Raw genomic sequence first — 109,031 nt, 5'->3', positions numbered from 1 at the left:
CTAATCCACCCCGAAGGGCTTCATCGTTCGACTTGCATGTGTTAAGCACGCCGCCAGCGTTCGTCCTGAGCCAGGATCAAACTCTCCGTGAATGTGTACCCGTAATCGGGTGAGACACTCGCGTTGAGCGGGACGGACAGGTCGGAATAGGACCCGCCGTCCACAGCGTCCTCGCTGTGTGTGCCACCCCGGAGGGTGGACTTTTTCAAAGGAACCTCGACCATCCGGAGATGGACGGGGTATCAACTAATCTGGCGTTGATTTTTGGCACGCTGTTGAGTTCTCAAGGAACGGACGCTTCCTTCGTACTCACCCTCTCGGGCTTTCCTCCGGGCTTTTCCCTTCGGTCTTGCGTTTCCGACTCTATCAGATCTTTCCGATCCGATTTCCTCGGTGCTTTCCGGTCCCTTTTGTTTTCACTCCGGGGGCCTTTCGGCGTTTCCGACTTTATCAGAAGTTCTGAGTCGGATTTCCCGCCTCCCGTTTGGCCTTCCGAGCGCACGTCGGCGCCGGGGCTTCCCGTTCTGGCGGAGCCGTAAACGTACTGGAGCGGGGCGCCCCGATGCAAATCGAGGCGCCCCGCTCCACTGCTGTGCTGGTCAGGCTGTCGTGCTGGTCAGACCTCCACGACGACCGGGAGGATCATCGGGCGCCGGCGGTAGGTGTCGGAGACCCACTTGCCGACGGAACGGCGGATGAGCTGCTGGAGCTGGTGCGGCTCGACGACGCCGTCCTGGAACGACTTGTTCAGGGCCTGGTCGATCTTCGGGAGCACCGCGTCGAAGGCGGAGTCCTCGATGCCGGAGCCGCGGGCGTGGACGTGGGGGCCGCCCACGATCTTGCCCGTCGACGAGTCGACCACGACGAAGACCGAGATGATGCCCTCCTCGCCGAGGATCCGGCGGTCCTTGAGGGAGGTCTCGGTGACGTCGCCGACCGAGAGGCCGTCGACGTACACGTAACCCGCCTGGACCTTGCCGGTGATCCGGGCACGGCCGTCGACCAGGTCGACGACGACGCCGTCCTCGGCGATGACGATGTGGTCCTTGGGGATGCCCGTCATCGCGCCGAGTTCGGCGTTGGCGCGCAGGTGGCGCCATTCTCCGTGGACCGGCATGAGGTTCTTCGGCCGGCAGATGTTGTAGAAGTACAGCAGCTCGCCGGCCGAGGCGTGGCCCGAGACGTGCACCTTGGCGTTGCCCTTGTGGACGACGTTCGCGCCCCAGCGGGTCAGGCCGTTGATCACGCGGTAGACCGCGTTCTCGTTGCCCGGGATCAGCGAGGACGCCAGGATCACGGTGTCGCCGGGGACGATCCGGATCTGGTGGTCGCGGTTGGCCATGCGGGACAGGGCCGCCATCGGCTCGCCCTGGGAACCCGTACAGACGAGCACGACCTCGTCGTCCGGCAGGTCGTCGAGGGTCTTCACGTCCACGACGAGACCGGCCGGGACGCGGAGGTAGCCCAGGTCGCGGGCGATGCCCATGTTGCGGACCATCGAGCGGCCGACGAAGGCGACCCGGCGCCCGTACTCGTGGGCGGCGTCGAGGATCTGCTGGATGCGGTGCACGTGACTGGCGAAGCTGGCCACGATGATGCGCTTCGGGGCGTTCGCGAAGACGTTGCGCAGGACGTTCGAGATGTCCCGCTCCGGCGGGACGAAGCCCGGGACCTCGGCGTTCGTCGAGTCGGAGAGGAGGAGGTCGATGCCCTCCTCGCTGAGCCGGGCGAACGTGTGGAGGTCGGTGAGGCGACCGTCCAGCGGGAGCTGGTCCATCTTGAAGTCGCCGGTGGCGACGACCATGCCCGCGGGGGTGCGGACCGCGACCGCGAGCGCGTCCGGGATGGAGTGGTTGACCGCGATGAACTCGCAGTCGAACGCGCCCAGGACCTCCCGGTCGCCCTCCTTCACCTCGAGGGTGTAGGAGCGGATGCGGTGCTCCTGGAGCTTGGCCTCGATCAGGGCGAGGGTCAGCTTGGAGCCGATCAGCGGGATGTCCGGCTTGAGCCGGAGCAGGTAGGGGACGGCACCGATGTGGTCCTCGTGGCCGTGCGTGAGCACGATGCCCTCGATGTCGTCGAGGCGGTCCCGGATGATGGTGAAGTCCGGGAGGATCAGGTCGATGCCGGGCTGCTCCTCCTCCGGGAAGAGGACGCCGCAGTCGACGATGAGCAGGCGGCCGTCGAATTCGAAGACCGTCATGTTGCGGCCGATCTCGCCGAGGCCGCCGAGCGGGATGACGCGCAGGGCGCCCTCGGGCAGCTTCGGCGGGGCGCCGAGTTCGGGATGCGGATGACTCAAAAGACTCTCCTCACCACGCGCGCCACGTACCCCCTGGCACGTGGCGCGCATGACAATCGTGCACTTGCTGTTGTGGGTGTTCAGTTGTCGAGACCTTGTTCAGTTGTGAAGTCCGTTGTCAGAGTTCTACCCCGCCGGCGGCCAGGTCGACCTTGAGCTGCTCCGTCTCCTCCGGGGAGAGTTCCACGAGCGGCAGCCGGAGGGGACCGGCGGGGAGGCCCTGGAGGGCGAGGGCGGCCTTGGTGGTCATGACGCCCTGGGTGCGGAACATGCCGGTGTAGACCGGGAGCAGCTTCTGGTGGATCTCGGTCGCCTTCTGCACCTCGCCGCCCAGGTGGGCGTCGAGGAGGGCGCGGAGCTCGGGGGTGACGACGTGGCCCACGACGGAGACGAAGCCGCAGGCGCCCACGGAGAGCAGCGGCAGGTTGAGCATGTCGTCGCCGGAGTACCAGGCGAGGCCGGAGCGGGCGATGGCCCAGCTCGCGCGGCCGAGGTCGCCCTTGGCGTCCTTGTTGGCGACGACGCGCGGGTGCTCGGCGAGGCGGACGATCGTCGCGGTGTCGATCGGGACGCCGCTGCGGCCGGGGATGTCGTAGAGCATCACCGGCAGCTCGGTGGCGTCGGCGATGGCCGAGAAGTGCCGGTACAGGCCCTCCTGCGAGGGCTTGTTGTAGTAGGGCGTCACGGCGAGGAGGCCGTGGGCGCCGTCGCGCTCGGCCGTGCGGGCGAGCTCGATCGAGTGGCGGGTGTCGTTGGTGCCGATGCCGGCGACGACGTGGGCGCGGTCGCCGACCGCCTCCAGGACGGCTCGTACCAGCTCCGATTTCTCCGCGTCGCTGGTGGTGGGGGACTCGCCGGTGGTGCCGTTGATGACGAGGCCGTCGTTGCCCGCGTCCACCAGGTGGGTGGCGAGTCGCTGGGCGCCGTCGAGGTCGAGTGCGCCGTCCGCCGTGAAGGGCGTGACCATGGCGGTGAGGACCCGCCCGAAGGGGGTCTGCGGAGTGGAGATCGGAGCCATGGGTAACACGCTACTCGCTGCTCAGCGCCGGGTGTCCCCCTGGGGGACGGGAGAAGGGGAGCCCGGCGCTGCCTGCTCGGGGGTTCAGACAGCGCCGGGTCCGTTTGATCAGCCTAGATGAACTTCGTGAAACGTCGCAATACGGACACTTCGCGTGACGGGGTCGGACATGTGTGCCCTACGGGGCCACGCGCCCGTTCTTGTTGAAGGCGGCATGGGTCAGCGGCATCAGCCGGGCCCAGTGCTCCTCCATCTTCTCGCCGACCATCTCGATCTCCCGCTGCGGGAAGGACGGGACGGCGGCCAGCTCGTGCTGGGTGCGCAGGCCGAGGAAGTGCATGAGCGAGCGCGCGTTGCAGGTGGCGTACATCGAGGAGAAGAGGCCGACCGGGAGGACCGAACGGGCGACCTCGCGGGCGACGCCGGCGGCCAGCATCTCCTGGTATGTCTCGTACGCCTGCCGGTACGAGTCCTCCATCGTGCGGCTCACCAGGTCGTGCTGCTCCCGGGTGCCCTCGACGAAGACGTACTTGCCGGGGCGGCCCTCCTGGACGAGCTTGCGGGAGGCGTCGGGGACGTAGAAGACCGGCTGGAGCTCCCTGTAGCGGCCCGACTCCTCGTTGTACGACCAGCCCACGCGGTGCCGCATGAACTCGCGGAACACGAAGATCGGGGCGCTGATGAAGAAGGTCATCGAGTTGTGCTCGAACGGGCTGCCGTGGCGGTCCCGCATCAAGAAGTTGATGAGGCCCTTCGAGCGCTCCGGGTCCTTCTGGAGCTCTTCGAGGGACTGCTCGCCCGCCGTGGAGACCCGGGCGGCCCACAGGACGTCGGAGTCGGCCGCCGCGCTCTTGACCAGGTCGACGGTGACGTCGCTCCGGAAGTCGATCTTCACGTTCTCGGTGGGGCTGTCGCTCACCAGCGGTCCTTCCAGTCGGGGTGCAGCCGCCCACTTTAACGAGGGGCCGGGGGGAGATCCGCCGTAGGTCGGACCCCCTCCTGCCGGAGGTCCTACCGGAGGACTGCATTCGGCCGGTTTGGTGAAATCCTTGACGAAAACGGGCACCAAAGGACCGGTTTCGTCGTCTGTACCGGTGAAGCACGACGACACCCGAGGAGAGTGGCCCTGATGTTCCGCCGCCGAGAGCCCGTACCGTTCGCGTTCGTGGCGGAGGCCGAAAGTTTTCGCAGTAACGTCACTCCTCCGCCCCGGGAGCGTCTCAGCGCCTCGCAGCTCGTGGGTCGCACCCTGCTCGGGCTGACCGTCGTGGCCGGCCTCGTCGGGTCGCTGGTCCTCGGGATGCCCTCGCTCCAGTCGGGTGACTCGGCCACGCGTCAGCAGCAGTCCGAGGCCTCCGACAACCGCTGAGGTAGCCTCACCGGGCATCGCCCCTTCGAGCGTGCTTGTGAGTGAGGATCTGTCGTGCCCCTGCCCTTTCTGACGGCCGACCGTGCTTTTGACGCGAACGACCAGGTCGCCCTGCCGTTCGACGACCACGACCAGTGGCGTCGTCCGTACCGGCCGGGGTCCTGGCGGGTCGGGGCGGCGGCGCTTTCGCTGCTGCTCGCCTCCTTCGTCCTCCTCGCCGCGGTGATCATCGCCGCGGCGGGCTCCGTCGGCGGCGCGTCCGTCACCTTCGGCGTCGCCGGGCTCGTCATCGTGGCCACGCTGCGGATGCTGCGGATGGGCACCTGGGTGAGCCGGGCCGGTGTGCGGCGCGTGGGCTTCCTCTCGACCGTCACCGTGCCGTGGGCCAAGGTGACGTCCGTACGGACCGTCCAGCAGCCGGTGCGCTGGCTGGGACTCCCCCGTACCGTCCAGGGCCAGGCCCTGGTGCTCGGCCGGCAGGGCGGTGAGCAGCTCGTGCTGCTCACCGACCACAACGCCGACTTCCTCTCCCGGGTCGAGGCCTTCGACCGGGCGGCCGACACGGTCGAGGCCTGGGAGGCCGAGTACGGCCCGGCCCCGGCTCCGGCCCCGGCCGCCGCTACGCGCTGACCGGACGCCCCTCGTGGAGCGCGATGGCCCGCTGCATCGCCCGGCGGGCCCTGGGGGTGTCGCGCGCGTCGTGATAGGCGACCGCGAGCCGGAACCAGCAGCGCCAGTCCTCGGGCGAGTCCTCCGTCTCGGCCTTGCGCCGGGCGAAGACCTCGTCGGCCGAGTCCCGGTCGATCCGGCCGCCCGCCGTGCGCTTCAGCTCGTCAACGGGCAGGCCGCCCTCCGCCTCCAGCTCGGCGGCGAGGCGGTTCGCCCGGCGCGCGAAACGGGTGTTCTTCCAGAGGAACCAGCCGCCGACCAGCGGCAGCAGGAACGCCACCGCGCCCATGCCCATGGCGGCCGGTTCGCCCGTGAGGAGCAGCAGGACGCCCTCCATCGCCACCACGCCGAAGACGAGCACGAGCACGGTGGCGAGGAAGACGTACGTGATCTTTCCGCCCACGGCCGTCAGCCCAGGTCCAGGAAGTGCTCCAGGCCGAAGGTGAGGCCGGGGGCGGCGGTCACGCGACGGGCGCCGAGCAGGATGCCCGGCATGAAGCTGGAGTGGTGCAGGGAGTCGTGCCGGACGGTGAGGGTCTCGCCCTCGCCGCCGAGCAGCACCTCCTGGTGGGCGAGGAGCCCGCGCAGGCGCACGGCGTGCACCGGGACGCCGTCGACGTCGGCGCCGCGGGCGCCGTCCAGGGCCGTGGCCGTGGCGTCGGGCTGCGGGGCGCAGCCTGCCTTCGACCGGGCCTCGGCGATGAGCTGGGCGGTGCGGGTGGCGGTGCCCGAGGGGGCGTCCACCTTGTTCGGGTGGTGCAGCTCGACGACCTCGACCGACTCGAAGTACGGGGCCGCGATCTGGGCGAACTTCATGGTGAGGACCGCGCCGATGGAGAAGTTCGGCGCGATGAGGACGCCGGTCCCCGGGGCGGCGTCGAGCCAGGTTCGCAGGTGCGCGAGGCGCTCCTCGGTCCAGCCGGTGGTGCCGACGACCGCGTGGATGCCGTGGCCCAGGCAGAACTCGAGGTTCTCCATCACCGAGTCGGGCGTGGTCAGTTCGACCACGACCTGGGCGTCCGCCTCGACGAGCTTCGACAGCTCGTCGCCGCGGCCGAGGGCCGCGACCAGTTCCATGTCCTCGGCGGCCTCGACGGCCCGGACCGCTTCGGAGCCGATGCGGCCCCGGGCTCCGAGGACCGCCACGCGCAGCTTGCTCATTGCTCTTCCTTAGGGGGACTCGTGGGTCAGGAGACCGCTTGCCGGAGGCGGTCGGCCTGCTTGTCCTTCAGCGGGCCGATCACCGCGAGCGAGGGTCGCTGCTCCAGTACATCGCGGGCGACCTCCCGGACCTCGTCCGGGGTGACGGCCGCGATCCGGGTCAGCATGTCGTCGACCGACATCTGGCTGCCCCAGCACAGCTCGCTCTTGCCGATGCGGTTCATCAGCGCGCCGGTGTCCTCCAGGCCGAGCACGGTCGAGCCGGAGAGCTGGCCGACGGCGCGGCGGATCTCCTCGTCCGTGAGGCCGTCGGAGGCGACCTTGGCGAGCTCGTCCCGGCAGATCTTCAGGACGTCGTGGACCTGGCCGGGCCGGCAGCCCGCGTACACCCCGAAGAGGCCGCAGTCGGCGAAGCCCGAGGTGTACGAGTACACGCTGTAGGCCAGGCCGCGCTTCTCGCGGACCTCCTGGAAGAGGCGGGAGGACATGCCGCCGCCGAGGGCGGTGTTCAGCACGCCGAGGGCCCAGCGGCGCTCGTCGGTGCGGGCCAGGCCCGGCATGCCGAGGACCACGTGGGCCTGCTCGGTCTTGCGGTTCAGGAGCTCGACGCGGCCCGCCGCGCGCAGGGTGCGGCGGCCGTCGCGGGGGGCGACGGGGACGGCGTCGGCGTGCCCGAGGGCGCCGGCCTTCTCGAAGGCGCGGCGGACCTGGCGCACCACCGTGGCGTGGTCGACGTTGCCCGCGGCGGCGACGACCAGGTGGGTCGGGTCGTAGTGCTTCTTGTAGAAGCGGGCGATCTGGTTCCGGGTGAGCGCCTCGACGGTGTCGACGGTGCCGAGGACCGGGCGGCCGAGCGGGGTGTCGCCGAACATCGTCTGCGCGAACAGCTCGTGCACGACGTCGCCGGGGTCGTCCTCGGTCATCGCGATCTCCTCGAGGATGACGCCGCGCTCGGCGTCCACGTCCTCGTCGAGGACGAGCGAGCCGGTGAGCATGTCGCAGACGACGTCGATCGCGAGCGGCAGGTCGGTGTCGAGGACCCGGGCGTAGTAGCAGGTGTACTCCTTCGCCGTGAAGGCGTTCATCTCGCCGCCGACCGCGTCGATCGCGGCGGAGATGTCGAGGGCGGACCGCTTGCGGGTGCCCTTGAAGAGGAGGTGCTCCAGGTAGTGGGTCGCGCCGTTGAGGGCGGGCGTCTCGTCGCGGGACCCGACGTGCGCCCAGATGCCGAAGGTGGCGGAGCGCACGGAGGGGAGGGTCTCGGTGACGATGCGGAGGCCGCCGGGGAGGGTCGTGCGGCGGACCGTGCCGACGCCGTCCTTGCCCGGGAGAAGCGTTTGGGTACGGGCGACGGCCCGCCCCTCCGAAGAGGGGCGGGCCGTCGCGCGGGAACTACGGGACGTCACTTGGCGGTGTCGTCCTTGTCGCCCTCGGCGGCGCCGTCCTCGTCCGCGATCACGGGGACCAGGGAGAGCTTGCCGCGCTGGTCGATCTCGGCGATCTCGACCTGGACCTTGGAGCCGATCGCGAGCACGTCCTCGACGTTCTCCACGCGCTTGCCGCCGGCGAGCTTGCGGATCTGCGAGATGTGCAGCAGGCCGTCCTTGCCCGGCATGAGGGAGACGAAGGCACCGAAAGTGGTGGTCTTGACGACCGTACCCAGGTAGCGCTCGCCGACCTCCGGCATGGTCGGGTTGGCGATGCCGTTGATCGTGGCGCGGGCGGCCTCGGCCTGCGAGCCCTGCTGGGCACCGATGTAGATGGTGCCGTCGTCCTCGATCGTGATCTCGGCGCCGGTGTCCTCCTGGATCTGGTTGATCATCTTGCCCTTGGGGCCGATGACCTCGCCGATCTTGTCCACGGGGATCTTGACGGTGATGATCCGCGGGGCGTTGGGGGACATCTCGTCCGGCGTGTCGATCGCTTCCATCATCACGTCGAGGATGTGGAGGCGGGCGTCGCGGGCCTGCTTGAGGGCCGCGGCCAGGACGGAGGCCGGGATGCCGTCCAGCTTGGTGTCGAGCTGGAGGGCGGTGACGAAGTCCTTCGTGCCGGCGACCTTGAAGTCCATGTCGCCGAAGGCGTCCTCCGCACCGAGGATGTCGGTGAGGGCGACGTAGTGCGTCTGGCCCTCGATCTCCTCGGAGATCAGGCCCATGGCGATGCCGGCGACGGGGGCCTTGAGGGGCACGCCGGCGTTCAGCAGCGACATGGTGGAGGCGCAGACCGAGCCCATCGACGTCGAGCCGTTGGAGCCGAGGGCCTCGGACACCTGGCGGATCGCGTAGGGGAACTCCTCGCGGGTCGGGAGGACCGGCACGAGGGCGCGCTCGGCGAGGGCGCCGTGGCCGATCTCGCGGCGCTTGGGCGAGCCCACGCGGCCGGTCTCGCCGACGGAGTACGGCGGGAAGTTGTAGTTGTGCATGTAGCGCTTGCGCGTCACCGGGGAGAGGGTGTCGAGCTGCTGCTCCATGCGGAGCATGTTGAGGGTGGTGACGCCCAGGATCTGGGTCTCGCCGCGCTCGAACAGCGCCGAGCCGTGCACGCGCGGGATGGCCTCGACCTCGGCGGCGAGCGTACGGATGTCCGTGATGCCGCGGCCGTCGATGCGGACCTTGTCCTTGATGATGCGCTCGCGGACCAGCTTCTTGGTCAGCGCGCGGTAGGCGCCCGAGATCTCCTTCTCGCGGCCCTCGAAGGCCGGGAGGAGCTTCTCGGCGGCGAGCTCCTTGATGCGGTCGAGCTCGGCCTCGCGCTCCTGCTTGCCGGCGATGGTGAGCGCCTGGGCGAGCTCGCCCTTGACGGCGGAGGAGAGCGCCTCCAGGACGTCGTCCTGGTAGTCGAGGAAGACCGGGAACTCGCCGGTGGGCTTGGCGGCCTTGGCGGCGAGGTCCGACTGGGCCTTGCAGAGGACCTTGATGAAGGGCTTCGCGGCCTCGAGACCGGCGGCGACGACCTCCTCGGTCGGCGCCTCGGCGCCGTCCTTGACGAGCTGGACGGTCTTCTCGGTGGCCTCGGCCTCGACCATCATGATCGCGACGTCGCCGTCCTCCAGGACGCGACCGGCGACGACCATGTCGAAGACGGCGTCCTCGAGCTCGGTGTGCGTCGGGAACGCGACCCACTGGCCCTTGATCAGGGCGACGCGGGTGGCGCCGATCGGGCCGGAGAAGGGCAGGCCCGCCAGGATCGTGGAGGCGGAGGCGGCGTTGATCGCGACCACGTCGTACAGGTGGTCGGGGTTGAGCGCCATGATCGTCTCGACGATCTGGATCTCGTTGCGCAGGCCCTTCTTGAAGGAGGGGCGCAGCGGGCGGTCGATCAGACGACAGGTGAGGACGGCGTCCTCGGAGGGGCGGCCCTCCCGGCGGAAGAAGGAGCCGGGGATCTTGCCGGCCGCGTACTGCCGCTCCTCGACGTCCACCGTCAGGGGGAAGAAGTCGAGCTGGTCCTTGGGGCGCTTCGAAGCGGTGGTCGCCGAGAGGACCATCGTGTCGTCGTCCAGGTAGGCGACGGCGGAGCCGGCGGCCTGCTTGGCGAGGCGGCCGGTCTCGAAGCGGATGGTGCGGGTGCCGAAGGTGCCGTTGTCGATGACGGCCTCGGCGTAGTGGGTCTCGTTCTCCACTATGGGGTTCTCCTACGTGTTCGTCTTTGCGTCCGGGGCCCGTGTGGCCGGGGACGGTGTGCGACGGCGGCGGAGAAGCTCGGAGGGCGGGCCGGTCTTCGATCGAAGCACCCGGGGTTTCGGTTCCGGGGGCCACTACCGAGGACCGGCGGCTGGCCGGCGGCTTCTCGCTCGTCGTTATGGGGTTGTAGCTACCAGACTAAATGTCCGTGCGCACTTCGCGCACGTACGACGGCGTGTACGAGCCGTTGCGCTGCCGTACGCACGAGCCGTACGTACGGCAAAGGGAGCGGCCCCCTGGTCCCGGGAACCGCTCCCTTCACGGCGTCTTACTTGGCGCCGCCGGCCGCACCGCGGCGGATGCCGAGGCGGTCGACCAGCGCACGGAAGCGCTGGATGTCCTTCTTGGCCAGGTACTGCAGCAGGCGGCGGCGCTGGCCGACCAGGATCAGCAGACCACGGCGGGAGTGGTGGTCGTGCTTGTGCTGCTTGAGGTGCTCGGTCAGGTCCGAGATGCGACGGGACAGCATCGCGACCTGGACCTCGGGGGAGCCGGTGTCGCCCTCCTTGGTGCCGAACTCGGCCATGATCTGCTTCTTGACGGCGGCGTCGAGAGCCACGCGGATCTCCTCTTGGTTCGTGCGCCCGCGAGTGCCCCTGGTCCATGTCTCAGGGGAAGCTTCCGTGACTCGACGGGCGAAGGTCCGATGGGCGCAGCTTCCAGAGGCTTCGAGGGCTTCCGGGAGCGCGTACACAAACGGCCGTCACACAGCGTACCAGCTCGCCGGAGCGCCCCCGGGGTCCTTTTCCCGCCCCTTCCCGTCGGTGCCTATTTGCTGGTGAGGGAGCGGACCGTGGTGAAGACGTCGAGGACGGCGAGGCAGAGCGGGACGAGGGAGAGCAGGACGAAGCCCTCGGCCAGGTCGAGGAGGCGGCCCCAGAAGGGCGAGAGCCCCTTCTTCGGGATGATCAGGCCGATCGCGGTGATCAGCGCGGCCCCGCCGGCGACGGCGGCGGTGAGCCAGATCGTGCGGATGTCGAGGCCGCCGCGGTCCCCGTACATCAGGAGGTCCTTGACCAGGTCGGCCGGCGGGTTCAGGGAGAGGCCGAGGACGAGCAGCGCGATGGCGGCGATGCCGGCGACCAGGACGCAGGCGACCTGGGAGGTGTAGCGGAAGAGGCGGGCGCGCAGCAGCATCGCGAGGCCGGAGGCGAGGGCGAGGAGCTGGCCCCAGACGTTTCCGGCGAAGCCGAGGACGGCGGCGGAGCCGACGACGACGGCCGCGCAGCCGCCGACCAGGCCGAGGAGCATCTCGTGGCCGCGGCGGGCCTGGAGCGCGATGCGCTCGCCGTCGATGGGACGGCCCTCCCCGCCGGACTGCTGCGGGTCGCCGGGGAACTCGTCGTCGGTGGCGCTGCGCGGGGCGGCGTAGCCGATGGGGAGCCGGGCGAAGCGGGCGGAGAGGCCGGGCAGGAAGGCGACGAGGCCGATGGCGACGGGGGCGCAGACGGCGGCGGTCTCGGTGGCGGTCGACTCGGTGAGGATCGCGACGAAGGTGGCGAGGGTGCCGACGGCGGCGAGGAAGGTGGCGGCGACGAAGGGGGCGTCCCCGCTGGGGGTGAGCGCGACGAGGGCGACGGAGGCGACGAGGACGGTGACACAGCCGAGCAGGAACTGGAGGCGGCCGGGGCCCTGGCCGGCGTCGGGGCCGACGATGCCGGAGCCGGCTATGAGGAGCAGGGGCAGGGCGCCGAGGCCGAGGGCGACGGCGGTCGGCCGGTCCCGGTAGACGCGGGCGCGGACGCCGGCGAAGGCGGTGAGGAGGAGTCCCGCGGCGCCCGCGACGACGCCGGGGAGGCCGTGCATGTCGTGGCGGACCGGGTCGGCGTACCAGAGGACGAAGCCCATGAGGACGAGGAGCAGCACGCCGCCGAGGAGTCCGGCGCCGCGCAGCAGGTCGTCGCTCCACAGGTGCCGGTCGCGGGTGACGGCTGAGGCGACGGCGTCGGAGACGTCGTCGTAGACGGCCGGCGGCAGGGACTGGGCGAAGGGGCGCAGGGAGAGCACCTCGCCGTCGAGGACCTGCTGGGCGGCCAGGGTGCGGGCGCCGTCCAGGACGGATCCGTCGCGGCGGACCAGGTGGTAGCCGGTGGGGGTGCCCGCGGCCTGGGTCTGGCCGGTGAGCCGCAGGATCTCCGGGTGGACGTCGGCGACGGCGATGTCCTCGGGGAGCGCGACGTCGATGCGGCTGTCCGGCGCCACGACGGTGACGCGGCAGAAGCCGGTCGCTGCGGTCGTACTCACGTGTGTGGACCCCCTGATTCGCGGTTGCGCACGATGCGCGCGCCACCCTACCGGGGACCGCCGACGGGGGCTGCAAGTAGGATCGCCGTCCCATGGGGGAAGTCCGCGCGCCCGGCTGCCGACGGGAGTGCCGGCGCGGATGCTCCCGCCACGAGCCCGCCTCCAACGAGGGATTGATGCGCCGGTGAGCCAGATCGTCGTCAAACGCCCGCCGAGGTCCCTTCCTCCGGAAGTGCCCGGTGAGGAACTGGTCCTGGAGTCTCCGCCGGAACTTCCGCGGGGTCAGCAGGAGTCGGCGCTGATGCAGTTGCTCCCGATGCTCGGCATGGGTTCGTCGGTGGTCTTCTTCTTCATGACGCCTTCTCCGATCATGCGGATCATGGGCGTGCTGATGCTGGCGTCGACGGTCGGCATGGCCATCGCGCAGGTCGTCCGGTTCCGTCGCGGTACGCAGGGGCAAATGGCCGATGTCCGCCGCGACTACCTCAAATACCTCGCGCAGACCCGGCGCACGGTCCGCCGCACGGCGCGCAGGCAGCGGGACGCGCAGCTCTATCTGCACCCCGCTCCCGAGCAGTTGTGGTCGGTGGTGGCCGAGGGCTCGCGGGTGTGGGAGCGGCGGGTCGGCGACCACGACTTCGGGCAGGCCCGAATAGGCCTGGGCGCCCAGCAGCTCGCGACGCCGCTGGTGGCGCCGGAGACCGCGCCGGTGGACGAGCTGGAGCCGCTGTGCGCGGGGGCGATGCAGCAGTTCCTCGCGGTGCACGGCACGCTGGACGGGCTGCCGATGGCGGTCTCGATGCGGGCGTTCTACCACGTGACGGTGTCGGGCGAGCCGGAGTCGGCGCAGGCGGCGGCGCGCGCCCTGGTGGCGCAGCTCGTGACGCTGCACTCCCCCGACGACCTGATGCTGGCCGTGGTGGCCGCGCGCTCGGCGCAGGAGCGCTGGGACTGGACGAAGTGGCTGCCGCACGCGCAGGTGCCGGGGCAGGTCGACGGGGCCGGTACGAAGCGGCTGTTCGGCGACGACCTCGGTGAGCTGGAGCAGGCGGTGCGCTCCCGGCTGGACGGGCGGCCGCGGTTCTCCCGGGAGAACCAGCCGGTGCTGGACCAGCCGCACGTGGTCGTGGTCCTGGACGGCGGCATGGTGCCGCCGGACTCGCTGCTCGCGGCGGCCGAGGGCCTCCAGGGCGTGACGATCGTGGAGGTGGTGTCCGGCGAGCTCGACGAGCCGCGCGGCGGGCTGTCGGTGGTGGTGCGGCCGGGGCGGCTGCGTCTGGAGTCGGGCGGCGGCTTCGCGTACGAGGGGCTGCCGGACGGCATGTCCCTGCCGGCGGCCGAGGCGCTGGCCCGGCAGTTGGCGCCGCTGCGGATGGGCGGCGGGGACGACGACGAGCCGCTGCTCGCCAATCTGGACTTCACGGACCTGCTGAACCTGGGGGACGCGGGCTCGGTGGACGTGGCCAGGACCTGGCGGCCGAGGTCGGTGGCCGAGCGGCTGCGGGTGCCGATCGGCGTCGGCGAGGACGGGCAGCCGGTCATGCTGGACCTGAAGGAGGCCGCGCAGGAGGGCATGGGCCCGCACGGCCTGTGCGTGGGCGCGACGGGTTCGGGCAAGTCGGAGCTGCTGCGGACGCTGGTGCTGGGTCTGGCGGTGACGCACTCCTCGGAGACGCTGAACTTCGTCCTCGCCGACTTCAAGGGCGGCGCGACCTTCGCGGGCATGTCGCAGATGCCGCACGTGGCGGCGGTCATCACCAACCTGGCGGACGACCTGACGCTGGTGGACCGCATGGGCGACGCGATCCGCGGCGAGCTCCAGCGGCGCCAGGAGCTGCTGCGCTCGGCGGGCAACTACGCCAACATCCACGACTACGAGAAGGCGCGGGCCGCGGGCGCGCCGCTCGAACCGCTGGCTTCGCTGGTCCTGGTGATCGACGAGTTCTCCGAACTCCTCACCGCCAAGCCGGACTTCATCGACATGTTCATCCAGATCGGCCGGATCGGCCGTTCGCTGGGCGTGCACCTGCTGCTGGCCTCGCAGCGCCTGGAGGAGGGCAAGCTGCGCGGCCTCGACACGTACCTCTCGTACCGGATCGGTCTGCGGACGTTCTCGGCGGCGGAGTCGCGGACGGCGATCGGCGTGCCGGACGCGTACCACCTGCCGTCGGTGCCGGGTTCGGGCTATCTGAAGTTCGGCACGGACGAGATGACCCGCTTCAAGGCGGCGTACGTCTCGGGGACGTACCGGACGGACGGGCCGCGCCTGGAGGTGGGGCAACTGCCGGTGGAGCGGCGGCCCGCGCTGTTCACGGCGGCGCCGGTGCCGGTGGTGTACGCGGCGCCGGACCCGGCGTACCTGACGGAGCGGCGCGCGGAGGAGGACGACGCCCTGGCGGACACGGTCCTCGACGTGATCGTGCGCCGTCTGGAGGGGCAGGGGGTGCCGGCGCACCAGGTGTGGCTGCCGCCGCTCGACCGGGCGCCCTCGCTCGACCAACTGCTGCCGGGGCTCGCGCGGACGGCGGAGCGGGGCTTCACGGCGACGGAGTACACGCGTCAGGGCGCGCTCACCGTGCCGCTCGGGCTCATCGACAAGCCGTTCGAGCAGCGGCGCGAGGTGCTGTACCGGGACTTCTCGGGCGCGGCCGGTCACATGATGGTGGTCGGCGGTCCGCAGTCCGGGAAGTCGACGATGCTGCGGACGCTGATCTCGTCGTTCGCGCTCACCCACACCCCGGCCGAGGTGCAGTTCTACTGCCTGGACTTCGGCGGCGGCGGCATGGTGTCGCTGGCGGACCTGCCGCACGTCGGCGGGGTCGCGTCCCGGCTGGACCCGGAGCGGGTGCGGCGGACGGTGGCCGAGGTGACGGGGGTGCTGAACCGGCGGGAGGAGTTCTTCCGCGCGCACTCCATCGACTCGATCGCGACCTACCGGCGCAAGCGGGCCGCGGGCGAGCTGCCGGGCGAGGCGTGGGGGGACGTCTTCCTGGTGGTGGACGGCTGGGGCGGCTTCCGGAACGAGTACGAGGGCCTGGAGGGGACCGTGTCCGACCTGGCCGCGCGCGGCCTCGGCTACGGCATCCACGTGGTGATCACGGCCTCCCGGTACATGGAGGTGCGGGCGGCCCTCAAGGACCAGATGCTGGGCCGACTCGAACTGCGGCTCGGTGACGTCATGGACTCGGAGTTCGACCGGAAGGTCGCGGCGAACGTGCCGACCGGGGTACCGGGGCGCGGCCAGGTCCCGGAGAAGCTGCACTTCATGGGGGCGCTGCCGCGGATCGACGGATCGAGCGCGAACGACGACCTCGCGGCGGGCACGGCGTCCTTCGTCGAGGCCGTGCGGACCGGCTGGCAGGGTCCGCCGGCGCCGCCGGTGCGGCTGCTTCCGCACAAGCTGTCGGCCGACCGGCTGCCGAAGGGCTTCGAGTTCCCGCAGCACGGCGTCGCGATCGGCATCGACGAGACGCGCCTCGAGCCGGTCTTCGTCAACTTCGAGACGGATCCGTTCTTCCTGATCTTCGGCGAGAGCGAGTCCGGCAAGACGAACCTGCTGCGGCTGATCGTCCAGCAGATCGCCCAGCGGTACTCCCCCGACGAGGCGAAGCTCGTCGTGGGCGACTACCGCCGGGCGCTGCTCGGCAGCCTGCCGGAGGAGCACCTGCTCGAGTACGCGCCGATGGCGAGCTCGATGCAGATGCACATGGAGGCGCTCTCGGGCGTGTTCGCCCGCCGGCAGCCGCCGCAGGACGTGACGCCGCAGCAGCTCCGGGACCGGAGCTGGTGGTCGGGTCCGCAGGTCTTCATCGTCGTCGACGACTACGACCTGGTGGCGACGAGCGCGGGGAACCCGCTGGCGCCGCTCGCGGAGTACCTGCCCTTCGCCCGGGACACGGGGGTGCGGTTCATCATCGCGCGCAACAGCGCGGGCGCCTCCCGCTCGATGTACGAGTCCTTCATGCAGCGCATCAAGGAGCTGGGCGCGCAGGGCGTCGTCCTGTCGGGCGACCCGGCGGAGGGCGACCTGCTCGGCGCGGTGCGGCCCCGTCCGATGCCGCCGGGCCGCGGCCACTTCGTGGGGCGCCGGGGCGGCGCGTCGCTGGTGCAGACGGGGCGGCTGCCGGAGCTGTGACCGGACGCGCGGCCGGGTGCCGGGCCCGGGGCGGGGGCTTCCGCCCCGGGCCCGCCCGGCGGTCCTCACGTCCGCACCGACGTCGTTGGACGTGCACACCTCACAACTGAAAACATCGCACCAGCCCGGCCGAGGCTCGACCAAGGAGGAGACCGTGTCGTTCGACGACGAGTGGGCCCAGCACAAGAACGCCGCCATGGAACACCAGTCCTCCGGCACGCGGCTGAACCAGGTCCCCTCCGATCCCGGCGGGGGCGGGGGACAGCCGGACCTGGCGACGTCGCCGGCCAGGAAGAAGGCGGCCGCCGGAACCATCGAGAACCACATCCAGCCCGGTGTGAAGGCGGCCGCGGACGCCGGTGACGAGGGCACCGACGGCGCCGTCGCCGAGTTCAAGGGCTGGGACACGGCGGCCGGGCTGCAGAAGGCCCACGCCCACTGGGACGGCCAGGTGAAGCGCCTGATGGCGCGGCTGGACTCGGAGAAGGCGGCGCTGCGGGGCGCGTCGACGCTGTTCGGCAACAACGACATCACGACGGGGTACAGCTTCACCCCGGTGCAGTCCAAGGTCTCGGGTCTTTAGGTCTTCAGGGGGAAACACGATGCCGACGTACCAGGAGATCATGGAGATCGACCTCGGCAAGCTGAGCACCGCCGCCGACGGCTGGAAGAGCATGGCGGAGAAGTTCGAGAAGGTCGAGGACACGTACGAGAAGGAGGTCCAGAGCGTCGCCACGGGCGGGCCGCTGTGGACCGGCCAGGCTCAGCAGGTCAGCGCGACCAACTTCAGCATCACCCGCAAGGAGCTCGACTCGGCGCAGAAGGAGGCGCGCGCCATGGAGTCGCTCCTCCGGGACGCGCACAGCACGTTCACCGAGCTCAAGGGCCGGGTGAAGGCGGCGGTCGACGAGGCCGTGGCCGCCGGCATGAAGGTCTCCGCGTACGGGAACGCCAGCTACGACTTCAGCAAGGTCAGCGCCCAGGAGGCCAACGCCATCCGTCACGACCCGGACCTGCGGGACGTGGAGATGTCGTACACGACCAAGATCAACGACGCGGTCAAGGCGGTCACGGAGTTCGACGCGGACGTCAAGGCCGCCCTGCTCAACGCCTCCGGGGCGGACGGCACCGCCCCCCTGGGCTTCAACTCGAAGCCGGTCGGCGACGTCGAGGCCGTCGAGGCGCTGGCGCTGTCGGAGAAGGTCCGCGAGGGCAAGGCGTCGAAGCAGGAGCTGGAGCACTACCGGGACCTGCTCCAGCAGAACTCCGAGGACAAGCACTTCAGCGAGGCCTATCTGGACGGCCTCGGCGCGAAGGACGCCCTGAAGATCGCGGACCGGATGAACCTGGCGTCGAACGAGCGGGGCATCTCGGACGCCGAGAAGAAGCTCTACAACTCGATCAACGCCGGTCTCGCGGACACGATCGCCTCCGGCACGAAGGACCCGAACGGCTACGCGTACCGGCCGTTCGTGGACGGGCTCAAGAAGCTCGGCACGGAGAACCTCGCGAGCAACGTCAGCCCGACCAACGGCTACCAGATGCTCGTCACGCTGATGAAGCAGGGGGACCCCAAGGCGTACGGCAAGGAGTTCCTGAACGAGATCGGCGGCGACATGATCCGGGCCGAGAAGGAGAAGCCCAACATCTGGCTGCACTTCTTCGACGGCGAGCGGCCGAACATCGCCCACGACCCGCTGGACGGCCTGCTCGACATCATGAGCAAGGACCCCGGGGACGCGGAGTACTTCCTCGACCCCAAGGCCCCCGGGAACGCGAACGAGCACCTGAAGTTCCTGCTCACGGACCGGAAGTGGCCGGACCCGGTGATGAACACCCTCTACTCGGCGCCCATGGAGATGGACGACCCCTTCAAGGCGACGGGGCTCGGCAACGCGATCCAGGCGGCGGCGACGGGGCACGAGCCGGGCGAGAAGCTCGGCCCGGTCGGGCCGCACACCGAGGGGCAGGCCCGGGTCATGCAGAACGCCATCACGTTCCTGGACGACGACAAGGGCGGTGCCGAGTTCCCCGAGGAACTCTCGAACATCAAGCAGCCGATGGCCCGGGCCCTCGCCGACTACGTGGCCGACACCCACATCACGCTCAACGGCCAGGAGTCGGAGTACGGCGGCGCCGGCGGCAACCCCGACATCACCGGCAAGGGCGACAACGCGCACATCGCGGTGGGTCAGGAGAGCCTGGTCCGCGTCATGCGCGGAATCGCGGACGACGGTCCGTCGTACGCCCTGATGTACGAGGCGGAGCGGGCCTACTCCGCGAAGCTGCTCGCGGAGGCCCCGCCCTTCCAGACCGACCCCACGCACGGGCAGAGCGCCGAGTGGGACCACCGCTCGCGCAACATCGGTTACGCGATGGGCGCCCTCAACGAGATCGGCGCCGACGTCTACATCGACAAGGGCAAGGAGAAGTCGGACTGGGCCGAGAAGACCGGCGAGTACTCGGCCATCGCCGGCAACGCGCTGATCGGTGAGATCCCCTTCGTGGGCACGGCGGGCGGCGCGCTGATCGACTCCGTCAAGTTCGACTGGGTGAAGGACGTCCAGGACGTGGCGGAGGAACAGGCGAGGAAGGAGTCGAGCGACTCGTACTCGTCCGGGACGGACGGTCTCAACCGCATGTTCGACGAATGGCACAAGCGTGAGAACGCAGGGGAAGGCCCGTTCAATTCGGCCAAGGACGCCGCGAACGGGGGTCACTCCGACGGTATCGGCGCGGCCAAGAAGTACCTGGGGTGATCATGCGCAGCTCCCGATCCTGGCCGCTCCTCGTTGTCGCCGCCCTCTTCACCGTGACCTCGTGCAATGACGGGACTCAGCCGCGGGCGGGGCGTCCGGACGACTACGCCTGTGCGGTTTCCGCCGACTCCCCCGAGGCGAAGTTGCTGTCCCGGGTGATGCGGACGGACTCCTTCACGACCCGGAACGGCTACCGGAGCCCCCGTTTCGTCGAGAAAGCGCAGGACCGCCTGCGCGAGTACGGGAAGGAGGGAAAGGCGCCCGCCGTCAGGCAGTGCTTCTTCTTTCCGGAAGGACGGAGCGATGACGGCCAGACGACCGTCGAGTACGGGTGGGCTCCCCTCTCCGACGCGCAGAAGGGAACGGGCACGGCCGGTACCCGGCGCTACAGCCTGAACGGGGCGACGGGAAGGTCCGGCGACGTCACCACCGATCTCTACGTGCGGTGCGAGCTGCCCGGCGAGCTGAAGGAACCGTCGAAGAAGGTCCTCCTCCACGCGGGCGTCTCGTTCACCACGAACCTGGGCACCGTCGAGGACCACGGCACCCAGGACCAGCAGATGTCGTTCGTCTATCTGATGACACGCCGGGCGACGGAACTCCTCGGCTGCGAGAACCACCCTCTGGCGGACGACCCCGTCGTCAAGCCCCTGACCGGAAGCACCCCCTGATGATCCACGTGAAGCACACCGTCCGGAGCGCGGCGAGCGCCGTCCTCCTCCTCGTCCTGGCCGGCTGCGGGAGCGGCGGGGAGGAGGCCGGCGGGGCCCTGAGCGTGGACCGGGTGGTCGAGGTCGCCGACGGGGCCGACGCGGACGGGTCCGACACGTGCCCGCTGCCCTACGACGCCGGCGCGGCGGCGAAGGCCGCGAAGCTGGACGGCGACCTGCGGCCGGGGGCGGCCGGGGCCGAGGCGGACGAGCCCGCCGCGACCGCCGAGGGCGGGCGGACGACGGACGCGCAGTCGCCCTGGGCGGGCAAGCCGGGGGCGCTGATCACCTGCTCGTACCACCTGGGCGGGGAGGACCTGAAGGTCCGCACCGGCGCCGTGAGCGAGGGGAACGCCGTGTACCTCCAGGCACCCGTCATCCAGGCCGCCGGCGGCATGGACTTCTCCACGCTCAAGGCGTACACCGTCAAGGGGGCCGAGGCGAAGGCCGGGGAGGCCGTGCAGAGCGGGGGCGGGAACGTGGTGACGGTCCGGCTCGACTCCGGCGGCAAGGGCGACCTCGCGCTGGTCCTGACCGCCGGGGACGCCGGGAAGACCTCGCTGGAGCGCGGGCAGGTCCTCGCGCTCGCGCGGGCCTTCGCCTCGCAGGCGAAGTGAATCCCCCGGTTCCGTCTGACAGGGCGTCCGCCCGGCGTCCATGATGGGACCGCTACGCCGTTCCGCCTTTTTCCACCGCACGAAGGAGCAGAGCCAGATGGGCACCCAGCAGGAGAAGGACGAGCTGTACGCGCTCGACATCAGCGGTGTCGAATGGCAGGGAGCCCCCGGGACGAGCCCCGACGAGGAGCGCGTGGAGATCGCCCACCTGCCGGGCGGCGCCGTCGCGATGCGCTCCTCCCTCGACCACGACACCGTGCTGCGGTACACCAAGGCCGAGTGGGACGCCTTCGTCCTGGGCGCCAAGGACGGGGAGTTCGACCTGCGGTAGGCCCCGCCGGAACGCGAAGGGGCCCGCTCCCCCCGAGGGAGCGGGCCCCTTCCGCGTCCCCGGGGGGCCGCGGCGCGGACGCGGGTCAGTACGCCTCGGTGAAGAGGCGGGAGGCCTTGACGTCGGTGGCGCGGTAGCTGTCCTTGCCCTGCTCGACGATCTGGGCGACCTTCTCGAGCCGGTCCTTCATGTCCTCGGCGCGCTTCTTGTACTTGCCCTGGAGGAGCTCGTACTCGTGGTGCGCGTCACCGTCCCAGGTGTCGGTGACGACCTTGAGCGCGGTGTCCATCTCCTGGATGTCCTTGATGATGTTCTGCGAGACCGTGCGGATGCGGTTCGCCATCTCCTGGACGGTCTCGTACCGTACCCGGGTGCCGGCGCTGTCGACAGACATTTCGTCCCCTTCTCTTAGAGGTTGTTGAGCGCGGAGCTGTTGGCGGCGGCGAACGCGGCGCGGACCTCGTCGTCGTTCGCGTTGCTGAGGTTCTTCGTCTCGCCGACGGCGTTGAGCAGCACGCCCAGCAGACGGCGGATGGTGTCGTGGTCCTCGTTCAGGAGCGTCTGGGCCTGCTTGAAGCCGATGGCGCCGACACCGGTCCAGCCGGCGCTGCACGTCTCCAGGATGTTGGCGAGCTCGCGCGCCTGCTTGGAGACCGCCTCACCCGTCTCCGTGATCTTGTTCTTGGCCTTGACGACCGGGTCGTCTGCGAGTCCGAACCCGCCGGCGGGAGTGCTCATTCGTGCTCCTCGGTTGGTGAAGTGACCTTGCTCATGCGTCTGTCGACGCTCTCCTGCGTACTACCACCATCACGACGGCGCCCAGGACGGCGACGACGGCGACGGCGCTCGCGGCGACGGCCCAGAGCGGAAGGCCGCCCTCCTCGGACCCGGTGGCCGACCCGGTCTTCCCGGGTGTCCCGGGGTCCGTGGCCGGGCTCGTGCCGCTTGCCCCCGTGTTCTCAGGAGAGGGGGAAGTCTGCGATGCGGAGGGGGCGGGCGACGCGCTCGCCCGCGCGGCGAGCAGCGGATTGACGTCCGGGTCGCCGGGGTTCCCCTTGCCCTCCAGGAGCACCTGGGCGGGGCGTACGGAGCCGTAGCCGATGTACTTGCTGGGGACGGGGCCGTTGTGCCCGGCCGTCTCCAGCATGACCCGGAGGACCTGGTTGGCGGTCCAGTCGGGGTGGGCGGACCAGATGAGGGCGGCGGTGCCGGAGGCGAGGGCGGAGGCGTGACTGGTGCCCTCGAAGGCGCAGTACTCGGACTTGTTCTTGGAGCAGCGGCCCGGCGCATCGACGCCGGGAGCGGCGAGAGCGAGATGGGAGCCGTAGCTGGAGAACTTGGTGATCTTCCCCTTGGTGTCGAGGGCGCCGACGGCGACGACACCGGGAGTCGCCGCCGGGTAGAGCGCCCCGCCGTCCCCGTCGTTACCGGATCCCGCGAAGATGAGTACGCCCTTCGCCAGGGCGTAGTCCACCGCCTCTTGCCACTTGACGATGTCCTCCTCGGACTCGACCCCGGCCATCGAGATGTTGATCACCTTGGCACCGTTGTCGGCCGCGTACCGGATCGCCCCGCCTGCGTAGTCCACCAGTTCGTAGGCCCCGAGTGCGTCGGCGACCTTCAAGGGAAGGATCTTGGCGTCCGGAGCGATCCCCTTGACGCCACCGCCCGCTCCGCTGCCCGCGATGGCGAGGGCCATGTTCGTACCGTGAGGGCTCGTGTCCTCGCCGTTCACAAGGCCGTCCCCCCCTTTGGCGTTGTAGAAGTCGCGGCCCGGGAGCACCCTGCCGCGCAGCTCTGCCATGGACGAGTCGACGCCGTTGTCGAGTACGGCGACCGTGACGCCCTTGCCCGTGGCCACCTTCCACAGCTCGTCCGCCTTCATCGCGTCCAGGTACCACTGGCGCGACCGCATGTCGTCCGCCTGCGCCGTCGGCGCCGCGACGGTCCACGTCGCGACGACGGCGGTCAGGGCGCCGAGCAGACCGGCCGCTCGGCGACGAACGGCCCGGGTGGGGAGGGACATCGGGGAAGGGCTCCTAGTCGATGACGGGCGGGACGATCTGGCGCTGTCCCGAGGTCCACGTCTCCTCGTCCTCGGACAAGTAGTCGGGACGGTTGCGCGCTTCGCGGCGCTCTTCCTGCTCCGGGTTGGTCGAGGCCGGGGGCCGGACGAGTCCCGTACCGCCGGGGGTGAAGGCGCGCCCACCCGTGGTGGACGCGGCAGCGGACCCGACGGTTCCGCCCGGCTGGGTCGCCAGTCGGCGGCCCGCCGCGCCGGGCGTGCCGGCGGGGGCACCGCCGAAGCCCCCGGCGCCGGGACCGTGCATGCCCGCGGCACCACGGCCGAGCTGGGAGGCTGCGCGCTCCTCGCCGATGACCGTGCCCATGGGCATCCGTCCCGCCTGCTGTCCCGGGCCGGGGCGGCCCGGGACCTGCCGGCCGCCGGTGATGCCCTCGGTCCGGGGGCCGGGGCCCAGCGGGCCGGGGCCCGTGAGCCCGGGGACGCGGGCGACCGGGCCCGGGGTGGCCGGGCGCGGAAGCGGATAACCGCCCTGGGGGCCGGTCTGCCGGCCGAGGGGCGGAACGACGGGCGGAAGCACGGGGCCCGGACCGCTGGTCGTCGGGGGCTGTACGACCGGGGGCTGCTGCGTCGTGGGCCGGGTCGGCGCCTCCGGCGCGACGGTCACCGAGTCGAGGTTGGTGTCCACCGGCCTGTCCGGCGGCGCGACCGGCGGAAGGGACGTGGTCGGCGGCGTCACCGGCGTCGGCGAGGACGGGTGCGTCGGCGAGGACGGCGGGGACGGCGGGGTGATCCGGTCGGTGCCACCGGTGCCCGACTCCGCGGGGCGCAGGGACGACGAGTGGACGGCCGGGGCGGAGCCCGTACCCGTACCCGTGCCCGAGGATGTACCGGAGCCGGTTCCGCCTCCGGGACCGTACCCCTTCTCACCGAGGTCGACAGAGCCGTTCAGCGGCTTGAAGTCCGGCTGCCGCTCCGCCCCGATCCGCTCCCGCGTCGCGTCGTAGTACGACGACAGGCGCTGGAGCTGCTGGATCGCCTCCTGGAGCTTCGGGCCCTTCTCGGACTCGATGCGGGCCTTCTCCTTCTCCGGGTCCGCGAAGCACATGCCCGCCGGCTTCGGCACGGCGGCCTTCGCCTCGGTGAGGGCCTGGCCGGCGCGCTTCATCTCCTCGGAGACGACCTTGGTGAAGTCGCCGAGGACCAGGGTCTCGGAGACCATGCCGGCGCCCCACTTGCGGAACGCGTCGCCTGCCGCACCCTCCCACTCCACACGGCTGATGTAGTGCCGCAGGTCGGAGGCGATGGCGAGGATCTTGGGCACCGCCGCCGCGAGGGCGGTGCCGCTGCTCGACAGCTCCTCGGGCTTGGCCGCCGCGATCATCGCGTACAGGGCGTCCAGGGACTTCCCCTCGAACTCTCCCGACATCGTCTGTTCCTCCCCCGTTAGCTGAACCCGCCGGTGTCGGCGGTTCCCTGCGTCGGTGCGGTCGGCTGCTCGGACTTGGGCGCGCCCCGGTCCTCGGTGCCGTAGTTCTTCTTGTGGTCGTCCCCGACGGACTTCTGGATCGCGGCGAAGCGACGCCGCTCCTCTTCGTCCACGCCCTCGTAGCCCTTGTCGGCGATCTGGGCACGGATGCCCATCGCCTCGATCGTCTCCCCGAAGATCTTCGTCAGCTCTTCGAGCCGCGTGCGCACCTTGTCGTACGCCCCGTGCAGCTCGGTCGCGGCGGCGAAGCCCGTGCCGTACGCGTCCGGAGTGATCTTCTGCTCGCCGATCTTCGTGTGCTCGGCGGGCGAGCCCTTCAGCTCGTCGAGCAGTTTCTGCATGCGCGTCTGGAATGTCCGGAGCGTCACCTCTCCGACTTCCAGGTCCTTCTTGCCGTTCCCGTCCGGCCCTGCCACGTCAACTCCCCCGTCCCGCAAGAACAACGGCCACTCTAGCTACTTGGTACGACAGTTCCAACTGCAAAGTCCTGTTCGGAGGACCGTTCATGGGCGTACCCCCTTTCGACGGCGGCTGTCACGGATCACGGTGGCCGTTCCGGCGACCACGGCCACCAGGACGCCCCCGATCCCCAACGCGTAGGTGGCGAGCCGTTCGGAGCGCTCCTGGGGCGTCTCCGACAGCGTCAGGCGGGCCGGCTCGGGGGCCGGCGGCTTGGGCGGGCCGGGGTCGGGCGTGGGCGAGGACGGCGGCGTGCCGGGGAGGTCGGCGAGGGCCCGTACGGGGTCCACCACGCCCCAACCGACGTGGTTGTCATGGCCGTTGACGGAGCGGACGGCGGTCTGCTCGATGCGGGCGACGATCTGGGCCGGGGTCCACTTCGGGTACTTGGCGCGGAGCAGGGCGGCGACGCCGGCGACGTACGGGGCGGAGAAGCTGGTGCCGTTGTCGACGCACTGGCCGCCGCCGGGGACGGTGGAGACGATGTCGACGCCGGGGGCGGCGACGCCCACGAAGGTCCCGGACTGGGAGAAGGCGGCGCGCTCGTTGTTGCGGTCGGAGGAGGCGACGGCGAGGACGCCGGGGAAGGCGGCCGGGTAGGTGGTCTTGAGGGCGCCGTCCATGCCGTCGTTGCCCGCCGAGGCGACGACGACGACGCCCTTGGATATCGCGTTCGCCACGGACCTGGCCAGGGGCGAGTCCGGGCGGAGGGCCTGGGTGGTGTCCTGCGAGATGTTGATGACGTGGGCGTTCTTCGCGACGGCCCAGTCGACGGCCTGGGCCATCGTGTCGGTCTTGCCGCTGTTCTTCTCGTCGTTCTGCCGGATCGGGATGATCGTCGCCTCGGGGGCGAGACCGACGAAGCCGGTGCCCTTGCGGGGGCGGGCGGCGATGATGCCGGCGACCTTGGTGCCGTGGCCGACCTCGTCGACGGTGCCGTCCGTCCTGCCGCGCTTCTCGTCGCCGGTGCTCGGGTTCTTCTTGTCGGGCTTGAGGTAGTCCTTGCCCGCCTTGGCGTCGACGGCGGTGCGCAGTTGCGGGTTGACGTCGTCGACCCCGGTGTCGATGACGGCGACCCGGACGCCCTTGCCCCTGGTGTCCTGCCACAGCTCGTCGAGGAGGACCCGCTGGAGCGGCCAGGGGGTGCCCTCGATCTGCTTCTTCATGGGGAAGGTGCACTCGCCGCTGCCGTCGAGGACCGGCGCGTCCCGGCGCGGCGCGGCGGTCGCCGCGGGGGCCGCGAGGAGGAGGGCGAGGGTGCCGGCGGTGAGCAGGGCCGCCGTGCGGTGCGTGGTCGTCACCGGTGCCACCCCCCTAGGAACCCTGCGGCTGGCGCGCGCTGTTGGTGTCCAGGCGCGGGCCCTTGGAGAGGAACTCGGACCACTCCATCGGCACCAGGACCGGGGTGACCTTCTCGTAGCCGAGACGCTTCTGGGCGTCGCTGGGCTCCGGGCGTCCGTCGCTCTGCGGCTGCTCCCCCGCGCCGATCTCGGAGCGGTCGGAGTCGCTGTCGCCGTTGGCCTGGACGGCGTACCGCAGGCCGGTGTCGGTGACGAGGAAGAGGGAGCCGTCGGGCGTCTTCTGCCGGCCCTGGATCTGGGTGTAGAGGAGGCCGGTGCCGGGCGTGACGTACGTGCTGGTGCCCCCGGCGGTGATGTCGGCGGGGTAGTCGCGGCCGGCCCAGGTGGTGAGGGTCGTCCCGCCCTTCTCGTCGACGTGGGTGAGGACGCTGCAGACGGTGTCGCGGGCGCCGGAGCCGGTGGCGGCGTTGACCTGGGCGGACTTCAGCCGGGGCCAGCGCACGCCGTCGTGGAAGGGGGTGGGGTCCGGGTCGATGGAGGAGGCGTCGACGGTGGTCGCCCTGCCGTCCATGTCGAGGACGCCGGTCTGCGGGGAGTTGATGAGGAGCCAGGCGGTGAAGGGGGTGACCGGCTGGACCTTCCCGGCGAGCACGACGTAGTGCTGGGGGCCGGAGCCGGTCTGGGCGAGGAGGACCATGCCGATGCGGTTCTCGGTCCCGGTGAGGGTGTTGCCGGGTATGCCGGCGGAGTCCCCGACGCGTCCGTCGAGGTGCGGGAAGTCGATCTCGTCGCCGGTCTTCAGGGTGGCGAGCCAGTCGTCGGTGACGGGCTGCGGCTCCTTGCCGAGGCCGACGAGGGCGGTGAGGAGTCCGGTGGAGTCGGCCTTCACCGGGTACTTGGTGCCGGTGTGGTCGACGAGGAACCGCGCGTTCCCCTTCTGGCCCTTGACGTACAGGACCTGTCCGTCCTCGAGCCGGCCGGCGCCCTCGGTCCGCTCGAGGTCGCGCTCGGCGAAGAGGAAGGTCGCCTTCTGGACCCCGGCGCCCTTGCCGCCGCCGGGCTGCTCGCAGACGGCCCAGCGCTTCGCCCGGCCCGCGTCGTCCGCCGAGGGCAGCCGGTCGGGGGCGTAGGGGATGCCGAGGATCGGGCCGCGCGGCGGCTTGCCCTCGTCGAGCTTCTTGTCCTCGACCTGGATGACCTGGAACTTGTCGGGGTCGAGCAGGAGCCGGGCGGAGGCGAGGTTGAGGACGGGGTGGAGCAGGGTCTTCCGGTCCTTGCCCTTGCCGGTCTCCAGGACGACGTACCGGGTCGTCGACTGCTTGCCGACGATCACGCGGGTGCCGGGGGCGTCCCAGCCCTTGGGGGCGGTGGGCTTGAACATGCCCCAGGCGCCGAACCCGGCGACGACCAACGCGGCGACGATCACCCCGGGGAGGACCGCGCGCAGCGGCTTCGGCGCCCCCTCCTCCGTACCGGAGGGAGAGGGTTGGAGGAATGCCGCCACCGTGCGCTTCTTCGCAAAGGTGTACGCGTTGAGCTCGTCCCGCCGCGATGCCATGAGTCCCCATTCTCGTCAGGCGCGATCTTCTCGCGGGGCGGCCGGGGGGATGGCACCCGGGCCCCGGCCGTCGGACCGGCCCCCTACTATGCCTGCTGTCCCGTGGGGTTCGTGGGGCGGGTAGGGTGATCCGGCCGCCAAAGCCCTGGCGGGCCAGGGTCATCGGGACGAATTGAGGGGATTCTCCATCATGGCTTCCGCGACGCGGAGACGGCCCGCCGCGGCCTCCGCCTCCGCACCCCCGTCCGCGACCCCGTCCGCGGGGTCCGGCTCCTCGGTCTCGCCGAGGCTCCAGGCCCGTCCCGGTCATTTCGGTTCGTTCCGATTGCAACAGCTCGTACTGGTCGAGGTGGCGGCGGCCCTGCTGCTCGTCGCCTGGGTCGTGGAGCCGATGCTGCTGGTCCCGGCGGGCGTGGTGGCCGTCGTGCTCGTCCTGCTGGCCGTGGTGCGCCGGCACCGGCGTTCCCTGCCCGAGTGGCTCGGCACCTTCCTCGCGCTGCGCGCCCGGACGCGCCGGTCCGCGTCGTTCACGGTGCCCGAGGGCACCGAGCCGGGGTTCGCGCCGATCGTGGAGTGCGACCCGGCGCTGCGGACCCTCACGTACAGCGACCGCGACCGGCGTCCGGTCGGCATGGTCGGGGACGGCACCTTCCTGACCGCGGTCCTGCGGGTCGAGTCGGAGGGCACGGCACTGCGGCCGGACCGGGCGGCGCGGCCGCTGCCGGTCGGGATCGTCCGGGACGTGCTGAGCGTGGACGGCATCCGGCTGGAGTCGGCGCAGGTCGTGCAGCACACGCAGCCGGCGCCCGCGCCGCACCTGCCGGCGCAGTCGATGGCGGCGCGCAACTACGGGCCGCTCCAGGCGCAGACGGGGTCGCCCGCGGTGCGGATCACCTGGATCGCGCTCAAGCTCGACCCCGAGCTGTGCCCGGAGGCGGTCGCCGCGCGCGGCGGCGGCATGACGGGCGCGCAGAAGTGCCTGGTGCGCGCGGCGGACCAGTTGGCGAGCCGGCTCGCGGGCGCCGGGTTCCGGGCGAGCGTGCTGACCGAGCAGGAGCTCACCTCGGCGCTCGCCACGTCCAGTTGCGCGAGCCCGATGGCGATCGCGCAGGCGGGCCGGGGCCGGGCGCAGGAGCGCCGGACCCAGGAGACCGCCCGGACCTGGCGGGTGGACGACCGCCGGCACACGACGTACTGGGTGGGGCGCTGGCCCCAGTTGGGCGGCCGGAACGGCGGCGCGGGCGCGTCGATGCCGCAACTGGTGGCCCTGCTGACCTCGCTGCCCGCGCTCGCGACGACGTTCAGCCTGACGCTGAGCGGCGGGGACCGGCAGGAGGTGACGGTGACCGGACACGTACGGATCACCGGGCGCAGCGACGAGGAACTGGTGACCGCGCGGCACGAGTTGGAGCGTGCGGCGCGCGGGGTGAGGACGGGGCTCGTGCGACTGGACCGGGAACAGGTGCCCGGCGTCCTGGCGACGCTTCCGCTGGGGGGTGCGCGCTGATGTCCACCGCGACCCCGCCCGGCGCCCCCGGTACGCAGTCGGGCGCGGGTGTTCCCGGCGCGTCCAATACCTACGGCGCGCAGCCGGCCTCCGGTACGTACGGCGGACGGGCGGCCGCGCCCTCCCCCGCTCCCCTCCCCCGGCCCCCCGCCGGGCGGGGCGGGCGGCCCCGGTTCGGCTTCGGGCTGGTCGGGCCGCGCCGCGACCGGCACTCCGTCTCCGTGGAGCAACTCGACGCGCTGGCCCTCCCGGTGGGCGACGACGGCATGGTGATAGGCGTCGACGCCGAGGGCCGCCCCGCCGTGCTCGGCGTCAACCGGCCCGTCCCCTACGACGTCGCCCTCATCGGCGGCCTGTGGACCGCGCAGGTCCTGGCGCTGCGGGCCGCCGCGACGGGCGCCCGGGTGGCGGTCGAGACCGGCCGCGCGCAGGCGTGGACGGCGCTGGCGCAGGCCGCGGGCGGCGGGCAGCCGTGCATCACGCTGCACGACGTGGGCCGGGTGCCGCCGCAGGGCGCGTCGGCGGGCAGTCCGGTGGTCGTGGTGCGCGACTGCGGCATGCGGCCGCCGCGCGGCCGTGTCGTGTCGGCGCCCTGGCAGTCGGTGGTGACGCTGCTCCCCTATCTGAGCCCGGTCGCGCCCCGCCTCCTGGAGAAGTCCTCCCTGGTCGGGGTCCAGCGGGTGTCCCCGGACGAGGCGGTCCAGATCGGCCGCATCATGAACCTGCCGCGCCACGAGCACGAGGCGCTGTCCACGCTCGCGGACGGAGTGACCCTCTGGTGCACCCCGGACGACCGCCAGTTCGTGATGACGCAGGCGACGGACGCCGAGACCGGATTGTTGGGCGGCGCGCGCCGGATGGACTGAGCGGCACGAAGTCGCTCGCGTACGTCCCCTTTTGCATCGTTTTGAACGGTGGGGGTTCTCACTCTGCGGCGCGGCCGGGTCACTTGGGGACCGGAGCGGGCGCCGGGGACGGGCGGGGAGGGTCCGCCGGGCCCGCCCGCGGGTCGCCCGCGCCGATTAGGCTGGAAGGGCCCCGCCCACGACGGCACAAGGGTGCTCGACCACACCAGGAGGCAAAGTGAACGGCGATCGCGACGAGATCCACGGGGGTTGGAATCCACCCGCCGACGATCAGTCCGACGCGGATCCCGCCGAGATGACGGGTGAGTTCACCATCGACTACACCCCGCCCGCCTGGTACACGCAGAACACGCCGGGCGGTACGGGGGCGGGCGGCGCCACTCCCCCGCCGCCGAGCGGAGCGCCGCTCCCCGTGCCGGGCCTTCCGGCGGGCAGCGGTTTCGAGCCCCACTGGAGCCCCGCGCCGCCGGTGACGCCGACGCCGCCCGCCGCGCCGACCGCACCTGTCGCGCCTGTCACGCCTGTCACGCCTGTCACGCCTGTCGCACCGGAGCCCGCGCCGCCGGTCACGCCGGCCGCGGGGGTGCCGTCGGCGGCGGTGCCTCCGGCGGACGGCCCTCCGGCGGACGGATCTCCCACCGTCGGGCCGGCGGGCCCGGTGCCGGGCGACTCCACGCCGGAGGACCCCACCGCGCCGGGCGACCCGCTGCCCGGCGGCTTCACGGCGGACGCTCCGCCGTCCGGCGGCCCCACCCCCGCCGACGCGTCGTCCGGCGGCCCGCTGCCCGCCGACTCCCCCTTCGACAACGGCGGCGGAGACGTGGAGAGCGGTGCCACCGTGCGCTTCTCCCCCGCCGCGCTCCGGCGCGAGATCGCGGAGCGGACCGCGGAGTCCCCGGCGACCGGCGCCGCCGAGGAGGCGGACGCCCCCACGGGCCCGGACGCCGGTCCGGCCCCGGTCGGGGACGACCACGCCCCGGCGAGTTCCGACGCGACCTCCTCCGAAGATCCGGAAGAGGCCGGGGGCGCCGAGCCGTCCGTGACGGACTCCCCTCCGGACTCCACGGCGAACTCCCCTGCGGACTCCTCGAAGGGCCGCGACGAAACGGCCGGAGCCCCCGGCGACACCGCGGCTCCGGAGGACCGGCCCGCCGGGACCGGCGTGGAGACGACGACGGAGGCGGAGGCCGCGGGCCCGACGGCCGCGCCCCCGGGCGCCCCCGCCGAAGCGCCCCCGGCCGCCACCGCTCCCCAGGGCTTCGGCCCCGGCGCCGCTCCCGGCCCGTACGACGCCGCCGACCGGCCGGCCGACGCCCCGGGCGCCTTCCCGGCTCCCGGGAGCCCCGCTGCCCCCGGCCCCTTCCCGGCCCCCGGGGACCCCGCCCCTCCCGCCCCCTTCCCCGCCGCCGGGCCGCAGCCCGGGGCCGCGCCCGGACTGCCCCCGCTGCCGCCGTCGTTCCAGCCCGCCGCGCCCGCGCAGCAGTGGCCCGCGCCGCCGGTCGCGGGCGCCCAGCCGGGAGCCCCGGCCGCGCCGCTGCCGCCCACCGCCGCCTGGCCGTCGTCGGCGTCCGCGCCGGCCGCGCCCGGCCCCGTACCGCCGCAGGCCCAGGAGCCGGGCGGGTACGGCTACCCCCAGACCCCCCAGGCCCCCCACGCCCCCCAGCCCCCGCACGTACAGCAGCCCCCGCTCCCGCAAGGTGGCGGTTACGGCTTCCCGCACCCCGGGACGCCCCCGCAGCAGGCCGGTTACGGCTACCCGCAGCAGCAGCCCGGCGGCGTGCCGCCGCAGGCCCAGCAGCCGGGCGGGTACGGCTTCCCGCACCCCGGCGCCGTACCCCCGCAGGCTCCCCCGCCGCAGGCGCAGCCCCCGGCCCAGCCGCGGCCCCCGCACGACGCGCAGCCGCCCGTCGACCCCCGGACCGGTGCCGCCTGGCCCTCGCCCGTGACGCACGACCAGCGGGAGCGGTCCGTGCCGGGCGCCCCGCTCGGGTACAACGCGGCCGTCGAGCTCTCCTCCGACCGGCTGCTGCGGAACAACAAGCAGAAGCCCAAGTCCAGCCGCACCCCCGGCGCCGCCTCCCGCTTCAAGCTCGGCGGCAAGAAGGAGGAGGCGGAGCGGCAGCGGAAGCTGGAACTGATCCGGACGCCGGTCCTCTCCTGCTACCGGATCGCGGTCATCTCGCTCAAGGGCGGCGTCGGCAAGACCACGACGACCACCGCGCTCGGCGCGACCCTGGCGACCGAGCGGCAGGACAAGATCCTGGCGATCGACGCCAACCCGGACGCCGGCACCCTGGGCCGCCGGGTGCGGCGCGAGACCGGGGCGACCATCCGCGACCTGGTGCAGGCGATCCCGTACCTGAACTCGTACATGGACATCCGCAGGTTCACCTCGCAGGCGCCCTCGGGTCTGGAGATCCTCGCCAACGACGTGGACCCGGCCGTCTCGACGACCTTCAACGACGAGGACTACCGGCGGGCGATCGACGTCCTGGGCAAGCAGTACCCGATCATCCTCACCGACTCGGGCACGGGCCTGCTCTACAGCGCCATGCGCGGGGTGCTCGACCTCGCCGACCAGCTCATCATCATCTCCACGCCCTCCGTGGACGGCGCCTCCAGCGCGTCGACCACCCTGGACTGGCTCTCCGCGCACGGCTACGCGGACCTGGTGCAGCGCTCCCTCACCGTCATCTCCGGCGTCCGCGAGACCGGAAAGATGATCAAGGTCGAGGACATCGTGCAGCACTTCCGGACCCGTTGCCGCGGGGTCGTGGTCGTGCCCTTCGACGAGCACCTCGCGGCCGGTGCCGAGGTGGACCTCGACATGATGCGGCCGAAGACCCGCGAGGCGTACTTCCACCTGTCGGCGCTGGTGGCCGAGGACTTCGTACGGGCGCAGCAGGCGCAGGGCCTGTGGACCGGCGACGGCCAGGGCGCGGCACCGCCGCACATGGCCCCGCCGATGCCGGGACAGCCGTACCCCGGACAGCAGCAGTACGCCGGACAGCAGCCGGTCCCGGGCCGGTTCGCCCCGCCCGGGCCGATGCCCGGCCAGCCGCTGCCGGGGCAGTTCGCGCCCGGCCAGCCCTCCCCCGGTCAGCCGTACGCCCCCCAGGCGCCCCAGCCCTACCCGGCGCAGGCGTACCCGGCCCCCGGTCAGCCGGGGCAGCCGTACCCGGCCCCCGGCCCGATGCCCGGTCAGTTCGCCCCGGCCCAGCCGATGCCCGGCCAGTCGGCGCCCGGTCACCCGGCACCCGGTCAGCCGTACGCCCCCCAGGCCCCGCACCCCGGTCAGCCCTACCCGCAGCAGCCCGGCCGGCCGGGCGCTCCCGGCGTGCCCCCGGCCTGGCAGCAGCAGCCGGCCCCGGCACAGGTTCCGCCGCAGGAGCTTCCCGAGCAGCAGCACGGGCAGCCGCTGCCCCCGCAGGCCGGTCCACCGGCCCCTCCGCAGGCGCCGCCAGCCCCTCAGCAGTAGGGCGTCACAGGAGTAGACCAATGAGGCCCCGTATCGGTCGTCCGATACGGGGCCTCATGGCGTTCCCGCAGCCCACAAGGGGTTTGAGTCATCGTTGACGACGGCAGACCACCGCTGATACACCTTCGCTTCACTCACCGTCAGCCCAAGATCCACGACAGAAACCCCGACGCGAGGTCACGTCCCATGGTCATGGTCACGAAGGTCCCACCCCGCCCCGCCCCCGCCCGCAGACCCCTCCGGATCCTGCTCGCCTCCGGTCTCGCCGCCACCTCGCTCGTCGTCGTCCCCGGCACCGCGCGGGCGGAGGACGAGAAGCCCGGCGGCACCACCCTCACGGTGGCGGTCTCGCAGAGCATCGACTCGCTGAGCCCGTTCCTCGCCCAGAAGCTCACCTCGACGAGCATCCACCGCCTGGCCTACGAGTACCTGACGAACTACGACCCGAAGGACGCCCGTACGGTCCCGGGCCTGGCGACCGAGTGGAAGCCCTCCCCCGACAAGCTGACCTGGACGTACACGATCCGCGGGGACTCGTTCTGGTCGGACGGGACGCAGGCGACCGCAGCGGACGCGGCCTGGACCTTCAACAAGATGATGACCGACCCGAACGCCGCCACCGCCAACGGCAGCTTCACCTCCAACTTCGAGAAGGTCACCGCGCCCGACGCGAAGACCCTCGTCATCAAGCTGAAGAAGCCGCAGGCGACGATGACCGCGCTCGACGTGCCGATCGTGCCGAAGCACGTCTGGGAGAAGGTCGGCGACTTCTCGAAGTTCAACAACGACAAGCAGTTCCCCATCGTGGGCAACGGGCCCTTCGTCATCACCGACTACAAGGTCGACCAGTACGTCAGGCTCAAGCCGAACAAGAAGTTCTGGCGGGGCGCGCCCAGGTTCGACGAGCTGGTCTTCAAGTACTACAAGGACGGGGACGCCGCCGTCGCCGCCCTCCAGAAGGGCGAGGTGTCCTTCGTACCGAACCTGACGCCGGCCCAGGCCGACGCGCTGAAGACCCAGAGGAACATCAGGGTCAACGACGCCCCGGGCCGCCGCTTCTACGCCCTCGCCACCAACCCGGGCGCCCGGGCGCGGGACGGGAAGACGTTCGGCAACGGGCACAAGGCGCTGCTCGACCCGGCCGTGCGCAAGGCGCTCTTCCTCGCGGTCGACCGCGCCACCCTCGTCGACAAGGTCTTCCAGGGACACGCCGTCGAGGGCGAGGGGTACGTCCCGCCCCGCTTCGGCTCGTACTTCTGGAAGCCCGACGGCGGCCAGGAGCGGACGTACGACCCGGAGGAGGCGGCGAAGGTCCTCGACGCCGCCGGGTACCGCAAGGGCGCCGGGGGCAAGCGGGTCGGCAAGGACGGCAGGCCGCTGGACTTCCGGATCCTCTGTCACGCCACCGACCCGAACGACAAGGCGGTCGGCAAGTACCTCCAGGAGTGGTGGGGGAAGCTCGGCATCGGCCTGAAGGTCGAGTGCCTGGACAGCGTCTCGGACCCGTGGACGAAGGGCGACTACGACCTCGCGTTCGACGGCTGGTCGGTCAACCCCGACCCGGACTACGTCCTCTCCATCCACACCTGCGGCGCCCTCCCGGCCACCCCGAAGGACAGCGGGGCCACCGACAACTTCATCTGCGACGAGGAGTTCGACGGGCTCTACGCGCAGCAGGCGGTGGAGTACGACACCGCCAAGCGGGCGGATCTGGTGAAGCGGATGCAGTCCCGCCTGTACGACACGGGGTACATGAACGTCATGGCCTATCCGAACGCCCTGGAGGCGTACCGCACGGACCAGATCGCGTCCATCACGACCATGCCCGAGGCCGCCGGGAACCTGTGGGGCCAGGACGGCTACTGGAGCTGGTGGTCGGCCGTGCCGGCGGCCTCGGCCTCCGGCGGGTCCGAGGGCGGCGGCTCCTCCACCGGGGTGATCGTCGGCATCGGCGCGGCCGTGGTGGTCGTGGTCGGCCTCGGCGTCGTCCTCGGCCTGCGCCGCCGGTCCACCGCCGACGACCGCGAGTAGTCCGTGACGACGACCAGCACCCCCGCCGACGTGGTGCGGGCCGACCAGGCCCGCGCCGCGGACGGCGCGCCCCGCACCGGCGCCTCCTCCGGCTACCTCCGCCACGCGGCGGGAAAGCTGGGCGGCGCGCTCGTCTCGCTCTTCGCCGTGCTCGTCACCAGCTTCTTCCTGTTCCGGATCATCCCCGGCGACCCGGTGAAGGCGATGACCCACGGCCTGCCCACCTCGGCCGGGCAACTGGCCACGCTGAGGAGGCAGTTCGGCCTCGATCTGCCGCTCTGGCAGCAGTTCGCCGACTACTGCGCGAAGGCCCTGACGGGCGACCTCGGCACCTCGTTCCAGTTCCGCGCCCCCGTCGGGGAGCTGATCGGGGAGAAGCTTCCGGCGACGCTGCTGCTCACCGGGGTCGCCGTGGTGATCTACTCGGCGCTCGGGCTGTGGCTCGGCACCCGCTCGGCCTGGCGCCACGGCGGCCGGGGGGACAAGCTGAACACCGGGATCGCGCTGACCCTGTGGTCGGTCCCGTCCTTCTGGCTCGGCCTGCTCCTCATCATCGTGTTCTCCGTCGGCGCGGGCCCGGTCCCGGGGCTCTTCCCGACCGGCGGCATGGAGTCGGGCACGGGCGAGACCGGTCTCGCGTACGTCCTGGACGTCGCCCACCACCTGGTCCTGCCGGTGGTGACCCTGGTGGCGGTCGGCTACGCGCAGACGCTGCTCGTGATGCGCTCCTCGCTCCTGGACGAGATGGGCGGCGACTACCTGACGACGGCGCGGGCGAAGGGGCTGCGCGACGACGTCGTGCGCCGCAGGCACGCGGTGCCGAACGCGCTGCTCCCGACCGTGACCATGATCTTCATCAACCTGGGCCACGTGGCGGCGGGTTCGATCCTGGTGGAGACGGTGTTCTCCTGGCCGGGGCTCGGCGGGCTCTTCTACCAGGCGCTCAGCGTGCCCGACCTGCCGCTCGTGCAGGGCCTGTTCGTGGTCTTCGCCGGAGCGATGATCCTGATGAACCTGCTCGCCGACCTGCTCTATCCGCTGCTCGACCCCCGGGTGGGCCGATGACCTCCTCCACGACCTCCGCGACACCCGCGCCGGAGCCCCTGGAACCCCCTCCCGCCGTCCCCGAACCCGCGCGGAAGCCGCCCTCCGCGGCCTCCCTCGCCCGGCAGCGCCGCAAGGCCTCGGCGGTCCGCTTCTGGAGGCAGTACCGCACCCACCGCGCCGGGCTCTACGGCCTCGCCGGGCTCGTCCTGATCGCCCTGCTCGCGCTCGCCGCCCCGCTGCTCGTCGGCGCCGACGTGCAGTCGGTGACGGAGGCGCCGGGCACGGCCCTGGAGTCCCCGAGCGCCGGGTTCCCGCTCGGCACCGACCAGTTCGGGCGCTCGCTGCTCGGGCTGCTGGTCTGGGGGGCGCGGATCTCGCTGCTCGTCGGTCTGCTCGCGGCGGCCCTCTCGGTCGCCATCGGCACCCTGGTGGGGATCGTCGCCGGGCACTACGGCGGCTGGTTCTCGACCGTCGTCATGCGGATCACCGACTGGTTCCTGGTGATGCCGACGCTGGTCCTGGCGATCGTGCTCGCCACCGTGATGTCCCGCTCGATGTGGACGGTGGTCCTGGCGATCGGGGTGACCTCCTGGCCGACCACCGCCCGCCTGGTGCGGGCGCAGACCATCGCGGTGGAGTCCCGCCCGTACATCGAGCGGGCGACCGCGCTCGGCGGCGGCCACCGGCACGTCATGACCCGGCACGTGCTGCCGAACGTGATGCCGCTGGTCCTCGCGCAGACCACGCTCGGCATCTCGACCGCCATCCTCACCGAGGCCACCCTCGCCTTCCTGGGCCTGGGCGACCCGACGGTGGTCTCCTGGGGCGGGATGCTCCAGGACGCCCGCGAGGCCGGCGCGGTCTCCTCCGGGCACTGGTGGTACCTGGCCCCGCCCGGGATCGCGATCGCCCTGGTCGCGCTCGCGTTCACGCTGTGCGGCCGGGCCGTCGAGTCCGTGCTCAACCCGAAGCTGGGGGTGGGGCGATGAGCCTCCTGGAGGTACGGGACCTCAGGGTGACGTACGGGTCGGGCGCGGCGGCCGTGCCCGCCGTGCGCGGGGTCGACCTGACCCTGGAGGCGGGCACCAAGCTGGGCGTGGCCGGCGAGTCCGGCTGCGGCAAGTCGACGCTCGCGCTCGCGCTGCTCCGGCTGCTCCCGGCGTCGGCGCGCCTGGAGGGCGAGATCCTGCTCGACGGCGAGGACGTCCTCACGATGTCGTGGGGGCGGCTGCGGGCCGTGCGCTGGGCGGGCGCGTCGATCGTCTTCCAGGGCGCGATGCACTCGCTGAACGCCGTGCACCGGATCGGGGACCAGATCGCGGAGCCGCTGCTCGTGCACGGCCGGGCGACCCCGGCGGCGGCCCGCGAGCGGGTCGGCGAGCTGCTCGAACACGTCGGCCTGCCCGCCGCCCGCGCCGCCGCCTACCCGCACGAGCTGTCCGGCGGGCAGCGGCAGCGCGTGATGATCGCGATGGCGCTCGCCTGCGATCCCCGGCTGATCGTCGCGGACGAGCCGACGACCGCCCTCGACGTGATGATCCAGGCGCAGATCCTGCGCCTGATCGAGGGCCTGGTCGCCGAGCAGTCGATCAGCCTCCTGATGATCAGCCACGACCTGGCGGTCCTCGCCGACACCTGCGACCGGCTCGCCGTGATGTACGCGGGCCGGATCGTCGAGGAGGGCCCGGCACGGGAGGTGTACGAGGCGGCCGCGCACCCCTACGGGCGGGCGCTGTCCTCGGCGTTCCCGCGCATCGGCGACCCCGCGTCCCGGCGTGCGCCGCGCGGCCTGCCGGGCGATCCGCCGGACCCGGCCGCCCTGCCGGGCGGCTGCGCCTTCCACCCGCGCTGCCCGGTGGCGCTCGACGTCTGCGGGGACCTGGACCAGGAACTGCGGGAGGCCGGCGCGGAGCGCCGGGCCGCCTGCGTGCACGTGGGGAGCGCTTCATGACGACGGACACCACCGCGCGCCCGGAGCCGGGGACGGCGACCGGATCGCTGCTCTCGGCCCGGGACCTGCGCGTGGTCTTCCCCGGGCGCCGGGGCGCGCCGCCCGCACGGGCGGTGGACGGGGTGGACCTGGACGTCGGCGCGGGCGAGATCGTGGCCCTCGTGGGCGAGTCGGGCTGCGGCAAGACGACCCTGGCCCGCTCGCTGCTCGGCCTGGTCCGGCCCACGTCGGGCACGGTCTCCTTCGACGGGAAGCCGCTCGCGTACTCCTCCGGAGCGCTCAAGTCCTACCGGAAGCGGGCGCAGTTGGTCCTCCAGGACCCGAGCGGCTCGCTGAACCCCCGGCACACCGTGTACGACGCGGTGGCGGAGGGGCTGCGGATCCACGGGTACGCGGGGGACGAGCGGGCCGCCGTCGCCGGGGCGCTCGCGCGGGCCGGACTGCGCCCGCCGGAGCGCTTCTTCCTGCGCTATCCGCACGAGCTGTCCGGCGGGCAGCGGCAGCGGGTGGTCATCGCGGGCGCGCTCGTCCTGGAGCCCGAACTGATCGTCGCGGACGAGCCGGTGGCCTCCCTGGACGCGTCCGTACGGGGCGAGATCCTGGCGCTGCTGCTGCGCCTGCGCGACGAACTGGGCCTGTCGGCCCTGGTGGTGACGCACGACCTGGGCCTCGCGTGGAACATCGCGGACCGGGTGGCGGTGATGTACCTGGGCCGGATCGTGGAGACGGGCCCGGTGGAGTCCGTCCTGACGAACCCCCGGCACCCGTACACGCGGGCGCTGCTCTCGGTGCTCCCGGAGTCCGAGGAGGCGCCGGTGGTGCTGGCCGGGGAGCCCCCGGACCCGTCCCGGATCCCCTCCGGATGCCGCTTCCACGCCCGCTGCCAGGTCCTGGCCTCGGGCGCGGCGGCGGCGGTCGCGGACCGCTGCCGGGGCGAGGACCCGCCGGTCCTGCCCGGCGGCGGGGCGGGCGCGGTGGCCTGCCACTGGGTGGAGCGGGAGGAGCGGAAGGGGGCGGTCTGACCGGACCCGGCGGGTCAGACGCGCTCCGGGTGCTCCCGGTCGTACTCCCCGGTCAGCTCGCGGCAGCGCTTCACGTCGTCCGCCATGGCCAGGAGCAGGTCGTCCAGGGTGTCGAACCGCAGCATCCCGCGCACGTACGCCAGGAAGTCGACGGCCACGTGCAGCCCGTACAGGTCGAGCCCCTCGCGGTCGATCGCGTACGCCTCGACGGTCCGTTCGGTGCCGTCGAACTGGGGGTTCGTGCCGACCGAGATGGCCGCCGGCATCCGCTCGCCGGCGGCCGTCAGCCAGCCCGCGTAGACGCCGTCGGCCGGGATCGCGGTGTGCGGCAGGGTCTCGACGTTGGCGGTGGGGAAGCCGAGTTCGCGGCCGCGCTGGGCGCCGCGGACCACGACGCCCTCGACGCGGTGCGGGCGGCCGAGGATCTCGGCGGCCCCGGCCATGTCGCCCTCGGCGACCAGCCGGCGGGTGAGGGTGGAGGAGAAGGGTTCGCCGCCGCCCGCACTGCCGCTGACGTACAGGTCGACGACCTCGACCTCGTAGTCGTAGGTGGCGCCGAGCTCGGCGAGGAAGGCGACGTTCCCGGCGGCCCGGTGGCCGAAGCGGAAGTTGGGGCCCTCGATGACGGCCCGGGCGTGCAGCTTGTCGACGAGGACCTTGACGATGAAGTCGGCCGGGGAGAGCTGGGAGAACTCGGCGGTGAACGGCAGCACGAGCACCGCGTCCACGCCGAGGCCGGCCATCAGCTCGGCGCGCCGGTGGTGCGGGGCGAGCAGCGGCGGGTGGCTGCCGGGCCGCACGACCTCGGAGGGGTGCGGGTCGAAGGTGACCACGACGGAGGGGACGCCGAGCTCGCGGGCGCGCTCGACGGCCCGCCCGACGATGAGCTGGTGCCCGCGGTGCACCCCGTCGTAGGAGCCGATGGTGACGACGCTGCGCCCCCAGTCCTGGGGGATGTCCTCCAAACCACGCCAGCGCTGCACTGTGACCGCTCCTCGTCCGCCTGTTCGCCGATTACGCAGGTCTAAGACTGCCATGCCCACGCCCGTCGGCACGCATCGGCATGGAAGTGCCGGGGCGGCGCAGCGCGTCGAGGGCCTCGACGCCGAGCAGCGGGGCCCAGTCGCCGGGCGCGGCGACGATCCAGCCGCCGAGGAGGTCGGTGAAGACGGGCCGCTCGCGGACGAGGGCGGCGAGGAGCCGGTCGAGCCGTGCGGCGCCCTCGGGGGTGCGGACGCACAGCAGCCCGGCCCGGTGGGTGAGCTGCCGGGTGCGGGGCTCGCTGCGCCGCTCCGCGTCCTCGGCGGCGGCGGTCACGAGGGCCTCCAGGACGGAGAGCTCCCCGGCACCGGCCCGGTGCCGCTCGTGCTCCAGGAGTACGTCGAGCAGCTCGGCCCGCAGGTGGCGGGAGGCGCCGGTGCCGGGGGCGGCGAGCACGGGGGCGAGGGCGCACCGGAGGACCACGGGCCCGCTCCGGATCAGGCCGGTGACCAGGGGGAACAGCACGGCCCTCGCCTCGGGTCCGGCTTCGAGGCGCCGGTCCGTGAAGGCGGCCACGTGCGGGGCGCTGCCGGGGTGGAGGAGGGCCTGGTCGCGGACGAGGACGGCGGCGCGGCGGGCGAGGGCGGGCGTGTCGATCCCGGCGAGGGCCCCCAGGACGGCGGCCGGGTCCTCGCCGGTGGCGTCGAGCCGGAACCGGAGGGCGTCGAGGACCTCCCCGGGGTGGGTGGCGAGGGCGTCGACGAGGGCGTCGAGGGGGACGCCGGGTTCGGTGGCGGCGCGGGGCAGGTGGCGGGCGCGGGTCTCGGGGTCGCGGATCAGGAGGCCGAGGGCGGCGCCGTGCAGGTCCCGGTCGGCGGGGCGGGCGAGGAGGGCGAGGGCGGCGTAGCGCAGGAGTTCGCGGTCGGCGGGGAGGGTGGCGCGGTCGGCGGCCGGGCGTCCGTACGCGGCGGCCGCGGCGCGCCGCTCGGGGCGCCCGTCGTCGTGGGCCCAGCGGTCGACGGCCCGGCAGAGGGCGGAGGTCTCGTCCCGGGCGAGGGTGGCCAGGAGGTCTTCGGCGAGGGGGTGGGCGGTGGCGACGAGCGCCTCGCACAGGTCGTCGACGGCGAGGTGCCGGTGGGCGTGCAGGAGGGCCCGGGCGGTGGTGGCGACGGTGGCGTGCGGGGCCGCGGGCAGCGGCCGCTCGTCGCCGAACCAGCGGCACAGGAGCGGCTGGACGCCCCGGGGATCGGCGGCGAGCAGCTCCGCGACCGTGCGGCACCAGCGGTCCTCGCCCGGCGGGTCGGCGGTGACGAGCCGGCGCAGCAGGTCGATCCGCTCGTCCTCGCCGACCGCGAGGCCCCGCCAGAACTCCGGCCCGAAGGCGGCGAAGGCGGGGGGCCGTCCCGGGCGGGCGCCGATCCGGTCGGCGAGCAGCCGCAGGACGGGCAGGTGGGCGCGGGGGTCCGGCACCCGCCGCAGGCCCTCCGCGAGCAGCCGCGCGGCCCACCAGGCCCCGTCCCCGTCGTCCTCCCCGGCGTCCGCGAACCGCCCGAGCGCCTCCACGAGCCCGCCGAGCCGCTGCCCGAGCCCGCCCGCCCCGCGCTCCCGGCCCGCGAGTAGCAGGGCCTGGAGCACGGGCCCGATCCGGTGCCGGGGCACGGGCGGCGGCCCGTCGGACGCTCGCGCGTCCCCGGCGGCCCGGGGCCGGGGCACGGCGGGGCCGGGACCGGCCGCTCCGGCGGGGGACGGGACGCCCGCGCCCGTACGGCCGAGGGGGCGGGGGACGTCCGGTCCGGCCGAAGGCTCCGGGGTGTCCGGACCTCCGGGGCGCGGGACATCCGCGTGCTCGCGGCCGGTGCCGGCCGGGTCGTGGGCGTGGGCGTTCGGGTCGGTCCCATGGCCGTGGGCGGCCGGGCCGGCCTCGCGGCCGGACGTGGCCGGGGCGGTCCCGTGGGCGAGGGCGACCGGGCCTGGGACGGGGGCGACCGGGCCTGAGGCACGGGCGGCCGGGTCGGTCCCGTGGCCGGGGGTCTCCGGAATCCCCGGCGCCGGGCCCCCGTCGGAGGCGTGGTGGGCGTGGACCAGGGCGTGCAGGGCCGTGTCCAGGTCGAGGTGGGCGGCCTGGAGCCAGTCGGCGAACTCCTCGTGGGCGAAGCGGTAGCCGGAGCCCGCCGGGACGAGGAGGCCCTCGGTGAGGACGGCCGGGGCCCAGCCCTCCCGCCAGGGGAACAGCTCCTCGAAGGAGGCCCGGTCGAGGACGCCGTGGCCGGGGCCGAGGCACCGGCGGGCCGCCTCGTGGACCCGGCCGGTCACGCGCGCGGCGAGCCGGCGGACGGCGGTCCCCCGGACCGGGGGGAGGGTGCCGGCGGCGATCCGGACGGCGGTCCGCAGGCACACCAGGTCGAGGTGGGCGGTGAAGACCTCCTCGCGGCAGGGCCGCCCCGGCACCCCTCCGGGCAGCGCGGCCCGCACCTCGGCGAGCAGCCGCAGGGCGAGCGGGTGCCGGGCGTCCGCCTCGGCGAGGTCCGTCTCGCGGAGCCCGTACCCCTCCCGTACGGTCCGCGCCTCCGCCTCGGTGTACGGGCCGAGGACGACGGCCGGGGGGAGCCCGGTCCCGTCGTACCCGGTCCCGCCGTCCCCGTCCCCGCCGTCCCCGGGCGCGGGGCGGTACAGGGCCTCCGGGCCGTAGAGGGCGCCCGCCCGCTCCCAGTGCTCGGGGCGGCAGGCGGTGGCGAGCCGGACCCCGTGGGCGCGGAGCCACCGTTCGGTGGCCGCGGTCCAGGCGGGGAGCCGGTGGGCGAGGAGCGGGGGCATCTCCTCGGGGCCGTCGAGGACGACGAGGAGCGGCCGGCCGGCCTCCCGGGCGAGGGCGGCGGCCCGCTCGGGGGTGGCGGTGGTGGTGTCGCCGGGGGCGCCGGAGGCGGCGACGACGCGGCCGGCCCGGTCCAGGGCGCGGCCGACGGCGTCGGCGAGGGAGCGGTCCTCGGCGTGCAGGTCGGCGCCGCGCAGCCGGACGGTGGGGGCCGGGGCCTCGCCCCGGGCGCGGCGGGCGCAGAGCGCGGCGAGGGCGGTGGTGCGGCCGGTGCCGGGGGCGCCGACCAGGGCGAGGACGGGGGCCTCCCCGGTGGTGAAGCGGTCGAGTTCGCGGGCGCGGTCGGCACGCTCGACGGGCTCGGGCCAGGGCCCGGGGTCCCGTACGGGGCCGGTGGAGGTGGCGGTGAGTTCGAGGATCCCGGCGAGGTTGAGGTCGGGGCCGTAGGCGGGGACGGTGGCGGCGTTGCGCCGCAGCAGGGCGGTGAGCGGACCGTCGGGCCGGAGCGGGACCGCGTACCCGGCGGCCCGGCGGCCGCCGTGGAGGGCGGTGCCGAGGACGGCGAGGACGGTGCCGGTGGCGGTGTCGAGGACGGGGCTGCCGGCGGCCCGGCCGTCGCGGCGGAGCGCCTCGGCGCCCTCGGTGCCGATGGCGAGTGCGAGGGCCTCGTCGAGGTCGTGGAAGCGGTCGGCGGCGGTGTACGTGACGGCGACGGATCCGAGGACGCGCGCCTCGCGCCAGCCGTGGGCCTCGATCCGGACGTAGGTGCCGGGCTCGATCTCGGGACGGGTGGCGAGCGGCAGGGGGCGGACGCCAAGCCCTTCGCTGCGGACGAGGGCGAGCCCGCTCTCGGGCAGGGGGGTGACGGCCCCGGCCTCGGCGAGCCAGCTCCGGTCGCCGGGGGCGCGCAGCAGGACGCGGCTGAGCCCGTCGACGGCCTCGTGGCTGGTGACGACCGTCCCGTGGTGGTCGGCGAGGAAGCCGGTGCCGCGCGTCCGGCCCGCCGGATCGCAGATCCGCACCAGCGTCGCCAGGTCCCCGCGTCCCATGGTGACGACGGTAGGCGGCCCGTGATCACACGACGGCGCGCGCGGGGGAACGCGCCCCCTCTCACTCCCCCGTTCGCTCCGAGCGCCTCCCCGGTGGAGTGAATTTCCGTGACTTTCGCGGACAAGGGTCCCGTGGGGGAACGAGAGTGGGGCGGGCACGCGCGCGCGTACCCGCCCCACTCATGGGCCCGAGGCCTGTCGGCCCGTCAGCTCGTCAGCCGAAGACGGCGAGGCTCTTCGCCTTGCCCCGCTGGTCCTCGACCAGGGCGAACAGCTTCCCCTCCGGTCCGAAGACCGCGACGGGACCCTTGGGGTACTCCGGCATCTCCAGGCGGACGCCGTTGAGCAGCAGCCGGGCGCGCTTCTCGTCGACGTCCCAGCGCGGGAACGCCGCCGCGGCCGCGTCCGCGACCGGCATGACCGTCAGCTCCTCCTGGAGCTGCTCCAGGGTCCTGGCCGAGTCCAGCTTGTACGGACCGACCCGGGTGCGGCGCAGCGCGGTCAGGTGGCCGCCCACGCCGAGCCCGGCACCGAGGTCCCGGGCGAGCGCCCGGATGTACGTGCCGGAGGAACAGACCACCGAGACGACCAGGTCGACCACGGGGGTGCCGTCCTCGGCGACGGCCTCGCGGACGTCGTACACCCGGAAGGAGGAGACGGTGACCGGACGGGCCGGGATCTCGAACTCCTCGCCGCCGCGCACGCGCGCGTAGGACCGCTTGCCGTCGATCTTGATCGCGGAGACCTTCGACGGCACCTGCATGAGGGCGCCGGTCAGCTCCGCCACACCGGCGTCGATCTGCTCGCGGGTGACCTTCGACGCGTCGACCGACGCCGTGATCTCGCCCTCGGCGTCGTCGGTGATCGTGGCCTGGCCCAGCCGGATGGTGCCCAGGTACTCCTTCTCGGTCAGCGCGAGGTGACCGAGGAGCTTGGTCGCCCGCTCCACGCCGAGGACGAGGACGCCCGTGGCCATGGGGTCGAGCGTTCCGGCGTGGCCGACGCGGCGGGTCCTCGCGATCCCGCGCATCTTGGCCACGACGTCGTGCGAAGTGAAGCCCGACGGCTTGTCGACGATGACAAGGCCGTCGGGCGTGGGGGTCGTGTCGCTCATTCGGCGGTGTCGTCCTCGCCCGGCTTCTTGTAGGGGTCGGCTTCGCCCGCGAAGCCGGCGCCCGAGGACGCCTCCCTCACCTGGGCGTCGGAGGCCCGCGCCTTGTCGAGGAGGTCCTCGATGGTGCGGGCGTTCTCCGGGAGGGCGTCGGCCACGAAGGTCAGCGTCGGGGTGAACTTGGTCCCCGCCGCCCGGCCCACGGCCGAACGGAGGACGCCCTTGGCGCTCTCCAGGCCGGCCGCGGCGCTCGCGCGCTCCTCGTCGTCGCCGTAGACCGTGTAGAAGACCGTGGCCTCCCGCAGGTCACCGGTGACGCGGGTGTCCGTGATGGTCACGTGCGTACCCAGGCGGGGGTCCTTGATGCCGCGCTGCAGCTTCTCGGCGACCACCTCCCGGATGAGGTCCGCCAGCTTCTTCGCCCGCGCGTTGTCGGCCACTGGTCCTTCTCCTTCTTCGCCTTGCTCAATCAGTCTTCATCAGTGTGGAGCCTGCGGCGCACCGACAGCAGCTCCACCTCCGGCCGGGCGGCGACGAGCCGCTCGCACCGGTCCAGCACGTCGCTGAGGTGTCCCGGGTCCCCCGTCACCATCGCGACGCCGATCTCGGTCCGCCGGTGGAGGTCCTGGCCGCCGACCTCCGCCACGCTCACCGCGAACTTTCGCTGGAGCTCGGCGACGATCGGCCTGACGACGGAGCGCTTCTCCTTCAGCGACCGTACGTCGCCCAGGAGCAGATCGAAGGACAGTGTCCCCACGTACATGTGTGTCCGGATGTCCCGCCGGTTCGGGGTCAGTGGCCCCGCCCACCACAGGGCGGGTACACCAGGAACCGTACACGCAACGGCCGGGGCCGATCGACGGAATAAGTTCCGCCGACCGGCCCCTGCTCACTGCTGCGATCGGACGCGATCAGGCGCGCGGCTTCTCGCGCATCTCGTACGTCGCGATGACGTCGTCGATCTTGATGTCGTTGAAGTTTCCGAGGTTGATACCGCCCTCGAAGCCTTCGCGGATCTCGGTGACGTCGTCCTTGAAGCGGCGCAGACCGTGGATCGTGAGGTCCTCGGCGATGACCTTGCCGTCGCGGACGAGGCGCGCCTTGGTGTTGCGCTTGACCTCGCCCGAGCGGATGAGGACACCGGCGATGTTGCCCAGCTTGGACGAGCGGAAGACCTCGCGGATCTCCGCCGTGCCGAGCTCGACCTCTTCGTACTCCGGCTTGAGGAGGCCCTTGAGCGCCGCCTCGATCTCCTCGATCGCCTGGTAGATGACCGAGTAGTACCGGACGTCGACGCCCTCGCGCTCCGCCATCTGCGCGGCACGGCCGGCCGCGCGGACGTTGTAGCCGATGACGATGGCGTCGGAGCCCATGGCCAGGTCGATGTCCGACTCCGTGACCGCACCCACACCGCGGTGCAGGACGCGGATGTCGACCTCTTCGCCGACGTCGAGCTGGAGCAGCGAGGCTTCGAGGGCCTCGACCGCACCGGACGCGTCGCCCTTGATGATGAGGTTGAGTTCCTGGACCAGACCGGCCTTGAGCACCTTGTCGAGGTCCTCGAGGGACACCCGGCGGACGCGCTTGGCGAAGGCGGCGTTGCGCTCGCGCGCGGCGCGCTTCTCGGCGATCTGACGCGCCGTACGGTCCTCGTCGACCACCAGGAGGTTGTCGCCGGCACCCGGCACGTTGGTGAGACCGAGCACCAGGACGGGAGTCGACGGGGTCGCCTCCTCGACGTTGTTGCCCTTGTCGTCGAGCATCGCCCGGACGCGGCCGTACGCGTCGCCGACCACCACGGTGTCGCCGATGCGCAGCGTTCCGCGCTGGACCAGGACGGTCGAGACCGCACCGCGGCCGCGGTCGAGGTGGGACTCGATCGCGATGCCCTGCGCGTCCTGGTTCGGGTTGGCCCGCAGGTCGAGCGAGGCGTCGGCGGTGAGGACGACGGCCTCGAGCAGGGAGTCGATGTGCAGACCCTGCTTGGCGGAGATGTCGACGAACATGGTGTCGCCGCCGTACTCCTCGGCCACCAGACCGAACTCGGTGAGCTGACCGCGCACCTTGGTCGGGTCCGCGCCCTCGACGTCGATCTTGTTGACCGCGACGACGATCGGGACGCCGGCGGCCTTGGCGTGGTTGAGCGCCTCGATCGTCTGCGGCATGACGCCGTCGTTGGCCGCGACCACGAGGATCGCGATGTCGGTCGACTTCGCACCACGGGCACGCATGGCGGTGAACGCCTCGTGACCCGGGGTGTCGATGAAGGTGATGCGACGCTCTTCGCCGTTGACCTCGGTGCCCACCTGGTAGGCGCCGATGTGCTGGGTGATGCCGCCGGCCTCGCCCGCGACCACGTTGGTCTTGCGGATCGCGTCGAGGAGGCGGGTCTTTCCGTGGTCGACGTGACCCATGACGGTCACGACCGGCGGACGGGAGACCAGGGCCTCTTCGCCGCCCTCGTCCTCGCCGAACTCGATGTCGAAGGACTCGAGCAGCTCGCGGTCCTCCTCCTCGGGGCTGACGATCTGAACCTGGTAGTTCATCTCGTCGCCGAGCATCTGCAGCGTGTCGTCGGAGACCGACTGCGTGGCCGTGACCATCTCGCCGAGGTTCATCATCACCGCGACGAGCGACGCCGGGTTGGCGCCGATCTTCTCGGCGAAGTCGGTGAGGGAGGCACCGCGCGACAGGCGAATGACCTCGCCGCCGCCGCGGGGAAGCATCACGCCGCCCACGGACGGGGCCTGCATGGCCTCGTACTCCTGGCGCCTCTGACGCTTCGACTTGCGACCGCGACGCGCGGGACCGCCGGGACGGCCGAAGGCGCCCTGCGTGCCACCACGGCCACCGGGACCACCGGGACGACCGCCGAAGCCGCCGGGACGACCGCCGAAGCCGCCGCCACCGCCGGGACCACCCGGACGACCGCCGCCGCCACCGGGACCACCGGGACGGCCGGCGAAGCCGCCGCCGCCACCGCCGGGACCGGCCGGACGACCGGCGAAGCCAGGACGACCGCCGCCGCCACCGCCGGGACCGCCCGGACGGCCGCCGGGGCCACCGGGACCACGGCCGCCGGGGCCGGGACGCGGGCCGGCAGCGGGACGCTGCGGCATCATGCCCGGGTTCGGACGGTTGCCGCCGGGCGCACCGCCCGGACGGGGAGCCTGCGGGCGGGGCATGCCGCCCGGAGTCGGACGGGCGCCGCCCTGTCCCTGCGGGCGCGGGGCGCCGCCGGGGCCGCCCTGCGGACGCGGGGCGCCCGGAACGGCACCGGGGCCGCCGGGACGCGGGGCACCGCCACCGGGACGGGGCGCCTGCGGGCGCGCCATGCCGGTGGAGCCGCCCGAGGTGAACGGGTTGTTGCCCGGACGGGGACCGGCCGGACGGGCACCGCCCGGACGGGGGGCCTGCTGGCCGCCGGGGCGCGGCGCGCCCTGGCCCTGCGGGCGGGGCGCCTGCTGGCCCGGACGGGCGGCCGGGCGGGGGCCCGGGGTCGCGCCGGCGGGACGCTGCTGACCGGCGGCGGGGGCCGCCGGAGGCGCGGTGAACTCCGGGGTGGTCGGAGCCGGGGAGGCCGGTGCCGGCTTCGGCGCGGCCGCGGGCTTCGGACCCGGGGTCGGACGCGGGCCGGGGGCGGCCGGCGTCGAGGGCTTCTCCGCTGCCGCGGGCTTGGGCGCCGGGGTGGGCGCGCCAGGCTTCGGGGCAGCCGGACGAGAGGCCTGCGCCGGGGACGGCGCGGGGGATGCCTGCGCCGGCTTCGGCGCGGCGGGGGTGGGCGTCGCCTTGCGGGGCGCGCCGGGCTTGGCAGCGGTCTTGCCGGCGTTGCCACCGGGACCCTGCAAAGCGTCAGTCAACTTGCGCACGACCGGCGCCTCGATCGTCGAGGACGCCGAACGGACGAATTCACCGAGTTCTTGGAGCTTGGCCATGACGACCTTGCTCTCCACGCCGAACTCCTTGGCGAGTTCGTATACCCGGACCTTAGCCACTTCGCTCCTTTGAGGTCCGGTTACCGCCGGACCGTCGCTACTTCATGGGCGTACTCATCGCGTACTCATCGAGTGCTCATCGCAATCTCGACCTACTTCCAACTCGCGAGGTACCTGACCGCACGGTGTTCCGTGCCGTACTTCTTCACTGCTGTGCCGATCGCTCGACGTGGTGGCGGAGTGCCGCGCTGTCGAGCGGGCCCCGGACCCTGAAGGCCCTGGGGAACGCTCGGCGGCGGACCGCCAGGTCGAGACAGACCACGGCGGGGTGCAGGTACGCACCCCGGCCGGGCAGCGTACCGCGATGATCCGGGACGCACTCGTCCTCGTTCACCACGATCCGCAGCAGATCGCTCTTGGCCGCTCGCTCCCGGCATCCCACGCAGGTTCGCTCAGGGCACACGCGGGCGTGCGTCCGGCCAGACACGATTAAGTCTACCTCCCCGTACCGACCTCGCCCGATCGGGGCAAGAATCGAACAGTCGTTGGCCAAAAACGGTCTCAGGCCTGCTCGGCCTGCTCCGTGTCCGGGCGGATGTCGATGCGCCAGCCGGTGAGGCGGGCGGCGAGGCGGGCGTTCTGCCCCTCCTTGCCGATCGCCAGGGAGAGCTGGTAGTCCGGCACCGTCACCCGGGCCGAGCGGGCGGCCAGGTCGACGATCTCGACCTTGGAGACCCGGGCCGGGGAGAGCGCGTTCGCCACCATCTCGGCCGGGTCGTCCGACCAGTCGACGATGTCGATCTTCTCGCCGAGCAGCTCCGCCATCACGTTGCGGACGCGGCTGCCCATCGGGCCGATGCAGGCGCCCTTGGGGTTCAGGCCCGAACGGGTGGCGCGGACGGCGATCTTGGTGCGGTGGCCGGCCTCGCGGGCGATGGCCGAGATCTCGACCGAGCCGTCCGCGATCTCCGGCACCTCCAGGGCGAAGAGCTTCTTCACCAGGTTGGGGTGGGTGCGCGACAGGGTGACGGAGGGACCGCGGACGCCCTTGGCGACCCGGACGACGTACGTCCGCAGGCGCAGGCCGTGGGTGTACTCCTCGCCCGGCACCTGCTCCTGGACCGGGAGGATGGCCTCCAGCTTGTCGTCCAGCCTGACCAGGACGTTCTTCGGGTCCTTGCCCTGCTGGACCACACCGGCGACGACGTCGCCCTCGCGGCGCGCGTACTCGCCGAAGGTCACGTCGTTCTCGGCGTCCCGCAGCCGCTGCTGGATGACCTGGCGGGCGGTGCTCGCCGCGATCCGGCCGAAGTCCGAGGGGGTGTCGTCGAAGTCCTTGGGCTCCTGGCCCTCCTCCAGGTCGGAGGCGTCCTCCTTGGCCCAGACGGTCACGTGGCCGGTCTGCCGGTCCAGCTCCACGCGCGCGTGGCGGCGGGCGTCGGGGGTGCGGTGGTAGGCGATGAGGAGGGCCGACTCGATCGCCTCGACCAGCAGGTCGAAGGAGATCTCCTTCTCATGCGCCAAGCCCTTGAGAAGCTTCACGTCGATGTCCACGGCTACGCCTCCTCTTCCTTCTTGTCCTTGCGGTTGAACTCGATCTCGACACGCGCCTTGGAGATGTCGGCGAACCCGATCCTGCGGGCGGTCGGCCTGCGCCCCTTCACGCCCGGCACTTCGAGGTCGAGGCCGTCCTCGTCCACGGCGAGGATCCGGGCGACGAGCTCTCCCGCCTCGGCGAGCTGGAGGCGCACGAGGCGGCCGGTGGCGCGCACGTAGTGGCGGTGCTCGGTGAGGGGGCGGTCGGCGCCGGGGGAGCTGACTTCGAGGACGTACTCGCCCTCGCCCATCGCGTCGGTCTCGTCCAGCTTCTCGGAGATCGCGCGGCTCAGTTCGGCGCAGGCGTCCAGTTCCACGCCCTCGTCCGAGTCGACGACGATCCGCAGCAGTCCGCGGCGGCCCGCCCGGGACACCTCGATCTCTTCCAGATCCAGGTCCTTCGCGCGGACGAGCGGCTCGACGAGTCCGCGCAGCCTGTCGCTCTGGGTGGTGCTCATCCGGGTGACTCCTCGGCCGCGTGTGCTGTTGTGTGTCGTCGCGTGTCAGACCAAAGGGTATCCGGTCCGGGAGGGTGTTGCCGTCCACCGCCCCGGGCCCCGCGGGTACGCTCGCCTGCGGTGATCCGAACGATCTTCTGTACGGACGGATCTTCGACTGCGGACGACGGCCGAGGGAGCTGGCGTGACGACGACGGGCAGACGCGCGCTCCTCGCGGCGGGGGCGGCCGCGGGGGCGACGGCCCTGGTGGGCTGCACCTCCGGCGGGGAGGGCCCCCGGCGGCCGGGCGCCGCCGAGCGGGAGGCCGAGCGGGTGGCGCGCGCCGAGGCGGCGCTGCGGGCACGCTCGGTGACGGTCGCGCGCGGACTCCTCGAACACTACGACGCGGTGCTCTCCGCGCACCCCGCCCTGGCGCCCCGGCTGACCCCGCTGCGGCGCTCCGTGGCGGCGCACGTGCGGGCCCTCGGCGAGGGCGGTACGGGCCCGGTGAAGCCCGCCGCGGCCTCCCCGACGCCCTCCGCCTCCGCGCGCCCCACGACGGCCTCGCCCGCGCCCGTACCGGTCGCGACCGACCCGGGGACCGCCCTCCGGGAACTGGCGGCGGCCGAGCGGACCTCCTCCGACGGGCACGCGGACGCGCTGCTCGCCGCCCCGCCCGAGTACGCCCGGCTGCTCGCCTCGGTGGCGGCCTCGGGAGCCGTCCACGCCTATCTGCTGACCGAAGGAGCCCGGGCATGAGCGCCCTCGACGCCACCCAGGCCGCGCTGGCCGCCGAGCACGCGGCGGTGTACGGGTACGGGGTCGTCGGCGGCCGGATCGGTGCGGAGCGCCGGGCGGAGGTCACGGTCGCGTACGAGGCCCACCGGGCCCGCCGGGAGGTGCTGCGCCGGGCGGTGCGGGACCTCGGCGGCGCGCCGGTGGCCTCGGCCGCCGCGTACGAGCTGCCGTTCCGGGTGACGGATCCGGCGGGCGCGGTGCGGCTCGCCGCCGTCCTGGAGGACCGGGTGGCGGGCGTCTACTCCGACCTGGTCCGGGCCACCGAGGGCCCGGCCCGGCGGGAGGCGGCCGCCGCGCTCAGGGAGGCGGCGGTACGCGCCGTGCGCTGGCGCGGCGGGGACGTAACCTTTCCTGGGCTCGCCGAGCGGGCCTGAGCCCCGCCCCAACCGCCTCGTCCCGACCGAAGGAACAACGTACGCATGGCTTTCGAACCGCCGCAGCGACTCGTCCGGGCGCTCGGCGAGACGTACGGGGAGACCGTCGCGGCCGAGTGGCTCGGGGAGCTGCCGGAGCGGGCGCGGACCGCGCTCGACCGGGCCTCCCTGGACGCCGAGCGGGTGATGGCCCCCGGCGGGCGGAGCAGCCTGGTGGTGCTCGTCCGCCAGTCCGACGGCTCCCCCGCCGCGCTCAAGGTGGCGCCGCCGTTCGCCCGGCCGGACCGGGAGCGGGAGGCGCTCGCCCACTGGAACGGCTGGGGCGCGGTGCGGCCGCTCGAAGGGGCGGGTGAGGAGGGGATCCTGCTCGAACGGCTCCGTCCCGAGGTGTCCCTGCGCTCCCTGCCGGAGGCGAAGGCGCTCCTGGAGGCGGCCGGGACCGTGCGGAAGCTGTGGGTCGAGCCCCCGGCGGAGCACGGCTTCGAGTCGGTGGCCGAGCGGACGGCCCGGCAGGCGGAGGCGATGGACCACCACCGCGCGGACGCGACCGCCGGCGAACTGGCGGCGGCGGCGCTGGCGGCGCGCGAGGAGCTGGTGGCCGGGGAGGCCGAGACGGTGCTCCTGCACGGCAACTTCCGGCAGGGCAAGGTCCTGGGCGGCGACCGGGCGCCCTGGCTGGCCGTGGGGCCCGAGCCGCTGGTCGGCGAGCGGGCCTACGACCTGGCCCGGCTGGTGCGGGACCGGGTGGAGGACCTGGTGGCGGCCTCGGCGGGCGCCTCGGCGGCCCGGCGACGGGTGAACAAGCTGGCGGACTCGCTCGACGTGGACCGGGAGCGGCTGCGGGGCTGGACCCTGTTCCGCGCGGTGGAGTCGGGGACGCGGGCGCTGACGGCGGGGCGGCGGCAGGACGCGGAGCTGCTCCTGGAGTTCGCGGGCTGGCTGTAGGCCGCGGTCCGGTCCCGGTTCGCCGGTCGGCCGGAGTTCGCGGGCGGACTGAGGGGGAATACCCTTTTTGTACCGTTCGCCGGGCGGCCGGGCCTCGACGTCCGGCCCGACTCCAGGGGGCCGTGATGATCGAAGAGCTGCTGATGGCGGCGGCCGGCGCGGGCGCGGCGGCCGTGGTGTACGCGGGCGCGGCCGCCCGGGTGGTCAAGCAGTACGAGCGCGGGGTCGTCTTCCGCTTCGGCAAGCTGCGCGGCCGGGTGCGCTCCCCCGGGTTCACGATGATCGTCCCCGTGGTCGACCGGATGCACAAGGTGAACATGCAGATCGTCACGATGCCGGTGCCCGCGCAGGAGGGCATCACCCGGGACAACGTGACGGTCCGGGTGGACGCGGTCGTGTACTTCGAGGTGGTCGACCCGGCGGACGCGCTCGTGCGGGTGGAGGACTACCGGTTCGCGGTCTCGCAGATGGCGCAGACCTCGCTGCGGTCGATCATCGGCAAGAGCGACCTCGACGACCTGCTGTCCAACCGGGAGAAGCTCAACCAGGGCTTGGAGCTGATGCTCGACAGTCCGGCCATGGGGTGGGGCGTCGCCATCGACCGGGTCGAGATCAAGGACGTGTCGCTGCCGGAGACCATGAAGCGGTCGATGGCCCGGCAGGCGGAGGCGGACCGCGAGCGGCGGGCGCGGGTGATCAACGCGGACGCGGAGCTCCAGGCGTCGAAGAAGCTGTCCGAGGCGGCGGCGATGATGTCCGACCAGCCGGCGGCGCTCCAGTTGCGGCTGTTGCAGACGGTGGTGGCGGTGGCCGCCGAGAAGAACTCCACGCTGGTGCTGCCCTTCCCGGTGGAGCTGCTCCGCTTCCTGGAGCGCGCGACCCCGGACGCCAAGCCGGACGCCAAGCCGGACGCGGCGCCGCACGCGCCGCACCGGGCCCCGGAGCGGGAGATACCGCCGCTGATCGATGGTGCCGACGCCGACGCGTACCCGTGGAGCCGGACGGCGGCGGCGGAGGACGCCATCGAGGACCTGACGGGCACGTCGGTGGAGCCCGCGCCGACGCCCCGGGAGGACTGACGCGGCGACGGCCCCCGCCCCCTGCGGAGGGGGCGGGGGCCGTCGTACGGCGTGACCGGGCGGTCAGGCGGTGAGGCGGGCGATCGCCTCGTCCACCGTCAGCTCCTCGCGCTCGCCCGTGCGGCGGTCCTTCAGCTCCACGACGCCCTCGCCGGAGCGGCGGCCCGCGACGAGGATCTTCGGGACGCCGATGAGCTCCGCGTCGGTGAACTTGACGCCCGGGGAGACGCCCGCGCGGTCGTCGACCAGGACGCGCAGGCCCGCGGCGGACAGCTTGTCGGAGACCTCCAGGGCCAGCTCGATCTGGAGGGCCTTGCCGGCGGCGACCACGTGGACGTCGGCCGGGGCGACCTCGGCGGGCCAGCACAGGCCCTTGTCGTCGGCGGTCTGCTCGGCGAGCGCGGCCACGGCGCGCGAGACGCCGATGCCGTACGAGCCCATGGTGACGCGGACCGGCTTGCCGTTCTGGCCGAGGACGTCGAGCTTGAGGGCGTCGGCGTACTTGCGGCCGAGCTGGAAGATGTGGCCGATCTCGATGGCGCGGTCCAGCTTGAGGCCGGTGCCGCACTTCGGGCAGGGGTCGCCCTCCTCGACGACGACCACGTCGACGTACTCGGTGACCTCGAAGTCGCGCCCCGCGACCACGTTCTTCGCGTGGGTGTGCTCCTTGTTGGCGCCCGTGATCCAGGCCGTGCCCGGCGCGACGCGGGGGTCGGCGAGGTAGGTGACCTTGTCGAGGCCCTGCGGGCCGACGTAGCCGCGCACCAGGTCGGGGCGGCCGGCGAAGTCGGTCTCGGTGACCATCTCGACGGTGGCCGGCGCGAAGTGCGCCTCGACCTTGCCGAGGTCGACCTCGCGGTCGCCGGGGACGCCCACGGCGACGATCTCGCCGTCGACCTTCACCAGGAGGTTCTTGAGGGTGGCGGAGGCCGGGACGCCGAGGGAGGCCGCGAGGGTCTCGATGGTCGGGGTGTCCGGGGTGGGGATCTCCTCGGCGGCGGGCACGGCGGAGCCGTCCACGGCCGTCAGCGCGAAGGAGACCGCCTCGGTGTTGGCGGCGAAGTCGCAGTTCGGGCAGTCGGCGAAGGTGTCCTCACCGGCCTCGGCCGGGGCGAGGAACTCCTCGGACTTCGAGCCGCCCATCGCGCCCGCCGTGGCGGCACAGATGCGGTAGTCGAGGCCGAGGCGCTCGAAGACCCGCTGGTAGGCCTGGCGGTGCAGGGCGTACGAGTGGGCGAGGCCCTCGTCCTCGGTGTCGAAGGAGTACGAGTCCTTCATCAGGAACTCGCGGCCGCGCAGGATGCCGGCGCGGGGGCGGGCCTCGTCGCGGAACTTGTTCTGGATCTGGTAGAGGATGACCGGCAGGTCCTTGTAGGAGGACGCCTGGTCCTTCACCAGGAGGGTGAAGATCTCCTCGTGGGTCGGGCCGAGGAGGTAGTCGCCGCCCTTGCGGTCCTGGAGGCGGAACAGCTCGGCGCCGTACTCGTCCCAGCGGCCGGTCGCGTCGTAGGGCTCGCGGGGCAGCAGGGCCGGCAGGGAGACCTCCTGGGCGCCGATGGCGTCCATCTCCTCGCGGACGATCCGCTCGACGTTGGAGAGGACCTTCTTGCCGAGGGGCAGCCAGCTCCAGATGCCGGCGGCCGTGCGGCGCACGTACCCCGCGCGGACGAGGAGCTTGTGGCTGAGGACCTCGGCGTCCGCCGGGTCGTCGCGCAGCGTCTTCGCCATCAACTTCGACATGCGCTGGACCGGTGCGTTGGCCATGGTTCTCGTACTCCTGCCGGACTGGGGATCCCCCTGCCCGGGCGAAGCCGGGAGCCTGGGGGAGGTGATGGGCCCGAGGTTAGCCGGGCGGCCCGGGGGACGGGAAATCAGTTCCGGCGCGGCAGCGGCAGCGGGGCGCCCATCACGGCGTACGGGCGGGGGGCGCTCGGGAAGTGCACCCGGCGGGCGAGGTCCCGGTAGCCGAGGGACCGGTAGAGGCCCCGGGCGGGGCTCTCGGTGTCGATCGCGGAGAGGATCGAACGCGGCTCGTCGGCCGTGTCGGTGATGGTGGTGATCAGCCCGCGGCCCGCGCCCCGGCCCTGGAAGTCGGGGTGGACGTGGAGCTCGGTGATGGTGAAGGAGTCGTCGAGCCAGTCGGCGGTGCCGGTGGCGCGCAGGTACGCCTCGACGACGGTGGACCACCAGTGGGTGCGGTCGTTGGGCATCCCGTACACGAAGCCGACGAGCCGTCCGCCGGGGGTGGTGGCTCCGTAGGCGCGGGCGCCGGGGCTGAGCAGGTGGCGCAGCACGATGTGGCGGCGCACGGCGACCTCGTCGGCGTCCAGGCCGAAGGCGACCGCCTGCACGGCCAGGGCCTCGTCCACCCGGGCGGCGAGGTCGACCGGCCCGATCACGATCTCCGCGTCATCCATGCGGCGCACCCTACAAGCGGCCCGCTCCTCAGAACAGCACGCTCATGAAGGCCCCGGTCTCCCGGAAGCCGACGCGGCGGTACGAGGCCCGGGCGGGGGTGTTGTAGTCGTTGACGTACAGGCTGACCACGGGGGCGACGTCGGCCAGGGCGTAGCGGAGGACGGCGGCCATGCCGGTCTCGGAGAGGCCCTTGCCGCGGTGCTCGGGGGCGACCCAGACGCCCTGGATCTGGCAGGCCTGGCGGGTGGCGGCGCCGATCTCGGCCTTGAAGACGACCTTGCCGTCCTCGATGCGGGCGAAGGAGCGGCCCGCGCCGACGAGTTCGGCGACCCGGGCCTGGTAGAGCAGGCCGCCGTCGTTGGCGAGCGGGGAGACGCCGACCTCCTCGGTGAACATGGCCACGCAGGCGGGCATGATCGTCTCCATCTCATCCTTGCGGACGCGGCGCACCAGCGGGTCGGGCTCGACGGTGGTGGAGGGCTCCTCGGCAACCATCAGGGGCTGGTTGGCCCTGACGTCCCTGGCGGGACCCCAACTGGGCTCCAGGAGGCGCCACAGCTCGGTGGTGGGCCCGGCGGGGCCGACGATGGAGGAGCAGCGGCGGCCGGTCCTGCGGGCCCGGTCGGCGAAGGCGCGGACGGCCTGGGGGGTGGCGCAGATCGGGACCAGGTTGGCGCCGGAGTAGCAGAGCGAGCGCAGCCGCCCCTCGGCGTACCAGCCCCACATCTCGCCGCCGAGGCGCCAGGGGTCGAGCCCGGCGAGCTGGACGCGGGCGGTCACGAACGCGTTCTCGACCGGGGCGCTCTCCAGGACGGCCAGTGCGGCGCCCAGGTCGGTGGGTTCGAGGACCCGAGTGGTGGTCTCTGTCAACACGAGGGGGCCTCACCGTGCGGTTCCGCTGATTCCCCGCACTTTACCCGGAGGGCCCTGGGGCACGCCTCCGGCAGTGGGAAGCCCCGCCTCCCGGAGCGGGGGGCGGGGCTTCGCGGGGTCTTCCCGGGTGCTCTCCGGAAGGGGTCCGGCCCGTCAGCCGGCGACGGCGACCGACGGCTCGCCGCTGGCGACGCCGTCCTTCTCCATCTGCTCGGCGATCTTCAGGGCCTCCTCGATGAGGGTCTCGACGATCTTCGACTCGGGCACGGTCTTGATGACCTCGCCCTTGACGAAGATCTGGCCCTTGCCGTTGCCGGAGGCGACGCCGAGGTCGGCCTCGCGGGCCTCGCCGGGGCCGTTGACGACGCAGCCCATGACGGCGACGCGCAGCGGGACGGTCATGCCGTCGAGACCGGCGGTGACCTCCTCGGCGAGCTTGTAGACGTCGACCTGGGCGCGGCCGCAGGACGGGCAGGAGACGATCTCCAGGCGCCGCTGGCGCAGGTTCAGCGACTCCAGGATCTGGATGCCGACCTTGATCTCCTCGGCCGGGGGCGCGGAGAGCGAGACGCGGATGGTGTCGCCGATGCCCTGGGAGAGCAGCGCGCCGAAGGCGACGGCGGACTTGATGGTGCCCTGGAAGGCCGGGCCCGCCTCGGTGACGCCGAGGTGCAGCGGGTAGTCGCACTGGGCGGCGAGCTGGCGGTAGGCCTCAACCATGACGACCGGGTCGTTGTGCTTGACCGAGATCTTGATGTCGCGGAAGTCGTGCTCCTCGAAGAGGGACGCCTCCCACAGGGCGGACTCGACGAGCGCCTCGGGGGTGGCCCTGCCGTACTTCTTGAGCAGCCGCGCGTCGAGCGAGCCGGCGTTGACGCCGATCCGGATCGGGGTGCCCGCGTCGTTGGCGGCCCGCGCGATCTCCTTGACCTTGTCGTCGAACTGCTTGATGTTGCCCGGGTTGACCCGGACGGCGGCACAGCCCGCGTCGATCGCGGCGAAGACGTACTTCGGCTGGAAGTGGATGTCGGCGATCACCGGGATCTGGGACTTCCGGGCGATCGTCGCGAGGGCGTCGGCGTCGTCCTGGGTCGGGCAGGCCACGCGCACGATCTGGCAGCCGGAGGCCGTCAGCTCGGCGATCTGCTGGAGCGTGGCGCCGATGTCGGACGTCCGGGTGGTGGTCATCGACTGCACGGAGACGGGTGCGTCACCGCCGACGGCCACGGTGCCGACCTGGATCTGACGGCTCTTGCGCCGCTCGGCGAGCCGGGTCGGGACGGTAGGGATACCGAGAGAAATCGCGGTCATCTGTTGTGCAACCTCAAGGTTGTGCGTCGGCGGGCTCAGGTCTCCGAGGTTACCGCCCCGGCGGCGGAGGGCCGGACACCACCGGGTCCGGCCCCCTGGGGTTCACGTCAGCTTCACCGGGTTGACGATGTCGGCGGCGAGGACGAGCAGGGTGAAGCAGACGAAGACGCCGGCCACCACGTACGCGGCGGGCATCAGCTTGGCCACGTCGAACGGGCCGGGGTCGGGGCGCTTGAAGATCCGGGCCGTGTGGCGGCGGACGGACTCCCACAGGGCGCCCGCGATGTGGCCGCCGTCGAGCGGCAGCAGCGGGAGCATGTTGAACAGGAACAGCGAGACGTTGAACATGACCAGCAGGTTCATGAACATCACGAGGATGCGCTCCGGCGGCGCGTCCACGGTCATCAGCTCGCCGGTGAGGCGGGCGGCGCCGAGGACGCCGACGGGCGAGTCGTCCGCCCGCTCGCCGTCGCCGAAGGTGGCGTCCCAGAGGCCGGGGATCTTGCCCGGGAGGGCGATGACCGAGTGGACGCCGTTCTCCAGGAGGTCGGTCATCCGGTCGGTGGTCTCGCCGAAGGTGAGGGGCGCGACCTCGGTCTTGGAGGCGAAGCCGAGGTAGCCGGCGTCGATGTAGGTCAGCGGCTGGACGACCCTGCCGTCCTCGTCCTTCTTCGGGACCTTGTTGGTGACGAGGGTGGGGTGGAGGTCGACGCGCTGTCCGGCCCGCTCGACGGTGACCGTGGCGGGGCCGAGGGTGTCGCGGATGCGGTCGGAGAGGGTGTCCCAGTCGCTCACGGGCGCGCCGTTGAAGGCGACGATCCGGTCGCCCTCCTTCAGGCCGGCCGCGAACGCCGGGGAGACGGGGTCGCCCGCCGCGCACGTGTCGCGCTTCTCGCTCTGCTCGATGACGCACTTCTGGACGCCGGCGACCGCGGTCGTCTGGCCCTCGATGCCGAGCGTCATCATCGAGCCGAAGAAGAGCGCCGCCGCCAGGACCAGGTTCATGAACGGCCCGGCGAACATCACGATGACGCGCTTCCACGGCCTGCGCGTGTAGAACAGCCGGGTCTCGTCGCCCTCCTGGAGCTCCTCGTACGAGGCCTCGCGGGCGTCCTCGATCATGGAGCGCCACGGGGAGGTGGAGCGGGCCTCGATCCGTCCGTCGTCGCCGGGCGGGAACATGCCGATCATGCGGATGTAGCCGCCGGCCGGGATGGCCTTGATGCCGTACTCGGTCTCGCCGCGCTTCCTCGACCAGATCGTGGGGCCGAAGCCGACCATGTACTGCGGGACGCGGATGCCGAAGAGCTTGGCCGTGGAGAGGTGGCCGAGCTCGTGCCAGGCGATGGAGACGAGCAGTCCGAACGCGAACAGCACGATGCCCAGGACGTACAGGAGCGTTTCGTTCATGCGCGGGCCTCCGCTGTTGCCTTCGCTGCGAGCTCTCGGGCCCGGGCCCGTGCCCAGGTCTCCGCTTCCAGGACGTCCGGCACGGTGAGGGAGGTTCCCGCGGCGGGCGCGCCGTGTTCCGTCACGACCGCCGTGACCGTGTCCATGATGCCGTTGAAAGGCAGCCGGCCGGCCAGGAACGCCTCGACGCACTCCTCGTTGGCGGCGTTGAAGACGGCGGGGGCGGTGCCGCCGAGCTCGCCGACGTGCCGGGCCAGGCCGACGGACGGGAAGGCCTCGGTGTCGAGCGGGAAGAACTCCCAGGTGGAGGCCTTGCTCCAGTCGAAGGCGGGGGCCGCGTCCGGGACCCGCTCGGGCCAGCCGATGCCGATGGCGATCGGGCCGCGCATATCGGGCGGGGTGGCCTGGGCGAGCGTGGAGCCGTCGGTGAACTCCACCATCGAGTGGACGTACGACTGGGGGTGGACGACGACCTCGATGCGGTCGAAGGGGATGTCGTAGAGCAGGTGGGCCTCGATGACCTCCAGGCCCTTGTTCACCAGGGTCGCGCTGTTCACCGTGATCACCGGGCCCATGGCCCAGGTCGGGTGGGCGAGGGCGTCCTCGCGGGTGACGTGGGCCAACTGCTCCCTCGTACGGCCGCGGAAGGGGCCGCCGGAGGCGGTGACGACCAGTTTGCGGACGTCGGCGCGGGTGCCGGCGGCGAGCGCCTGGAAGAGGGCGGCGTGCTCGGAGTCGACCGGGATGATCTGGCCCGGTTTGGCGAGCGCCTTCACGAGGGGGCCGCCGACGATCAGCGACTCCTTGTTGGCAAGGGCGAGGGTGCGGCCGGCTTCGAGGGCGGCGAGGGTGGGCGCGAGGCCGATGGAGCCGGTGATGCCGTTGAGGACGGTGTGGCACGGGGACGCGGCGAGCCGCGTGGCGGCGTCCGGCCCCGCCAGGAGTTCGGGCAGGGGCTCGGAGCCGTACAGCGCCTTCAGGGCCTCACGCAGCTCGGGCAGCGCCTCCTCGCGGGCGACCGCGACCGCGGCGACCCCCAGCTCGTGCGCCTGCTCGGCGAGCAGTCCGATCCGGCCGCCGGAGGCGGCCAGGGCGGTGACCCGGAAGCGGTCGGGGTTGCGCAGCACCAGGTCGATGGCCTGGGTGCCGATGGACCCGGTCGAGCCGAGGACGACGATGTCCCGGCGTCCTTCGGAGACGTCGAAGGCGACGTGCGGGTCGGCGAGGGGTGAGGGGCGGTCGGTCATGCCCCCCATTCTTGCCCCAAACGCGGCGCGGTCTTCACGGGGTGCGGACGAACGCGTCGAAGACCCGGTGGAAGTCGGGGAACGTCTTCCTCACGCAGCCGGGGTCGTCGAAGGTGATGCCGGGGGTGCGCAGGGCGGTGACCGCGAAGGACATGACGATCCGGTGGTCGCCGTGGGTGGCGATCTCGGCGGGTCCGGCGGGGGTGCCCGGGTGGATCTCGATCCAGTCGGGGCCGGTGCGGACGGTGATCCCGAGGCGGCGCAGGTTCTCGGCGCAGGCGTCGAGCCGGTCGCACTCCTTGACCCGGGTGTTGGCGACGTCCTCGATGCGGACCGGTCCGTCGGCGAACGGCGCGATCGCGGCGAGGGTCGGCATGGTGTCGGAGATGTCCCGCATGGTGACGGTGAGTCCGCGCAGGGTGCCGGTGGAGCGGACGGTGGTGGCGTCCTCGCCGATCTCGACGTCGGCGCCCATGCGGCGCAGGACGTCGACGAAGGCGAGGTCGCCCTGGAGGGCGCCGGTGCCGAGGCCGGGGACGGTGACGGAGCGGCCGGGTTCGAGGGCGGCGGCCGCGAAGAAGTAACTGGCGGTGGAGGCGTCGGGCTCGATGCCGTACGTCCTGGCCCGGTAGCCGGTGGGGGCGACGCGGTAGGTGCGCCCCTCCCGCCGGACCTCCGCGCCGAAGCCGCGCATCATGGCGAGGGTGATCTCGACGTACGGCTCCGAGACCAGGTCGGTGACGGTGATGTCGAGGCCCTCGGCGGTGAGCGGGCCGAGCAGGAGCAGGGCGGTGAGGTACTGGGAGGACTGCCCGGCGTCCAGGGTGAGCGCGCCGCCCTTGACGCCGTGGGCGTGGACGGCGAGCGGGTGGTGGCCCTCCTGCCCGCCGTGCCGCAGGTCGACGCCGAGGGTCCGCAGGGCGTCGGTGAGCGGGCCGAGGGGGCGCCTGCGCATCTGGGCGGAGGCGCCGAAGCGGTACGTGCCGTGGCCGGCGGCGGCGAGGGCGGGCAGGAAGCGGGCGGTGGTGGCGCCGTCGCGGCAGTGGACGTCGGCGGTCTCCGCGCCGGGTCCGGCGGGCCGGCCCTCGACGTGCCAGGCGCCGGGCTCGCGGCGGACGGCGTAGCCGAGGGCGGCGAGCCCTTCGGCGAAGCCCTCGGTGTCGTCGGAGACGAGGGGCCGCAGGAGGGTGGTGGTGCCCTCGGCGGCCGCGGCGAGGAAGAGCGCGCGGGCGGTGACGGACTTGGAGCCGGGGATGTCGATGACGGTCACGGCGCCATCCTGCCGTCTCGTGCGGCGGGACGGCCCGGCGTTCCGCATGGCGGAACGGGGCTCCGGCGGACGGGGGAAGGCGGCCCGGCTCCCCGCACAGTGGAGCCGGACCGCCTGGTCCGGGTGGGGCGTGCGCCCCGGAGGACGCGCGGCCCGGAGGCCGTACGTCCTCGGGTCCTGCGGGTGTCCTCCAGGCCTTCCGGGGCCTACGGGTCCCACAGGTCCCTACAGGTCCTACAGGTCCTACAGGGCGAGGCCCGTCAGGACGAGGACGCGCTCGTAGGTGTAGTCGTCCATCGCGTACTTGACGCCCTCGCGGCCGACGCCGGAGCGCTTGGCACCGCCGTACGGCATCTGGTCGGCGCGGTACGAGGGGACGTCGCCGACGATCACGCCGCCGACCTCCAGGGCGCGGTGGGCGCGGAAGGCGGCCTGGAGGTCGTGGGTGAAGACGCCGGCCTGGAGGCCGAAGTCGGAGTCGTTGACCGCGGCGAACGCCTCGGCCTCGCCGTCGACCTCGGTGATCGTCAGGACCGGCCCGAAGACCTCGGCGCGGGCCAGGGTGACGTCGGCCGGGAGGCCGGTGAGGACGGTGGGGGCGTAGGTGGCGCCCTCGCGCTTGCCGCCGGTCAGGAGCGTGGCGCCGGCCTCGACGGCCTCGTCCACCCAGGACTCGACGCGCTTCGCGGCGGCCTCGTCGACGAGCGGGCCGACGTCGGTGGCGTCGTCCGCCGGGTCACCGGTGACCTGGGCCTCGACGGCGGCGACGATCTTCGGCAGCAGGCGGTCGTGGACGGAGGAGTCGACGATCACGCGCTGGACGGAGATGCAGGACTGGCCGCCCTGGTAGTTGGAGAAGGTGGCGATGCGGGTCGCGGCCCAGTCCAGGTCGGCCTCGGAGGACCAGTCGGGCAGGACGACGGCCGCGGCGTTGCCGCCGAGCTCCAGGGTGCAGTGCTTGTGCGGCACGGACTCCTGGATGGCGTAGCCGACCGTGTCGGAGCCGGTGAAGGAGATGACGGGGAGGCGCTCGTCCTGGACGAGGGCGGGCATCCGGTCGTTCGGCACGGTGAGGATCGACCAGGAGCCGGCCGGCAGGTCGGTCTCGGCCAGGATCTCGCCCAGGATCAGGGAGGAGATCGGGGTCGACGGGGCCGGCTTGAGGATGATCGGGGCGCCGACGGCGATGGCCGGGGCGACCTTGTGGGCGCTGAGGTTCAGCGGGAAGTTGAACGGCGCGATGCCGAGGACGACGCCCTTGGGGATGCGGCGGGTCAGCGCGAGCCGGCCCACGCCGCCGGCCTCGGTGTCGAGGCGCTGGGCCTCGCCGCCGTTGAAGCGGCGGGCCTCCTCGGCGGCGAAACGGAAGACGGAGACGGCGCGGCCGACCTCGCCGCGGGCCCACTTGATGGGCTTGCCGTTCTCGGCGGAGATCAACTGGGCGATCTCCTCGGTGCGCTCGGCGAGCCGCTTCGACACGTGGTCGAGGGCGGCGGCGCGCACGTGCGCCGGGGTGGCGGCGAACTCGTCGACGACGGCGTGCGCGGCGGCGACGGCCTCCTCGACCTGGGCCTCGGTGGGCACGCTGACCTTGCCGACCAGACGTCCGTCGAAGGAGTTCGTGACGTCGAAGGCGGCCTCGCCGGTGGCCTCGCGGCCGGCGAGCCAGAAGGCGTGGGTGGTCGTCATTGCGTCCCGGCCCTTTCCGTATCGGGGGGTGCGAGCGATTGCTCTCGTGACACGTTAGGGCCGGGGCGGCCGGTGTGGGTTTGTCCGGTGTGGAGTGGTGGGGCGGGAAGGCTGTCCGAATTGGCCGAAGGACGGGGGAGGCCCGTCCGGCGGTCACCGGCTCATTCCCTCCGCCCGGTCGACACGATCAGGCAGACGCCGGCCACGACGATCGCGCCGCCGAGGACGACGGGCCAGGTCAGGGCCTCGTTCAGGAGGAGGGCGCCGAGGGCGACCGCGACGACGGGGTTGACGTACGCGTAGGTCGCGACGAGGGAGAGCGGGGCCGCCTGGAGGAGCCAGGCGTAGGCGGTGAAGGCGATCAGCGAGCCGAAGACGACCAGGTAGGCGAGGGCGGTCCAGGAGCGGGTGGAGACCTCGGCGAGGTCGAGGCCGTGGTGCTCGCCGCGGAACAGGCCGAGGGCGGCCCCGGCGAGGCCGCCCGCGATCATCTCGTACGCGCTGGCGGCGAAGGGGTTGGCGGGCATCGGGAGGCGCGCGGAGGAGAAGGAGCCCACGGACCAGCTCAGCGCGCCGGCGACCACGAGCAGGACGCCGCCGATGCCCGCCTCGCCGGTCAGGTCGGGGAGGGTGAGGACGCCGAGTCCCGCGAGGCCGAGCAGGACGCCGCCGATCGCGCCGGGGCCGGGGCGCTCGCCGGCGGCGGTGCGCAGGACGACGACCCAGACGGGGACGACGGCGACGAGGAGCGCGGCGAGTCCGGAGGGGACGGAGGTCTCGGCGAGGACGACGAGGCCGTTGCCGCCGAGGACGAGTAGCAGGCCGACGAGGACGGCGGAGCCGAGCTGCCGGCGGGTGACCCTGAGGGCGGCGGGGCCCTGGCGCAAGGCGACGATCCCGGCGAGCAGCAACCCGGCGACGACGAAGCGGGCGCCGGCGGAGAGGAACGGCGGCAGGGTCTCGACGACGACCCGGATGCCGAGGTAGGTGGACCCCCACACGACGTACACGATGCCGAGCGCGGCCCAGACGGCGCCGGTGATCCGGCGGGCGGGCGCCGGGGGCGCGGCGGGGAGGGCGGCACGGGTGCCGGGGGCCGGGTCGGCGGCGGGCTCTGTCATGAGCAGGAGAGTAGGGAGTAGGGGACGGCCCCGGCCAGGAATGTGCCCGCGCGCGGGCAGGGGCGGCGTTCGGACGGCGGGGGCGGAGAGGAAGCGGAATGGAAGGATGGGGAGGGACCGCAGAACCGCAGAACCGCAGGGGGAAACACATGTTCCTGTTCGTGATGTCCGCTGTCCTGGTGCTCGTCGTGGGCGGGTGCGTCTGCGTGGTGTGGGCGGCCCGGGGCGGCCCGCGCTGGGCCCGCGGGGTGGCGGCGGTGGTGCTCCTGGGCGGGGAACTGGTGCGCGCCGGGGGCAGGCGGGGCGGCGGGAACAGGGGGTTGGGGAACGGCTACGGCGGGGGCTCGGACGGCTGAGACGGGCGGGCCAGGGGCTGGGGCCTCGGGGCTGAGGCCTCGCTGGGGCCTCGGGACTGGGCCCCGGGGGGCTTACTCGGCCCCCTCCCCCGTGGCCTTCAGGGCGAGCCACAGCTCCATCCGCACGTCCGGGTCGTCCAGGGAGCGGCCCAGGATCTCCTCCACGCGGCGCATCCGGTACCGCAGGGTGTGCCGGTGGACGCCCAGGTCGGCCGCCGCCGCGTCCCACTGGCCGTGCCGGGAGAGCCAGGCGCGCAGGGAGGCCACCAGATCGCCGCGGCCGGTGGCGTCGTGGTCGCGCAGGGCCCGGAGCATCCCGTCGGCGAAGGCGCGGACGGCGTCGTCGGCGAGGAGCGGCAGGACCGAGCCCGCCGCGAGGTCCTCGTGCTCGACGAGGGCCCTGCCCCGGCGGCGGGCCACCGAGAGCGCCTGCTCGGCCTGCTTGTACGCGGCGGCGGCCGCGATCGGGCCGGCCGGGGCGGAGAGGCCGACGACGACGCCGGCCTCCTCGGCCTCGCGTTCGGCGTACCCCTCGCAGGCGGTGACGACCGCGCCGCCGTCGCCGGCGAGGACGACGAGCCGCTGCTCGCCCTCGGGGACGGCGAGGACCGCCTCGCCCGCGCGGGCGGCGGCGGCCTCCAGGGCCTCGGCGAGGACGGGGAGGGGCGGTTCGGCGGCCGGTTCGCCGCCGGCGGGTTCGGCGACGAGGATCCGGAAGGGGGCGTCGAGGAGCCCGCCGTACACGTCGCCGGCCACCGCGCGCGCGTGGTCGGGCTGTCCGGCGAGCATCATGCGCAGGACGGCGGCGCCGAGGCGCTGCTCGGCGGCCTGGAGGGAGCGGGAGCGTTCCGTGGTGAGGGTGAGCAGGGCGATGGCCGAGTGGACGGCGTACCGCTCGGCGGTGCCGAGGGGGGCGCCGGTGCCGACGGCGAGGGCGCCCCGGACGCGGCGGCCGGTGCCGAGCGACTGGAGCTCGACGCGGTCGTCCGTGCCGCCGACGACGGCGCTGGCGGGGGCGGGGCGTTCGCGCAGCCTCTCCACGTCGGGGGTGAGGCGGGCGGCCCGGCGGGCGGCCCACTCGGGCGAGACGGCGACGGGCTTGCCGGAGGTGTCGTAGAGGGCGGCCCAGCCGTCGACGTGCGCGGCGAGGCGGGCGACGACGGCGTCGGGGCCCTCGGCGAGGGCGGCCCGGGTCAGCTCGCGCTGCACCTCGAAGCCGGCGGTGACGGCGCGGTACTGGTCGGCGGAGATGGCGGCGGAGACGGCCTTGCTGATGGCGAGGAAGGGGGTGCGGCGCGGCACTTCGAGCAGCGGCAGGTGCTCCTCCCGGGCCGCTTCGAGGAGCGCCGCCGGGATCTCCTCGTGGTTCACCCCCACGGCGAACCCGAGCCCGACGACCCCCGCCCCCAGCAGCCGCCGCACGTAGCGACGCATCGCCTCCAGGTCCTCCGCGTCGAGGGTGAGCGCGGTGGTGAGCAGCAGCTCGCCCCCCTCCATGTACGGCACGGGATCGGCGAGCTCGCTGACGTGCGCCCAGCGGACGGGGACGTCGAGACGGTCCTCACCGGCCCGGACGACGAGCTTGAGGGCGGAGTGCTGCGCGAGCGAGGCGAGGGTGGGCGGCATTGGCGACCGTCGGACCTTTGGGGGGAGGAGGCGCCGCTCAGCCGAGCGGCGCCCCCGATTGTGCCAGGGGTGGGGGGCGGGTGCTCAGTTGCGGAGGTCGACGAGGAGGGGGGGTGTGTGCTCGCCGGCGACCGTGCTCAGGGAGACGACGGCGTGGCCGGGCGGCACGGAGTGCGCGAGTTCGGAGGCGGACCACCGTTCGCGCTCGACCTTCCGCGTCGTGACGGCGTCGGTGGTGACGGCCTTGCCCGTGATCTTCTTGCGCAGGGCGTGGATGAAGCGGGTCATGGGCTGGTCGGCGAAGACCGTGTGGTGCGCCACCTCGGTGGTCTCCACCCACTCCTTGCCCCAGGTCTCGGCGAAGCCCCGGCCGTCCCAGGTGCTGATGCCGGAGAGCGCCACGCGGCAGCCGACGGCGCCGAGCAGCGGACCGTGCAGTGCCTCGGGCACCTCGCCGAGGGTACGGAGGCCGAGGACGACCCCGGCGTTGTACGGACGCAGTCGCTGCAGGGAGCGGACGGTGCCGGGGGTGAGCGCCCCGGTGGCGTCGTCGAGCACGAGGGAGACGAAGTGCGCGCGGCCGGTGGCCGCCCGGGCCGCCGTCAGGAACTGGGCGAGGATCAGGCGGACGAGGAGCCGTGACGCCTCTTCGTGGCCGTGTTCGGGCAGCTCGATCCGGACGCGCAGCGGGTGGTGCGTGACGGACTTCAGCGAGAACGGACGTACGGCTCCTCCGTCGGCACCGAAGAACTCGGCGAACGCGGGCCGGTCGAGGAGCGACAGGCGGTCCGCGAGGAGCGGCCCGGCGTCGGCCGCGGTGCTGGCCTGTCGGATGCGCGCCTCCAGCTCGCGCCGCATCGTGGCGGCGCCGTCCGCCGGCAGCCGGTCGAGCAGAGCCGTCAGCGCCTCCGGACCCGCTTCGAGCAGTTCGCGCAGGACGGGGACGGACGGGAAGCGGCCGTGCGCCGCCCGGTAGGGGCCGATGAGCTGGGCGAGGACGGTGGCCGCGCGCCGGGCGTCGACGTTCTCGATGTCCCCCGCCAGACCTTCGGCGAGCAGGGCCGCGGCCTCGTCGGGGTCGGTGAGGCCGGCGTACGGGTCGAGGTCGTACGGCGAGGACGGGTCGCCCGGCCGGATCACGACGTCGTACGCCGTCTCGGGCCCGAAGGGCGTTTCCGCCGTGCCGACGGCGACGACCGCGCAGGTGCCGGTGAGCGCCTGGAGGGTGAGGGACTCGACGACCGGGCCGGTCGGACGGCCCGTCCCGCCGATGCCGGAGGGCCCCACGACGAGCAGGGAGGTGCCGAGCGCGGACGGGTCGAGGGCCAGACCGGCGCCCCGGTAGGCGGCCGGGTTCCGTTCCTCGGCCGCGCAGCGTCCGATGCGGACCTGGCCCAGCAGGAGGTCGTGGGCGGCGGCACGGACCGGCAGGTCCCGGTCGCCCGACGGGTGCGCCCAGGACGCCGCGCCCCGGCGGAGCACGGTGTCGACGAAGGAGGCGAGACCCCCCGCGTCGCTCCGGCCCCGCTCCAGGTTCCTGCGGATCCGTGCGCAGTCCACGTCGTTCATGCGCCCGGCGGCGAGTTCGCCGGCGAGCAGGTCCGCGGTCCGCCACTCCCCCGCCGCCCTCAGCTCGGGCCACTGTGAGAGGGGGGCGGGCACGACCCGGTCGGGTGGCGGGGCGGCGGTGGCGGCGCGGGAGCGCAGCCGCTCACGGACGAAGGCGGGCCAGGCGCCGAGACGGGCGAAGGGCCACAGGACGGCCGCCCCGATCAGCGCGTAGACGGTGTACACGAGAACCGGTGAGGTGAGGACGTCGTACCCGCCGCCGATCAGCGTCACGAGGGAGAACACCGGCCTGGAGACCGGCAGCGCCTCCCAGCCGATGCCGGGAAAGGCGCGGGGCCAGACGAACGTCAGGGCGATCAGGGCCGCGCCGGCCGTGAGTCCGGCGCGCGCGGGAGGGCGGCGGTCGGCGAGCAGGTGGCGGGCGAGTTCGGCCCAGGCCCCGAGCCGGGCGATCGCGTAGAGGAGCACCGCGAAGAAGACGCCGTCGTAGACGGCCCGGGCCTCCTCGCCGTGCCAGTCGCGGGGCGAGGTGGTCCCGGGGTACCACCAGTCGGCGGGGGTGAAGGCGATCAGCGGGACGGACTGGTAGGGAACGGCGCCGCGCCGCCAGGCCGACCACAGGAGCAGTCCCACCACCAGGGGGATGAGGAGTCCGGCCACGGTGACGGGCGCGAGTCGACGGGCCTCCCGGGGCGGCGGCGGTGGCACGTGCCGGAACCGCCAGATGCCGGGCGCCGCCCCGGGCCGGGGGGCGTCGAGCCAGGCGACCACGGGCGCGGTGGCCGCGCCGGGCACGGGGAGGGGGACACCGGGCGCGGTGACCGGCCTGGGCGGGACGAGCGGCGGCACGGAAGGCGGGGCGGCGGGCCGAGGGCCCGTCCCCGGCCGCGGTGGCGGCGGGGTCCGGCCGGTGTGCGGCGCGGGAGGCGGCCCCTGGGTCGGAGGGAGCGGCGGTACGGGCGGCCCCGCCGGGCGCGGTACCGCGCCCCCCGTGGTGTCGCGTGACTCGTACGTGCCGTCGGTCTCCATGAACCCCTGCCCCCTGACCAGCCAGGTCGCCGCGTCTGTGCCCTCGTCAATCTAGTGGGCCCGCGGCGCCCCGGAGGGATTTCGACCACCCGTGCGGCCGGATCCCCACCGGCGCGTCCCGGCGCACCGCGTCGGCACCCTCCCGTAAGGCTTCCTGTCCATCCCGGACAACGACACACCCGCCACCACTCCCGATCGGCGCATGCCTCTCCCCCTCCGCCCCGCCTAGCCTGCGGAGGAAACCCACAAGTGCGTCCAGATCACCCCCAGGAGCCCCGCATGAACGCTGTCCCGCAGGAGCGGCGCGTCGTCACCGCCATCCCCGGTCCGAAGTCGCAGGAGCTTCAGGCCCGACGCCTCGACGCGGTCGCCGGTGGCGTGGGCTCCACGCTGCCCGTCTTCACCAAGCGGGCCGGCGGCGGCATCATCGAGGACGTCGACGGCAACCGCCTGATCGACTTCGGCTCCGGCATCGCCGTGACCTCGGTCGGCGCCTCCGCCGAGGCCGTCGTGCGCCGCGCCTCCGCGCAGCTCCAGGACTTCACCCACACCTGTTTCATGGTGACGCCGTACGAGGGTTACGTGGAGGTCTGCGAGGCGCTCGCCGAGCTGACCCCGGGCGACCACGCCAAGAAGTCGGCGCTGTTCAACTCGGGCGCCGAGGCCGTCGAGAACGCGGTCAAGATCGCCCGTTCGTACACCAAGCGCCAGGCCGTCGTCGTCTTCGACCACGGCTACCACGGCCGTACGAACCTGACGATGGCGCTCACCTCGAAGAACATGCCGTACAAGCAGGGCTTCGGTCCGTTCGCGCCCGAGGTGTACCGCGTGCCGGTGGCCTACGGCTACCGCTGGCCCACCGGTGCCGAGAACTGCGGCCCCGAGGCCGCCGCCCAGGCGATCGACCAGATCAGCAAGCAGATCGGCGCCGACAACGTCGCCGCGATCATCATCGAGCCGGTCCTCGGCGAGGGCGGCTTCATCGAGCCGGCCAAGGGCTTCCTGCCGGCGATCGTGAAGTTCGCCAACGACAACGGCATCGTCTTCGTCGCGGACGAGATCCAGTCCGGCTTCTGCCGCACCGGCCAGTGGTTCGCCTGCGAGGACGAGGGCGTCGTCCCGGACCTCATCACCACCGCCAAGGGCATCGCGGGCGGTCTGCCGCTCGCCGCCGTCACCGGCCGCGCCGAGATCATGGACTCCGTCCACGGCGGCGGCCTGGGCGGCACCTACGGCGGCAACCCGGTGGCCTGCGCCGGTGCGCTCGGCTCCATCGAGACGATGAAGGAGCTGGACCTCAACGGGAGGGCCAAGCGCATCGAGGAGGTCATGAAGGCCCGCCTCACCGCCATGCAGGAGAAGTTCCCGGCCATCGGCGACATCCGCGGCCGCGGCGCCATGATCGCCATCGAGCTGGTGAAGGACCCGGCGACCAAGGAGCCGTACGCGGAGGCCGCCGGCGCCCTGGCGAAGGCCTGCCACGCGGAGGGCCTCCTGGTCCTGACCTGCGGCACCTACGGCAACGTGCTCCGCTTCCTGCCGCCGCTGGTCATCGGCGAGGACCTGCTGAACGAGGGCCTCGACATCATCGAGAACGCGTTCGCCCAGATCTGACGCACGGGCCCGTGAGGGCCGCGGTGTGAAGACTCTGTGGGGGGCCGATGGCGGGACGCGTTTCCCGCTGTCGGCCCCCCTTCCTCTGGCGTACGGTTCCCACGGATGAGAGAAACACCCCGGGCGGAGCCTCCCCAGCCCCGTCCACACCGTGCCTCCGCGCACGCCGCCGGCGCCTCGTGCCCCGGCACTCCTCACCGATCGGATGGCCGCACGCCCCATACCCCCCGGGGCGCGCGGCAGCCCGATCCCCTCGGCCGTCCTGGAACCACCCCCCCTGTTCCAGGGCGGCCGGCTCTCTTCTCGGCGCTCGTCGCCCTCGCCGTCGTGACCTGGCAGGTGCTCGTCCACGGCCCCTTGGCCAGGCTCGACGAGCGGGCGTCCCGGGCCCTGGTGGACACGGTCCCCCGGCCCCTGAGCGACCTCGCCTCCGACCTCGGCAACATGACGGTCGCCCTGCCCGTGCTCGGCTGCGCGATGGCGTACGCGGTGTGGCGGGGGCGCGGGCGGGCCGCCCTGTGCGCGGGGCTCGCCATGGCCGCCGTACCCCTGCTCGTGATCCCGCTGAAGGAGTGGACCGCCCGGCCCGGGCCCCTGGAGCCCTGGGCGCACGGCTACTACCCGTCGGGCCACACGGCCACCGCGACGGTGGCCTACTTCGGCGCGGCCTTCCTCGTCTCGAACCGCCTGGTCCCCGTCGCCGCCGTGCTGACGGCGGTGACGGGGACCGGCTTGGTGCTGCGGGGCTACCACTGGCCGCTGGACGTGGTGGCCAGCCTCTGCCTGGGGCTGTGGATCCTGGCCGTCAGCTCCAGTTGTACGCGTCGAAGTTCTGCGAGAACTGCCACTGGTTGAAGCGGTCCCAGTTGATGGACCAGGTCATCAGGCCGCGCAGGGCGGGCCAGGTGCCGTGGGTCTGGTAGGAGCCGCAGTTGGTCTTCTTGGTCAGGCAGTCCAGGGCCTTGTTGACCTCGGACGGGCTGGTGTGGCCGTTGCCCGCCTGGGTGGAGGCCGGGAGGCCGATGGCGACCTGCTCGGGGCGGAGGGCCGGGAAGACGCGGTCCGTGTTGCCGGCGACCGGGAAGCCGGTGAGGAGCATGTCGGTCATGGCGATGTGGAAGTCCGCGCCGCCCATGGAGTGGTACTGGTTGTCCAGGCCCATGATGGAGCCCGAGTTGTAGTCCTGGACGTGCAGCAGGGTGAGGTCGTCGCGCAGGGCGTGGATGACCGGCAGGTAGGCGCCGGCGCGCGGGTCCTGGCCGCCCCAGGGGCCGGAGCCGTAGTACTGGTAGCCGAGCTGGACGAAGAAGGTCTCCGGGGCCATGGTCAGGACGAACTTCGCGCCGTACTTGGCCTTGAGGGTCTTGACCGCCTGGATCAGGTTGACGATGACCGGGCTGGTCGGGCTCCGGAAGTCGGTGTCGCCGGTCTGGAGCGAGAGGGAGTGGCCCTCGAAGTCGATGTCCAGGCCGTCGAGCCCGTACTCGTCGATGATCTTCGAGACGGAGGTGACGAAGGCGTCGCGGGCGGCCGTGGTGGAGAGCTGGACCTGGCCGTTCTGGCCGCCGATGGAGATGAGGACCTTCTTGCCGGCGGCCTGCTTGGCCTTGATCGCCGCCTTGAAGTCGGCGGGCGACTCCACGTTCGGGCACTCGGTGGCCGGGCAGAGGCTGAAGCGGATGTCGCCCGAGGTCACCGAGGTCGGCTCGCCGAAGGCCAGGTTGATGACGTCCCAGGAGTCGGGGACGTCGGCCATGCGGGTGTAGCCGGAGCCGTTGGCGAAGCTGGCGTGGAGGTAGCCGACGAGGGCGTGCGCGGGCAGGCCGTTGTTGCCGCCCCCGCCTCCGCCCGCGGTGGTGGTCGCGGTGACGGCGGCGGACTTCGGGGACTCGCCCGCCGCGTTCGCGGCGCTGACCTGGAAGGTGTATGCGGTGGAGGCGGTGAGGCCGGTCGCGGTGGCCGAGGTGCCGGTCACCGTCTGGATCCTCGTGGTGCCCCGGTAGACGTGGTACGAGGTGGCGCCGGGGACCGCGCTCCAGGTCAGCGGCACGGTGGTGGAGGTCGGGGAACCGGCCGCGAGCCCGGTGGGGGCGGCGGGGAGCTGGACCGGGTCGCCGCCGGGGCCGTACAGGGAGAGGTCGTCGGCCTGGTAGGCGGGGGTGCCGTACCAGCCGTGGGTGTAGATCGTGACCGAGGTGGTGGAGGGGCCCGTGGTGAAGCTCGTGTTGAGCTTCTGCCAGTCGGGGGCCGAGCCCGTCCAGGTGGAGACGTCGGTGGTGCCGGTGCCGGTGGCGCCCAGGTAGACGTAGCTGCCGCGCACCCAGCCGCTCAGCGCGTAGGTGGAGTTGGGCTTCACGGTGACGGTCTGGGAGCAGCGGGCGTTGTCGCTGCCGGCCGGGGTGGCCTGGAGCGCCTTCGTCCCGCCGTGCACGGGCGACGAGACGGCGGCGCCGCTGCCCGCCGTACAGGTCCAGCCGTCGAGTCCGGCCTCGAAGCCGCCGTTGCGGGCGAGTTCGGCGTCGGCGGCCTGGGCGCCGGGGGTGAGCGCGAGGAGCCCACCGGCGGCGAGGGCGCCCGCCAGTATCAGGGTGAGGGGTCTGGAGCGGGCCACAACTGCCTCCGGGGGAAGGGAGATCGAAGGGTGATCGAAGGACGATCGAGGGGTGGGGGAATCGAAGGGAGCGCGGCACAGCATGGTCCAGACCAATCGAGTGGTCAAGACCTCTGTACGGACGACGCCTCCGCCCCTCCCCCTCAGCGCCCGTCGATTTCCCCCTCTCCCCCGGCCAGTCGGCCCGCCGCCTCGTGCATCGCCAGCTCCAGCAGCGGGGCGTCGGTGAGGGTTCCCGAGCCGTCCGGCACCACCAGCCAGCGCACCGCCCCGGCCGCCCGGCCCGGGTACGGGACGACGATCCAGGTCCCGGCACCCGCGCTGCGGATCCCGGTGCCGAGCCAGCGGGCGGCGGTGCCCGGCGGGACGAAGAAGCCCATCCGGGCGTCGCCGAAGTCGGCCAGGACCGGGCCCGGACGGCCCACCAGGCGGGTCAGCACGTCGAGCGTGGGATAGCCCAGCCCGGCCGGCAGGATCAGCACGTCCCAGCGCACGCCGGCGGGCAGGAGCGCGACCCCGTGCGGGTTGCGCTCCCACTCCCACCGGCAGGCGTCGGGATCGGGCGCGGCCGCGAGCAGCCACTCCACCGCACTCCTGGCGCCCGTGGCCCCCGTACCAGTCATCGCGACGTTCTCCTTCCGTGTGGACACGGTGTCCACACGGAGAGAGCGGGGAGGGCGGCCGCTCTTACGCGACTTCGCCTACTCGTCGGTTGTGACGTACGTCACGTGGCCGGTCAACTGTCGAAGCCAAGACCCAGGCGGTCCATGGTCTTCAGCCACAGGTTGCGCCGGCCGCCGTTCTCGTCGGCGCGGGCGAGCGACCACTTGGTGAGGCCGATGCCGGCCCAGGCGACCGGCTCGGGCGGGAACGGCAGCGGCTTGGAGCGGACCATGTCCAGCTCGGTGCGCTCGGTGCGCTCCCCCGCGAGCAGGTCGAGCATCACGTCGGCGCCGAAGCGGGTGGCGCCGACGCCGAGGCCGGTGAACCCGGCCGCGTACGCCACCTTCCCCTTGTGGGCCGTGCCGAAGAAGGCCGAGAAGCGGGAGCAGGTGTCGATCGCGCCGCCCCAGGCGTGGCTGAAGCGGAGCCCCTCCAACTGCGGGAAGCAGTGGAAGAAGTGCTCGGCCAGCTTGAGGTACGTCTCGGGGCGGTGGTCCATGTCGGCGCTGACCTTGCCGCCGAAGGGGTAGATCGCGTCGTAGCCGCCCCACAGGATCCGGTGGTCGGCGGTGATCCGGAAGTAGTGGAACTGGTTGGCGGAGTCGCCGAGGCCCTGCCGGTTCTTCCAGCCGATCGAGGCGAGCTGCTCCGGGCTGAGCGGCTCGGTCGTCAGGGCGTAGTCGTAGACCGGGACCGTGTAGGCCCGGACGCGCTTGACCAGGGACGGGAAGACGTTGGTGCCGAGCGCGACCCGGCGGGCGAGGACCTTGCCGTACGGGGTGCGCACGCCCATGCCGGCGCCGACGGAGACCAGGTCGAGGCCGGGGGTGTTCTCGTAGATCCGGACGCCCAGGCCGAGGCAGGCCCGCTTGAGGCCCCAGGCCAGCTTGGCGGGGTTCAGCATGGCGACGCCGCGGCGGTCCCAGAGGCCGCCGAGGAAGGTCGGCGAGTCGACCTCGGCGCGCACCGCGTCCCGGTCGAGGAGGTCGACGCCGTCCGCGAGGCCGAGCCGGTCGAGCTCGGCGTGCACCTCGTGCAGCTCCTCGACCTGGTACGGCTCGGTGGCCACGTCGATCTCGCCGGTGCGCTCGAAGTCGCAGTCCAGGGAGTAGCGGGCGACGGCCTCCTCGATGGCGTCGAGGTTCCGCTCGCCCAGCTCCTCCAGCTTCGGCAGCTCGCCCGGCCAGCGGGCGAGCCCGTTGCCGAAGCCGTGGGTGAGGGAGGCCGCGCAGAAGCCGCCGTTGCGGCCCGAGGCGGCCCAGCCCACCTCGCGCCCCTCGATCAGAACGACGTCCCGGGAGGGGTCGCGCTCCTTGGCGAGGAGCGCGGTCCACAGGCCGCTGTAGCCGCCGCCGACCACGAGGAGGTCGCACTTCTCGGTGCCGGTGAGGGCGGGCAGGGCTCCGGGCTTGCCGGGGTCTTCCAGCCAGAAGGGGACGGGCTGGGCGTCGGAGAGAGATTGGGCGGCGAGACGCATGGCGACTGGGGCCATGGTTTCCAACTCCTTCGGTGCCTGGGCGGCCTTCGCTCAGGCTGTTGCTGTTTTCTTGCGCCGGTTCGTAATGATTTGCCCGGCCATGACCACCAGTACCGCGAGGACGAACATCGCGGTGCCGATGACGTTGATCTGAACGGGTGTGCCGCGCTGCGCCGAGCCCCAGACGAACATGGGGAAGGTGACCGTGGACGGTCCCGCGTTGAAGTTGGTGATGATGAAGTCGTCGAACGAGAGCGCGAAGGCGAGCAGCGCGCCGGCGGCGATGCCGGGGGCGGCGATCGGCAGGGTGACGCGCAGGAAGGTCTGCGCGGGCCCCGCGTAGAGGTCGTGCGCGGCCTCCTCCAGACGCGGGTCCATGGACATGACCCGGGCCTTGACCGCCGTCACGACGAACGACAGGCAGAAGGTGATGTGGGCGATCAGGACCGTCCAGAAGCCCAGCTCGATCCCCATGTTGAGGAAGAGGGTGAGCAGCGAGGCGGCCATGACGACCTCGGGCATCGCCATCGGCAGGAAGATCAGCGAGTTGATCGCGCCGCGCGCCCGGAAGCGGTAGCGGACGAGCGCGAAGGCGATCGCCGTGCCGAGGGCGACGGCGCCGAGGGTGGCCCAGGCGGCGAGCTGGAGCGAGAGCGACAGCGACTGGCACATGTCGGCGACGCCGCAGGGGTCCTTCCAGGCGTCCAGGGAGAACTGCTGCCAGGAGTAGTTGAAGCGCCCGTTCGGCTTGTTGAACGAGAACGCCATCACGACGAGGTTCGGCAGGATCATGTACGCGAGCGTCAGCAGGCCCGCGACGACGACGAGGTTCTTGCGGATCCAGCGCATCAGACGAGGTCCTCCGTTCCGGCGCGGCGGATGTAGACGGTGACCATGACCAGGACGATCGCCATGAGGATGAAGGAGAGCGCGGCGGCCGTCGGGTAGTCGAGGACCCGCAGGAACTGCGACTGGATGACGTTGCCGACCATCTTGGTGTCGGTCGAGCCGAGCAGTTCGGAGTTGACGTAGTCGCCGCTCGCCGGGATGAAGGTGAGCAGGGTGCCGGAGACGACGCCGGGCATCGACAGCGGGAAGGTCACCTTGCGGAAGGTGGTCGCCGGGGAGGCGTACAGGTCCTGCGCGGCCTCGTGGAGCCGTCCGTCGATCCGCTCCAGGGAGGTGTAGAGGGGCAGGATCATGAAGGGCAGGAAGTTGTACGTGAGGCCGCAGACGACCGCCATCGGGGTGGCGAGCACGCGGTCGCCCTCGGTCCAGCCGAACCAGCTCGTCACGTCGAGGACGTGCAGCGCGTTCAGCGCGTCGACCACGATGCTGTCGTCCGCCAGGATCGTCTTCCACGCCAGGGTCCGGATGAGGAAGCTGGTGAAGAAGGGGGCGATGACGAGGACGAGGAGCAGGTTGCGCCAGCGGCCGGCCCGGAAGGCGATCAGGTACGCGAGCGGGTAGCCGAGGAGCAGGCAGAGCACGGTCGCGGTCCCGGCGTAGAGCAGGGAGCGGACGAACTGCGGCCAGTACTCCTGGAGGGCCTCCCAGTAGGTCTGGAAGTGCCAGGTGACCTGGAAGCCGGCTTCGAGGGAGCCGGTCTGGACCGAGGTGGAGGCCTGGTAGACCAGCGGCAGCGCGAAGAAGACGAGCAGCCAGACGATGCCGGGGAGCAGCAGCCAGTAGGGGACGAGCCGCTTGCGGGTGGCGGGCTTGCGTACGGGAAGGTCTTCCGTCGGCGGGGCTTCCTTCACGAGGGTCGCGCTCATCCGGCGTCCTCCACGCTCTCCACACCCGCGTCGCCCACTGTCCCCGCGAGCAGGGACTGGTCCGCGTCGAGCCCGAACGTGTGCGCCGGGTTCCAGTGCAGGACCACCTCGGCGCCCGGGACCAGACGGGTGTCGCGCTCGATGTTCTGCTCGTACACCTGGAGCTCGGCGCCGGCGGGCGAGTTCACCACGTACTGGGTGGAGACGCCGATGAAGGAGGAGTCGGCGATCCGGCCGGTGACGCGGTTGCGGCCGTCGGCTATCGCGCCGGCGTCGTCCGCGTGCGTGAGGGAGATCTTCTCGGGGCGGACGCCCACGAGCAGCTTGCCGCCCGCCCGGACGGCGGGGGTACAGCGGCCGCCGGGGACCCTGAGCCTGCCGCCGCCCGCCGTGACGAGCACGTCTGAACCGCTCTCCAGGACCTCGGCCTCGATGAGGTTGGAGGTGCCCAGGAAGTTGGCGACGAAGGTGGTCCGCGGGTTCTCGTACAGGTCGGCGGGGGCGCCGAGCTGCTCGACCCGGCCGCCGTTCATCACCGCGACCTGGTCGGCCATGGTCATGGCCTCCTCCTGGTCGTGGGTGACGTGCACGAAGGTGATGCCGACCTCGGTCTGGATCCGCTTGAGTTCGAGCTGCATCTGGCGGCGCAGCTTGAGGTCGAGGGCGCCGAGGGGCTCGTCGAGGAGGAGCACCTGCGGGTGGTTGATGAGGGCGCGGGCCACGGCGACGCGCTGCTGCTGGCCGCCGGAGAGCTGGTGCGGCTTGTGCCGGGCCTTGTCGCCGAGCTGGACGAGCTCCAGCATGTCGTCGACCTGCTTCTTGACCGACTTGATGCCGCGGCGGCGCAGGCCGAAGGCGATGTTCTCGGAGATGTCCATGTGCGGGAAGAGCGCGTAGGACTGGAAGACGGTGTTGACCGGCCGCTTGTAGGGCGGGAGGTCGGTGACGTCCGTGTCGCCGAGGAAGACGGTGCCGGTGCTCGGGTCCTCCAGGCCGGCGATCATGCGCAGGGTGGTGGTCTTGCCGCAGCCGGAGGCGCCGAGGAGGGCGAAGAAGGAGCCCTGCGGGACGGTCAGGTCGAGCGGGTGGACGGCGGTGAAGGAGCCGTACGTCTTGCTGATCCCGGTGAGACGGACGTCGCCGCCGCCCGTGGTCTTTCCAGTGTGAGCAGTGTTGTCAGTCATGGGTCGTGGTCCCAGGGGAGTGAGAGGGGGTGGACGAGGCCGGACTCAGGCGCCGATGAGCTTGGCGAACTTCTCCTCGTACGCCGTCTCCTCCGCGCCGGTGAGCGAGCGGAAGGCGTGCGACTTCTTCGCCATGGCCTTGTCGGGGAGGATCAGCGTGTTGTCCGCGAGCTCGGGGTCGATCTTCGCGAGCTCGTCCTTCACCCCGTCGACGGGGCAGACGTAGTTGATGTACGCGGCGAGCCGGGCGGCGACGGGGAGCTCGTAGTAGTGGTCGATGAGCTTCTCGGCGTTGGTCTTGTGCCGGGACTGCGCGGGGACGAGCAGGTTGTCGGTGGAGGTGATGTAGCCGGCCGCCGGTATGGAGTAGCGGATGTCGGGGTTGTCCGCCTGGAGCTGGATGATGTCGCCGGCCCAGGCGAGACAGGCGGCGATGTCGCCCTTGTCGAGGTCGGACGTGTAGTCGTTGCCGGTGAAGCGGCGTATCTGCTTCTTGTCGACGCCCTTCTGGAGGCGTCCGACCGCCGCGTCGAAGTCGGCGTCCGTGAAGCGGCCCGGGTCCTTGCCGAGGTCGAGCAGGGTCATGCCGACGGTGTCGCGCATCTCGGTGAGGAAGCCGACCCGGCCCTTGAGCGAGGGGTCGTCCAGGAGCTGGGTGACGGAGTCGACCTTCTTCCCGCCGGTCGCCTTCACGTTGTACGCGATGACCGTGGAGATGCCGGTCCAGGGGTACGAGTGGGCCCGGCCCGGGTCCCAGTCGGGGTTGCGGAACTGGGCGGAGAGGTTGCTGTACGCGTGGGGGAGGTTCGCGGGGTCGAGCTTCTGCACCCAGCCGAGCCGGATCATCCGGGCGGCGAGCCAGTCGGTGACGCATATGAGGTCGCGGCCGGTGTCCTGGCCGGCCGCGAGCTGCGGCTTGATCTTGCCGAAGAACTCGACGTTGTCGTTGATGTCCTCGGTGTACTTGACCTTGATCCCGGTGCGCTTCTCGAACGCCTCCAGGGAGGGGCGGGACTTCTCGTCCTCGCTGACGTCCATGTACTCGGTCCAGTTGGAGAAGGCGACGGTCTTCTCCTTGGCCGAGTCGTCCGTGGAGGCGGTGCCCGGGCCCTCCCGCTTGGCGGGCGGGATGCCGCAGGCGGTCAGGGACGCGAGGCCGCCGACGGCGAGCGCGCCGACGCCGCCCGCGCGCAGCATCGAACGGCGGCTGAGGGCGCCCCGGCCGCTCGTCAGACTGCGGCGTATCGCCGCGAGCTGCGCCGCGGACAGGCTGTCGGGCTCGTACTGCTCCATGCGCTGTGCCCTTTCGGGAGGGTTGCGTCGCCGGTCGGGCGACGGTCGGCTATCGGTCCCCGAAGATCGTGCGGTGCCAGTCCTTCGCGGCGACCGCGGTGTTGTCGTACATCACGTGCTTGACCTGCGTGTACTCCTCGAAGGAGTACACCGACATGTCCTTTCCGTAGCCCGAGGCCCGGGTCCCCCCGTGGGGCATCTCGCTGATGATCGGGATGTGGTCGTTGACCCAGACGCAGCCGGCCTTGATCTCCCGCGTGGCGCGGCCCGTCCGGTAGACGTCGCGGCTCCAGGCGGAGGCGGCGAGGCCGTAGGGGGTGTCGTTGGCGAGCCCGATGCCCTCGTCGTCGGTGTCGAAGGGCAGGGCCACCAGGACCGGGCCGAAGATCTCCGACTGCACGACCTCGCTGTCCTGCGCGGCGCCGGTGATCAGGGTCGGACGGTAGTACGCCCCGTCCTCCAGCTCCCCGCCGGGGGCCTCGCCGCCGGTGACGACGGTGGCGTAGGCGCGGGCGCGGTCGACGAAGCCGGCGACCCGGTCGCGCTGGGCGTGGCTGATCAGCGGGCCGAGGTCGGTGTCCGGGGCGAAGGGGTCGCCGAGCCGGACGGAGTCCATGAGCTCGGCGACGCGGGCGGTGAAGGCGTCGAAGAGGGGGCGCTGGACGTACGCGCGCGTGGCGGCGGTGCAGTCCTGGCCGCTGTTGATGAGGGAGGCGGCGACGGCGCCCTGGGCGGCGGCCTCCAGGTCGGCGTCGTCGAAGACGACGAAGGGGGCCTTGCCGCCGAGTTCGAGGTGGAGGCGCTTGACGGTGGCGGTGGCGATCTCGGCGACCCTCTTGCCGACCGGGGTGGAGCCGGTGAAGGAGGTCATGACGACGTCGGGGTGGCCGACGAGGTGCTCGCCGACCGTCCGGCCGGCCCCGTTGACGATGTTGATCACGCCGTCGGGGATGCCGGCGTCGGTGGCGGCCTGCGCGAACATCAGGGAGGTGAGGGGGGTGAGCTCGGCGGGCTTCAGGACGATCGTGTTGCCGGCGGCGACCGCCGGGAGGATCTTCCAGGCGGCCATCTGGAGGGGGTAGTTCCAGGGGGCGATGGAGCCGACGACGCCGAGGGGCTCGCGCCGTACGTAGGAGGTGTGGTCGCCGGAGTACTCGGCGGCGGCCTGGCCCTGGAGGTGGCGGGCGGCCCCGGCGAAGAAGGCGGTGTTGTCGACCGTGCCGGGCACGTCGAACTCGGTGGTGAGCTTGAGCGGCTTGCCGCACTGGAGGGACTCGGCGCGCGCGAAGTCCTCGGCCCGCTCGGCGAGGACGCCGGCGAAGCGGTGCAGCGCGTCGGAGCGCTCCCCGGGGGTGGCGCCCGCCCAGCCCGGGAAGGCGGCCTTGGCGGCGGCCACGGCCTCGTCCACGTCGGCGGTGGAGGCGAGGGCGTACGTGTACACGGTCTTCCCGGTCGCCGGGTCGATCACGTGGTGGTCCTCGCCGGACGTTCCGGGGCGGAGCCTGCCGCCGATGTACTGTGCGCCGTCCGCGAAGCGGTCCGTCACCTGGAAGCGGTTGCCCATGACGCTCTCCGTTGTCCCAGCTCGAATTGAGTGCCGATCCTGACAGAGGGACGACTACCCAACAAGTGATTCCGTTGTTGCCTTTTGGTTACGCGACGGATTCGGTCGACCATGTGTCGAGGTCGCCGGAAAATCTCCGTACGGAGTGTCCGTGGCGGATGCCAGACTCCCATGCATGAGCGCGATCGAGGAGCTGACACAGCAGGTCAGCAGGGGTGACAGGGTGAAGTGGCTGCACTTCTGGGGTCACCGTCCGCACCCGGACGGACACCTTTCGGCGAGCTGCTTGAGCCAGTGGTGGCCCTCCCCCTTCACGGTCGACGGGGTGGCGTACGCGAGCGCCGAGCACTGGATGATGGCCGCCAAGGCCCGGCTCTTCGGGGACGCGGACGCCGAGCGGGCCGCGCTGACCGCCCGTACCCCCGCCGAGGCCAAGAAGGCGGGCCGCCTCGTGCGGGACTTCGACGGCGCGGTGTGGGAGCGGGAGCGGTTCGGGATCGTCGTCGAGGGCTGCGTCCACAAGTTCTCCTCGGACGGGGCCCTGCGCGCGTACCTGCTCGGCACCGGCGACCGCGTCCTGGTGGAGGCCAGTCCGGTGGACCGGATCTGGGGCATCGGGCTCGCCGCGACCGACCCCGGCGCCCACGACCCGGCCCGCTGGCGCGGCCTCAACCTCCTGGGCTTCGCCCTCATGGAGGCGCGGGAACGACTGCGGAGCGCCTGACGTCACGGGGAAAGCCTCGGGGAAGACCCCGGGGAAAGCCCCGGGAAAAGGGCGAAGGGCCCCGCACCGGGTGTCCGGTGCGGGGCCCTTCCGGGCGCGTACGCCGTCTCAGCGGGTGATCTCCAGGACGAGGGACGAGGCGAACGGGTCCTCGTCGGAGGTGCCGGAGTCCTCGAAGGTCGAGGGGTCCTGGGCGATCGCCCAGACGAAGAAGGCGAGGAAGGCCGCGCCGACCAGGACGCCGATGGCGCCGAGCACGATGCCGGCGACCGCCATGCCCCGGTTGGTGGCCTCGCCCCGGCCCGCCTTCTTCACGCCGATGATGCCGAAGATCAGGCCCAGGACGCCGAGGACCACGCCCAGGCCGTACAGGCAGAAGCCCGCGACCGAGACGATGCCGAGCACCATCGCGGCCGTGCCCATGCCGTTGGAGGGGGCCTGCGGCCAGCTCTGCTGGCCGCCGTACCCCGGATACCCGGGATAGCCGTACCCGGAGGTCGCCATGGGCGCCGGAGCGGCCGGGTAGCCGTAGCTCCCGGCGGTGTCCGCCGGATGGCCGTACCCGCCGGGCGTCGCCGCCGGGCCGCCGGGCGCGACCGGGGGCGGCGGGACGTCGCCGCCGGGGCCGGGCGCCGCCGGCATGGACGTCACGGTCTGCTGGTCGTGCACCGGCGGGGACGACGGCGCCGCCGGCTTGCTCAGTTCCACCCCGTCGCGGTTCGGCGGAGCCCACGGGTCCGCCGGGTCGTAGCCGCCCGGCTGCTGGTCTCGATTGTCAGACATGGGCCTCCCCCATCGTGGTCACGTCATGCTAAGGCCTCACTCCTGCGGGGGAACCGTCCGGCCTACGATGACCCGATGACCGATCTGCACCCCTTCATCGCGGGCCTTCCCAAGGCCGAGCTGCACGTCCACCACGTGGGCTCCGCCTCGCCCCGGATCGTCGCCGAGCTCGCGGCCCGTCACCCGGACTCCAAGGTCCCCACGGACCCGGAGGCCCTGGCCGACTACTTCACGTTCACCGACTTCGCGCACTTCATCGACGTCTACCTGTCGGTCGTCGACCTGGTCCGCACCCCCGAGGACGTCCGGCTGCTGACCTTCGAGGTCGCCCGGGACATGGCCCGGCAGAACATCCGCTACGCCGAGCTGACCATCACCCCCTACTCCTCCACCCGCCGGGGCATCGACGAGAACGCGTTCATGGACGCGATCGAGGACGCCCGCAAGGCGGCCGAGGCGGAGTTCGGCACGGTCCTGCGCTGGTGCTTCGACATCCCCGGCGAGGCCGGGCTCGAAGCCGCCGAGGAGACCGCGCGGCTCGCCACCACCGAGGGGCTGCGCCCGGAGGGCCTGGTCTCCTTCGGCCTCGGCGGCCCGGAGATCGGGGTGCCGCGCCCCCAGTTCAAGCCGTACTTCGACCGGGCCCGGGCGGCCGGTCTGCGCTCCGTGCCGCACGCGGGCGAGACGACCGGCCCGGAGACCGTCTGGGACGCGATCCGCGAGCTGGGCGCCGAGCGCATCGGCCACGGCACCAGCTCGGTCCGGGACCCGGAGCTCCTGGCACACCTGGCCGAGCACCGGATCGCCCTGGAGGTCTGCCCGACCTCCAACATCGCCACCCGGGCCGTCGCCACCCTGGACGAGCACCCGATCCGGAAGATGGTGGACGCGGGGGTCCTGGTCACCGTCAACAGCGACGACCCGCCGATGTTCGGCACCGACCTGAACAACGAGTACGCGGTCGCCGCCCGGCTCCTGGACCTCGACGAGCGCGGCCTCGCCGCCCTCGCCAAGAACGCGGTGGAGGCCTCCTTCCTGGACGCGGCCGGCAAGGCCCGGATCGCCGCCGAGATCGACGCGTACACCGAGGCGTGGCCGGCCCGCTGACGACACGGAGGGCCGCCGGGGCCGACGCGCCGACGACACCGGCGGACGTCCCGGCGACAATGGCCCCATGCGATCCGTCACTGTCGTAGGTCACCGCGGCGACCCGTACCGCTTCCGCGAGAACACGCTCCGTTCGATCTCCTCGGCGATCGAACGGGGCGCGGACGCGGTCGAGGTCGACGTCCGGCTGACGAAGGACGGGGTGCCCGTCCTCCTGCACGACGACACCCTCAAGCGCCTCTGGGGCGCGGACCGGGCGCTCTCCGCGCTCTCGTACGAGCAGGTGCGGGAGGTGACGGCGGACGGGGTGCCGACCCTGCGGGAGGCGCTGCTGACCGCCGGGGACCACCGGCTGATGCTGGACCTGCCGGGCGGCAACGAGCACTCGGTCCGGAAGATCGTCGGCACGGTCCGCGAGTGCGGGGCCGGGGAGCGGGTCTCCTACTGCGCCGGGACCGTCGCCATGCTCCAGGTGCGGGCCGCCGACCCGGCCGCCGAGATCGCCCTGACCTGGACCTCGCTCGCGCCGCCCCGGCCGGTGCTCCTCGATGCCGTGCGCCCGCGCTGGCTCAACTACCGCTTCGGTCTGGTGAGTCGGGAGCTGGCCGAGCGGGTGCACCGGGACGGGCTGCTCCTGTCGGCCTGGACGGCGGACACCAAGCGCACCATGCGTAAGCTGATCACGAACGGGACGGACGCGATCACCACGAACCGCGTCGACGCCCTCGCCGCCGTCCTGCGAGAGGACTCCTGAGGTGAACGACAGCGTGCACGACAGCGCCGACGAGAACGGGACCGCGAGCAGCGGGACGAACGGCAGCGTGACCGACCGGATCCGCACCGACATCGCCCACAACGCCCGCGTGTGGAACTACTGGCTGGGCGGCAAGGACAACTACCCGGTCGACCGCGCGGTCGGCGCGCAGGTCACCGGCTTCTATCCGAGCATCGGCGAAGTGGCGCGCGCCGACCGGGCGTTCCTCGGCCGGGCGGTGACCCACCTGGCCGCCGAGGAGGGCGTCCGGCAGTTCCTGGACATCGGCACCGGCCTGCCGACCGCCGACAACACCCACGAGGTGGCGCAGCGGGTCGCGCCGGAGGCCCGGATCGTCTACGTCGACAACGACCCGATCGTCCTCACCCACGCCCGCGCGCTCCTGACGAGCTCCCCGGAGGGCGTCACCGAGTACGTCGACGCCGACGCGCACGACCCGGAGCGGATCCTGGCGGCGGCCTCGGCCACCCTCGACCTCTCCCGGCCGGTCGCGGTGATGATGCTCGGCATCCTCAACTTCGTGATGGACACCGACGAGGCCCGCTCCATCGTGCGGGCCCTGATGGCCGCCGTCCCCTCCGGCAGCTTCCTGGTCCTCACGCACCCCACCCTGGAGCCGGAGCTCGGCGGCGAGGGCAACGAGGCGGCGATGGCGTTCTGGAACGAGAACGCGACCCCGCCGATCACCGCCCGCACCCGCGCCGAGTTCGCCTCCTTCCTGGACGGCCTCGACCCGCTCCCGCCGGGCATCGTCTCCTGCTCCCGCTGGCGCTCCGAGGAGGGCGACGCGGTGGCCCAGTTCGGCGCGGTGGGCCGCAAGCCGTAGGGGTGCGGGGCGGCTACGCGGGGACGGCCTCCGGAGCCGTCGCCGTGGCGGCCTCCAGGCGTTTGATCAGCCGGCGGACGAGGAGCAGCGGCAGGATGCCGAAGACGCCGAAGGACATGTCGACGACCGACCACCAGAAGGGGATGCCGCGGATCGGGCCGCAGATCAGGGCGAGCGGGACGATGCCGACGCAGGCGATCATGCCGAACTCGACGACCCAGACGTTGCGGACGGGGTCGCGCCAGACGCCGTGGAAGGCGACGGCGATGACGAGGTGGGCGAAGGCCAGCCAGTCGTTGCCGTAGAGGAGGTAGGGGGCGTCCCGGTCGGTGGTCTCCAGGCCTCCCCGGACCCGGTGGATCCACTCGGCGAGGCCGGGCAGGGCGTCGCCCACGGGCGCGGCCCAGCCGGTCAACGCGGAGTCGAGGAGCCGGAGTTCGGTGACGAGCGGGAAGGCGGTGAGCCCGCTCAGGACCAGACAGACGACGAAGAGGACCAGCCACCGACGGATGCGCTCGACAAGGGCCCTCGGCCCGTTCGTATCGCTCATGGGGACACCGTACGCCCGCTCTGAACGTGTTCAAAAGCCGGGGTGCCGTTTTTTGGAACACGTTCAAAAAGAGCGGAACGGGCCGTGCGCGACACGAGGGCCGGGGCGTGGGCCCGTCACACCGGGACCGACTCACAGCCCCACGATCGAGTTCCACTTCTTGGCGAAGGTGAGGCGCTCCTCGGCGGTGATGTCCCGGGCGATGGCGAGCCGGCTCCGCATGGCGGAGTCGGGGAAGATCAGCGGGTCCTCGGCGAGCGCGGCCAGCTCCTCGTCGCCGGAGTCCGCGAGGACCCGCTGCGCGGCCGGCACGGGGCAGACGTAGTTGACCCAGGCGGCGAGCCCGGCGGCGACCTCGGGCTCGTAGTAGTGGTCGACCAGCTTCTCGGCGTTGGTCTTGTGCCGGGCGAGGTTGGGGACCATGAGGGACTCGGCCCAGAGCTCGGCGCCCTCCTCGGGGACGACGAACTCGATGTCCGGGTTGTCGGCCCGGAGCTGGATGACGTCGCCGGAGTACGCCTGGCAGGCCAGGACGTCGCCGGTGGAGAGGTCCTTGATGTAGTCGTTGCCGGTGAAGCGGCGGATGTGCTTCGCGCGGACGAGCCGCTCGGTCCGCTCGCACACGGCGTGGAAGTCGTCGGCGGTCCAGCGGGTCACGTCGACGCCGTCGCCCAGCATGAGCAGGGCGAAGGACTCGTCGAGCCCGGACAGCAGGGTGACCTTCCCGCGCAGGTCGTCGGCCCACAGCTCCTTGACGGAGCGCAGCTCGCGGCCCAGCTTCCTGCGGTTGTACGCGATGCCGGTGATGCCGGACTGCCAGGGCACGGTGTGCAGCCGGCCGGGGTCGAAGGCGGGCGAGCGCAACTGCGGGTCGAGGTGCGCCGCGACGTTCGGCTGGGCGGCGCGGTCCATCTCCTGGACCCAGCCGAGGCGGACGAAGCGGGCGGCCATCCAGTCGCTGAGGACGATCAGGTCGCGCCCGGTCTCCTGGTGGTTCATCAGGGAGGGGCTGATCTTGCCGAAGAACTCGTCGTTGTCGTTGATCTCCTCGGTGTAGCGGACGGATATCCCGGTCCGCTTCCGGAAGGACTCCAGGGTGGGGCGCCTCGACTCGTCGTCCTCGTCGGTGTCGATGTAGAGCGGCCAGTTGGCGAAGTCGAGGATGCGGTCGCGGGCCGAGAGGTCCCGGGCGGCGGCCCGGTCGCCCTCCTCGACGAAGGCGGCGGGGACCCCGCACCCGGCGAGCAGGGCGGCGGCCCCGGCACCGCCGATGCCGCGCAGCAGGGACCGGCGGGACGTGTTCTTCCTGGCTGTCGCTCTCATCCGGGCAGCATCCCGGCCGGTCGGCCCCCACGGCAATGGACGCTCCGTCCGGACGGCGCGCCGCGGCCCCGACACCCTGTCGACCGGGGTGCCGGGGCCGCGCGACGGGCCGGCCGGTGCGCCGGCCGGCCGTTCGGCGGATCAGCCGAGGGAGGTCATGACGTGCTTGATCCGGGTGTAGTCCTCGAAGCCGTAGCCCGAGAGGTCCTTGCCGTAGCCGGACTTCTTGAAGCCGCCGTGGGGCATCTCGGCGACCAGCGGGATGTGGGTGTTGATCCACACGCAGCCGAAGTCGAGCGCCTTGGACATGCGCATCGCGCGCGCGTGGTCCTTGGTCCAGACGGAGGAGGCGAGGGCGTACTCGACGCCGTTGGCGTACTCCAGGGCCTGGGCCTCGTCCGTGAAGGACTGGACGGTGATGACCGGGCCGAAGACCTCGTTCTGGACGATCTCGTCGTCCTGCTTGAGGCCGGAGACGACGGTCGGGGCGTAGAAGTAGCCCTTGTCGCCGACCCGCTGACCGCCGGCCTCGACCTTGGCGTGGGCCGGGAGGCGGTCGATGAAGCCGGAGACCTGCTTGAGCTGGTTGGCGTTGTTGAGCGGGCCGTACAGCACGTCCTCGTCGTCCGGCTGCCCCGTCCTGGTCGCGGCGGCGGCCTTGGCGAGGGCGGAGACGAACTCGTCGTGGATGGACTCGTGGACGAGGACGCGGGTGGCGGCCGTACAGTCCTGGCCGGCGTTGAAGAAGCCCGCGACGGAGATGTCCTCGACGGCCTTGTCGATGTCGGTGTCCTCGAAGACCACGACGGGGGCCTTGCCGCCCAGCTCCAGGTGGACGCGCTTGACGTCCTTGGCGGCCGACTCGGCGACCTGCATGCCGGCGCGGACGGAGCCGGTGATGGAGGCCATGGCGGGGGTCGGGTGCTCGACCATCGCGCGGCCGGTGTCGCGGTCGCCGCAGACGACGTTGAAGACGCCCTTGGGGACGATCCGCCCGATGATCTCGGCCATCAGGACGGTCGACGCGGGGGTCGTGTCCGAGGGCTTGAGGACGACGGTGTTGCCCGCGGCCAGGGCCGGGGCGAACTTCCACACGGCCATCATCATCGGGTAGTTCCACGGCGCGACCTGGGCGCAGACGCCGACGGGCTCGCGGCGGACGATGGAGGTCAGGCCCTCCATGTACTCGCCGGCCGAGCGGCCCTCCAGGAGCCGGGCGGCGCCCGCGAAGAAGCGGATCTGGTCCACCATCGGCGGGATCTCCTCGCTCGCGGTGAGGGCGACCGGCTTGCCGGTGTTCTCGACCTCGGCGGCGATCAGGTCCTCGGCGCGCTCCTCGAAGGCGTCCGCGATCTTGAGGAGCACCTTCTGGCGCTCGGCCGGGGTGCTGTCGCGCCAGGCGGGGAAGGCGGCCGCGGCGGCCTCCATGGCGGCGTCGACGTCGGCCTGGCCGGAGAGCGGGGAGGTCGCGTACACCTCGCCGGTGGCCGGGTTGATCACGTCGATCGTGCGGCCGTCGGCCGCGTCGCGGAACTCCCCGTTGATGTAGTTACGCAGCCGGCGCAGCTCGGTGGTCACTTGCCACCCCTCCTGTCACGTTCTGACTTCGCACGTCCTCGTGCGCTGTCCCGATGGGTGAGACACCCCAGCCTAATCGCTCGGCTGACGCTTTCAACAGGCCCGACCCCCCACAACTTCGGATTCAGTGAGATTCGGAGCCTTACACAACGAATTACATCGCTCCGGGGTTGCGAGACCGACGAGTCTCGGTGCACAGTGAGGTGTGGCCAGTCGAAGCGCAGACTCCAGAACCGGAACCGGTTCGTCCCCGACGATCGACGCCGTCTCCCTGGCGATCATCGAACAGCTCCAGGAGGACGGTCGCCGTCCCTACGCGGCGATCGGCAAGGCCGTCGGCCTCTCCGAGGCCGCCGTGCGGCAGCGCGTCCAGAAGCTGCTCGACCAGGGCGTCATGCAGATCGTCGCCGTCACCGACCCGCTCACCGTGGGCTTCCGGCGGCAGGCGATGGTCGGCATCAACGTCGAGGGCGACCTCGATCCGGTTGCGGAAGCACTGACGGCCATGGCCGAATGCGAGTACGTGGTGATGACCGCGGGCTCCTTCGACCTCATGGTGGAGATCGTCTGCGAGGACGACGACCACCTGCTGGATGTGATCAACAAGCGCATCCGCACCCTCCCCGGCGTGCGCTCCACCGAGAGCTTCGTCTACCTCAAGCTCAAGAAGCAGACCTATATGTGGGGAACCCGATAGCCGTGAGCAAGGACCTCTCCAAGACCGCCTACGACCACCTGTGGATGCACTTCACCCGCATGTCGTCGTACGAGAACTCGCCCGTTCCCACCATCGTGCGTGGCGAGGGCACCTACATCTTCGACGACAAGGGCAAGCGCTACCTCGACGGTCTCGCGGGCCTCTTCGTGGTCAACGCCGGACACGGCCGCCAGGAGCTGGCCGAGGTCGCGTACAAGCAGGCCCAGGAGCTCGCGTTCTTCCCCGTGTGGTCGTACGCGCACCCCAAGGCCGTCGAGCTGGCCGAGCGCCTCGCGGACTACGCCCCGGGCGACCTGAACAAGGTCTTCTTCACCACCGGTGGCGGAGAGGCCGTCGAGACCGCCTGGAAGCTCGCCAAGCAGTACTTCAAGCTGCAGGGCAAGCACACCAAGTACAAGGTCATCTCGCGCGCGGTCGCCTACCACGGCACCCCGCAGGGCGCCCTGTCCATCACCGGCCTGCCGGCCCTCAAGGCCCCCTTCGAGCCGCTGGTCCCCGGCGCGCACAAGGTGCCGAACACCAACATCTACCGCGCCCCGATCCACGGCGACGACCCGGAGGCCTTCGGCCGCTGGGCCGCCGACCAGATCGAGCAGCAGATCCTCTTCGAGGGCCCCGACACCGTCGCCGCCGTCTTCCTGGAGCCGGTGCAGAACGCCGGCGGCTGCTTCCCGCCGCCGCCCGGGTACTTCCAGCGGGTCCGCGAGATCTGCGACCAGTACGACGTGCTGCTCGTCTCCGACGAGACGATCTGCGCCTTCGGCCGCCTCGGCACGATGTTCGCCTGTGACAAGTTCGGCTACGTCCCGGACATGATCACCTGCGCCAAGGGCATGACCTCGGGCTACTCCCCGATCGGCGCCTGCATCGTCTCCGACCGCATCGCGGAGCCGTTCTACAAGGGCGACAACACCTTCCTGCACGGCTACACCTTCGGTGGCCACCCGGTGTCGTCGGCGGTCGCCATCGCCAACCTCGACATCTTCGACAAGGAGGGCCTCAACCAGCACGTCCTGGACAACGAGGACGCCTTCTTCTCGACGCTGAAGAAGCTGCACGACCTGCCGATCGTCGGCGACGTCCGCGGCAACGGCTTCTTCTACGGCATCGAGCTCGTCAAGGACAAGGTCACCAAGGAGTCCTTCACGGACGAGGAGACCGAGCGCGTCCTGTACGGCTTCCTGTCCAAGGCGCTGTTCGACAACGGCCTATACTGCCGTGCCGACGACCGCGGCGACCCGGTCATCCAGCTCGCCCCGCCGCTGATCGCCGACCAGGGCACCTTCGACGAGATCGAGGGGATCCTGCGCTCGGTGCTCACCGAGGCGTGGACCAAGCTCTAGCGGGACCTCACGCCGCCCTCACGGCGTGACACCACGGCCCGGGTCTGCCCGCCATCCGAGTGGATGGCGGCGGCCCGGGCCGTGTGCTGTCCCTACGAACCGATCCGAATACTTACGGTGCCGAGTGACCGACAGGCCCGCCCTTCGTTCACCCGTACGGGGGAAAACCCCCTTCGGACGGGGGACACAGATCGGATCGACAGAGGTGTACGCGATGGCCCCACCGGACAACGACGTGCTCTGGGCGCGTTCCCTGCACTGCTCCCTGGACGGCGCGGAGGCCCTCAGCGGCGTCTCCCTCGGCGTCCGCGAGGGCGAGATCCTCGCCCTGACCGGTCCGCGGGGCAGCGGCAAGACCACCCTCCTGCGCTGTCTCTCCGGCCAGCTCGTCCCCCAGCAGGGCGAGGTCTGGTTCAACAGCGGCCCCGTGCACACCCTGGGCCCCGCCCAGCGCGAACGGCTCCGCCGCGAGCGCTTCGGCTGGATCGGCCCCGAGCCCGGCCTGGTCCCCGAGCTCACCGGCTGGGAGAACACCGCCCTGCCCCTGCTGCTGCGCGGGGTCTCCCGCCGCGCCGCGAAGACCACCGCCCTGGAGTGGCTGGACCGGCTCGACGCCGGGGCCTGCGCCCGCAAGCGGCCCGGCGCCCTCACCCGGTCCCAGTGCCAGCGGATCTCGATCGCCCGCGCCCTCGTCACCACTCCCCCGGTGCTCTTCGCCGACGAGCCCACGGCCGCCCTGCACCGCGCCGACGGCGCCCAGGTGCTGCGCACCCTGACGGCCGCCGCCCGCTCGCACGGCATCACCGTGGTCCTCGCCACCCACGACGCGGAGGTCGCGGCGCTCGCCGACCGCACGGTCGCGCTCCTCGACGGGCGCCGGGCCGGCACCGTGTCCCCGGCGACCGGGGCGGAGGGCGTCGCCGCGTGCTCGCTCTCCGTCTGACCCGGGGCACCCACCCCCTCGTCCTGGCGCGCCGACTGCTCGTCGCCGCCGCGTCCGCGGGGGTGGGCTTCCTCCTGCTCTGCACCCTCGGCCACGCCCTCGGGCACCCGGAACAGTCCTCGGCCTCGGCGCTCCGGCTCCTCTGGTGCGTCCTGCCGCTCGCCGCCACCGTCCAGTTCGCGGTCGCGGTGGCCCGCACCGACCCCAGCACCCGGCCGCGCCCCGGACTCTCCGCGATCGGCCTCGGGCCGGCCCGGCTCACCCTGCTCGCCGCCGCCTCGACGGCCGTCACCTGCACGCTCGGCTCGGCGGCCGCGCTCCTGCTCTACCTGCACCTGCGCGGCGACCTCACGGGCCTGCCCCTCGACGGGGCGGCCGCCGGGCTGCTCGCCGCCGACCGGCCGGTGCCGCTCGCGGCCGTCCTCACCCTGCTCGCGGTCGTCCCCGTGACCGCCGCCGCGGCCGCGGCCCTGGCCCTGCGCCCCCGCGCCGTGCCCACCGCGCCGGAGGGCGGGGAGGGCGCCGACGAGAGCATGCCGTCCGGGCTCCCGTGGGGCGTCGCCCTGGTCGCGATCGGCCTCGCCGTCGAGACCTACGCGGGCCGGAGCGGCGGCGGGGACGGCCTCCCGCTGCCGGGCCGCTTCGACGGCAGCCCGGCGGCCGTCCTGGCCGGCTGGATCCTCACCGCGATCGGCCTCGCGACGGCGGGCCCCGGCCTCGTCCACGCCTGCGGCCGCCTCCTCCAGGCGGTCCGCCCGGGCGCCGTCCGGCTGCTCGCCGGCCGCGTCCTGACGGCGGAGGCCCGCCGCGTCGGCCGGCCGCTCGGGGTGGTCTGCGCGGTGCTCTCCGGGATGCTCGCGGCGGCCACGGTGTACGCGTCGCACACGGACGCCGCCGCCTTCGGGCCGCTCACCGGCCTGGGCGCCACCCTGATCCTGGCCTGCACCGGCGCCACGCTCCTGACCGCGGCCCTGGAGTCCCGGCAGAGCCGCGCCCCCGTCACCGAGGCCCTCCTGCTCGTCGGCGCCCCGCCCGCGACCCTGCGCAGGGCGGCCCTCCTGCGCGCGGGCGCCCTGCTCGCCGTCTTCCTGCCCCTGACGTGGGCGGTGGCGGAACTGGCGGCGCTACCGCTGAAGGGGTGACTCCGCGGCTCCGTCGGGGCCCTCGCTCACTTCCGCCAGAACAGGTGGTGCGTGACCGTGCCGCCCGGACTGGGCACGACGTCGCGGTGGTAGCGGTCGAGGAGCTCGTCGGACGACTCCCAGAGCCGCGACCCGGAGCCGAGCTCCACCGGCGAGACCGCGACGTGCAGGGTGTCGACGAGGCCGGCGTCGAGGAAGGCGCGGATGGTGGCGGCCCCGCCGCCGAGCCGCACGTCCTTGCCGTCCGCCGCCTCCCGCGCCGCCGCGAGGGCGGTGGCCGGGTCGGCGTCGAGGAAGTGGAACGTGGTGTCGCCGAGCGCGAACGAGGGGCGCGGGTGGTGGGTCAGGACGAACACCGGCGTGTGGAACGGCGGCTCGTCGCCCCACCAGCCGCGCCACTCGTGGTCCCGCCAGGGCCCGCGCTGGGGCCCGAACTTGTTGCGGCCCATGATCTCGGCGCCGATGTTCCGCCCGTAGTCCCGCGTCAGGTAGTCGTCGAGGCCGCGGCTGCCGCCGGGGTCGGTGCGCCGTGGCCAGCTCGCCGTGGCACCGGCCCAGGCGAACATCGCCTCCGGATCCGCGTGCCCGAAGGGCCGTTCGAGGCTCTGGCCCTCCCCGGCGCCGTACCCGTCGGACGAGACGTTGAAGTTCTGGACTCTGAGCAACTGGGCCATGGGGTTCCTCCCGTGCGGGGCGTGCCGGACGTGCGGGGCGTGCGGACGGCGGAGACGCCGGACGTACGGGAGACTCCCCCGGCGGGCGGAACTCATCGCGCCCGCGGTGCCCGCTACGGCGTGTCGTCGCCGAGCACCACCACGTCCTCCGGCCGGAAGGCGATCCCGGTCTCCGCGCCCTCCTCGGGCGCGTCCCGCAGCGGGAGCTCGGCCTCCAGGGGCGGGCCGTCGGCCGGCCGGAGCCGTACGACGACGTGGCTGCCCCGGAAGGTCCGGGACTCCACCGTCCAGGCCGCCGCACCGTCCCCGGCGGGGACCGGGCGCACGCCGCCGGGGCGGACGAGGAGCCGCCGCTCGCCCTGCGGGGAGCCCTCCGGCACCGGGACCTTCCCCCAGACGGTCTCGGCGACCGCCCCGGTGACCCGGGCGGGCACCACGTTGTCGAAGCCGAGGAAGCGGGCGACGAACTCGGAGGCCGGGCGGCGCCACACCTCGACGGGCGTCCCCGACTGGGCGATCCGCCCGTCCCGCATGACCACGACCCGGTCGGCGAGCGCGAAGGCCTCGCCCTGGTCGTGGGTGACGGCGAGGACCGTCGTCCCGAGCCGCCCGAAGAGCTGCCGCAGCTCCACGACGAGCCGCTCCCGCAGGCCCCGGTCGAGCTGGCCGAGGGGTTCGTCGAGCATGAGGAGCCGGGGCCGGGGCGCGAGCGCCCGGGCCAGGGCGACCCGCTGCTGCTCGCCGCCCGAGAGCGCGGCCACGGACCGCCGCCCGGCGCCCGGCAGGCCGACGAGGTCGAGCAGCTCCCGCACCCGCTCCGCCCGCTCGGCCTTCCCGTCGCCCCGCATCCGCAGGCCGAAGGCGACGTTGCCGCCGACGTCCCGCTGCGGGAAGAGCTGGTGGTCCTGGAACATGAGCCCGACGCCCCTCCGGTGCGTCGGCACCCCGGCCTGGTCGGCGCCGTCGAGGAACACCCGGCCGCCGTCGAGCGGCTGGAGGCCCGCGACGGCCCGCAGCAGCGTGGACTTGCCGCTGCCGCTGGGGCCGAGCACGCACACGGTCTCGTGGTCGGCGACCTCCAGGTCCACGGCGTCGAGCACGGCCCGCGCCCCGAACCGTACGGTCGCCCCGTCGAGTCTCAGCATCAGAACTCCCCGGGGGTCCGGTCGGTGCGGAGCCGTTCGAGCAGCAGCAGGGACACCGCGCACACCACCATCAGAATCGTCGAGAGGGCCATCGCCTGGCCGTAGTTGAGCTCGCCGGGCCGGCCGAGCAGCCGGGCGACCGCGACCGGCAGCGTCGGACTGTCGGGCCGGGCGATGAACACGGTCGCGCCGAACTCGCCGAGCGAGACGGCGAACGCGAACCCGGCCGCGACGAGCAGCGCCCGCCGCACCAGCGGCAGGTCCACCTCCCGCCAGGCCCGCCACGGCGAGGCGCCGAGCACGGCCGCCGCCTCCCGCAGCCTCTCGTCGACCGCGCGCAGGACCGGCAGCATCGTCCGGACGACGAAGGGGACGCCGACGAGGGCCTGCGCGAGGGGGACGAGGATCCAGCTCGCGCGCAGGTCGAACGGCGGCTCGTCGAGCGTGATGAGGAAGCCGAAGCCGACGGTGACGGCGGAGACCCCCAGCGGCAGCATCAGCAGCGCGTCGAAGCCCCGGACGAGCCGCCCCGCCCGCCGGGTGAGCGCCGCCGCCGCGAGCCCGCCGATCACGACGGCGATGGCGGTGGCGGCCAGCGCGTACCGCAGCGAGTTCCCGATCGCCTCCAGGGGCGGCACCAGGAAGGTCCCGCTCTCGTCGAGCGAGCCGAGCGCCCGGTAGTAGCCGAGCCCGTACCCCCCGGGGCCGGCGAACGACCGCTCCACGAGCACCCCGAGCGGCAGCAGGATCAGGAGGGCCACCGAGACGAGGACGCCGCCGAGCAGCGCCCACTGCCCGGCGCCGCGCGGCCGGCGCGCGGTCCGCTCCGGCGGTACGAGCCGCAGCGCGGTCTCCCGCCGCCGTACCGTCCACGCGTGCAGGGCGAGGATCGCGCCGACCGCGGCGAACTGCACGAGGGTGAGGACGGCCGCCGTCGGCAGGTCGAGCAGCCGGGCGGTCTGCCGGTAGATCTCCGCCTCCAGGGTCGTGTACGCGTCCCCGCCGAGGATCTGCACGACGCCGAAGGAGGTGAAGGTGAAGAGGAAGACCATCAGGGCCGCCGCCGACACGGCCGGGACGAGCGCGGGCAGCGTCACCGTCCGCCAGGCCGTGAAGCGGGAGGCGCCGAGGACCCGGGCGGCCTCCTCCTGGCGCGGGTCGAGCTGCGCCCAGAGGCCGCCGACGGTCCGGACGACGACCGCGTAGTTGAAGAAGACGTGGGCGAGCAGGATGGCCCACACGCTCGTGTCGAGCCGCAGCCCCCACAGCTCGTCGGTGAGCCCGTTCCGGCCGACGAGGGCCAGGAAGGCGGTGCCGACCAGGACGGTGGGCAGCACGAACGGCACCGTGACCACGGCCCGCAGGACGGTCTTGCCGGGGAAGTCGAAGCGGGCGAAGACGTACGCGCCGGGCAGCGCGACGAGCAGGGTGAGGCCGGTGGAGGCGAGGGCCTGCCAGGCGGTGAAGCCGAGCACGTCGAGAATGTCCGGACGGCTCAGCGTCTCGCCGATCCGGCCGAACCGCCAGTCGCCGTCGGGCCGCAGTCCCCGGTCCACGATGGACACGACGGGCCACGCGAAGAACACCGCGAAGAACGCGACGGGCAGGGCCATGAGCCCGAGCCGCGCCGCGTTCCCGCGCGCGTCGCGCCTTACTTCAGGACGAGCGACGACCACTGCTGGATCCACGCGTCGCGCTTCTCGGCGATCTTCCCGGGCGCCATGGTCTCCGGCTTCTCCACGACCACGCCGTGCTTGGTGAACAGCTCGGGCAGGGCCGCGTCCTTCGCCACCGGGTTGACGAACATCTGGAGCGGCATGTCCTCCTGGAACGTCTTCGAGATCAGGAAGTCGATCAGCGCCTTGCCGCCCTCGGGGTTCTTCGCCCCGTTCAGCAGGCCCGCGAACTCGGTCTGCCGGAAGCAGGTGCCGGTGGAGACGCCGGTGGGCGCCACCTTCGGCTGCGGCTCGCCGTACAGCACCTCGACCGGCGGGCTGGAGGCGTACGACACGACCAGCGGCCGGTCGCCCTTGGCCTGCTTGCCGCCGGCCGAGCCGGAGAACTCCTGGTTGTAGGCGAGCTCCCAGCTGTCGACGGTCTTCACGCCGTTGGCCCTGAGCTTCTTCCAGTAGTCCTGCCAGCCGTCGTCGCCGTACTTCGCGGCCGTGCCGAGGAGGAAGCCGAGGCCCGGGGAGGAGCGCTCCGGGTTCTCGACGACGAGCAGGTCCCTGTACGCCGGCTTCGCCAGGTCGTCGAAGGTCACCGGCGGCGCCAGCTTCTTGTCGGCGAAGTACTTCTTGTCGTAGTTGACGCAGATGTCGCCGGAGTCGATCGGGGTGACCCGGTTCTCCTTGTCGAGGCGGTACTCCGCCGGGACCCGGTCGAGGCCCTTCGCCTCGTACGGCACGAAGATCCCGTTGTCGAGGGCGCGGGAGAGCAGGGTGTTGTCGACGCCGAAGAAGACGTCGCCCTGCGGGGAGCCCTTGGTCAGGATCTCCTTGTTGACGGCCTCGCCGGCGTCCCCGGCCTTGAGGACCTTGACGGTGAACCCGGTCCGCTTCGTGAACTCGGCCAGGACCTCCTTGGAGGCGTTGAACGAGTCGTGGCTGACCAGGGTCACGGTCTTCGGCGCGGGCGCGCCGGACTTGCCGGCGGCCTCGCCGGCGTCGTCGGTGCCGCAGGCGGCGAGGGCGGTGACGCCGAGCGCCGCGAGGACCGCGACGGCGGCCTGCTTCTTGATGCTCACTGGATTTCCTCCTGGGTGGGACCAGGAAGAGACGCGGCCCCGCCCCGTCCGGCGGACCGGACGCGGGCAGGGCGCAACAGCTCGAGTTACGACCGAACTCCCTACCCAGAATGACCTGGGCGAGGTTCAGAGGGTCTGCGGTCTGACGGTCACCGCACTCTCAGCGCTGTGGCGCTCCCCTGTCGGAATGGCTATGAAGATGTGTTCGAGCTCAGAGTACAAGGTCAGCGTTCGGCGGCCGCGAGCTGTCCACAGGCGCCGTCGATCTCCTGGCCCCGGGTGTCGCGCACGGTCACCGGCACGCCGTGGCGGGCGATGGCCTCGACGAACGCCTTCTCGTCCTCCGGGCGGGAGGCGGTCCACTTCGACCCGGGCGTCGGGTTCAGCGGGATCAGGTTGACGTGCACCCGCTTGCCCTTGAGCAGCCTGCCGAGCAGGTCGCCGCGCCAGGCCTGGTCGTTGATGTCCCGGATGAGGGCGTACTCGATGGAGATCCGGCGCCCGGACTTCTCCGCGTACTCCCAGGCCGCGTCGAGGACCTCCCGCACCTTCCAGCGCGTGTTGACGGGCACGAGGGTGTCGCGCAGCTCGTCGTCCGGGGCGTGCAGGGAGACCGCGAGGCGGCACTTGAAGCCCTCGTCGGCGAAGCGCAGCATGGCGGGCACGAGCCCGACGGTGGAGACGGTGATGCCGCGCTGGGACAGGCCCAGGCCGTCCGGCTCGGGGTCGGTGAGGCGGCGGACGGCGCCGACGACCCGCTTGTAGTTGGCGAGCGGCTCGCCCATGCCCATGAACACGATGTTCGACAGGCGCGCCGGGCCGCCGGGGACCTCGCCGTCGCGCAGGGCCCGCATGCCGTCGACGATCTGGTGCACGATCTCGGCGGTCGACAGGTTCCGGTCGAGGCCGGCCTGTCCGGTCGCGCAGAACGGGCAGTTCATCCCGCAGCCGGCCTGCGAGGAGATGCACATGGTCACCCGGTCCGGGTAGCGCATGAGCACCGACTCCACGAGCGTGCCGTCGTGCAGCCGCCACAGGGTCTTGCGGGTGGTGTCGTCGTCGCACGAGATGTGCCGCACCACGGACATCAGGTCGGGCAGCAGCTCCCCGGCCAGCTTCTCCCGCGAGGCGGCCGGGATGTCGGTCCACTCCGCGGGGTCGTGCGCGTACCGCGCGAAGTAGTGCGTGGACAACTGCTTGGCGCGGAAGGGCTTCTCGCCGATCGCGGCGACGGCCTCCTTCCGCTCGGCGGGCGTGAGGTCGGCGAGGTGCCGCGGCGGCTTCTTGGCTCCGCGGGGGGCGACGAAAGTGAGTTCTCCGGGCTTGGGCATGGTGCTACCAGTGTCGCAGAGATACGAAGAGGGACCCGCCGTCCTGTGGACAACGGGCCCCTCGTCCGAAGAACCGCAGGTCAGCCGGTGCCCACGAACAGCGCGAGCAGCAGCCACACCACCGGCGCCGTCGGCAGCAGCGAGTCCAGCCGGTCCATGATGCCGCCGTGTCCGGGCAGCAGCGTGCCCATGTCCTTGATGCCCAGGTCGCGCTTGATCATCGACTCGCCGAGGTCGCCGAGCGTCGCGCTCGCCGCCACCGCGAGGCCGAGGATCAGGCCCTGCCACCAGACCCCGTCGTCGATCATGAACTGCATGCACAGCGCGCCCGCCGCCATCGCGAACGTCACCGCGCCGACCAGGCCCTCGCGGGTCTTGCCGGGGCTGATCCTCGGCGCCAGCTTGCGCTTGCCGAAGCGCCAGCCGATCGCGTACGCCCCGGTGTCGCTGACCACCGTCAGGAGCAGGAAGGTCAGCACCCGCCACGGGCCGTCGTCCGCGGCGAGCAGCAGCGACACGAACGTCGCCAGGAACGGCACGTAGAACGCGGCGAACACGCCCGCCGTGACGTCCTTCAGATAGCCCTCGGGCGGCTCCGTCATGCGCCACACCAGGACCGCGAGCGCCGTCAGGGCCATCGCGACCCAGGCGCCCTCGGCACCGCGCACGTACCCGGCGACGACCATCGCCGCGCCGCCGACCGCGAGCGGCACCAGCGGCGCCTTGATCTGCTTGCGCTCCTGGAGCCGGGAGGTCAGCTCCCACAGCCCGACCACCACGGCGACCGCGACCACTCCGACGAAGGCCGCCTTCCAGATGAACAGGGAGGCGATGATGACGGCGCCGAGACCGACCCCGACCCCTATGGCCGCGCCCAGGTCGCGCCCCGCGCTCTTCTTCTGCCGTGGCGCCGGCGGCGCGGGCGGCGGAGGCGGGGTGCGGCTGGACATGGGCTCCTGCGGGTGCTCGTGCGGGGTCTCGTCACGGAACAGGGGACCGCTCGGGTGAGCGGCCCCCCGGCCGTGACCGTCCTGGAATCCGCCGGCGGGAACGTCGGGCACGATGGGCATGGGGCGAGTCTGCGCCGCCGGATGTCCCTCGTGGGCGGGACCCGCCGGGGCGGGCCCCTGGTGGGGTCCCCCGCGGCCGGAACCGGCCGGGGCATCCCAGGAAGAGTCGTTCATCAGACCTCGAGCAGCTCGGCTTCCTTGTGCTTGAGCAGCTCGTCCACCTGCGTGACGTACTTCGCGGTGGTGTCGTCGAGCTCCTTCTCCCCGCGACGGCCCTCGTCCTCGCCGACCTCGCCGTCCTTGACGAGCTTGTCGATGGTCTCCTTGGCCTTGCGGCGCACCGAGCGGATCGAGATCTTCGAGTCCTCGGCCTTGCCCTTGGCGACCTTGATGTACTCGCGGCGGCGCTCCTCGGTCAGCTCGGGGAACACCACCCGGATGATGTTGCCGTCGTTGCTCGGGTTGACGCCGAGGTCGGAGTCGCGGATCGCCTGCTCGATGTTGCGCAGCGCGCTCTTGTCGAACGGGGTCACCACGGCCATCCGCGGCTCGGGCACCGAGAAGGACGCGAGCTGGTTGATGGGGGTGAGGGCGCCGTAGTACTCCGCCACGATCTTGTTGAACATCGCCGGGTGCGCACGGCCGGTGCGGATCGCGGCGAAGTCCTCCTTGGCGACCACGACGGCCTTCTCCATCTTCTCCTCGGCCTCGAGGAGGGTCTCTTCGATCACCACATGCTCCTGCGTGTCGTCGCGTTGTGTCCTGCACGGTGTACGACCGGCAGGGCTGTCGTCCAGCCCCGTGCGGGGCGGTTCCCGGTTCGGGTCAGGCCCGGGTGCCCTGGTCGCTCACGAGCGTGCCGATCTTCTCACCCTTCACCGCGCGCGCGATATTGCCCTCGGCGAGCAGTTCGAAGACGAGGATCGGGAGGTTGTTGTCCCGGCACAGGGTGACGGCGGTGGCGTCGGCGACCTTGAGGTCGCGGGCGATCACCTCGCCGTACTCGAGCGCGTCGAACTTGACCGCGTCGGGGTTGCGCTTCGGGTCGGAGTCGTACACGCCGTCGACGCCGTTCTTGCCCATGAGCAGGGCCTCGGCGTCGATCTCCAGGGCGCGCTGGGCGGCGGTGGTGTCCGTGGAGAAGTACGGCATGCCCATGCCCGCGCCGAAGATGACCACGCGGCCCTTCTCCAGGTGGCGCACGGCGCGCAGCGGGATGTACGGCTCGGCGACCTGGCCCATGGTGATGGCGGTCTGGACGCGGGAGTCGATGCCCTCCTTCTCCAGGAAGTCCTGGAGGGCGAGGCAGTTCATCACGGTGCCGAGCATGCCCATGTAGTCGGAGCGGGCCCGGTCCATGCCGCGCTGCTGGAGTTCGGCGCCACGGAAGAAGTTGCCCCCGCCGATCACGATCGCGATCTCCGCGCCGTCGCGGACGACGGCCGCGATCTCGCGCGCGATGGCGTGCACGACGTCGGGGTCGACGCCCAGGCCGGTACCGCCGGAGAAGGCTTCTCCGGACAGCTTCAGCATGTAGCGGCCGGCCTTTTTGCCGTTGTTGTCGTCGCCCTGTACGGCGCCCTGGTTCATGGAGCTCTCCTCGTGCACATACGAAGGAGGCCATTGCCTTGGGTCCTCGCGGTATCCCGTGCGGCAATGGCCTCCTCGTCAGATCTGCGGTCGTCCTGCGCGGGCGCGGACGACTGCTTCAGACCCTACCGGGGTCCGGTGTCCGTCGCGTTCGCGACCGGACTCAGATGCCGACCTTGATGCGGGTGAAACGCTTCAGGGTGACACCGGCCCCGTCCAGGACCTGCTGGACGGACTTCTTGTTGTCCAGGGCGTACGGCTGGCCGAGCAGCGTGGCGTCCTTGAAGAAGCCGTTGACGCGACCCTCGACGATCTTGGCGATCGCGGCCTCGGGCTTGCCCTCGGCGCGGGTGGTCTCCTCGGCGATGCGGCGCTCGGACTCGACGACCTCGGCCGGGACGTCCTCACGGGTGAGGTACTTCGGCGCGAAGGCGGCGATGTGCTGCGCGATACCCTTGGCGACCTCGGCGTTCTCCTTGTCGAACTCGACGAGGACACCGATCTGCGGCGGGAGGTCGGGCATGGTGCGGTGCATGTACGCGGAGACGTAGCCGTCGGCGTACTGCGCGAAGCGGTCGAGGACGATCTTCTCGCCGAGGTTGGCGTTGGCCTCGTCCACGTAGGCCTGCACGGTCTTGCCGGGCTCGATCTCGGAGGCGAGGAGGGCCTCGATGTCGGCCGGGGCGGTCGCGGCCACGTGGGCGGCGAGCGCGTTGGCGACGGCGAGGAACTTGTCGCCCTTGGCGACGAAGTCCGTCTCGCACTTCAGCTCGACGAGGACGCCGGAGGTGTTGTCGTCGGCGATGAGGGAGACCACGGCGCCGTTCTCGGCGGAGCGGCCCTCGCGCTTGGCGACGCCCTTCTGGCCCTTGATGCGCAGGGCCTCGACGGCCTTGTCGACGTCGCCGTCGGCCTCGTCCAGGGCCTTCTTGCAGTCCATCATGCCGGCGCCGGTGAGCTCGCGGAGCTTCTTGACGTCAGCGGCGGTGTAGTTCGCCATGAGTCTGTTTCTCTCTCGAAGTCTGAAAGATCGGGCGGGTCCACGGGAGGACGGCGGGGGCTTCGTGGGCCCCCGCCGTCGTCACCCGAGGACCTGGGTCCTGAAGGGTCAGGCCTGCTCGGCGGCCTCGGCCGGAGCGTCGGCGGCCTCGGCGTCCGCGACCTTCTCGGTCTCGGCGGAGGTCTGGACCTCGGCGGCCTCGGCCGCGGGGGCCTCGGCGGCGGCGGGGGCCTCGGTCTCGTCGGCCTTCTTCTCACCCTCGAGCAGGTCGCGCTCCCACTCGGCGAGCGGCTCGCCCTGGGCCTTCTCGCCCGGCTTCGAGTCGCCGGTCGCGGCGCCGGAGCGGGCGATGAGGCCCTCGGCGACGGCGTCGGCGATCACGCGGGTGAGCAGGGTGACGGAGCGGATCGCGTCGTCGTTGCCCGGGATCTTGTAGTCGACCTCGTCGGGGTCGCAGTTGGTGTCGAGGATCGCGACGACCGGGATGTGGAGCTTGCGCGCCTCACCGACGGCGATGTGCTCCTTCTTGGTGTCGACGATCCAGACGGCGCTGGGCACCTTCTGCATCTCGCGGATGCCACCGAGGGTCTTCTCCAGCTTGGCCTTCTCGCGGGAGAGGACCAGGAGCTCCTTCTTGGTGAGACCCGAGGCGGCGACGTCCTCGAAGTCGATCTGCTCGAGCTCCTTGAGGCGCTGCAGACGCTTGTAGACGGTGGAGAAGTTGGTGAGCATGCCACCGAGCCAACGCTGGTTGACGTACGGCATGCCGACGCGCGTCGCCTGCTCGGCGATGGCCTCCTGGGCCTGCTTCTTCGTACCGACGAACATGATGGAGCCGCCGTGCGCGACGGTCTCCTTGACGAACTCGTAGGCGCGGTCGATGTACGACAGCGACTGGAGCAGGTCGATGATGTAGATGCCGTTGCGCTCGGTGAAGATGAAGCGCTTCATCTTCGGGTTCCAGCGACGGGTCTGGTGACCGAAGTGGACGCCGCTCTCCAGCAGCTCCCGCATCGTGACGACGGCCATGGCCGTATCTCCTTGGGTTTCTCGGTTGTGTTCCTGACGCCCCGGCGCGCCATGCCCACGAGGGACCGAAAGGCGCTGCCACCGTCGGAGGACCGTGGCGGGGCGTGCGAAGTCGACCCGGTGACCCGAGTCGCCATAGGAAGTGTACGGGACCCCGGGGGCAGCGGGTGACGGCGCTGTCCACAACCGGTGAGTAGTCCACAGAAACCGCCCGCGAACCGCACGGACCGGACGGCCGGGGGAACCTCTCCCCATGCACTTCACGACGACCTGGCTCACGACCCTGCTCCTGGCCCTCGGCTCCTTCTGGCCGGTGGGCGGCCCACCGCCGCCCGAGATCGTCCGCGGCTGGCAGCCCCCGCCGGGCCCGTACGCGGCGGGCCACCGCGGCGTCGACCTCGCCGCACCACCGGGCACCCCGGTCCTGGCCCCGGTGGCGGGCACGGTCACCTTCGCGGGCCCGGTCGGCGGCCGGGGCGTCCTCACCCTGACCCTCCCGGGCACGGGCACTCCCCCGCTGCGCACGACCTTCTCCCCGGTGACCCCCCTGGTCCCGGCCGGCACCACCGTCCCTGCGGGCACCACGATCGCCCGCGTCACCCCCGGCACCCACTGCCCGGAAACCTGCCTCCACTGGGGCCTCCGCAGGGGCGACCACTACCTGAACCCCCTGCTCCTGACGAGACGGGGGCCGTCACGGCTACTGCCGCTGGGGGGCTGAGAAACGACGGGGAGGGGGCGGGGGGAGGGGGCGGGGGGGAGGGGAGCCCCCTGATGTTTTCTTCGGGCGGTCAGGCCGGGGAGCCGTTGACGCCGTGGAGGGCCATCGTGACCGCCGCGTCGGTGATCTCCGCGGGGTCCTCGGCCGCGCCGAGTTCGAGGCGGTGGACGGCGGCGTCGACGACGCCCTGGAGGAGCATGGCGGCCAGGCGGGGGCGGGGCTGCCCCAGGGCGGCGAGCGCTTCGACGACCATGGTGACGAGGCCACCGTGGGCCGCGCGGATCTTCTCGCGGGCGCCGTCGTCCAGCTCGCCGGCGGAGATGGCGACGACCGCGCGGTGACGCCGGTCCCCGACCAGCTCCAGTTGCTTGCGGACGTACGCCTCGACCTTGTCCTGGGGCGTCTCCGCGTCGGCCATGGCCAGCTCGACCTCGGCGGCCCAGACCGGGAAGTCGACGGCGCACAGCTCCTCGACGACGGCGGCGCGCGATCGGAAGTACTCGTAGACCGACGAGCGGGCGAGGCCCGTGCGCTCGGCGAGTGCGGGGAAGGTCAGTGCCTCCGTCCCGCCCTCGGACAACAGGGAACGCGCGGCGTCCAGCAGGGCGCCGCGCTGCATCGTCCGGTGCTCGGCCACGGAGGCCGCTCGAATCCTGGGCACGGCTCCACTGTACGACCGGACCGCGCCGCTCAGCGTCCGACGTCGGCCAGCTTGGCGCGGAGCTGGAGGACGGACTTGGTGTGGATCTGGCTGACGCGGCTCTCGGTGACGCCCAGGACGTGGCCGATCTCGGCGAGCGTGAGGCCCTCGTAGTAGTAGAGGGTGACGACCGTCTTCTCGCGTTCGGGGAGCGTGTTGATGGCGCGGGCGAGCAGCCGGCGCAGCTCGCGGTCCTCGGCGATCTCGACGGGGTTGTCGGCGGCCGTGTCCTCCAGCGTGTCCATCAGGGAGAGCCGGTCCCCGCCCTCGCCGCCGACGTGCAGCAGCTCCTCCAGGGCGACCACGTTGGCCAGGGACAACTGGCTGAAGACCGCGTGCAGTTCCTCCAGCGTGATGTCCATCTCCGCGGCGACCTCGCCCTCGGAGGGAGTGCGGCGGAGCTGGGCCTCCAGGGTGGCGTAGGCGCGTTCGACGTTGCGCGCCTTCTGCCGGACGGAGCGCGGGATCCAGTCGAGGGCGCGGAGTTCGTCGATCATCGCGCCGCGGATGCGGGTGATGGCGTACGTCTCGAACTTGATGGCGCGCTCGACGTCGAACTTCTCGATGGCGTCGATGAGGCCGAAGACGCCGGATGAGACGAAGTCGGCCTGTTCCACGTTGGACGGCAGCCCGACGCTGACCCGTCCCGCGACGTACTTGACGAGGGGCGAGTAGTGCAGGATCAGTTGCTCCCGCAGCCGCTCGTCGCCCGTGTCCTTGTACGACCGCCACAGTTCGTCGAGGGAGGTCGGTGCGGGCGGTCGCACGGTGCTCCTGGCCGCTGGGGGCACCGCAGCGCGGTCAGACCCGGAGGTGTGCTGGGGCATGCGTCGCCTTGAGCCGTTCTGCTGTCGGGTGTGTCGGTGTGGGCGTGGGTGTCGTGGAGGGAATCCCGGTGAGCGTAGCGTGAGTGCGCCGTCGCGGTGAGCGAACATCGGTGGATCGCGCCGCTCCGGGTGGACCCCGTCGGTCACGTCTTCGAACCGGGGCCGTGGCGCGGGTCGGCCCCTCGGAGGCGGTCGAGGGAACTCGATTGTTCATCGGCTTCACCTTTTCACCCGAATGCTCCAGGTCAAGTACCGCCTCGCCGCACGTTCGACGCCTGTGCGGTGCCGTTCGTCAACTGCCAGCCCGCTCCGTACCGTTCGACGAAGCCGAGGGAGTGGAGTTCGTACAGCTTGGCGAGGGTCTCGTCGGGGTGGGTCCCGGCGCGCCGGGCGATGACGGTGGTGGGGGTGGGGCCGCGGGCGGGGACGGCCTCCAGAACGTGCGCCGTGGCGGGGGCGAGGAGGTCGCGCGGAAGGACGGGTCCCCGGCGCGCCGGGGCGAGCTGCCCCATGTCCCCGACGAGTTCCACGATCTCCTCGGCGTCGGTGACGAGGGTGGCATCGCCGCGCAGGAGTTCGTGGACGCCCGCCGAGAGCGCGCTGGTGGCCGGCCCGGGCACGCCCATGGTGTGGCGGCCGAGCCGCGCGGCGGCGCGGGCGGTGGAGAGGGAGCCGCTGCGGTGCTGCGCCTCGACGACGACGGTTCCGCGGGTGAGGGCGGCGATGACGCGGTTGCGGAGGATGAAACGGCTGGGGGTGGGGTGGCTCCCGGGCGGCAACTCCCCCGCGACCAGGCCCTGTTCGGTGATGCGCCGGATGAGCCGGTCGTGGCCGCGGGGATAGGGGACGTCGACGCCGCAGGCGAGGACGGCGACGGTGGCGCCGTCGGCGGCGAGGGCTCCCCGGTGGGCGGCGGCGTCGATGCCGTAGGCGGCTCCCGAGACGACGACCCAGCCCTTTCCCGCGAGGCCGGTGGCGAGGTCGGTGGCGATGTGGGCGCCGTAGGGGGTGCAGGCGCGGGCGCCCACCAGGGCGACGGAGCGCAGGGCCCAGGTACGCAGGTCGGCGGGGCCCCGGAGCCAGAGGCCGATGGGGCGGGCGTCTCCGAGGTCGTCGAGCTGCCGGGGCCATTCGATGTCGCCGGGGATGAGGAAGCGGCCGCCGAGGGCGTGGACGGTGTCGAGGTCGCGGGCGGGTTCGGCGGCGGTGGCGCGCAGTCGCCAGGAGGCGACGCGTCTGTGACCGGTGCCGGGGAAGGGGCCCCTGCCGGGAGGGGCGGCGTCGTCGGGGCGAGTGACGGCGTCACGACGGGTGTCGTCGTCGGATCGGGTGTCATCGGATCGGATGTCGTCGAGGCGAATGCCGTGGGAGCGGGTGTCGTCGAGACGGCCGTCGTCGGGGTGCAGGAGTCGTTCGAGGAAGCCGGTGGCTCCGTACCGGCGGATCCAGCGGCCGGCGTGTTCGTCGCCGGGTTCGACGGTGCGGGTGAGGGCGG

General features: G+C 72.5%; 93 protein-coding genes, 1 rRNA gene and 1 riboswitch (1 of these 95 running past the window's edge). Of the genes, 32 read left to right on the top strand and 62 right to left on the bottom strand.

All coding sequences use genetic code 11. The features are described 5' to 3' along the window. The 4 genes from ACFYNX_RS05240 to thyX form a co-directional block, all read right to left on the bottom strand. Positions 1-92 (bottom strand): 16S ribosomal RNA (locus tag ACFYNX_RS05240); the annotation flags it as partial. Between the two features lie 524 nt (positions 93-616). Beyond that, entirely contained in the window at positions 617-2,302 is a 1,686-nt protein-coding gene (locus ACFYNX_RS05235; RefSeq protein WP_388657760.1) for a ribonuclease J, read from the bottom strand. Between the two features lie 118 nt (positions 2,303-2,420). After that, positions 2,421-3,320, bottom strand: coding sequence for a 4-hydroxy-tetrahydrodipicolinate synthase (dapA, locus tag ACFYNX_RS05230; protein ID WP_365546168.1), 900 nt, complete (start codon positions 3,318-3,320; stop codon positions 2,421-2,423). A gap of 178 nt (positions 3,321-3,498) precedes the next feature. Next, complete coding sequence (thyX, locus tag ACFYNX_RS05225) at positions 3,499-4,239, bottom strand: FAD-dependent thymidylate synthase (RefSeq protein WP_125661882.1); 741 nt, start codon at positions 4,237-4,239, stop codon at positions 3,499-3,501. A gap of 210 nt (positions 4,240-4,449) precedes the next feature. Between thyX and ACFYNX_RS05220 the strand changes: the two genes are divergently transcribed. Together ACFYNX_RS05220 and ACFYNX_RS05215 are read left to right on the top strand one after the other, a co-directional pair. Next, positions 4,450-4,689 (top strand): hypothetical protein, encoded by a 240-nt coding sequence (locus ACFYNX_RS05220; RefSeq protein WP_365546173.1) that lies wholly within the window; start codon positions 4,450-4,452, stop codon positions 4,687-4,689. Between the two features lie 54 nt (positions 4,690-4,743). Next, positions 4,744-5,319 carry a hypothetical protein gene (locus tag ACFYNX_RS05215; RefSeq protein WP_365546176.1) on the top strand — a complete coding sequence of 192 codons (576 nt, stop codon included), beginning with the start codon at positions 4,744-4,746 and terminating at the stop codon, positions 5,317-5,319. Here the strand turns inward: ACFYNX_RS05215 and ACFYNX_RS05210 are convergent. The 6 genes from ACFYNX_RS05210 to eccD form a co-directional block, all read right to left on the bottom strand. Beyond that, positions 5,309-5,761 carry a hypothetical protein gene (locus ACFYNX_RS05210; protein ID WP_125661871.1) on the bottom strand — a complete coding sequence of 151 codons (453 nt, stop codon included), beginning with the start codon at positions 5,759-5,761 and terminating at the stop codon, positions 5,309-5,311. The two genes, ACFYNX_RS05215 and ACFYNX_RS05210, sit on opposite strands and share 11 nt — an antisense overlap. A gap of 5 nt (positions 5,762-5,766) precedes the next feature. Continuing rightward, complete coding sequence (dapB, locus tag ACFYNX_RS05205) at positions 5,767-6,519, bottom strand: 4-hydroxy-tetrahydrodipicolinate reductase (RefSeq protein ID WP_365546181.1); 753 nt, start codon at positions 6,517-6,519, stop codon at positions 5,767-5,769. 26 nt (positions 6,520-6,545) lie between these two features. Then, positions 6,546-7,925, bottom strand: a complete 1,380-nt coding sequence (locus tag ACFYNX_RS05200) for a pitrilysin family protein (RefSeq protein ID WP_125661865.1) — start codon at positions 7,923-7,925, stop codon at positions 6,546-6,548. Then, positions 7,922-10,144, bottom strand: coding sequence for a polyribonucleotide nucleotidyltransferase (locus ACFYNX_RS05195; protein WP_125661862.1), 2,223 nt, complete (start codon positions 10,142-10,144; stop codon positions 7,922-7,924). The genes ACFYNX_RS05200 and ACFYNX_RS05195 overlap by 4 nt, the downstream gene beginning before the upstream one ends. Positions 10,145-10,473: 329 nt before the next feature. Beyond that, positions 10,474-10,764, bottom strand: a complete 291-nt coding sequence (gene rpsO / locus ACFYNX_RS05190) for a 30S ribosomal protein S15 (protein ID WP_030693282.1) — start codon at positions 10,762-10,764, stop codon at positions 10,474-10,476. A gap of 209 nt (positions 10,765-10,973) precedes the next feature. Beyond that, entirely contained in the window at positions 10,974-12,449 is a 1,476-nt protein-coding gene (gene eccD, locus ACFYNX_RS05185; RefSeq protein ID WP_388657752.1) for a type VII secretion integral membrane protein EccD, read from the bottom strand. A gap of 184 nt (positions 12,450-12,633) precedes the next feature. Here eccD and eccCa point away from each other — a divergent pair, with 184 nt between their 5' ends. The 6 genes from eccCa (at position 12,634) to ACFYNX_RS05155 (ending at position 21,001) form a co-directional block, all read left to right on the top strand. Next, positions 12,634-16,584, top strand: coding sequence for a type VII secretion protein EccCa (gene eccCa / locus ACFYNX_RS05180; protein ID WP_388657749.1), 3,951 nt, complete (start codon positions 12,634-12,636; stop codon positions 16,582-16,584). Between the two features lie 154 nt (positions 16,585-16,738). Continuing rightward, positions 16,739-17,167 carry a hypothetical protein gene (locus ACFYNX_RS05175; protein ID WP_388657746.1) on the top strand — a complete coding sequence of 143 codons (429 nt, stop codon included), beginning with the start codon at positions 16,739-16,741 and terminating at the stop codon, positions 17,165-17,167. 19 nt (positions 17,168-17,186) lie between these two features. Next, on the top strand, positions 17,187-19,343 hold the full coding sequence (locus ACFYNX_RS05170) for a hypothetical protein (protein WP_388657743.1): 2,157 nt from the start codon (positions 17,187-17,189) through the stop codon (positions 19,341-19,343). A 2-nt stretch (positions 19,344-19,345) separates the two neighbouring features. After that, positions 19,346-20,014 (top strand): hypothetical protein, encoded by a 669-nt coding sequence (locus ACFYNX_RS05165; RefSeq protein WP_388657740.1) that lies wholly within the window; start codon positions 19,346-19,348, stop codon positions 20,012-20,014. Further along, on the top strand, positions 20,014-20,670 hold the full coding sequence (locus ACFYNX_RS05160; protein ID WP_388657738.1) for a hypothetical protein: 657 nt from the start codon (positions 20,014-20,016) through the stop codon (positions 20,668-20,670). Before ACFYNX_RS05165 ends, ACFYNX_RS05160 begins: the two co-directional genes overlap by 1 nt. A gap of 97 nt (positions 20,671-20,767) precedes the next feature. Next, positions 20,768-21,001, top strand: a complete 234-nt coding sequence (locus ACFYNX_RS05155) for a DUF397 domain-containing protein (protein WP_365546208.1) — start codon at positions 20,768-20,770, stop codon at positions 20,999-21,001. Between the two features lie 85 nt (positions 21,002-21,086). Here the strand turns inward: ACFYNX_RS05155 and ACFYNX_RS05150 are convergent, their stop codons facing one another. The 7 genes from ACFYNX_RS05150 to eccB all read right to left on the bottom strand — a co-directional run bounded on the left by ACFYNX_RS05150 (position 21,087) and on the right by eccB (position 27,831). Continuing rightward, positions 21,087-21,395, bottom strand: coding sequence for a WXG100 family type VII secretion target (locus ACFYNX_RS05150; RefSeq protein ID WP_125661841.1), 309 nt, complete (start codon positions 21,393-21,395; stop codon positions 21,087-21,089). Positions 21,396-21,409: 14 nt separating this feature from the next. Further along, entirely contained in the window at positions 21,410-21,739 is a 330-nt protein-coding gene (locus ACFYNX_RS05145) for a hypothetical protein (RefSeq protein WP_125661838.1), read from the bottom strand. Between the two features lie 31 nt (positions 21,740-21,770). Beyond that, positions 21,771-23,027 carry a S8 family serine peptidase gene (locus tag ACFYNX_RS05140; RefSeq protein ID WP_388657735.1) on the bottom strand — a complete coding sequence of 419 codons (1,257 nt, stop codon included), beginning with the start codon at positions 23,025-23,027 and terminating at the stop codon, positions 21,771-21,773. Positions 23,028-23,040: 13 nt separating this feature from the next. Then, positions 23,041-24,453, bottom strand: a complete 1,413-nt coding sequence (locus ACFYNX_RS05135; RefSeq protein WP_388657733.1) for a hypothetical protein — start codon at positions 24,451-24,453, stop codon at positions 23,041-23,043. A 17-nt stretch (positions 24,454-24,470) separates the two neighbouring features. Continuing rightward, a complete protein-coding gene (locus ACFYNX_RS05130; protein WP_388657730.1) occupies positions 24,471-24,929 on the bottom strand; it encodes a hypothetical protein in 459 nt (152 codons plus the stop codon). 87 nt (positions 24,930-25,016) lie between these two features. Then, positions 25,017-26,273, bottom strand: coding sequence for a type VII secretion-associated serine protease mycosin (gene mycP / locus ACFYNX_RS05125; RefSeq protein WP_388657728.1), 1,257 nt, complete (start codon positions 26,271-26,273; stop codon positions 25,017-25,019). A gap of 13 nt (positions 26,274-26,286) precedes the next feature. Next, positions 26,287-27,831: a type VII secretion protein EccB gene (gene eccB / locus ACFYNX_RS05120; protein WP_365546224.1), complete on the bottom strand. Its 1,545-nt coding sequence runs from the start codon at positions 27,829-27,831 to the stop codon at positions 26,287-26,289. Positions 27,832-28,021: 190 nt separating this feature from the next. Here eccB and eccE point away from each other — a divergent pair, with 190 nt between their 5' ends. The 8 genes from eccE (at position 28,022) to ACFYNX_RS05080 (ending at position 39,733) form a co-directional block, all read left to right on the top strand. Then, the gene (gene eccE, locus ACFYNX_RS05115; RefSeq protein ID WP_388657725.1) at positions 28,022-29,338 is read left to right on the top strand and encodes a type VII secretion protein EccE; all 1,317 of its coding nucleotides are present in this window, start codon (positions 28,022-28,024) and stop codon (positions 29,336-29,338) included. After that, a complete protein-coding gene (locus ACFYNX_RS05110; RefSeq protein WP_388657722.1) occupies positions 29,338-30,204 on the top strand; it encodes a hypothetical protein in 867 nt (288 codons plus the stop codon). The genes eccE and ACFYNX_RS05110 overlap by 1 nt, the downstream gene beginning before the upstream one ends. A 217-nt stretch (positions 30,205-30,421) precedes the next feature. Continuing rightward, the gene (locus ACFYNX_RS05105; protein WP_388657719.1) at positions 30,422-33,682 is read left to right on the top strand and encodes an SCO5717 family growth-regulating ATPase; all 3,261 of its coding nucleotides are present in this window, start codon (positions 30,422-30,424) and stop codon (positions 33,680-33,682) included. Positions 33,683-33,874: 192 nt separating this feature from the next. Further along, entirely contained in the window at positions 33,875-35,713 is a 1,839-nt protein-coding gene (locus ACFYNX_RS05100) for an ABC transporter substrate-binding protein (protein WP_388657857.1), read from the top strand. Positions 35,714-35,716: 3 nt separating this feature from the next. Next, complete coding sequence (locus tag ACFYNX_RS05095; RefSeq protein WP_388657716.1) at positions 35,717-36,778, top strand: ABC transporter permease; 1,062 nt, start codon at positions 35,717-35,719, stop codon at positions 36,776-36,778. Next, on the top strand, positions 36,775-37,749 hold the full coding sequence (locus tag ACFYNX_RS05090) for an ABC transporter permease (RefSeq protein WP_388657713.1): 975 nt from the start codon (positions 36,775-36,777) through the stop codon (positions 37,747-37,749). The genes ACFYNX_RS05095 and ACFYNX_RS05090 overlap by 4 nt, the downstream gene beginning before the upstream one ends. After that, positions 37,746-38,711 (top strand): ABC transporter ATP-binding protein, encoded by a 966-nt coding sequence (locus ACFYNX_RS05085; protein ID WP_365546238.1) that lies wholly within the window; start codon positions 37,746-37,748, stop codon positions 38,709-38,711. The genes ACFYNX_RS05090 and ACFYNX_RS05085 overlap by 4 nt, the downstream gene beginning before the upstream one ends. After that, a complete protein-coding gene (locus ACFYNX_RS05080; protein WP_388657709.1) occupies positions 38,708-39,733 on the top strand; it encodes an ABC transporter ATP-binding protein in 1,026 nt (341 codons plus the stop codon). Before ACFYNX_RS05085 ends, ACFYNX_RS05080 begins: the two co-directional genes overlap by 4 nt. Positions 39,734-39,747: 14 nt before the next feature. Here ACFYNX_RS05080 and ACFYNX_RS05075 read toward each other — a convergent pair whose 3' ends face one another. From ACFYNX_RS05075 to rimP, 9 genes are all read right to left on the bottom strand, one after another. After that, positions 39,748-40,716, bottom strand: a complete 969-nt coding sequence (locus ACFYNX_RS05075; RefSeq protein ID WP_125667814.1) for a bifunctional riboflavin kinase/FAD synthetase — start codon at positions 40,714-40,716, stop codon at positions 39,748-39,750. 31 nt (positions 40,717-40,747) lie between these two features. Beyond that, the gene (locus ACFYNX_RS05070; protein WP_388657706.1) at positions 40,748-44,575 is read right to left on the bottom strand and encodes a serine protease; all 3,828 of its coding nucleotides are present in this window, start codon (positions 44,573-44,575) and stop codon (positions 40,748-40,750) included. 214 nt (positions 44,576-44,789) lie between these two features. Further along, positions 44,790-45,689 (bottom strand): tRNA pseudouridine(55) synthase TruB, encoded by a 900-nt coding sequence (gene truB / locus ACFYNX_RS05065; protein WP_365546250.1) that lies wholly within the window; start codon positions 45,687-45,689, stop codon positions 44,790-44,792. Then, positions 45,686-46,126 (bottom strand): 30S ribosome-binding factor RbfA, encoded by a 441-nt coding sequence (gene rbfA / locus ACFYNX_RS05060; RefSeq protein WP_365546253.1) that lies wholly within the window; start codon positions 46,124-46,126, stop codon positions 45,686-45,688. Before rbfA ends, truB begins: the two co-directional genes overlap by 4 nt. A 29-nt stretch (positions 46,127-46,155) precedes the next feature. Then, positions 46,156-46,449 carry a DUF503 domain-containing protein gene (locus ACFYNX_RS05055; protein WP_125667965.1) on the bottom strand — a complete coding sequence of 98 codons (294 nt, stop codon included), beginning with the start codon at positions 46,447-46,449 and terminating at the stop codon, positions 46,156-46,158. Positions 46,450-46,597: 148 nt separating this feature from the next. Then, positions 46,598-49,681 carry a translation initiation factor IF-2 gene (gene infB / locus ACFYNX_RS05050; RefSeq protein WP_388657702.1) on the bottom strand — a complete coding sequence of 1,028 codons (3,084 nt, stop codon included), beginning with the start codon at positions 49,679-49,681 and terminating at the stop codon, positions 46,598-46,600. Positions 49,682-49,826: 145 nt separating this feature from the next. Further along, positions 49,827-50,108: a YlxR family protein gene (locus ACFYNX_RS05045; RefSeq protein WP_365546259.1), complete on the bottom strand. Its 282-nt coding sequence runs from the start codon at positions 50,106-50,108 to the stop codon at positions 49,827-49,829. 74 nt (positions 50,109-50,182) lie between these two features. Continuing rightward, positions 50,183-51,175, bottom strand: a complete 993-nt coding sequence (gene nusA / locus ACFYNX_RS05040) for a transcription termination factor NusA (RefSeq protein WP_388657699.1) — start codon at positions 51,173-51,175, stop codon at positions 50,183-50,185. A 2-nt stretch (positions 51,176-51,177) separates the two neighbouring features. Next, positions 51,178-51,675, bottom strand: coding sequence for a ribosome maturation factor RimP (gene rimP / locus ACFYNX_RS05035; protein ID WP_125665644.1), 498 nt, complete (start codon positions 51,673-51,675; stop codon positions 51,178-51,180). A 184-nt stretch (positions 51,676-51,859) separates the two neighbouring features. On the opposite strand from rimP, the gene ACFYNX_RS05030 reads away from it, so the two are divergent. From ACFYNX_RS05030 to ACFYNX_RS05015, 4 genes are all read left to right on the top strand, one after another. After that, a complete protein-coding gene (locus ACFYNX_RS05030) occupies positions 51,860-52,414 on the top strand; it encodes a hypothetical protein (protein WP_388657696.1) in 555 nt (184 codons plus the stop codon). Then, the gene (locus tag ACFYNX_RS05025; protein ID WP_388657693.1) at positions 52,411-52,827 is read left to right on the top strand and encodes a ferritin-like domain-containing protein; all 417 of its coding nucleotides are present in this window, start codon (positions 52,411-52,413) and stop codon (positions 52,825-52,827) included. Before ACFYNX_RS05030 ends, ACFYNX_RS05025 begins: the two co-directional genes overlap by 4 nt. A gap of 45 nt (positions 52,828-52,872) precedes the next feature. Continuing rightward, positions 52,873-53,772, top strand: coding sequence for an aminoglycoside phosphotransferase family protein (locus ACFYNX_RS05020; protein WP_365546273.1), 900 nt, complete (start codon positions 52,873-52,875; stop codon positions 53,770-53,772). A gap of 125 nt (positions 53,773-53,897) precedes the next feature. Next, positions 53,898-54,851 (top strand): slipin family protein, encoded by a 954-nt coding sequence (locus ACFYNX_RS05015; RefSeq protein ID WP_388657690.1) that lies wholly within the window; start codon positions 53,898-53,900, stop codon positions 54,849-54,851. A gap of 63 nt (positions 54,852-54,914) precedes the next feature. On the opposite strand, the gene ACFYNX_RS05010 is transcribed toward ACFYNX_RS05015, so the two are convergent. The 9 genes from ACFYNX_RS05010 to ACFYNX_RS04970 form a co-directional block, all read right to left on the bottom strand. After that, positions 54,915-56,615, bottom strand: coding sequence for a proline--tRNA ligase (locus tag ACFYNX_RS05010; RefSeq protein ID WP_388657687.1), 1,701 nt, complete (start codon positions 56,613-56,615; stop codon positions 54,915-54,917). A gap of 107 nt (positions 56,616-56,722) precedes the next feature. Further along, a complete protein-coding gene (locus ACFYNX_RS05005) occupies positions 56,723-57,268 on the bottom strand; it encodes a GNAT family N-acetyltransferase (RefSeq protein WP_388657684.1) in 546 nt (181 codons plus the stop codon). 28 nt (positions 57,269-57,296) lie between these two features. Further along, complete coding sequence (locus tag ACFYNX_RS05000; protein ID WP_388657682.1) at positions 57,297-58,142, bottom strand: GNAT family N-acetyltransferase; 846 nt, start codon at positions 58,140-58,142, stop codon at positions 57,297-57,299. A gap of 153 nt (positions 58,143-58,295) precedes the next feature. Next, complete coding sequence (ispG, locus tag ACFYNX_RS04995) at positions 58,296-59,453, bottom strand: flavodoxin-dependent (E)-4-hydroxy-3-methylbut-2-enyl-diphosphate synthase (RefSeq protein ID WP_365546289.1); 1,158 nt, start codon at positions 59,451-59,453, stop codon at positions 58,296-58,298. 102 nt (positions 59,454-59,555) lie between these two features. Then, complete coding sequence (locus ACFYNX_RS04990) at positions 59,556-60,863, bottom strand: site-2 protease family protein (protein WP_365546292.1); 1,308 nt, start codon at positions 60,861-60,863, stop codon at positions 59,556-59,558. Next, positions 60,860-62,110: a 1-deoxy-D-xylulose-5-phosphate reductoisomerase gene (dxr, locus tag ACFYNX_RS04985; RefSeq protein ID WP_365546295.1), complete on the bottom strand. Its 1,251-nt coding sequence runs from the start codon at positions 62,108-62,110 to the stop codon at positions 60,860-60,862. The genes ACFYNX_RS04990 and dxr overlap by 4 nt, the downstream gene beginning before the upstream one ends. A gap of 34 nt (positions 62,111-62,144) precedes the next feature. Then, on the bottom strand, positions 62,145-63,380 hold the full coding sequence (gene aroA / locus ACFYNX_RS04980) for a 3-phosphoshikimate 1-carboxyvinyltransferase (protein WP_388657677.1): 1,236 nt from the start codon (positions 63,378-63,380) through the stop codon (positions 62,145-62,147). Positions 63,381-63,623: 243 nt separating this feature from the next. Then, positions 63,624-65,069, bottom strand: coding sequence for an aldehyde dehydrogenase family protein (locus tag ACFYNX_RS04975; protein ID WP_125665665.1), 1,446 nt, complete (start codon positions 65,067-65,069; stop codon positions 63,624-63,626). Between the two features lie 161 nt (positions 65,070-65,230). Further along, complete coding sequence (locus tag ACFYNX_RS04970; RefSeq protein ID WP_388657674.1) at positions 65,231-66,190, bottom strand: EamA family transporter; 960 nt, start codon at positions 66,188-66,190, stop codon at positions 65,231-65,233. Between the two features lie 149 nt (positions 66,191-66,339). Here ACFYNX_RS04970 and ACFYNX_RS04965 point away from each other — a divergent pair, with 149 nt between their 5' ends. Then, on the top strand, positions 66,340-66,546 hold the full coding sequence (locus tag ACFYNX_RS04965) for a hypothetical protein (protein WP_388657671.1): 207 nt from the start codon (positions 66,340-66,342) through the stop codon (positions 66,544-66,546). Between the two features lie 72 nt (positions 66,547-66,618). On the opposite strand, the gene ACFYNX_RS04960 is transcribed toward ACFYNX_RS04965, so the two are convergent. Then, positions 66,619-68,172 carry a PucR family transcriptional regulator gene (locus tag ACFYNX_RS04960; protein WP_388657668.1) on the bottom strand — a complete coding sequence of 518 codons (1,554 nt, stop codon included), beginning with the start codon at positions 68,170-68,172 and terminating at the stop codon, positions 66,619-66,621. An 84-nt stretch (positions 68,173-68,256) separates the two neighbouring features. Next, positions 68,257-70,770: an ATP/GTP-binding protein gene (locus tag ACFYNX_RS04955; RefSeq protein WP_388657666.1), complete on the bottom strand. Its 2,514-nt coding sequence runs from the start codon at positions 70,768-70,770 to the stop codon at positions 68,257-68,259. A gap of 279 nt (positions 70,771-71,049) precedes the next feature. Here ACFYNX_RS04955 and gabT point away from each other — a divergent pair, with 279 nt between their 5' ends. Both gabT and ACFYNX_RS04945 read left to right on the top strand, forming a co-directional pair. Beyond that, entirely contained in the window at positions 71,050-72,384 is a 1,335-nt protein-coding gene (gene gabT / locus ACFYNX_RS04950) for a 4-aminobutyrate--2-oxoglutarate transaminase (protein WP_388657663.1), read from the top strand. Between the two features lie 105 nt (positions 72,385-72,489). Continuing rightward, a complete protein-coding gene (locus tag ACFYNX_RS04945) occupies positions 72,490-73,239 on the top strand; it encodes a phosphatase PAP2 family protein (RefSeq protein ID WP_388657660.1) in 750 nt (249 codons plus the stop codon). Here the strand turns inward: ACFYNX_RS04945 and ACFYNX_RS04940 are convergent. From ACFYNX_RS04940 to ACFYNX_RS04905, 8 genes are all read right to left on the bottom strand, one after another. Then, complete coding sequence (locus ACFYNX_RS04940; protein WP_388657657.1) at positions 73,190-74,995, bottom strand: chitinase; 1,806 nt, start codon at positions 74,993-74,995, stop codon at positions 73,190-73,192. The two genes, ACFYNX_RS04945 and ACFYNX_RS04940, sit on opposite strands and share 50 nt — an antisense overlap. A 143-nt stretch (positions 74,996-75,138) precedes the next feature. Further along, positions 75,139-75,618, bottom strand: coding sequence for a hypothetical protein (locus tag ACFYNX_RS04935; RefSeq protein WP_388657654.1), 480 nt, complete (start codon positions 75,616-75,618; stop codon positions 75,139-75,141). Positions 75,619-75,731: 113 nt separating this feature from the next. Then, entirely contained in the window at positions 75,732-77,150 is a 1,419-nt protein-coding gene (locus ACFYNX_RS04930) for an FAD-binding oxidoreductase (RefSeq protein ID WP_365546325.1), read from the bottom strand. Between the two features lie 36 nt (positions 77,151-77,186). Beyond that, positions 77,187-77,984: an ABC transporter permease gene (locus ACFYNX_RS04925; protein WP_388657651.1), complete on the bottom strand. Its 798-nt coding sequence runs from the start codon at positions 77,982-77,984 to the stop codon at positions 77,187-77,189. Then, positions 77,984-78,910, bottom strand: a complete 927-nt coding sequence (locus ACFYNX_RS04920) for an ABC transporter permease (protein WP_365546331.1) — start codon at positions 78,908-78,910, stop codon at positions 77,984-77,986. Before ACFYNX_RS04920 ends, ACFYNX_RS04925 begins: the two co-directional genes overlap by 1 nt. Continuing rightward, on the bottom strand, positions 78,907-80,094 hold the full coding sequence (locus tag ACFYNX_RS04915) for an ABC transporter ATP-binding protein (protein WP_388657647.1): 1,188 nt from the start codon (positions 80,092-80,094) through the stop codon (positions 78,907-78,909). Before ACFYNX_RS04915 ends, ACFYNX_RS04920 begins: the two co-directional genes overlap by 4 nt. Positions 80,095-80,139: 45 nt before the next feature. Continuing rightward, positions 80,140-81,387, bottom strand: a complete 1,248-nt coding sequence (locus ACFYNX_RS04910) for a spermidine/putrescine ABC transporter substrate-binding protein (protein ID WP_388657644.1) — start codon at positions 81,385-81,387, stop codon at positions 80,140-80,142. A gap of 49 nt (positions 81,388-81,436) precedes the next feature. Further along, the gene (locus ACFYNX_RS04905; protein WP_388657642.1) at positions 81,437-82,951 is read right to left on the bottom strand and encodes a gamma-aminobutyraldehyde dehydrogenase; all 1,515 of its coding nucleotides are present in this window, start codon (positions 82,949-82,951) and stop codon (positions 81,437-81,439) included. A gap of 175 nt (positions 82,952-83,126) precedes the next feature. Between ACFYNX_RS04905 and ACFYNX_RS04900 the strand changes: the two genes are divergently transcribed. Further along, the gene (locus ACFYNX_RS04900; protein WP_388657640.1) at positions 83,127-83,675 is read left to right on the top strand and encodes an NADAR family protein; all 549 of its coding nucleotides are present in this window, start codon (positions 83,127-83,129) and stop codon (positions 83,673-83,675) included. A 108-nt stretch (positions 83,676-83,783) separates the two neighbouring features. On the opposite strand, the gene ACFYNX_RS04895 is transcribed toward ACFYNX_RS04900, so the two are convergent. Further along, entirely contained in the window at positions 83,784-84,458 is a 675-nt protein-coding gene (locus tag ACFYNX_RS04895) for a DUF4190 domain-containing protein (RefSeq protein ID WP_365546346.1), read from the bottom strand. Positions 84,459-84,533: 75 nt separating this feature from the next. Here ACFYNX_RS04895 and ACFYNX_RS04890 point away from each other — a divergent pair, with 75 nt between their 5' ends. The 3 genes from ACFYNX_RS04890 (at position 84,534) to ACFYNX_RS04880 (ending at position 87,166) form a co-directional block, all read left to right on the top strand. Further along, positions 84,534-85,565 (top strand): adenosine deaminase, encoded by a 1,032-nt coding sequence (locus ACFYNX_RS04890; protein WP_365546349.1) that lies wholly within the window; start codon positions 84,534-84,536, stop codon positions 85,563-85,565. Positions 85,566-85,632: 67 nt separating this feature from the next. Beyond that, entirely contained in the window at positions 85,633-86,319 is a 687-nt protein-coding gene (locus ACFYNX_RS04885; RefSeq protein WP_388657637.1) for a glycerophosphodiester phosphodiesterase, read from the top strand. 67 nt (positions 86,320-86,386) lie between these two features. Next, positions 86,387-87,166 carry an SAM-dependent methyltransferase gene (locus tag ACFYNX_RS04880; RefSeq protein WP_388657854.1) on the top strand — a complete coding sequence of 260 codons (780 nt, stop codon included), beginning with the start codon at positions 86,387-86,389 and terminating at the stop codon, positions 87,164-87,166. A gap of 13 nt (positions 87,167-87,179) precedes the next feature. Here ACFYNX_RS04880 and ACFYNX_RS04875 read toward each other — a convergent pair whose 3' ends face one another. From ACFYNX_RS04875 to ACFYNX_RS04865, 3 genes are all read right to left on the bottom strand, one after another. Then, positions 87,180-87,716, bottom strand: a complete 537-nt coding sequence (locus ACFYNX_RS04875; RefSeq protein ID WP_388657634.1) for a hypothetical protein — start codon at positions 87,714-87,716, stop codon at positions 87,180-87,182. A 132-nt stretch (positions 87,717-87,848) separates the two neighbouring features. Continuing rightward, positions 87,849-89,039: a spermidine/putrescine ABC transporter substrate-binding protein gene (locus ACFYNX_RS04870; protein WP_388657632.1), complete on the bottom strand. Its 1,191-nt coding sequence runs from the start codon at positions 89,037-89,039 to the stop codon at positions 87,849-87,851. 141 nt (positions 89,040-89,180) lie between these two features. Further along, complete coding sequence (locus ACFYNX_RS04865) at positions 89,181-90,617, bottom strand: gamma-aminobutyraldehyde dehydrogenase (protein WP_388657629.1); 1,437 nt, start codon at positions 90,615-90,617, stop codon at positions 89,181-89,183. Positions 90,618-90,822: 205 nt separating this feature from the next. Between ACFYNX_RS04865 and ACFYNX_RS04860 the strand changes: the two genes are divergently transcribed. From ACFYNX_RS04860 to ACFYNX_RS04845, 4 genes are all read left to right on the top strand, one after another. Further along, positions 90,823-91,314: an Lrp/AsnC family transcriptional regulator gene (locus tag ACFYNX_RS04860; protein WP_030217913.1), complete on the top strand. Its 492-nt coding sequence runs from the start codon at positions 90,823-90,825 to the stop codon at positions 91,312-91,314. After that, positions 91,299-92,678: an aspartate aminotransferase family protein gene (locus ACFYNX_RS04855; RefSeq protein WP_365546365.1), complete on the top strand. Its 1,380-nt coding sequence runs from the start codon at positions 91,299-91,301 to the stop codon at positions 92,676-92,678. The genes ACFYNX_RS04860 and ACFYNX_RS04855 overlap by 16 nt, the downstream gene beginning before the upstream one ends. Positions 92,679-92,892: 214 nt before the next feature. After that, positions 92,893-93,621 carry an ATP-binding cassette domain-containing protein gene (locus ACFYNX_RS04850; protein ID WP_365546368.1) on the top strand — a complete coding sequence of 243 codons (729 nt, stop codon included), beginning with the start codon at positions 92,893-92,895 and terminating at the stop codon, positions 93,619-93,621. Then, positions 93,603-94,763 (top strand): hypothetical protein, encoded by a 1,161-nt coding sequence (locus ACFYNX_RS04845; protein WP_388657625.1) that lies wholly within the window; start codon positions 93,603-93,605, stop codon positions 94,761-94,763. Before ACFYNX_RS04850 ends, ACFYNX_RS04845 begins: the two co-directional genes overlap by 19 nt. Before the next feature lie 26 nt (positions 94,764-94,789). Here ACFYNX_RS04845 and ACFYNX_RS04840 read toward each other — a convergent pair whose 3' ends face one another. The 10 genes from ACFYNX_RS04840 to rpsB form a co-directional block, all read right to left on the bottom strand. Then, positions 94,790-95,437: a dihydrofolate reductase family protein gene (locus ACFYNX_RS04840; protein WP_388657622.1), complete on the bottom strand. Its 648-nt coding sequence runs from the start codon at positions 95,435-95,437 to the stop codon at positions 94,790-94,792. Between the two features lie 113 nt (positions 95,438-95,550). Then, on the bottom strand, positions 95,551-96,582 hold the full coding sequence (locus ACFYNX_RS04835) for an ABC transporter ATP-binding protein (RefSeq protein ID WP_388657619.1): 1,032 nt from the start codon (positions 96,580-96,582) through the stop codon (positions 95,551-95,553). Then, complete coding sequence (locus ACFYNX_RS04830) at positions 96,582-98,195, bottom strand: iron ABC transporter permease (protein ID WP_365546511.1); 1,614 nt, start codon at positions 98,193-98,195, stop codon at positions 96,582-96,584. The genes ACFYNX_RS04835 and ACFYNX_RS04830 overlap by 1 nt, the downstream gene beginning before the upstream one ends. 38 nt (positions 98,196-98,233) lie before the next feature. Continuing rightward, positions 98,234-99,328 (bottom strand): thiamine ABC transporter substrate binding subunit, encoded by a 1,095-nt coding sequence (locus ACFYNX_RS04825; protein ID WP_388657617.1) that lies wholly within the window; start codon positions 99,326-99,328, stop codon positions 98,234-98,236. 80 nt (positions 99,329-99,408) lie between these two features. Continuing rightward, positions 99,409-99,519, bottom strand: a riboswitch (TPP riboswitch). A 33-nt stretch (positions 99,520-99,552) separates the two neighbouring features. Continuing rightward, positions 99,553-100,659, bottom strand: a complete 1,107-nt coding sequence (gene rlmN / locus ACFYNX_RS04820; protein ID WP_388657614.1) for a 23S rRNA (adenine(2503)-C(2))-methyltransferase RlmN — start codon at positions 100,657-100,659, stop codon at positions 99,553-99,555. An 80-nt stretch (positions 100,660-100,739) separates the two neighbouring features. Further along, positions 100,740-101,843 carry a phosphatidate cytidylyltransferase gene (locus tag ACFYNX_RS04815; RefSeq protein ID WP_125661716.1) on the bottom strand — a complete coding sequence of 368 codons (1,104 nt, stop codon included), beginning with the start codon at positions 101,841-101,843 and terminating at the stop codon, positions 100,740-100,742. Further along, on the bottom strand, positions 101,843-102,400 hold the full coding sequence (gene frr / locus ACFYNX_RS04810; protein WP_365546385.1) for a ribosome recycling factor: 558 nt from the start codon (positions 102,398-102,400) through the stop codon (positions 101,843-101,845). Before frr ends, ACFYNX_RS04815 begins: the two co-directional genes overlap by 1 nt. A gap of 94 nt (positions 102,401-102,494) precedes the next feature. Further along, complete coding sequence (gene pyrH, locus ACFYNX_RS04805) at positions 102,495-103,259, bottom strand: UMP kinase (RefSeq protein WP_030217948.1); 765 nt, start codon at positions 103,257-103,259, stop codon at positions 102,495-102,497. 163 nt (positions 103,260-103,422) lie between these two features. Next, a complete protein-coding gene (tsf, locus tag ACFYNX_RS04800; protein WP_388657610.1) occupies positions 103,423-104,259 on the bottom strand; it encodes a translation elongation factor Ts in 837 nt (278 codons plus the stop codon). 108 nt (positions 104,260-104,367) lie between these two features. Next, positions 104,368-105,288, bottom strand: coding sequence for a 30S ribosomal protein S2 (gene rpsB, locus ACFYNX_RS04795; protein ID WP_388657607.1), 921 nt, complete (start codon positions 105,286-105,288; stop codon positions 104,368-104,370). Positions 105,289-105,541: 253 nt separating this feature from the next. Between rpsB and ACFYNX_RS04790 the strand changes: the two genes are divergently transcribed. Then, positions 105,542-106,009, top strand: a complete 468-nt coding sequence (locus ACFYNX_RS04790) for a murein hydrolase activator EnvC family protein (RefSeq protein WP_388657604.1) — start codon at positions 105,542-105,544, stop codon at positions 106,007-106,009. 70 nt (positions 106,010-106,079) lie between these two features. Here ACFYNX_RS04790 and ACFYNX_RS04785 read toward each other — a convergent pair whose 3' ends face one another. The 3 genes from ACFYNX_RS04785 to dprA all read right to left on the bottom strand — a co-directional run. Beyond that, positions 106,080-106,646 (bottom strand): TetR/AcrR family transcriptional regulator, encoded by a 567-nt coding sequence (locus ACFYNX_RS04785; protein WP_388657851.1) that lies wholly within the window; start codon positions 106,644-106,646, stop codon positions 106,080-106,082. Between the two features lie 53 nt (positions 106,647-106,699). After that, positions 106,700-107,536: an RNA polymerase sigma factor WhiG gene (gene whiG, locus ACFYNX_RS04780; protein WP_365546399.1), complete on the bottom strand. Its 837-nt coding sequence runs from the start codon at positions 107,534-107,536 to the stop codon at positions 106,700-106,702. A 245-nt stretch (positions 107,537-107,781) separates the two neighbouring features. Further along, positions 107,782-109,031 carry the 3' portion of a DNA-processing protein DprA gene (gene dprA, locus ACFYNX_RS04775; RefSeq protein ID WP_388657601.1) on the bottom strand. Its footprint extends 118 nt past the window's final position, so only the last 1,250 of its 1,368 coding nucleotides appear in the window; the start codon falls outside the window, past its right edge — the gene reads right to left on this strand; the stop codon is at positions 107,782-107,784.

The sequence above is a fragment of the Streptomyces sp. NPDC007872 genome (genome assembly GCF_042868165.1).
Taxonomy (GTDB): Bacteria; Actinomycetota; Actinomycetes; order Streptomycetales; family Streptomycetaceae; genus Streptomyces.
The sequence above is the reverse complement of the archived record's forward strand: the minus strand, read 5'-3'. Positions and strand labels throughout refer to the sequence as shown.

Excerpts from the sequence above, each read along its gene's own strand:
- dapA (WP_365546168.1), bottom strand. The coding sequence starts at position 3,320 with ATGGCTCCGATCTCCACTCCGCAGACCCCCTTCGGGCGGGTCCTCACC.
- ACFYNX_RS05220 (WP_365546173.1), top strand. The coding sequence starts at position 4,450 with ATGTTCCGCCGCCGAGAGCCCGTACCGTTCGCGTTCGTGGCGGAGGCC.
- dapB (WP_365546181.1), bottom strand. The coding sequence starts at position 6,519 with ATGAGCAAGCTGCGCGTGGCGGTCCTCGGAGCCCGGGGCCGCATCGGC.
- ACFYNX_RS05170 (WP_388657743.1), top strand. The coding sequence starts at position 17,187 with ATGCCGACGTACCAGGAGATCATGGAGATCGACCTCGGCAAGCTGAGC.
- ACFYNX_RS05165 (WP_388657740.1), top strand. The coding sequence starts at position 19,346 with ATGCGCAGCTCCCGATCCTGGCCGCTCCTCGTTGTCGCCGCCCTCTTC.
- ACFYNX_RS05160 (WP_388657738.1), top strand. The coding sequence starts at position 20,014 with ATGATCCACGTGAAGCACACCGTCCGGAGCGCGGCGAGCGCCGTCCTC.
- ACFYNX_RS05155 (WP_365546208.1), top strand. The coding sequence starts at position 20,768 with ATGGGCACCCAGCAGGAGAAGGACGAGCTGTACGCGCTCGACATCAGC.
- ACFYNX_RS05150 (WP_125661841.1), bottom strand. The coding sequence starts at position 21,395 with ATGTCTGTCGACAGCGCCGGCACCCGGGTACGGTACGAGACCGTCCAG.
- ACFYNX_RS05145 (WP_125661838.1), bottom strand. The coding sequence starts at position 21,739 with ATGAGCACTCCCGCCGGCGGGTTCGGACTCGCAGACGACCCGGTCGTC.
- ACFYNX_RS05140 (WP_388657735.1), bottom strand. The coding sequence starts at position 23,027 with ATGTCCCTCCCCACCCGGGCCGTTCGTCGCCGAGCGGCCGGTCTGCTC.
- ACFYNX_RS05135 (WP_388657733.1), bottom strand. The coding sequence starts at position 24,453 with ATGTCGGGAGAGTTCGAGGGGAAGTCCCTGGACGCCCTGTACGCGATG.
- eccB (WP_365546224.1), bottom strand. The coding sequence starts at position 27,831 with ATGGCATCGCGGCGGGACGAGCTCAACGCGTACACCTTTGCGAAGAAG.
- eccE (WP_388657725.1), top strand. The coding sequence starts at position 28,022 with ATGGCTTCCGCGACGCGGAGACGGCCCGCCGCGGCCTCCGCCTCCGCA.
- ACFYNX_RS05110 (WP_388657722.1), top strand. The coding sequence starts at position 29,338 with ATGTCCACCGCGACCCCGCCCGGCGCCCCCGGTACGCAGTCGGGCGCG.
- ACFYNX_RS05100 (WP_388657857.1), top strand. The coding sequence starts at position 33,875 with ATGGTCACGAAGGTCCCACCCCGCCCCGCCCCCGCCCGCAGACCCCTC.
- ACFYNX_RS05090 (WP_388657713.1), top strand. The coding sequence starts at position 36,775 with ATGACCTCCTCCACGACCTCCGCGACACCCGCGCCGGAGCCCCTGGAA.
- ACFYNX_RS05085 (WP_365546238.1), top strand. The coding sequence starts at position 37,746 with ATGAGCCTCCTGGAGGTACGGGACCTCAGGGTGACGTACGGGTCGGGC.
- ACFYNX_RS05080 (WP_388657709.1), top strand. The coding sequence starts at position 38,708 with ATGACGACGGACACCACCGCGCGCCCGGAGCCGGGGACGGCGACCGGA.
- ACFYNX_RS05070 (WP_388657706.1), bottom strand. The coding sequence starts at position 44,575 with ATGGGACGCGGGGACCTGGCGACGCTGGTGCGGATCTGCGATCCGGCG.
- truB (WP_365546250.1), bottom strand. The coding sequence starts at position 45,689 with ATGAGCGACACGACCCCCACGCCCGACGGCCTTGTCATCGTCGACAAG.
- ACFYNX_RS05055 (WP_125667965.1), bottom strand. The coding sequence starts at position 46,449 with ATGTACGTGGGGACACTGTCCTTCGATCTGCTCCTGGGCGACGTACGG.
- rimP (WP_125665644.1), bottom strand. The coding sequence starts at position 51,675 with ATGAGCACCACCCAGAGCGACAGGCTGCGCGGACTCGTCGAGCCGCTC.
- ACFYNX_RS05025 (WP_388657693.1), top strand. The coding sequence starts at position 52,411 with ATGAGCGCCCTCGACGCCACCCAGGCCGCGCTGGCCGCCGAGCACGCG.
- ACFYNX_RS05020 (WP_365546273.1), top strand. The coding sequence starts at position 52,873 with ATGGCTTTCGAACCGCCGCAGCGACTCGTCCGGGCGCTCGGCGAGACG.
- ACFYNX_RS05015 (WP_388657690.1), top strand. The coding sequence starts at position 53,898 with ATGATCGAAGAGCTGCTGATGGCGGCGGCCGGCGCGGGCGCGGCGGCC.
- ACFYNX_RS05010 (WP_388657687.1), bottom strand. The coding sequence starts at position 56,615 with ATGGCCAACGCACCGGTCCAGCGCATGTCGAAGTTGATGGCGAAGACG.
- ACFYNX_RS05005 (WP_388657684.1), bottom strand. The coding sequence starts at position 57,268 with ATGGATGACGCGGAGATCGTGATCGGGCCGGTCGACCTCGCCGCCCGG.
- ispG (WP_365546289.1), bottom strand. The coding sequence starts at position 59,453 with ATGACCGCGATTTCTCTCGGTATCCCTACCGTCCCGACCCGGCTCGCC.
- ACFYNX_RS04990 (WP_365546292.1), bottom strand. The coding sequence starts at position 60,863 with ATGAACGAAACGCTCCTGTACGTCCTGGGCATCGTGCTGTTCGCGTTC.
- dxr (WP_365546295.1), bottom strand. The coding sequence starts at position 62,110 with ATGACCGACCGCCCCTCACCCCTCGCCGACCCGCACGTCGCCTTCGAC.
- ACFYNX_RS04975 (WP_125665665.1), bottom strand. The coding sequence starts at position 65,069 with ATGACGACCACCCACGCCTTCTGGCTCGCCGGCCGCGAGGCCACCGGC.
- ACFYNX_RS04970 (WP_388657674.1), bottom strand. The coding sequence starts at position 66,190 with ATGACAGAGCCCGCCGCCGACCCGGCCCCCGGCACCCGTGCCGCCCTC.
- ACFYNX_RS04965 (WP_388657671.1), top strand. The coding sequence starts at position 66,340 with ATGTTCCTGTTCGTGATGTCCGCTGTCCTGGTGCTCGTCGTGGGCGGG.
- ACFYNX_RS04960 (WP_388657668.1), bottom strand. The coding sequence starts at position 68,172 with ATGCCGCCCACCCTCGCCTCGCTCGCGCAGCACTCCGCCCTCAAGCTC.
- ACFYNX_RS04955 (WP_388657666.1), bottom strand. The coding sequence starts at position 70,770 with ATGGAGACCGACGGCACGTACGAGTCACGCGACACCACGGGGGGCGCG.
- gabT (WP_388657663.1), top strand. The coding sequence starts at position 71,050 with ATGAACGCTGTCCCGCAGGAGCGGCGCGTCGTCACCGCCATCCCCGGT.
- ACFYNX_RS04945 (WP_388657660.1), top strand. The coding sequence starts at position 72,490 with ATGAGAGAAACACCCCGGGCGGAGCCTCCCCAGCCCCGTCCACACCGT.
- ACFYNX_RS04935 (WP_388657654.1), bottom strand. The coding sequence starts at position 75,618 with ATGACTGGTACGGGGGCCACGGGCGCCAGGAGTGCGGTGGAGTGGCTG.
- ACFYNX_RS04930 (WP_365546325.1), bottom strand. The coding sequence starts at position 77,150 with ATGGCCCCAGTCGCCATGCGTCTCGCCGCCCAATCTCTCTCCGACGCC.
- ACFYNX_RS04925 (WP_388657651.1), bottom strand. The coding sequence starts at position 77,984 with ATGCGCTGGATCCGCAAGAACCTCGTCGTCGTCGCGGGCCTGCTGACG.
- ACFYNX_RS04920 (WP_365546331.1), bottom strand. The coding sequence starts at position 78,910 with ATGAGCGCGACCCTCGTGAAGGAAGCCCCGCCGACGGAAGACCTTCCC.
- ACFYNX_RS04915 (WP_388657647.1), bottom strand. The coding sequence starts at position 80,094 with ATGACTGACAACACTGCTCACACTGGAAAGACCACGGGCGGCGGCGAC.
- ACFYNX_RS04910 (WP_388657644.1), bottom strand. The coding sequence starts at position 81,387 with ATGGAGCAGTACGAGCCCGACAGCCTGTCCGCGGCGCAGCTCGCGGCG.
- ACFYNX_RS04905 (WP_388657642.1), bottom strand. The coding sequence starts at position 82,951 with ATGGGCAACCGCTTCCAGGTGACGGACCGCTTCGCGGACGGCGCACAG.
- ACFYNX_RS04900 (WP_388657640.1), top strand. The coding sequence starts at position 83,127 with ATGAGCGCGATCGAGGAGCTGACACAGCAGGTCAGCAGGGGTGACAGG.
- ACFYNX_RS04895 (WP_365546346.1), bottom strand. The coding sequence starts at position 84,458 with ATGTCTGACAATCGAGACCAGCAGCCGGGCGGCTACGACCCGGCGGAC.
- ACFYNX_RS04890 (WP_365546349.1), top strand. The coding sequence starts at position 84,534 with ATGACCGATCTGCACCCCTTCATCGCGGGCCTTCCCAAGGCCGAGCTG.
- ACFYNX_RS04885 (WP_388657637.1), top strand. The coding sequence starts at position 85,633 with ATGCGATCCGTCACTGTCGTAGGTCACCGCGGCGACCCGTACCGCTTC.
- ACFYNX_RS04875 (WP_388657634.1), bottom strand. The coding sequence starts at position 87,716 with ATGAGCGATACGAACGGGCCGAGGGCCCTTGTCGAGCGCATCCGTCGG.
- ACFYNX_RS04870 (WP_388657632.1), bottom strand. The coding sequence starts at position 89,039 with ATGAGAGCGACAGCCAGGAAGAACACGTCCCGCCGGTCCCTGCTGCGC.
- ACFYNX_RS04850 (WP_365546368.1), top strand. The coding sequence starts at position 92,893 with ATGGCCCCACCGGACAACGACGTGCTCTGGGCGCGTTCCCTGCACTGC.
- ACFYNX_RS04840 (WP_388657622.1), bottom strand. The coding sequence starts at position 95,437 with ATGGCCCAGTTGCTCAGAGTCCAGAACTTCAACGTCTCGTCCGACGGG.
- ACFYNX_RS04835 (WP_388657619.1), bottom strand. The coding sequence starts at position 96,582 with ATGCTGAGACTCGACGGGGCGACCGTACGGTTCGGGGCGCGGGCCGTG.
- ACFYNX_RS04830 (WP_365546511.1), bottom strand. The coding sequence starts at position 98,195 with ATGGCCCTGCCCGTCGCGTTCTTCGCGGTGTTCTTCGCGTGGCCCGTC.
- rlmN (WP_388657614.1), bottom strand. The coding sequence starts at position 100,659 with ATGCCCAAGCCCGGAGAACTCACTTTCGTCGCCCCCCGCGGAGCCAAG.
- ACFYNX_RS04815 (WP_125661716.1), bottom strand. The coding sequence starts at position 101,843 with ATGAACGACTCTTCCTGGGATGCCCCGGCCGGTTCCGGCCGCGGGGGA.
- pyrH (WP_030217948.1), bottom strand. The coding sequence starts at position 103,259 with ATGAACCAGGGCGCCGTACAGGGCGACGACAACAACGGCAAAAAGGCC.
- tsf (WP_388657610.1), bottom strand. The coding sequence starts at position 104,259 with ATGGCGAACTACACCGCCGCTGACGTCAAGAAGCTCCGCGAGCTCACC.
- rpsB (WP_388657607.1), bottom strand. The coding sequence starts at position 105,288 with ATGGCCGTCGTCACGATGCGGGAGCTGCTGGAGAGCGGCGTCCACTTC.
- ACFYNX_RS04790 (WP_388657604.1), top strand. The coding sequence starts at position 105,542 with ATGCACTTCACGACGACCTGGCTCACGACCCTGCTCCTGGCCCTCGGC.
- whiG (WP_365546399.1), bottom strand. The coding sequence starts at position 107,536 with ATGCCCCAGCACACCTCCGGGTCTGACCGCGCTGCGGTGCCCCCAGCG.